We start from the raw sequence: 112,618 nt of genomic DNA, 5'->3' as shown, positions 1-112,618 counted from the left end.
CTCATGCGGACTCCTTGAGGACCCGGCCCAGAACATGGCTGAGATACGCCTCGTCCCGGATCGTCACGTGCAGCCGGTTGTTGGTCATATGCATGTACGGGGAGAGCAGCAGCGGCAGCGCCATCTCCGGGTCGGTGATCCGCTCGTCCCGCTCACCGTCCCAGGACCGGAAGACCAGGTCCCCGTCGACGGCCAGCTTCCGTGCCCGGTCGCGGAGTTCGGCGCAGTGTTCGGCCCACCCGGCGAGCGAGCCGGGCAGCGAACGGGCGCTGCCGGGCGGGGCGGTGGCGGCCCGGACGCGGGCGAACCGGTCCCGCAGCCCGTCCGCCGTCCGGGCGTAGTTGCGGTCGTACTCGTCGGTGCCGATGAAGCCGGTGCCGGGGAAGGCGCGGTGCCAGAACTCGTAGTAGCTGTCCAGGTACTGGGTCAGTTCGTCGCGGTCCGGGAGGAACGTCGACGCCATCACCATCATCAGCTGGGCCGAGGTGCCGAGCAGGACCGTGCGCAGATGGAGGTTCTTGGTGGCGAGCGCGTCGATGACCAGATCGCTGGAGTGGCGGAAGTGCCACTCGGCCAGCTCGATCCCGGCCGGGCCGCCGTACTTCCCGAACTCCGGCTCGTACGGCTCGCGGTGGCGGGAGTTGTTGGGGCGCAGGTTCATCCGGCCCTGGCCGTCCATGTAGTGGCCGCGCTCGCTGCCGGGGAACTCGATCTCGAAGAGGGTGTTGTAGAAGTCGTTGAGGAACCCGGAGTCGACCTCGTACAGCGCGGGGCGCTCCGCGAGGAACGCGTCCACGGCCTGCCCGGTGCGGCGGGCCACCTCGGCCTCGGCGCCGGTCGACGACGGCTTGAGGCGGAGACGTACGTGGGGTCCCTCCAGCCAGTAGTTGATGAAGAAGTACCCGGCGAGCAGCCCGTCCGCCTCCAGCTCCGCGACCAGCGGGCGGACGCAGTGCAGGAGGAAGGGGCGGGGGTTGGCGGCGTAGAAGACATGGGTGGCCTGCCAGGCACCGGGGGTGGTCCCAGGCTTGGTGGCGGGGGCGGTGGGGAGCGTCATGGGGTCCTCCTGCGGGCGGGTACGGCCGTCTCCACGGCCAGTTCGGCGACATGGCGGCCGTGGCCGGAGACGGTGTGCAGGGCGTCCTCGTCGGGGAGCGCCTCGCGGAACACCACCCGGGCCTCCGGGGTCCTGATCAGGGCCTCGAAGGCCGCCAGGGAGAGCGGGCTGTCGAAGTCCAGGTACTGCGGCTTGGCCCCGGTCGCGCCCCGGGCCCCGGTGTCGGAGACGGTGGCGAAGACCCGGTCGGGCAGGCCGTGTTCGCGCCGGAAGGCGTGCCAGTCCAGGAACCAGCCGTCCTCCGGCGCCCCGGCCCGGTGCAGCGGCAGGGCGGTGGCGGGGGCGCTCCAGCTGCGCCGGCTGAGGACCAGCGAGCCGTGCCGGACCCGGGGCCGGGTGGTGACCCCGCCCGCGTCCGGCGCGCCCTCGGGGACCCCGCCCCAGACGTTGAGCGGGGCCATGGAGGTCGGGGAGAGGAGGAGCAGGGTGCGGGGCAGTTCGGGGAGGGCGAGGGGGACCAGGTAGCCGAGGTAGACGGGGATCACCTCGCGGCCCAGCCGGGCCGAGCGCAGGACCAGCCGGTCGTCCTCGGGGTCGTGGACCAGGAAGAGGTCGTCCAGGGTGATCCTGAACCCGGCTTCCAGGGTGCCGCGTTCGCCGGGGCAGACGATCTCGTACGGGACGAGCCTGCCGTGCAGGTTGAGGTTGCTGGTGACCGGGCCGCCGGTGACCTCGGCCAGGACGGCCCCCTCGGGCACCAGGGTCTCCGCGTCGGCCAGGAGCCGCTCGTCGAGCCCGTCGAAGAGCTGGGTGAACCGGCTGAAGGGGAACGAGACGCCCCCGTAGGACCGGTTGAGGACCACGAGCGGATCGCCGGGCCGGTCCGCGATCTGGAGGTGGTGGCTCATCGGCGCGAAGTCCGGCGCCAGTCGGTCCAGTTGCCCGGCGACCTCGGCCAGGAAGCTGTCGTCCACCCGCACTTCGGCCGCCTCCGGCCCGGCCCCCTCCCACAGCGCGGTCATCCGGGCGGTGAAGGTGCGCCGGGCCGTGTCCAGGGCGCGCAGCCGGTCCAGGCCCAGCCAGTTGACCTCGGGGACATAGGTGCCGTCGGCACCGTACGGGGTGCGGGTGGCGGTGAACGTCATGTACTGGTCGAAGAAGTCCTCGTGGAAGTCGTGGACCAGCTTCAGCAGGTCGTCGCACCGGCCTCCGCGCCCGTACCGCGCGAGGAAGAACCCTTCGAAGGTGATCCGCTGCGGCAGGGTGAGGTCGAAGGCGGGCAGCACCCGCTCGACGGCGGCCAGCGGCCCGGCGGCCAGCTCGGCCCAGGCGGCGGGATCCAGCTCCGTCCGCACACCCGCCGAGGCACCACCCGAAGCGCCCGGGCCACCCGCACCGCCCGAAGCGTGCGGGCCACCCGCACCGCCCGGGCCACCCGCGGCACCTCCCAGCGCACCCGGAACGCCCGCCCCTGGCCCCCGGCCGCCCGCCGCCGCGTCCTCGTACAGCAGCGTCTGCGGCACCTTCGCCCGCTCCGCCCCCAGCTCCTCCTCCTGCACCGCCCGCAGCTGGGCCCGCAGGGTGTCCAGCAGCGCGCGCCGCTCCTCCGGCGAGGCGTCCGCGAACCGCTCGACGCACCGGGCGGGCCCCTCCAGCCGGTCCGCGAGCCGGTCGGCCCAGGGGCGCTCCAGGCCCCCCAGCGCCCCCTGGAACGCCCGCAGCGGGTCGGTGTCGTGCACCTCGGTCCGCAGACACGGCACCTGGACCATGCCCACGTCCAGCAGCGCCCCGAGGTACTGCTCGCACTCCTCGCGGGCGGCCCCCTGGTCGCGGGCCAGCCACTCCACCAGCTCCCCGTACCTCAGCACGCTCCCCCGGCGCTCCTCGAAGAGGCCGAGCAGCCGGTCCAGGGTGCCGCTGCGGCGCAGGAAGAACAGCCGGTCCTTCACCGCGTCGAACGTGACGGCCGTGTCGTCGTCGCCCGCCGTCACCCACCGCCGCACATACCGCACCCGGTCGTCGTCGCGGCCCCACCCGGAGGCGGGGGCGACCGGCAGATCGGCGCGGCGGGCCGGGTCCGCGATCACGGCGTCCGCGAGGCGGCCCAGCGCGACGACGTTGAGCCGGGCCTGCGCCCGCCACTCCTCGTCCACCCGCAGCCGCAGCCCGTCGGTGCCGGTGAGCGAGCCGAGCGCGACCCCGGTGAAGGTGGAGAACGGGCTCGTCTTGCACGCGGTCCGGTACACGTAACTCAGCAGCGAGCGTTCGATCTTGCGCTGTTTCTTGTCGGGCCGGGCGCCGCCCGCCGGGGCCGTCCGCCGGTACGCGTCGAGCTGGGCGTCCAGGGCCGGGGAGGCGAGCAGCAGGGCCCGGCGCAGCCGCTCGTGGCCGGCCAGTTCGCGCAGCGCCTCACGGCTGCGGCCGTTCTCGGCGGCCAGCAGCGCGGCCCCCGCCCCGCGCCGCTCGTCCAGGGCGCGGCGGCCGGTCAGCCAGTCCGCGAGGGTGGCGGCCGCGGCGGGGTCCAGGGCACGGACCCGGGAGAGCAGGGCATCGGCCGCATCGGCTGCGGGCAGGCGGTTGTTGAAGATGTCCCGGCGCAGCTTGAGCAGGGCGCGGCGGAGCGGTTCGTCGTCGCTGCCGCCGATCAGGTCGTGGAGCCGGTCCCCGGCCTTCTCCGCGACCAGCGCCAGCTGTGCCGATTCGTCGAGCACTTCGTCGGCCCAGCGGCGGCTGTCCGGGCAGCGCAGCCCGTGCACGCTCTCGACCGGCAGCCCGGCGACCCGGACCATGAAGGCGGGCCGGAGACCGGATGCGTTCGTCGGAAGACTCATGTCGGCTCCCCCGCTCAGGCGATCTCGTAGCGGAAGTCGGCCGGCGCGGGCCGTTCGTTGCCGATCATCATGATGAGCAGCGGCGCCTCGCCCGTCCCGTCGAGTCCCAGCTCCTCGATGTAGGAGATGTTGTCGAAGCCGAGGGCCACCCCGCAGCCCAGGTCGACGGCGGACGCGGCGGTGTAGAGGGACTGGGCGACGGCCCCGATGGTGGCGTTGACCAGGCGGTATCCCCGGTCCCCGACCGCGTCCAGCACGGCGGTGGTCCGGACGGTCGGCACCAGGACGGCCCCGGCCTGCTCCAGGTTGTAGTTGGCCAGGAAGTAGTTGCGCTGGAGGAACTCCCCCGGCCGCCCCTCCTTCACCCGCCGCAGACTGCGCCGCTCGGGGTCGTACGCGTACGATCCCGGCTCCACCCCCTCCACATGACTGACGAACACGTACAGCTTCGCCAGCCGTACGTCCCCGGTGTCCCCGCCGAGCCGCGATCCGGCCACCGCCGCGGCGAGGCAGGCCGCCAACTGCGGGCGGGTGACCGGCTGCTGGGCGTCGAAGCGGCCGAAGCTGGAGCGGCGGTCGCGCAGCGCGGTGCGGACGTCGGTCTCCAGCGGCCGGGCGGGCGGCAGTTCGACCTCCTCGGCCGCCGGGTCGACCGGGTGCGCGGCGGCCGGGGCGAGCGCTCCGGGGGCCGGGCGGGCGGTGGCGTCGGCGGAGGTGGCGGCCTGCATCCGCAGGAGCGCGTCGAAGGTGAGGACGGTACGGGAGCGCTCGACGTCCTTGCGGCGGACGGAGACCGGGGCGGCGGGCGCGTGCCCCGGACTCCCTTCGCATCCGGCCCACTTCAACGGCACGACCGCGAAGATCCCCTCCTCCTTCGGGTCCACCCCCAGCAGCTCCGCGAGCCGCTCCTCGTCGAACCAGAGCGCGGGCTCGACGGCCAGCCCCCGGGCCGCCGCCCACATCCGCCAGGTCTGGACGCAGGCGCCGAGGTCCATGGAGACGGCGTGGAAGGAGAAGCTGTTGTACTTGAAGGCGTTCTGCCAGTACTTGATGGAGAGCACCAGATACTGATCGGTCTCCGCCCCCGGTGCCCCCTCCCCCAGGGCGGAGCGCACCCGGCCGGTCACATCGCCGGTGAGCAGCCGCTGCATGGTGTGGTGGCGGGTGGAGTAGTAGTGCACCCCGGGCGGTACGGGGCCGCTCGGCCCGGAGACCCAGTGGACGGCGACCGGGTAGAGCCCGCCGCCGGAGGCCGAGCCGCGCGACCAGTTGGCCAGCGGGTAGAAGGGCAGGGCGCTCAGGTCGGTGTTGGCCTGGACGCCCAGGCGGCGGCCGGTGAGCCCGTAGGAGTCGCGGAGCATCCCGGAGAGGGTCACGAGGTCGAACTCCTCTCCTTCTGCGCTCTGTTCACCTGGAGCGCCCTCGGTGCACAGGCCCCGGTCGAGCGTGGCGTCGGCGGGGTACGGGGCGTCGGGCAGCGGGAAGCTGTCGGCGCCCGGGTAGAACTTGGCCTTCCGGGGCCCGTCCTGCCAGTTGGGGACGAAGTCGGCGGGGTCCATCGGGACCCGGCCGCGGTGCATGATCGCGTCGGCGTATTCATGGGCGTATCCCATGGCGGGCTCCTTGGTCACGGCAGGAAGGCAGCAGGAGGGGCGGGAGAGAGGGGAGAGGAAGGGGCGGTCATGGGAACGGGTGCGGGGCCAGGTTGAGGTCGGCGTCGGTGAGGTCCGTGGCCCGCAGCCCCGCCTCGCGCAGCGCGGTCCGCAGCCGGGGCATGCGCAGGGCGCGCTGGCGGGTCCAGCCGAAGTCGATCGGCAGCAGACCGGGCACGAGGACGCTCACCGTGGTCAGCCCCAGGGCCCGCTGCTCGGGCATGGTCTGGTCGACCACGACCACGTCGAACCCGGCGGCCGTGACGGCGCCCACGCAGCTCCGGAGGTCCTCGCTCAGATCGCCGGAGACCGGGAGGACCGGCCGGGCGCCGGGCCCGTCCCCGTACAACTCCTCGAAGGAGTGCGGCGGTTGGCGTACGGAGCCGGGGGTGCCCAGCAGGAAGTCCGCGTGGTCGCCCATCTCCGGGATGCCGTAGGCGAGGGGGTGGTCATGGAGGGCGGCCACCTTGTCGAAGTCGTACACCATCGCCCGCAGCCGCTCCTCGTCGCGCTCGGTGCGGCCCTGGAGGTTGACGGCGTCCGTGGCGATCTCGCAGAGGGCCCCGGTGAGGGCTGCCTCCGGGTCGAGTCCGGCGCCCGCACCGAAGCACATCCGGCCGAGACCGCCGTCGGGGCGGACGGCGACGCCGGTGACGACGGGGATGGGGAAGGAGATCCGGGTGTCGAAGAACCGGGCCTCGTAGCCGTACATCTCCAGCCGGTCCACCATCTGGCGGGTGGCCGGGCGGCGGCTGGTGCGCGGGTCGATCTCGGGCAGCGCGGCCCGCCCGTACCAGGAGAGCAGGAACGCGTCCCGTTCCACGACCTCCATCAGCCCGAAGTAGACGGCCTCCTCCAACGCCCCGCCCGACGCACAGCCGTTGGAGCTCTCCTGCACGAACCGGTTCTCCAGGCCCGGCGCGTGGTAGTACGTGAGCACCTCCGGCACCAGGACCGTCCGCTCGTCCCGCAGCGACCAGCCCCGCACCCAGGGGATCTCCCGGTCCGAAGTGAACGGCAGGACAAGGGGGTTGGCGGCGTGGAAGGCGTCGGAGTAGAGGCCGACGGTCCGGGGGTCGACTGCCGCCCGGCCCTCCGCACGCAGGTCGTCCAGGCTCGCGTGCACCTGGGCGCGCTTGGCCCGCGACCGCATCCCCGCGTACCGCTCCAGGCCTTCCAGCACCCCGATCCGCACGCTCTCGGCGAAGGTGTCGGCGTGCCCGCCCCAGAACGTCTCGCGCAGATAGGGGCCCGAGCGCATCGAGAAGCAGCCGATGGTGGCGGACGTGGAGGTGGAGGAGACGTCCTGGACGACGGAGGGGCCGAGGGAGCCGCAGACCGGGTTGGCGTACGGCTCGACCGGCAGCTCGTACGTCCCGATGTCCCGGACCCGGAAGCTGCCGGGGCGCAGCTTGGGCGCGGGCTTCAGGGTGATCGTGGCGGCCGCGTCGGTGTCGGGCTCCGGGGTGGCGCAGACCGGGCACTCGGGGTCCGGGACGAGCGGGTAGTGGCGGACGGCCAGGGTCTGGAGGTCGACCAGATGGACGGCGGGGAAGGCCCCGGTCTCCGGTCCGCCGCCGGTCAGCCGGGCGGCGATCAGCCCGGCCACCGCCTCCGCCGCGAAGGGCGTGAGATACGGGGACGGGCCCGCCGCCCGGGTCCCCGACCCCAGCTCCAGCGCCTCGCGCAGGGGGACTGATCGCACGGCCTGCCAGCGCCGCTCCAGGCAGCGTGAGCAAGGGAGTCGGGGCCCGCTGGGACCTGCGGGGTCCGCTGTCGGGAAGGGGCCGATGACGGCGTGGCGGCCGTAGTAGCGCACGGGGAGGGCCGGGCCGGCCGGGGCGTCCTCCGCCCCGAACGCGTCCCGTACGCCGAGGGGTTGGACGTCCAGGGGCGGAGCCCCGGCCTCGCCGTGCCGGGCGAGCCCGGCCCGTACCAGCTCGGTGAACAGGGCGGTGGACTCCCCCAGGACGGGTGGGGCGGCGGCCACGGGTGTCTCAACGGGCATCGGGACCGCCCGACATGAGGGAGTCGACCGTGACCAGCACCCGGGCCGTGGCGATGGAGCCCGCCGGGAGGTCGGCCGGGGTGGTGTCCACGTACAGCGCGTCGCGCCCGGTGGCGCGCAGCCGGTCCAGCACCGCGTCGAACGTCGTCTCCGCCCCCTTCACCGCCACGGACTCCCCGCCGACCGCGATCGCGGCGGGGGCGAGGTCCCCCAGCAGCGGGTCACCGAGGTCGACCACTGCCCCCGGGTCCTCGGCGGCCAGCTGGACCTGCCCGAGGAGGTCGCGCAGGGCCGAGGCCGCCGCCGTACGCCGGGAGAGCCCGGCCCCGACCGCCCAGCGGCCCTGCGCGGAGGCGTCGGGCGCCTCGTGGGCCGAAGCGGACGGGCTGCTCGCCTCGCGGGCCAGGACCACATGGGCCGAGGTGCGCCCGTCCTCCCCCAGGTCCAGCAGCTCCACCGCGATGTCCAGGTTGGCGGCCGACTTCAGCAGGAACACCAGCTCCGGGTCGTCGCCGTCGGCCGCGACCGGGCTCACCGGGGTGGTCCCCCGCACCGCCCGGACCAGGGCGTCGTGCGCCAGCGCCGAGAGCAGCCCCTGCCCGGCCGCCTCCGCCGCGCTGCCGCCCGCCCCGGAACCGGCCCGGCTCGCCAGCTGCGCCCGGTCCCGGTTGTACGGGCCGAAGGGGCGCAGGGCCGCCGCCGGAACCCGTACGGGCTCCTTGCTGATCAGCGAGGTCGCCACCGCCCGGGCGGTGGGCTCGGCGCCGGTGCCGCCGCCCGTGGTGAGGTCGGCGGGGCCGAGGGTGCGTACGGCCTGGCGCGGACCGTCCTGCCCGGCCTCCACGAGCGGCACGACGTGCTCGACGTACGCCTCCGCCGCCGCGTACAGCGCCCGCAGCCGCGCCCCCGCCAGATGGTGCACGTCGAACGCGGCGATCCGCCGGCGCACCCCGCCGCCGAGCGCCACCTCCACCCGGCTGAGCTTCAGCGGGGTCTGGGTCAGCTCCTCGTCGTCGTACCGGCCGAAGACCCCGGTGTACGGGCGCACCAGCGCCGTGCTGATCCGGTTCAACTCCTCGACCAGCGCCTCCGCGTCCCGGGCCGTCTCCACGGTCGGGGTGACGGGCAGCGCGAGGGCGTCCGGCAGCGCGGCGGAGGCCGGCCCCTGGTCGGCCGTCAGGGCGGCGCAGCGGGTGCAACGGGGGTGGGGATGGACCGGTTCGGCCATCACGTCGAGCGATTCGAGGTCCTGGACGAGGAGCTGACCGGCCGTCTCGGCGGGGAGGGCACCGGTGGTGAGGCGGAAGATCTCGTAGCCGACGAGGTTGCCGACCATCGCCGCGACCGGCCCGGCCAGGGCGTCGCCGGAGATCGGTACGGCTCCGGCCGCCTCGCTCCAGAGGGTGGCGGCAGTGCCCGCGTCGACGTTGGCGCCGAGGCGCAGGAGCGCGCAGGACCAGCAGCCGGTGGAGGTGGCGGTGGTGAGCGGGCCGACGATCAGGCGGCGGCCGAAGATCCAGGCGGGGATGACCGTGACGCCCTCGGGGACCCCGGCGGCCAGCAGGGCGTGGGTGCGCGCCCCGGCCCCGGCGCCGGTGACCACGACGACGTCGTACCCGGCCAGCTCGGGCCAGCCCGCGTCCGCCCCGGCCGGGGCGGTGACCGTCTCGATCCGCGCTCCGGCCCCGGCGGCCTCGGCGGTGACGTCGTCGTGGGCGGTGGTGGTGCCGATCCGGGCGCAGCCGTTCCGCACCAGGCTCAGCGCGCACCAGCGGGCGGTCTCGTCGTCACCGAGGACGGCGACGCGGGTGGCGCGGTAGCGGGCGAAGCGGGCGGGGGCGCCGTCGGTGTAGTGGTCGACGTAGGCGATCTGGGCGGCGAAGCGCTCGGCGATGTCTTCGGGGAGGCCGGTGTCGCCGGTGGTTCCGGCGGTCCCGTCGGCTCCGGTCGTGCTCGGGGCGCTCGTGGTGCTTTCGGTGGCCGGGATGTCGCGGGCGAAGCCGCGCGCGTACAGGGTCTTGACCAGTTCGGCGGCCATCGCCCGCTGGGCCGGGCCGAATCCGGCGCACAGTTCGTCCAGCCGGTGGTGGCCGGTGAGGTGGGGGACGACGAGGGAGGCGAAGCGGTAGGCGGTGCGGCCGGTGAGGTGGAAGCCGCCGTCGGCGTTGTGGAACAGCACGCCACCCGGGGTCTCGGTGAACAGGACGTCCCGGCGGACGCGCGGGCGGGTCGCCGCGAGCGCGTCGAAGGCGCCGGTGGGGACGGGGGCGGACCCGGTGGGGGCGGTGGGTGCGGACCCGGTGGCGGGTGCGGCGGGTGCGGGGGCGGCGCTCTCGGCCATGGGGATCACACCTTCTCTGTGCGGCGGTTGCGGATCCGGACGGTTCTTCGCAGATGGGCGCGGAGCAGATCGTGGACGCGGTACGGGCCCGGTGGCCCGTCCTCCAGGAGCCCGGCGTCGGCGAGCTGTTCCAGTACGTCTTCGGGGACGGACGGGTGGTCGTGGTCCTCCGTGCCGTCCACTCCTCCGGCCTCGCGCAGGAGTTCCGGCGGTCCGGTGCCGATGCGGAGGAGGGCTTCGGAGAGCCGGGGGTCGAGACGGCCGAGCGCACGGTCGAAGAGGCCGCTCACCGAGTGGTCCGGGGAGTCGGTCAGGGTGAGCCGGGCCAGCGGGTCGTCGCCCAGCCAGTCGACGGCGTCCCCGAGCCGCAGCCCGGGGCGGGTGAGCAGCCGGGCGGTGAGGATGCGCAGGGCGGCCGGGAAGTGGCCGCAGAGGGTGGCGAGCCGGCGGGCGGCCCGCTGTTCGGCCTCGACCCGTTCCGTGCCGAGGGCGGCGAGCAGGAACGCGTACGACTCCGCCTCCGTGAAGGCGGTCAGCCGGTGCACCCAGCCGCCGTGGGTGGCGATGAGGCCGCCGAGCCCCATCCGGCTGGTGACGACGACGGCCAGGTAGGGGCCCTCAGGGTCCGCCGCGGGGGTTCCTCCGGCGGGCGGCCGGGGCTGGCCTCCCGCCAGAGCGCCGGGGGTGAGCAGCGGGCGGACCTGGTCGGCGTCGACCACGTCGTCCAGGATCAGCAGCGCCCGCCCGACCGCCGTGCCCGTTCCGCCCGTTCCGCCGGGGCCGAGCGCGGCGGCCACGTCGGCGGCGACCTCGTCCGCCGTACGGGGGTGGCCGTCCGCCCGGGTCATCCGGACGAGCAGCCGCCCGGCCGGGAAGCTGTCCCGCGCCAGGTGGGCGACGTGCTGGGCCAGGGCGGTCTTGCCGATGCCGGGGGCGCCGGAGACCAGCACGGCGAGGGGGCGTTGGCCGTCGGTGCCGGGGGGCGGCTCGGCGGTGAGGCGGGCGGCCAGGGCCTCGGCCTCCGCCGCCCGGCCGGTGAAGTTCGGCACGGCGGCGACGGGCCCGACCCCGGGGGCGGCGGCCGGGAGCGGGACGGCCACGCCCTGGACGACCCGTGGGGCGGGCGCCGGGTACGGCCCCGCTTCCGGCGCACCGGCGGCTTCCAGGGCAGGCACAGGCACACCGGGCGCGGACACGCCGGGCGCGGGTGCGGCGGTCACGGAGGCCACGGTTCCGGTGGGGGCGGCGGCCCCCAGGTCCTCGCCGCGCAGGATGGACAGCTCCAGCTGCCGCAGGGACGGGGAGGGGTCCACGCCCAGCTCGTCCAGGAGGAAGCCCTTGACCCTGCGGTACTCGGCGAGGGCCTGGGACTGACGGCCGGTGCGGTAGAGGGCCTCGATGAGCTGTTCGTGGAACCGCTCATGACCCGGATATACGCGCGTAGCGGTCCACAGGTCGACCAGCGCCTCGCCGCAGCGCCCGAGCCCCAGCAGCAGGTCGCAGACCCGCTCGACCGCCCGCAGCCGCTCCTCGGAGAGGCGGGGCACCTCGTCCCGGTGCAGGACGTCGGACCGTACGTTGGCGAGCAGCGAGCCCTGCCAGAGGGAGAGGGCGTCCTTCAGCGTGTACAGCTCCGCCTCCGGGTCCTGGGCGAGGGCGGTGGCCCGGCGCACCTGGTCACGGAAGCCGAGGAGGTCCAGGGTGGGAGGTCCGGCGGTGATCCGGTAGCCGCCGGGGACCGCCTCGATGGAGGTGCCGGTGACCCCGTGCTTGGTGAAGAGCCGGCGCAGCCGCAGGACGCAGGTCTGGAGTGCGGCCTTGGCGGTGGCGGGCTGGTCCTCGCCCCACACCGCCCGCTGCAAGTACTCGGCGGAGACGGTGGAGTTGGCGTTCAGGAGGAGCGCGGCGAGCAGGATGACGGGCTTGGAGGGCTGGAGGACGACGACATCGGGGCCGTCCGCGAGGGCCAGCGGGCCCAGGAGCTGAAACCGCATCACGATCGGCCCGGCCCTAGTCCCAGCCGTTGACCAGCTTGCACACCCGGCCCGGCACGGATTCCGGCGGCAGCTGGCCGATGACCCCGGCCAGCCCCGTACAGATCAGCCGGGTGACGGGCTCGTGCACACCGGCCGGCGAGGTCTGGGTGGCAGCGGCGGCGACGGTGACCGGGGCGGCGGGTGCGGGTGCGGTCCGCTGGGGTGCGGCGGCCGCCGCGGGTCCGGCCAGGAAGGTGACGGCGGCGAGGGCGATCCCGGCGGTGAGGGCGGCGGCGGTACGGGGCGAGCGGCGCGGCTTCGGGTGGGGCGAAGTCCTGAACACGTTGTCCCCTTTCGGCGTTGGCGTCCGTGCCGGGGCGGGTCCCGGCACGGACGACGATGCCAGCGCGGGGCGGGGACGCAGAGGCGTAGTCGTGTCAGCTTGCTGCACACGGCGGCGACCGCGCGTGCAACAAGCTGACAGCGCTCACCGGTCTGGGAGAGCGCTGTCAGGGGAACGTGTCCGGCCCCGGGGCGTTTGGAGGAACGCCCCGGGGCCTGTCGGTCATCCTACGGTGAACTCCGGCTTACCAGGCGCCAGTTGGGAGCCCGGCCGACGGTGGCCCTGCCGGTCGCCGGGTCGGCTTCCGGGTGCCTCGGCCGCCCGCCGCGGCCGTGGCGGCGAGCGCCCCGGCCCACCCGCCGTATCGGGGTGGCGGAGTCTCAGCCGTCCGTCGCGATGGCGTTGAGGACGTTCATCCGGCCCGCCCGGAAGGCCGGGATCAGGGCGGCGAAGAGTCCGACCAGGGCCGAGCAGGCGAAGACCGTGAGGATCGTCGGCCACGGGATCTGCAGGACCTCCAGCCCCTCCAGGGCCAGCAGTTTCTGGGCCGCCGTGCCCCAGCCCATCCCCAGGCCCAGTCCGAGCAGGGCGCCGAAGAGGGCGATGACCACGGACTCCAGCCGGATCATGCGGCGGAGCTGGCGGCGGGAGAGGCCGATGGCCCGCATGAGGCCGATCTCCCGGGTCCGCTCGACCACGGAGAGGGCGAGGGTGTTCACCACACCGAGCACCGCGACGATGATCGCGAGGGCGAGCAGGCCGTAGACGATGTTCAGCAGCTGGCCGATCTGGTTCTTCAGGTCCTCCTTGAAGTCGGCCTGGTTCTGCACCTTGTAGACCGGGTACTCCGCGAGGGCGGTCTTCAGGGCCGCGTACGCCTCCTTCTCCTTGCCCTCCTCGGCCTTGCCGAACATCGCCACGTTCTGCGGCATCTTGTCGGCGGGCATGTAGGAGGTGGCCGTGGTGATGTTGGTGTACATCGCGCCGCGGTCGATGTTGGTGTCGTCGGAGGTGACGGCCGCGACCTTCAGCCGCGCGGTCTCCCCGGCGGCGAAGGCGACCGTGAGGGTGTCCCCGACCTTGACGCCGTGCTTCTGCGCGTAGTCCTCACCGACGGACATGGCGTTCTTCCCGTACGCCTGGGCGAGGTCGCCGGAGAGGGCGGTGCGGCGGACGTCCTTCTGATAGGTCGGGTCGGTGGCGGTGATGCCCTCGTCGACCGTCCTGCCGTCGGGGGCGGTGACCTTCGCCTTGAGGTAGGTGTAGTCCGTCATGTGCTCCAGGCCGGGCACGGCGTGCAGGGCCTCGGCGGCCTGGGGCACGATCGGCCTCCCCGCGCCGCTGTCCTGGACGATGAAGTCCGCGCCGACCGACTTGTCCAGCTCCTCGGTGGCCGAGGCCACCATGGAGGAGCCGACGACGGAGAGGCAGGCCACCAGGGCGAGCCCGATCATCAGGGCCGCGCCGGTCGCCCCTGTACGCCGGGGGTTGCGCAGCGCGTTGCGCTCGGCCAGCCGACCGACCGGGCCGAAGAGCCGCAGGACGACCACGCTGAGGGCGCGGACGACGACACCGGCCAGCAGCGGGCCGATCACGATGAAGCCGATGAGGGTCAGCAGCACTCCGATGGCGAGGAGCCCCGAGCCCTCGGCGGCCTTGTCGGCCTGCGCGGTCGCCCACAGGGCGGCCGCGCCGGCCACGGTGAGGAACAGCCCGATCCCGGCCCGGACCCGGCCGGAGCTGCCGTCGGCGGGGGTCCCGGCGTCGCGGAGGGCGGCCATCGGGGAGACCTTGCCGGCCCGGCGGGCCGGGATGTAGGCGGCGAGGACGGTGACGACGACACCGAGCACGAGGCCGGTGACGGGGGTCGTCCAGGCGATGGTGAGGTCCCGGGTGGACAGCTCCATGCCGACGGCGCTCATCAGCTTCATCAGCCCGACGGCGAGCCCGATACCGGCGGCGACCCCGAGGACCGAGCCGACGATGCCGAGGAGGACCGCCTCCAGCAGCACGGACCGGTTGACCTGCTTGCGGCTGGAGCCGATGGCCCGCATCAGACCGATCTCGCGGGTCCGCTGGGCGACCAGCATCGAGAAGGTGTTGACGATGAGGAAGATGCCGACGAGGAAGGCGATCCCGGCGAAGCCGAGCATCGCGTACTTCATGACGTCCAGGAAGGCGCCCATGTCGTCCTTGTTGGCGTCGGCGGCCTCCTGCTGGGTCTGGAGCTTGTACGCGGCGGAGCCGTCGAGGGCCGCGGCCACGTTCTTCTTGAGCTGGGTGTCGCTGACGCCGCTCTCGGCGGTCACCAGGATCTGGGTGAAGACGTCGGGGGCGCCCAGCAGGTGCTTCTGGGCGGTGGCCGTGTCGAGGTAGACGATGGCCGCGCCCGGGTTGGTGACGGTGAAGGAGGCGATGCCGCTGATCTTCGCCCTGATGTCACCGGTGACGGCGATGGTGCGCAGCTCGTCACCGATCTTGAGCTTGTGCTTCTTCGCGGTGTCGGCGTCGACCATCACCTCGGTGGGGCCACGGGGTGCGTGTCCGGAGGTGATCTCCATCGAACGAAGGTCGTTCTGCGTCCAGTTGCTCGCGATGGTGGGGGCGCCGGTCTCGGAGCCCATGTTCTTGTTCTCGCTGTCGACGACGGTGACCGCCATGGAGAAGGCGGCGCCCTCGGCCCGCTTCACCCCCTCGGCCTTCCCGACCTGCTGGACGAGCGAGGCGGGCAGGGAGGCTGGCTTGCCGTCGATGGGCTGCTCGTCGCTCTCCCCGGCGTTCTTCGGGCTGACCGTGACGTCCGGGGAGGAGATGGTGAAGAGCTTGTCGAAGGTGGTGTTCATCGTGTCGGTGAAGACGAGCGTGCCGCAGACGAACGCCACGGAGAGCAGCACCGCCACCGCGGAGAGGGCCATGCGGCCCTTGTGCGCGAAGAAGTTGCGCAGGGAGGTCTTCCAGACGGTCATGACGTCCGCCCACGGGCGTCGAAGTGCTTCATGCGGTCGAGGACCTGGTCCGCCGTCGGGTCGTACATCTCGTCGACGATGGAGCCGTCGGCGAGATAGAGGACCCGGTCCGCGTAGGAGGCGGCGACGGGGTCGTGGGTGACCATGACGATGGTCTGGCCCAGCTCGTCGACCGACCTGCGGAGGAAGGAGAGGACTTCGGCGCCGGCCCGGGAGTCGAGATTTCCGGTGGGCTCGTCACCGAAGATGATGTCCGGCTTGGCGGCGAGCGCCCGGGCGACCGCCACGCGCTGCTGCTGACCGCCGGAGAGCTGGGTGGGGCGGTGCTTGAGGCGCTCCGCGAGCCCGACGGTCTCCACGACCTGGCGCAGCCACTCGGCGTCGGGCTTGCGGCCCGCGATGTCCATGGGCAGCGTGATGTTCTCGATCGCGTTGAGCGTCGGGAGCAGGTTGAACGCCTGGAAGATGAAGCCGATCCGGTCGCGCCGGAGCTGGGTGAGCTTCTTGTCCTTGAGCTTGGTGATCTCGGTCTCGTCGAGGAAGATCTCGCCCGACGTCACCGTGTCGAGACCGGCCAGGCAGTGCATCAGCGTCGACTTGCCGGAGCCGGACGGGCCCATGATCGCCGTGAACTGCCCGCGGGCGATGTCCACGTCGACATGGTCGAGCGCGACGACCCGGGTCTCCCCGCTGCCGTACGCCTTGACGACCTGCCGCGCTCGCGCCGCGACGGCCGTACGCCCTCCAGTGCCCCCGTGCCTGGGAATGGTTACAGCCGATGTCACGGTATATCTCCTATGTCGAACGATGACTGGACGTCGCTGCTTTACGTTCCTCAGTCTGGATTCAGGTGACCGTCCGGCGCGATGGTGCCCAGCGCAGTCTTGAGGTGGGGTTTTCCCCACCCTCCCCCCTGCTGTGCTCCGCAGGTGCGACGTAAGAACAGGTTAAGGAAACGGCCTCGCCCGCCACGTCCTCCGCCGGGAGGAAGGGGCCCTGGCCACTATGAGGGGGTGCCCCCTAGGGGGAGTCGTCCTCCGGGCGGAGGCGGGGTCAGGGTCGCCGTCGAGCGGAGCGGCGGGGTCCGCGCCGGGAACCCGGGAGCGGAGGCGCGGCGTCCTCGGAAGGACATGATCACCGACTTCTCGAAGGGCCCGGGCATGACGACCACCGCCACCCGCTACCTCCACCTCGTCCGGCACGGCGAGGCCACCCCGGACGAGTCCGGGCTGACCGGGAACGGCCGCCGCCAGGCCGCCCTCCTCGGCCGGCGCCTCCGGGGCGTCCCGTTCGCGGCCGTCCGCCACGGCCCGCTCCCCCGGGCGGAGGAGACCGCGCGCCTGATCCACGCCGAACTGGCCGACGGCATCCCCCTCCACCGCACGGAGCCGGCCGGGGACTACGTCCCCCACTTCCCTCGCAGGGACGAACTCCCTCCGGAATCAGCCGACTTCTTCCTCCGCTTCCTCGAAGGGACCACCCCCGAGGAGCAGGAGCAGGGCGCCGCCCTGGCCCGCCGGGCGCTGGACCTGTTCACCGGCCCGGTCGAGGGTGAGGGCGAGGAGGACCGTCACGAGCTGGTCGTCACCCACAACTTCCTGGTCGCCTGGCTCGTACGGGACGCCATGCACGCCCCCGCGTGGCGCTGGCTCGGCCTCAACCACGCCAACGCCGCCCTGACCGTCATCCGGTACGCGCCCGGCCGCCCCGCCACCGTCCTGCTGTCCAACGACATGCGCCACCTCCCCGCCGACCTGCGCTGGACCGGCTTCCCGCCCGAGCCGCACATCTGACCGCCGGGAGGCGCGGGAGCCAGGGAGCCGAGGTCCCGGGAGCCCTGGGCCCGGGCAGGCCGCAGCCCCCGGCGGCCGGGGAATCCCGTGAAAGCCCCCGCGCCCGCCGCCGGGATGAGACAGTGCCCCCGGAGATACGTGCATAGGGAAGGAATACCGGTGGGCGGCACGGACGGCGAGCACAGGACGCACGGAACGGCCGGCCCGGGCGGCCCCAGCGCCCCGGGCGCCCCGGGCCGCCCCGCCACCCCCGGCACCCCGGGCGGCCCCGGTGGTCCCGCCGCCCCGGGCGACGCCCCCGTAACCGCGTCCGGGTCCGAGCCGCCACCGCCCGCACCCGCCGCCCTCACCACCCCCCGCGGCCGCCGCCCCGTCGTCGCGGCCCTCATGCTCGGCATGGCGCTGGCCGCCATCGACGGCACCATCGTCTCGACCGCCGTCCCGCAGATCGTCGGGGACCTCGGCGGGTTCGCCGTCTTCTCCTGGCTCTTCTCCGGCTATCTGCTCGCCGTCACCGTCACGCTCCCGGTGTACGGGAAGCTCTCCGACACCTTCGGCCGCAAGCCGGTCCTCATCGCCGGGATCGTCCTCTTCCTCGTCGGCTCCCTGCTCTGCGCCCTCGCCTGGAACATGGGCGCGCTCATCGCCTTCCGCATCGTCCAGGGGCTCGGCGGCGGCGCCCTCCAGGGCACCGTCCAGACCATCGCCGCCGACCTCTACCCCCTGAAGGAACGCCCGCGCATCCAGGCCAAGCTGTCCACCGTCTGGGCCACGTCGGCGGTGGCGGGGCCCGTCGTCGGCGGGCTGCTCGCCGGGTACGCCGACTGGCGGTGGATCTTCCTCATCAACCTGCCGGTCGGCGCGCTCGCCCTCTGGCTGGTCGTCCGCCACCTCCACGAGCCCGCACGCCCTCGGCCGAAGACCCGGCCCCGTATCGACTGGGCGGGCGCCCTCGCCGTCTTCGCCACCGGCACCCTGCTGCTCACCGCCCTCGTGCAGGGCGGGGTGGCCTGGCCCTGGCTCTCGGCGCCCTCGCTCGGGCTCTTCGCGGCGAGCGCGGCGCTGGCCGCCCTGACCGTCGTCATCGAGCGGCGCGCGGCCGAACCGATCATCCCCGGGTGGGTCTGGCGCCGCCGCACCATCGCCTCGGTCAACCTGGCGCTGGGCGCGATGGGGCTGCTGATGGTGGCGCCGACCGTCTTCCTCCCCACGTACGCGCAGTCGGTGCTCGGCCTCGGCCCGATCGCCGCCGGTTTCGTGCTCTCCGTGATGACCCTGAGCTGGCCGGTCTCTGCGGCCCTCTCCGACCGGGTCTACAACCGCATCGGCTTCCGCCTCACCGCCATCATCGGCATGAGCGCCGCCCTGCTGGTCCTGCTGGCCTTCCCGCTGCTCCCCTACCCCGGCGAACCCTGGCAGCCCGCCCTGATCATGCTGCTCCTCGGCGCGGCCCTCGGCCTCTTCCAACTCCCCCTGATCGTGGGCGTGCAGTCGACCGTGGGGTGGGCGGAACGGGGTACGACGACGGCGTCCGTCCTCTTCTGCCGCCAGGTCGGCCAGAGCGTCGGGGCGGCCGTCTTCGGCGCCGTCGCCAACGGTGTGCTGGCCGCCCGCCTCCTCGACGCCCCCGCCCCCGGCCTCCCCGACGACCTGGACGCGGTCGCGCGCACCCTGGAGGACCCGGGCGCGCTCTCGGCGGCGGCCACGGACCAGCTGCGCCGGGCGGTGGACGCGGCGGTCGACCACGTCTACATCGGCGCGGCGGGTGCGGCGGCCCTGGCCCTGCTCGCCCTCGTCGTCCTCGCCCCGCGCCGCTTCCCGGTCATCACGGAGCCGGAGGACCGGCGGCCGTAGGGGGCGCCCGGGGCAGCGCCCCCCGGCTGTCGGGGTGGTACCTTCCCGACATTTACACGAGTCAATAAAGCGGGCCCAATAGCCCTTGAATTTCTTGCAGATTGACTGAAAAGACAACCCTCGTAAGAGTCAACGCCCCGCGCATATCGCGCTTTCGCCCGAATACTCGGGCGGCCGTTCCGCCCTTCCCCCGCCCACCGCCGGACCTGCCGAAGCGTACTTGTCCTCGCATTTCGGCCTTCTCCGCAGGGTGTACCACTCACCGCGCAACGAATGTGCTGCGGTGCACAGTTCACGACAATCTTGTCCTGCCACCGGACTATGCCGCTCAGCAGATCACTGCGTGCTCCAGGATGGCTACGATGAGGTCGCTGCCTGCCGGACAGGGGCCTTTCCCGCCTCACCTCTCTCCCCCCATCTCCGTGGTCAGGGTTCCGGGGCGGCTCACACCTTCTGCTCGGCATGAACTGAGGGACCCGCACCGATGCCCAAACCAGAACCCCCCACACCGCGGCGACCGACGAAGGCACCGAGGGCCGTTCCGGCCCCGGTCTGGGCCCTGCCGGCGCTGAGCGCGGTGGCAGGGATCGTGGCCCTCGTGCTGGCGCCGCAGGGCACGCGCGGCTGGACCGCCGCCGTCACCGTCACCGCCTGGGTGCTCCTGGCCGCGACCCTCGCCACGGCCCACCGGCTCGTCCGGCGGGCGCAGCGGACGGCCACCGAGCGGATCGTCGAGGCCGACCGGCTCAAGGCGTCGACGGCCGCCCTCGAAGCGGACGCGGCCCACACCTCCGACGTGGCGCTGCCCGCCGTGGTCAGGCTGGTGCGCGGCGGCTGGAACACCGCCGCCGCCCTCGACCAGGTGCCCCCGCCGCGCAGCCAGCGCCACCGCAAGCTGCTGCACATCGTCGCGGCCACCGTCGAGGAACAGGGGCAGCAGGCCGCGTCGTTCCAGGCGGCCAACGCCCAGCTGCGCGAGGAGCTGGGGGCCGAGATCGCGCGGCTCCGCGAGGAGCTGGAGGCCATGACCGCGCAGGTGGAACGGTTCACCAGGGAGACGCTGCCGTCGGTGACCGCCCGGCTGCGCGCGGGGGAGTCCGGCGCCTCGGTGCGGGCCGAGACCGTGCTGCCCGAGCACCCGCTGCTGAGGACGTCGGCCGAGTCGGTGGTCCGGGAACTCGCGCTCAGCGAACGCCGCGCGCTGGCCGCCCAGACCGCCTCGGCCAAGGCCCTCAGCCGCGTCCAGGCGAAGGCCGTGAGCATGCTCGCCGACCTGCGCGCCATGCAGGAACGTCACGGCGAGGAGGTCTTCGGCGACCTGCTGAAGCTGGACCACAGCACCTCGCAGCTCGGCCTGATGACGGACCGGCTGGCCCTGCTGATGGGCGGACGGCCCAGCCGCGCCTGGAACAGGCCGATCGTCATGGAGAGCATCCTGCGCGGCGCGGTCGGGCGCATCGCCGCCTACCAGCGGGTACGGCTGCACTGCTCGTCCACCGCCGCCATCTCCGGCTTCGCCGCCGAGAGCGTCATGCACCTCCTGGCCGAACTGATGGACAACGCCGCCAACTTCTCGCCGCCCATCGACGAGGTCCACGTCTACGTCGAGGAACGCGGCACCGGCATCGTCGTCACCATCGAGGACAGCGGTCTGAAGATGGCCGACGCCGCCATGCGCCGGGCGGCGGACTCCGTCTCCGGCCGGCTGACCGACCTCGCCACCCTCCAGGGCACCCGGCTCGGCCTGGCCGTCGTCGGGCAGCTGGCGCTGAAGCATCAGATCAGCGTCAACTACCGCCCGTCCTCCCGCGGCGGTACGGGCGTGGTCGTCCTGCTGCCCCGTCAGCTCATCGCCCAGCAGAACCGCGAGGACCACCAGAGCCCGAGCCTGCCGACGGCGGCGCCGGTCCGTCCCCCGGTCACGGCCGACGCCTCCGTGCCGCCGCCCGCCACCTCGGTGACGCCCCCCACCGGTACGGACCTGCGGTCCCTCCCCGCACCCGCGACGCCCCCGGACCTCACCCCCGTACCCCTGACTCCCCCGGACCACGCTCCGGCCGCGCACGGGCCGTCGGGCAGCCTCCCGGAGTACGTACGGGAGACGGCCCGCCCGGTGGAGCCGACGGTGGCGCCGGTCCGCCCCGCGGCCCCGTCCACGCCCAACGGCCTCCCCGTGCGCACCCCCGGCCGGACCATGGGCGAGGCCGAGCGGGAGCGGGGACGCCACCGGGCCGCCCCCGCCTCGCCGTCCCCGGCGGACGGCGGCGCCCCGAAGGCCCCGCCGCGCACCGCGGCCCAGCAGTTCGGCGCCTTCCAGCGCGGCCGCCGCCCCCAGGCGGACCCCGCCTCCCAGGGCGGTGCGGCCACGCCGCCACCCGCCGCCCCGGACGGGCCGGCCGCACCGCCCCCGGCGCCCCGTAGCGCTCCCGCCCCCGTGTCCGGCGCACCGGACGCCCCCGCTCGAACCTTCCGAGATTGGAGGTACGGGCCGACAGCCGGCCTACCGGCCCGCACGGTCCCGCCACATCATGCAGACCACAGACACCAGCCTCACCTGGCTCCTGCAGAGGCTGCTGGAGCAGACCCCCGGAACGCGTCACGCCCTGGCCCTGTCACGGGACGGGCTGAAGCTCTGCTGGACCGAACACCTCACCCTGGACCAGGCGGACCAGCTCGCCGCCATCTGCTCGGGCATGCAGGCCCTGGCCCAGGGGGCGTCCATCGAGTTCGGGGACAGCACCGGGGGCGTGCGGCACTCCATGACCGAGTTCCACGGCGGGCTGCTCTTCATCGTCGAGGCCGGCGAGGGCGCCCATCTCGCCGTGGTCGCCTCGGAGGAGGCCGACCCGAGCGTGGTGGGCCACCAGATGACGCAGATGGTCGAGCAGATCGGCGACCATCTGCGGGCCGCGCCACGGGGCGGGGCGCCCGGGGGGCGGTCATGACCCTCCGGCCCGTCGACACCGGGTCCCCCGACCGGCTCTACACGGTCACCGGGGGACGCAGCCGGGCCGTGGACTCCTTCGACCTGGTGACCCTCGTCGTCGCCGAGTCCCGGCCCACCACGGGCATGCAGTCGGAGCACGTCCGCATCCTCGAGCTCTGCCGGCACCCCACGGCCGTCGTCGAGATCGCCGCGGAACTCTCCCTCCCCGTCACCGTGGTGCGCATCCTCCTCGACGACCTGCACACCGCGGGCCGGATCACCGCCCGCCACCCCCGGACCGCGGCCGCCGCCGCACTGCCCGACTCCGAGCTGCTGATGGAGGTGCTCCATGGACTCCGTAGGCTCTGAACTGCCCGCTCAGCGCACACCGCTGGCGGACGCGGCGGAGACCGGACTGAAAATAGTCGTCGTCGGAGGGTTCGGGGTGGGCAAGACCACCCTCGTCCACTCGGTGAGCGAGATCCGCCCGCTCAACACCGAGGAGCTGATGACGCAGGCGGGCGTCGGGGTCGACGAGACCAGCGGGGTCGACGGGAAGACGACCACCACGGTGGCGTTCGACTTCGGCCGCATCAGCCTCAACGAGCGCATGGTGCTCTACCTCTTCGGCGCCCCGGGCCAGAAGCGGTTCTGGTTCCTGTGGGACCGGCTGTTCTCCGGCACCCTGGGGGCCGTGGTCCTGGTGGACACCCGCCGGATGGACGACTCCTGGTACGCGATCGACCGGCTGGAGCACCACGGGACCCCGTTCGTGGTCGCGGTCAACCGGTTCGACCACGACACCACGTACTCCCTCGACGAGATCCGTCAGGCCCTGGCCCTGCCCCCGCACGTCCCCATGGTCGACTGCGACGCCCGGATCCGGACGTCCAGCAAGAACGTGCTGATCACCCTCGTCGACCACCTGCGCACCATGGCCCTCGCCCGGGAGGCGACCGCATGAGCACCTCCAGCCCCGCCTTCGATCCCACCACCGCCCCCGGCTGCCCGGCCGACCGGGGCGCGGTGCGGCTCTCCGGCACCTCCTACCAGCAGACGCCCACCGAGCTGTACCGCTCGCTGCGGTCGGAGCACGGCGCGGTGGCCCCGGTGCTCCTGGACGGGGACATCCCCGCCTGGCTGGTGCTCGGCTACGCGGAGCTGTCCTACGTCACCGAGCACGACGAGCTGTTCGCCCGGGACTCCCGCCGCTGGAACCAGTGGGAGAACATCCCCGCCGACTGGCCGCTGCTCCCCTACGTCGGCTACCAGCCGTCGGTGCTCTTCACCGAGGGCGACGAGCACCGGCGCCGGGCCGGGGTGATCACCGAGGCGCTGGAGACCGTGGACCAGTTCGAGCTGGCCCGCGACTGCCGGCACATCGCCGACCAGCTCATCTCGGCCTTCGCCGGGAGCGGCCGTACCGAGCTGATGAGCCAGTACGTGCACGCGCTGCCGATGCGGGCGGTGGTCCAGCTGTGCGGGATGCCCCTCTCGGGCGACGACACCGCGCAGCTCGTCGACGACCTGCGCATCTCCCTGGACGCCGGTGAGGGCGAGGACCCGGTGGCCGCCTACGGGCGGGTGGGCGACCGGCTGCGGCAGCTGGTCCAGGAGCGGCGCGCGGCTCCCGGCCCCGATGTCGCCTCCCGGCTGGTCACCCACCCGGAGGGGCTGACGGACGAGCAGATCGTCCAGGACCTGATCTCGGTGATCGCCGCCGCCCAGCAGCCCACGGCCAACTGGATCTGCAACACGCTCCGGCTGCTGCTGACGGACGAGCGGTTCGCGCTGAACGTCTCCGGCGGCCGGCTCAGCGTCGGCGAGGCGCTCAACGAGGTGCTGTGGCTGGACACTCCGACGCAGAACTTCATCGGCCGCTGGGCCGTCCGGGACATCCAGCTCGGCGGGCGGCACATCCGGGCCGGTGACTGCCTGGTGCTGGGGATCGCCGCGGCCAACACCGACCCCGAGATCTGGCCGGAGTCGTACGTCGGCGCCGAGAACGCGGCGCACCTGTCCTTCAGCAACGGCGAGCACCGCTGCCCCTACCCGGCGCCGCTGCTGGCGGACGTGATGGCCCGTACGGCGGTGGAGACGCTGCTGGAACGGCTGCCGGACCTGATGCTCGCGGTGGAGCCGGAGGCGCTGCGCTGGCGGCCGTCGGTCTGGATGCGGGGGCTGTCGGAGCTGCCGGTGGTCTTCAGCCCGGTGACGCAGTAGGGGCCCCGGGGTCTTGAGGGGCGCGGGCGGCCGACGTACGCGCTCCGGGCGCGGGCGGGCCTGAGGGGTGCGGGCGGCCGGAGGGCGTGCTCCGGCCGCCCGCACCCCTCCCGGTCAGCCGGAGATCGGGGTGAACCGGACCGGCAGGCTCTGCGGCCCCCGGGTGAAGACCCCGTGCTCGGCGGGGTCGAAGCCGTCGGCCAGGCGGATGTCGGGCATGGCGTCCAGCAGTTGGCCGACCCCGATCTCGACCTCGGCCTTGGCCAGCAGGGCGCCGACGCAGAAGTGGCGGCCCAGGGCGAAGGCCAGATGGTCGGCCGCCGCCGAGAAGGCGTTCGTCGCGGCCAGGTCCTCGCGGAAGATGTCGAAGGAGTCGGGGTCCCGGTAGCGCTTCCCGTCCCGGTTGGCGGCGCCGATGAGACAGGTGACCGTGGCGCCCGCCGGTACGGTGCCGCCGCTGAGGGCGACCTCGGTGGTCGACTGCCGCATGATCATGTGGACCGGTGGCGTGTAGCGCAGGGTCTCCGCGAAGGCCCGGGATATCAGCTCGCGGTCGGCCCGGACGGCCGCCAGCTGGTCCGGGTGGCGGAGCAGGTTGGCGAAGATGGCCGCGATGGCCTTGTCGGTGGTCTCGCCCCCGGCCGCCAGCAGCAGGCTGCAGAACGCCTTGATGTCCTCGTCGCTCATCCGCACCCCGTCGACCTCCGCCGTGCAGAGGACCGACAGCAGGTCGTCCCCCGGCGCCTCGCGCCGCTCGCGGATGATCGGCAGCATGTACTCGGCGAACTCCACCCGCGTACGTTCGCCCGCCCGGATGACTTCCTGGTCGCCCGAGAGATTGCCGAGAAAGGCGATGACGGCGGTGTACCAGCCGTGGAACCGGTCGTAGTCGGACTTGTCGAGCCCCAGCATGTCCGCGATGACGTTCACCGGGAAACGGCTGGCGTAGTCGGTGACCAGGTCGACGGACCCGGTGGTACGGAATCGGTCGATCAGCTCGCGCGAATTGCGCTCGATGACCGGTAAGAATTTGTCCCGGAGGTCGCTGCCCCGGAAGGCGGGGGCGACCAGGGCCCGGCGCACGGCGTGCTCGCGCCCGCTGAGCTGGAGAATCGTCCGGCCGTGCACCGGCTCGATCTGCCAGTCGTAGTTTTCCGTACTGAACTCGCCTTTTTTGTCCTTGAAGACCCGCTCGACGTCCTCATAACGCGAGACGATGTAGCTGTTCGTGGCTTCGTGCCAGATGAGGGGCTCGTCATCACGCATCCGCCGATACGCCCGATAAGGGTCTCTCTCGAACTCTGGCGACAGAATGTCCGGTGTTCGGACCGTCATGACCACTCCTTTGCGCGGAGAACGGGGAACTGCGAGGTGCAGCACCAATTCAGCTCGCACCGGCAGATATACGCAAGAGCCACCGGTCAGGAAATCCCCGGTCATCGCCCAGGGCGTACAGCACCGGGCGGCGGTGCCCCCGCAACCCCCGCCGGACCGGCCGCCACGGTCCGCGGCCGGGACGACGGCCGAACCGCTTCACGGCTGACGCTTGCCGGAAGGCACCTGCGCGTGGGCCTGGTCCTGGTCCTGGTCCTGGTCCGGGGTGCCGGACGGGGAGCGGTACGGATAGCGGTGGGCGGAGCCGCGGCGGATGGTCAGCGAGACCAGGGCCGCCAGCGCGCAGGCGGCGCCGAGCAGCAGCCAGACCGGGTCGTAGCTGCCGAAGGCGTCCCGGGCCGCGCCGCCGAGGAAGGCGGCCAGGGCCGCGCCGACCTGGTGGGCCGCGTTGACCCAGCCGAAGACGATGGCGCTGTCGTCCCCGTAGAACGTGCGGCAGAGCGCGATGACCGGCGGGACGGTGGCCAGGTCGAGAAGGCCGAAGGCGACCACGAAGACCATCATCGCCGGGTTGACCGTGGCGGCCATCATCAGCGGGAGCAGCACCAGCAGCACCCCGCGCAGGGCGAAGTAGACGGCGAGCAGCCTGCGGGCGTCCTTGCGGTCGGTGAGCCAGCCGGAGGCAATGGTGCCGAAGACGTTGAAGACGCCGATGAGGGCCAGCAGGGTCGACGCGGTGGTGATGGCCATGCCGTGGTCGTGGGCGGCCGGGGTGAAGTGCGTCCACATGATGCCGTTGGTGGTGGCCCCGCAGATCGCGAAGGCCCCCGCGAGCAGCCAGAACGGCTTGGTGCGGGCCGCGTCGCGCAGCACGGCGAGGGTGCGGCGGGCGACCCCGCCGACGGGCGGCGGCTTGGGGACGAACTCCGTGCTGCCGTACGGGTTCCGGCCGATGTCGGCCGGGTGGTCGCGCAGCACCAGCCAGATGACGGGCGCGACGGCCAGCGCGACGAGCGCGAGGGTGACGAGGGCCGGCCGCCAGTCGTAGTGGTCGATGGTCCAGGCGAGCGCGGGCAGGAACACCATCTGCCCGAAGACGCTGCCGGAGGAGAGGATCCCGGTGACCAGGCCGCGCCGGGTGGTGAACCAGCGGTTGGTGACCGTGGCGCCGAAAGCCATGGCCATGGAGCCGGTGCCCAGGCCGACGAGGAAGCCCCAGAAGAGGGTGAACTGCCAGGGCGCGGTCATCACGGTGGTGAGGAGCGATCCGGCGGCGACGGTGCTGAGGGCGGCGACGACCACCCGGCGGATGCCGAAGCGGTCCATCAGGGCGGCAGCGAACGGTGCGGTCAGCCCGTACAGGACCATGTTCACCGCCGAGGCGACCCCGATCGTCCCGCGCGACCAGTGGAACTCCTGCTGGAGCGGGTTCATGAGGATGCCGGGCATCGTGGAGAAGGCGCCCGCGACGACGATGGCGAGCGCGGCGGCACCGGCGACCCACCACGCGCGGTGGATCCCCCGGGGCCGGGGCGCCTCGGTGTTTCCGGTCGTTTCTTCGTCCATGTTCCTCATCCTCGGCAGGTCGGCGATCGTCCACCACTGGCCAGCTGGACATGGAGTGAAACAATCTGGCCATGGCGACAGGGAGCGAAAAGCAGGAGCAACGGGGGCAGAGCACGCAACCCGACCGGGCGGTGCACCGGGTGGTCACGCTGGTACGTCCGGGGCTGCTGCCGATGGAGCTGGGCATCGTCCACCGGCTCTTCGGCACGGCCCTCGACGCCACCGGCCGCCCGCTGTACTCGGTGGTGACCTGTGCCGTCGAACCCGGCGAGATCCCCACGGACGCGGACTTCACCGTGAACGTGCGCCACGGCCCCGAGGCGCTGGAGAGCGCCGACACCGTGCTCGTACCGGCGGCGGTGGAGGACTACGGCCCGCAGGAGCGCGGCCGGGTCCCGGAGCCGGTGCGCCGGGCGCTCGCCCGGATCCCGGCGGAGGCCCGGGTGGCGTCGATCTGCACGGGCACGTTCGTCCTGGCGGCGGCCGGGCTGCTGGCGGGGCGGCGGGCGACGACGCACTGGAAGTCCTGCGACGAGCTGCGCACGCTCTACCCGGAGGTCGACGTCGACCCGGACGTCCTCTACACGGACGACCGGAACGTCCTCACCTCGGCGGGCGTCGCCGCCGGGATCGACCTCTGTCTGCACATGATCCGCAGCGACCACGGCAGCGAGATCGCCAACACCGTCGCCCGGCGCACCGTCGTCCCCCCGCACCGGGACGGCGGCCAGGCCCAGTACATCGAGCAGCCCGTCCCCGAACCGGGCGCCAGCCCCACGGCCGCCGCCCGCACCTACGCCCTGCGCCACCTGGGCGAGCCGCTGACGCTGGAGGACCTGGCCCGGGAGGCGGCGGTCAGCGTACGGACGCTGAGCCGCCGCTTCCTCCAGGAGACCGGCCAGACCCCGATGCGCTGGCTGGCCGCCCAGCGGCTGCACCACGCCCGGCACCTCCTGGAGCGGACGGACCAGCCGGTGGACCGGATCGCCGCGGCGGCCGGCTTCGGTACGGGCACGGCGATGCGCCTCCACTTCCGCGAGGCCCTCGGGGTCTCGCCGCGCGCGTACCGCACCACCTTCCGCGGGGCCGGGGAGGAGACCGGAACGGGGTGATGCGGTACGCGGCTCCCTCATGGGCTCACCCGGCTCAGGGGCTCACCCGGTAGGGGCTCACCCCGCCCGTGGGGCGAGCGGGCCGATCCGGTACAGCACCTCGTCGTGGTGCTCGCCCGGGAAGAGGTCACCGGGGAAGAGGACCCGGGTCTCCACCTCGGCCGCGTACCGCTTCGCGACCTTCTTCAGCACCATGATGATGGCCTTGTTGTCGGCGGAGACGGTGGCCTCGATGAAGCGCGCCCCCTGCTCCACGGCCCGGTCGGCGGCCCGGTCGAAGAGCTGCACGCCGAGCATCGGGATGCCGTGCCGGGGCCGTACCGCCTCCTGCCACACCAGATAGGTGTCCGGCTCATCGGGCCGGACGTACCCGGTGAGGAAGCCGATGACCTCGTCGTCAACGGTGGCCACGAGCGATGTGGCGGCGAAGTCCCGGCACCAGAGCGCGTAGTAGTACGGGCTGTTGTTGTCCAGTTCGTCGGTCCCGTCGACCAGCTCCCAGAGCGCGGGCGCGTCCTCGACGCGCGGGGTCCGGAACTCCGGCCGGACACGGGCGGCGGAGGCGGGGGTTCCGGTGGAGGAAGCCGCGGGGGCGGTCATACGGCCTCCTCCGTGAGGAGCGGGTAGACGCCGTCGGCGTCGTGGTCCTCCCGCCCGGTGACCGGCGGGTTGAACACGCAGATGAAGCGCGAGTCGGTCCGGGGCCGCAGCGTGTGCTTCTCGTGCCCGTCGAGCAGATACATGGTGCCCGGGGTGATCAGATGCGTCTCCCCGGTCTCGTCGTTCGTCAGCTCGCTCTCGCCCTCGACGCAGAGGACGGCCTCGATGTGGTGGGCGTACCACATCGACGTCTCCGTGCCCGCGTACACCGTGGTCTCGTGCAGCGAGAAGCCGACACCCTCCCGGGCGAGCACGATGCGCTTGCTCTCCCAGGTGCCGGACTTGGACCTGACGTGCCGGTCGGTGTTCTCGATGTCCTTGAAGGAGCGGACGATCATTCCGGTTTCTTCCTTCCCTCGGCTGATGGAACGGCTACGACGCGGTGATCAGGCGGCCTTCCCCGAACCCCTCTGTTCCGCCTGCTCGCCCGCGAGTCGGGCGAGCGCGAAGTCGGTGAAGGTGTCGACGGTCTCGAAGTCGTCGGCGTCCAGCTCCTCGGGGTCGACCTCCAGGCCGAGCGAGTCCTCGAGCTCCATCAGCATCTCCAGCATCGTGGTGGAGTCGAGGTGCAGATCGTCGAAGAGCCGTGTCCCGCCCCGCAGTTCGGTCACGGGCCGGTCGAGCACCGTGCTGAGCGCGGTCTCCAGAGCGGTGGTCACATCGGTGCGGTCCATACGTGTTCATCCCTTCCGGTCGGTCGTTACGGAGTCGTCGGCGTCAGCTTCCGTACGGGTACGAGCACCGGTGCCGGCACGGCCGCTGGTACCGGCATCCACAAGGTCGGCGAGCGCGCGCCGGTCGACCTTGCCGTTGCCGTTGGTGGGCAGCGCCGCCACGGGGACGCAGCGGCGCGGGATCTTGTACTCCTCGATGAACCCGCGCATCCGGTCCAGGACGTCGGCCGGGTCCAGCGGGGTCACCGCGACGAGCACGGCCCGGCCGCCGGTCCGGGGCCCCGGTGTCAGCACCGCCGCGTCGGCCACCTCCGCCACCCGCCGGGCGGCGGCCTCCACCTCGGTGGCACTGACCCGGAAGCCGCGCTCCTTGTAGAGGTCGTCGCGGCGCCCGGAGAAGTACAGGTAGCCGTCCTCGTCGAGCCACCCGTAGTCCCCCGTGCGCAGCTCGGGGAAGAGGCCGTCGGCGCGCGGGAACCGCTCGGCGGTCAGCTCCGGCCGCCGCCAGTACCCGGCCATGACGTGCGGGCCGCGCACCACGAACTGGCCGACCTCGCCCGGCGGCAGCCGCGTCCCGTCCTCGTCGACGACGAAGACCTCGGTGCCGGGCAGGGCCCGCCCCGACGACCCGGGCCGCTCCAGATCCCCGTCGGGCGGCATGATCGTGGTCCGCTTGCACTCGGTCAGCCCGTACATGAGCTGGACCTTCAGCGTGGGGATCGCCTCCCGCAGCGCGGCGACCGTGCCCGGGTCCAGGGCCGCCCCGGTGTTGGTGAGCAGCCGCAGCCGGGGCGGCCGCCGGGCCCGGCGCACCAGCCACGCCAGCCGGTCGGTGACGGACGGGACGGAGGCCAGCACCGTGGCCCCGCTCCGCTCCAGGCTCCGCAGCAGCGGCGGCCCGGCCTCGGCGACGCTGCCCAGGTGCAGCCGGGCCCGGGCGAGGAACGTCAGGAACACCTGGTACAGGCCGTAGTCGAAGGAGAGCGGCAGCGGGCTGTGGACGACGTCGTCCGCGCGGTAGCCGAGCGCGCTGTGGATGGCGCGGGCGGCGAAGAGCATCTGCTGGTGGGTGCAGACGACGGCCTTGGGCAGCGAGGTCGTCCCGGAGGTGTAGATGAGGCAGGCCCCGTCCACGGGGAGCGGGCCGTCCCCGGGAAGTGGCCTGTCCCCGGGGAGTGGCCTGCCTCCCAACTCGCCTCGGTCTGGAGCTGGTTCACGCAGGCCCTGCGGTGCCAGTACCCGTACACCGTGGGCCGCCGCCGTCGCGGCCGCTTCCGGGTCGTCGGTGACCATCACGGCCGGTTCGCAGTCGGTCAGCACGTGTTCCAGCGGCCGGCCGCGGACCTGCTCGTGCAACACGCTGAAGAGGGCGCCCGTTCGGGACGCGGCGTGTACGGCGACGGCGGCGGCGAGCGGGTCGGGCGTGGAGATCACCACCCGGTCGCCCCGGCGCACCCCCTCGTGGCGCAGCCGGTGCGCGGCGGTGACGGTGGCCGCCGCGAGTTCGCCGTACGTCAGTGAGCCGGTGGCGGAAGTGAGGGCGACCCGGTCGTCGGGCACGGCTGCCGCGGCCTCGTCGAGCAGGGTGTGCAGTACGTCGGCGTCGGACATCAGCGGCCTCCCTTCGCCGTGGGGGTCTTCCGGGGGACGACGGTCGTGGCACGGGCCGTGCAGACCGTGACCGGCTCCGGGAGTACGGCGGCGGAGCTGGGGCCCTCGTCGGTGGCGGCGATCACCTTGCGGGCCGTCAGCTCCACGAACCGCCGCAGCTTGGTGGAGCGGACGACGCGTCCGGTCGCCTCGATGTAGTCGCCGGGGTGGACCGGGGCGGTGAAGCGGATGTCGGCGTACTCGGTGAGGAGCCCCTCGTCGCCGTCGCTCCGGATGGTGACCTCGGTGACCAGATCGCCGAACAGCCGCAGGATGCGGGCTCCGTCGACGAGTCGGCCGCCGTAGTGCGCCTCCTCCTGGCCGATCCTGACGCGCAGGCCGACCGTGAGCGGTTCGGGTTCACCACCGGTCCGTTCGACGTCGTTCGTGGGCGTCACGAGGCCCTCCTTTCCTCTTTGTCGTGGGTACGGGAGATGTCGTCGCAGGGGATGTCGTCGCGGGGGACGGTGAGCGCCACGGCCGCGACCGCGTCGCCCTTGTGGGTGATCGAGATCAGGACGGTGGCGCCGGGTGCGGCCTCTGCCGCCGAGCCGCGCAACTCCACATGCGGGGCTCCACCCGCGGCGCGGCCCACGAGGATGTCGCGCGGGGCGACCCCCTGGAACAGACCCCGGCCGAGCGCCTTGAGCACGGCCTCCTTGGCGGCGAACCGCCCGGCCAGATACTCCTGGCGCCGCCGTCCGGTCAGCCGGTGGGCCCGCTCGATCTCCTCGGGGGCGTAGCAGTACCGCAGGAACCAGCGGCGGGTGGTGAGCCGGTCCAGTTCGGTGCGGTCGAGCAGATCGAGGCCCACGCCCGTCGGGCAGGGCCGGCCGGTCACCCTGCGGCCGGCGGGTCGAGTCCGACCAGGTGCTGACGGGCGAGCAGATCCTCGGGGGTGTCCCGGTCGCGCACGAGGTGGGCGCGGCCCCCGTGGACCAGGACCTCGGCCGGATAGCCGTGGCTGAGGAAGAGTCCGGGCGAGGCGGTGGGGCCGTAGGCGCCGGACCGCTCGACGCCGAGCAGGTCGCCGGGGACCACCTCGGGCAGCGCTGCCCGCTTCACCACGGTGTCGTTGGGGGTGCAGAGGGGGCCGGTGACCGTGTAGGTGCGGTCGGCCGGGGCGTGGGGGCGGCCCAGGTGGCGTACGGGAAAGTTCCGCTTGACGAAGCTCCCGATGCCGACGGCGGCCATGTGGTGGTGGGTGCCCCCGTCCGCGACGACGAACGACTCGCCGGACGACTCCTTCACGTACAGCGCACGGGTCACATAGGTGCCGGCGCGGGCGGTGAGATAGCGGCCGAGTTCCATGATGAGACGGCAGTCGGGGTGGCGTTCACGGAATTCCGTGACGGGGCCGGTCAGCCCCTTTCCGAGGGCGCCGGAATCGAGGTCCTCCTCGTTCTCGAAGTAGGCGACTCCGAGACCGCCGCCGAAATCCACCGTGTCGAGGCGGATCCGCAGATCGGCGGCGAGGCTCTCCGCCATGGCGAGAATGTTCTCGGTGTTCGCCACGATGTCCTCGTGGTGCAGGAAACGCGTTCCCATATAGGCGTGGAATCCCACCACTTCGACCCGGCGGAGGGTGTCGAGAAGGGGGCGGCACGCCCTGACCTGCTCCTCGTCGATGCCGAACTGGCGGGGCTTGCCGCCCATCGCCAGCCCGGAGCCCTTGCTGGGGAAGGCCGGGTTGACGCGCAGCAGCGCACGGACGGGGGCGGTGCCCCCGTGCCCGGCCGCGATCCGGTCGAGCAGCCGCAGCTCGGCGAAGGACTCGCAGACCACGGCGTGGATCCCCGCCTCCAGGCAGGCGACCAGGTCGGCGCAGGTCTTGCCGGGGCCGAGGAAGACGATGTCCCCGGGGTCGACTCCGGCGCGCAGCGCGGTGGTGAGTTCGGCGACGGAGGAGACCTCGGCGCCCGCACCGGCGCGGTGCAGCACGGCGCAGACGCTGATGTTGGGGTTGGCCTTGAGCGAGTAGAGGACGTCGACGCCGGCCGGGAGCACGTCCCGCAGCTCTCTCAGGGTGGTGGACAGGACGTGGGCGTCGTAGACGAAGAACGGGGTTCCGTACTCTTCCGCGATGGCGGTGTAGGGAATTCCTTGTATGTCCGCCTCGACGGACGCGGAGTCACCGGAATGCACATGATGCTCGGACAAGCAGCCCTCCCGGATCAGACATGGATTCGCCCGCCGGATCGGAGATCGAGGATCAGGGATCAGAGATCGGACATCCGAGGAACCGGAACGGCGCGAACTTTCTGTTGCTCTCGGGTACTGCCGAAACCCTAGGGGACGGAGTGACGGAAGGAAGGGGGGCCCACGGGGAATGAGACATTCCGGAAGGGTGCCGCCCCTCCCGCGCGAAGACGGGATGCGCCCGGATACCCCACCCCGAGGGGCATATGCGCCCGCCCGCCGAGGAGTGATCCAGGGCACACGAGAAAGACCCTGAGGTGGATGATATCCGCCATGCCCGGAATACCCGCATCCCGGACGACCCGGCCGGGATCGGCCTTCCGCCATGATGGCCGAATCCCCCGCGAGACGGGACGAGTTCAGCCGCCGGGGCCACCGAGCCCGCTGGGGCCGCCTGGGACCACTGGGGCCGCCGAGCCCGCCGGAGGCCCTGGGCCCGCACCGGATGCCCCGGCGCCCCGGACCCGCGCCGGTTGCCCCGGAGGTCCCGGACCCGCCCCTGGTGCCCCGGGGGCCCGTCCGGCGCCCGCCCTCAGTCCTCCGCGCCCGCCGTCACCCGGCCCGTCAGCGCCGCGAGCGAGCTGCGGACGTGGGCCATGTGGGCCTGGACCTCCTCGCGGGCCTCCTCGTGCTCCCGCAGCACCCGCTCGGTCTCCCGGACGATCCGCTCCTCGCGGACCCGGGCCTCCGCCAGCAGCTCGGCCGCCCGCGCCTCCGCGTCCTCCTGGCCGTGGCGGGCCGTCTCCTGGGCCTCCGCGAGCGTGCGGGCCGCCTCCGCGAGCCGCGCCTCCGCCCGCTCGGTCAGCGCCGCGTGGCGGGCCTCCATCTCGGCCTCGGCGGCGGCGATCTCCGCCTCGGCGGCCTTGTGGCGCTCGGCGTGCTCCTGCTCCTGGTGGGCCAGGACGCTCTCCGTACGGTTCCGGGTCTGCGCCATCGCGGCCTCCGCCGCCCCGCGCACCTCCCCGGCCTCCTCGCGGGCCGCCGCCAGCACGCCGTCCGCCTCCCGGACCGCCTCCGCGACCCGCTCCTCGGCCGCCTCCACGGCTGCGGCCCGCACCGCGTCGGCCGCCTCCCGTGCCGCGTCCACGGCCGCCCGGCCCGCAGCGTCGGCCGCGTCCGCCAGTTCCTGGCCCGCCGCCTCCGCGTCCGCCCGCAGCGCCTCGGCCTGCTCCCGCGCCAGCGCCAGAATGTGCTGGGCCCGCTCCCCCAGCTCCGCGTAGTCCTGCTCGGGCAGCGCCGCCACGGTCTCCGCCAGCCGGGCCGCCTCCGCCGCCAGCTCCTGCGCGAGCCCCTCCAGCCGTACGGCCTCGGCCAGCGCCCGGTCCCGCTCGGCGGTGCGCTCGGCCACGGCACGGTCGACCTGGTCCGGGCGGTAACCACGCCCCCGCATGCCGACCACGTCGAACGCGGACACCGGTCCAGCACTCATAGCCTGAAGCCCCTCTACGACTTACGGACACGCGGACGCACACGGGTCTCCCGTGATAAGCCAAGGATGCGGCAAATGGGGCCGGAAGTCGGAATCGATCAGATGCTTTCAGGACGGAAAGCGACGGGTGTCACACGCCCGTAACGTGGCGAGGCACCCGATCCGTCCCGGAGCGGGTGCCTCGTACAACGCTTATCGGCCAGGGGTACGGATCAGAGCAGACCGTCCCACATCTGCTCCAGCAGCACCGACCACCAGCTCTCCGGCGAGGCCAGCGCCGCCGGATCCAGCGCCACCAGCTGTGCCTGGAAATCGACGGTCCACCGCCCCGCCTGCTCCGGCGTCAGCCCGTACCGCAGCCGCCACATCCGGCCCAGCAGCGCCATCGACCGCACGAACTCCGGCAGCCCCGTGTTGACGAACTGCGGCGGCACCGGCTGACCGCCCGGACCCGCCTCCACCGGCACGGCCACGATGTTCGCCGTCCCGTACTGGACACAGATCGCCCGCCCGAAGTCCGTCCCCATGACCAGGTACGACCCCGCGTCCGGCGCGGCCTGCACCTGCCGCTGCGCCGCCAGCTCACCCAGCGTCGGCACCACCGGCTGCCCCGGCTGCGCCCAGAAGAACGGCCCGAAGTCGGCGGGCAGCCCCGCCCACACCAGGGTCCGCGCGACCACGTCCGGCACCCCCTGACGGGAGACCGCACGCTGGTCGAACCGGAGGATCCCCTGCGGACCGAACGCCTGGAGCAGCTCCTCGGCCACCGCCTCCGGCGGCAGCGCGGGCGCAGGCGGCAGCTGCGGCAGCGGCGCCCGCACCGGGGCCGGCCGCGCCGGACCGTCCGCCACCTGGTGCAACTCGCCCTGGTGGGTCAGCAGATGGCGCATGCCCTCCTGCCGGCTGGCGTGATCGGTGCCGTACGGAGCCACGCTCGTGATCCGCACCTGCGGCCAGGTCTCCCGGATCATCCGGGCGCAGTACCCGCCCGGCAGCTCGCACGACTCCAGCTCCGTGTGCAGCTCGATGACCTGCTGCGGCGGCACGTTCATCGCCCGCAGCTCGTGCAGCATCTGCCACTCGGGGTGCGGAGTGCCCGGCGCCGAACGCCGGATCAGCTGCTGCTCACTGCCGTCCGGCGCCCGGAACCGCAGCACGGCCTGGTAGCCCGGGCCCACGGTCGGCAGACCGGTGAGCTGCTGCGGATAGCCGTACGCCGGGGGCGGCGGGGTGTGGTGCTGTACGGGCCCGGGGCCGTGGGGCGGGGTGGAGCCCTGGGGAGCGCCGGGGGGACCCGGCGGACCGGGGACCGGGATCGGGCCGGAGTTCGCGAACATCGTCTCGGCCTGGTGCACCCCGCCACCCGGAGGCGGCGTCGCACCCGGCGGCGGACCGGGAGGACCGGGCGGGCCGGGAGGCTGGGGTGCGCCGACACCGGCTCCGGCACCGGCACCGGCTCCGGGTACGCCGGGCGGGCCCGGGGGCAGCGGGGCGCCCGGCGCACCGGGCGGGCCCGGCGGACGGGGCGCGCCCGGGACGCCCGCACCGATGCTGCTCCCGTCGGCGAGCATCGTCGCCGCGTGGTGGACCCCGCCGCCCGGAGGCGGCGTGGCACCCGGCGGACCGGGGGGAGCGGGCGGACCGGGGGGCTGCGGGGCGCCGGGCGGACCGGGCGGCGGGGTGGAGCCGGGCGGGCCGAGCTGGGAGACGAGCTGCGTCGGGATGTACCCGCCCGCCGGGGCGCCGGGCGCCCCCGGACCCGAGGGCGGCGGCGTCGCACCGGGGCGTACGCCGGGGATCCCGGGCGCACCGGGCGGCGGCGGGGTCGTCGGACCACCCCCGCGCGTGCCGCGCGGCGGCACCACGGCCTTGCTGGTGGCCGCGTCCGCGATGTCCCCGGCGCCCGGGGAGCCCGGCGCGTCCGGGGAACCCTCGTCGGCGGGCTGGAGCCTGGGAGCCACCTGCGTACGCGGCAGCTGGCTGCCCCCCGACATCAGCGCGGTCGGCGCCTCGGCCGACACCACCGGCGGCGGGGCCTCCTCGTCGTCGGTCCCCGAGAGCGGCGGCGCGAACACCGTCGCGGGCAGGGGGACGGCCCCGTCGTCGGAGTCCGTGGAGTTGGTGTCCGTACCGGCCCACGGGGTCGCCCCGGCGGGCACGCCGTCGGACGCGGTGGGCTCGTAGGCCCCGCCCGCGCTGCCGCCCGCGGCGGGCCACGCGGGCGAGGAGGGCGCGGAGCCGCCGGGGGCGGGCTCGGCGGACGCATCCGACGCGGCGGCGGAAGAGGCCGAAGCGGAAGAAGGGGACGGGGTGGAGGAAGAAGGGGACGGCGTGGATACGGAGGAGTCGGCCGGCTCGTCCGCAGCTCCCGCTGCCGCTCCTGCTTCCTCACCTTCCTCCGCCGCCGCGGCCCGCCGCTCCGCCCGGTGGTCCGGGATGCCCAGCTTGTCCGCCGCCTCCTGGAGCCACTCCGGCGGCGTCAGCAGGAACGACGTCTGGTTCAGGTCCACCCGCTGCGGCGGCTCCGGCGCGGCGACCGGCTCACCCGACGGAGCCCCGTACTCCTCCTCGTACCGCCGGATCACCTCGCCCACCGGCAGCCCCGGCCACAACGTCGCCTCGCCGCTGTCCCGGGCGATCACCAGCCGCTGACGGCCGCCGTCCGAGACCGGGCCCTCCGCCCGGTCCTCGGCCCACACCACGAAACCCAGCTCGAACTCACGGACCCGGACCTCACGGTGCTGGTACGCGGGCACGTCACCGTTGACCCACTCGTCCGCCCGCTCCTGCGCCTGCGCGAAAGTCACCACCGCGCTCACCCCTCCACCGGGACGGTGCGCGCGAAGCCACCGTCCACCATCAGGTTCGCCACCGTCTCCAGCTCCGGCGGGTTGCCCGCGAGCCGCTGGAGGAAGGCGTCGAAGTCCTCGCCGCAGGGCAGCAGCAGCCGCTCCACGCGCTCCTGCACGCTCCAGCCGTCCTGGTCCCGGGCATCGTCGTACGGGCAGAACCACACCGAACCGACGTCCTGCCCGCGCACCTTCACGGCCAGGATTCCGCCCTGCACGAAGGCGACGCCCAGATAGTCCTTGGTGAAGTGGTCCCGCAAACACTTGTTCACGTACACCAGATCGTTGACCCCGGCCTGGTCACGCACCGTGAAGAACGGCTGGTCCACCAGGAGCCCCAGCTCGGCGTCGAGCGCGGCCCCCACCGGGGCCGAACCGCCCGCCGCCTTCAGGAAGGAGCGGTAGGCGCCGGGCAGCCGGTAACCGAGGTCCTCCTCGACGCCCTGGATCTGCTGCTCGCTCACCGCGACCGCGCCCTTGGGCAGCCGGAAGTGGGCCGGGCGGGTCTCCTGCAACGGACGGGTGCCCCGCCGGTCCTGGTCCACCTCGGTCGTCGCCAGACCGCCGTGGTGGCGCAGCAGCGCCTTCACCTCGACCGGCACCAGCTCCATCCGCCGGCCGCCCGCCACGTGGTGCCAGGTCCAGCCGTGCGGCGTCGCCACCGCGGGAATCGTGTCCCACAGCTCATGACCGGAGGCCGCCATCGCCGCGTTCGCCGACACGTAGTCCGTCAGCCGCAGCTCGTCCACGCCGAACCCCGGCGGGGGGTCGGCGATCTCGGCGGCGGCGCGCGCGTACGGCGAGAAGTCCGGGTAGCCGCTGCCGTCCACACGTACACCTCTGGGGTGACGGGACGCCCGGACCGGGTCCGGGAAGTGCACGACCTGCCCGGCATAGGCCGCGTTCGGTGGCGCGGCTTGCTGCCCGGGCCGACCTGTCGTCATGGCGGATGCCCCCTGCTGCGTCTGGTGGTTCCGCACAGCCTAAGCGGTGGGGCAACAGGGGGTCCCGTCCCGCCGGTTCCATCACCGAGCGTCACATTCGTGTGACGGTGAGGCGACGGTCTCGCACCTTCGGGCGACACGCAGACACGTTTCCCCCACCCAGCTTCCCCACCTCGCTTCACATTTGGCAGGCTGTCCCCGCAACTCGGGGGATTGCAGGGAGGGACGACAGCACCATGCATTCGGCACAGACAGCGACAACGGGGGCATCCGGTACATCCGGTACGACGGGGCTATCAGGAGCCCCGGGGCCATCGGGAACGTCAGGGGACCCACGACTCGACTGGAGCAGCACCGAGACCGGCCGCACACCCCACCTGCTCCACCGCCGCGACGGGATCCTCCCCGCCGTGGCCGCCGCCCTGTCCGTACGCGGGGAGACGCTCACCTGCACCGCCGGCAAGGGCGACCAGCCGCCGGTGCTGCACCCGCTCGTCCAGGACTTCCTCGACACCCTCACCAGCGGCCAGCGCGAACGGTTCACCGGCCGCTGCCCCGAAGCCATACTGCTCTCCCGGCAGCTCACCGCCGCCGAGAGCGGCCGCTCCAAACGCGCCCAGCGAAAACCCCTGACCAACGGGGAGGCCCGGCGCGCGCTCAAGCACTCCCGCATCACCGCCCGCCGCATCCGCGAGGACGGCGACCCGCTGCACGGCAGCTACGCACCACCGTGCCGATCCTGTTCGGCGCTCCTCTCCCACTTCGGCGTACGCCCCGTCGACCTCACCACCACCGGCGCCGCGACCACCGCCGAGAAGGGCTGACCGCCCACCGATGCACGACCACCTCCCGCCCCCGCCGCCCGCCGCGCCCGCCAGCCCCCCGGGGGCCCCGGGGCATCCCGCGCCCCCGGTGCGGCTTCCGCGGCAGCACAGCTCCACCCGCTTCGCCGTACCCGTCGACGCCGCCCTGCGCGAGGCGGGGTGGCAGCCCGGCCGCTGGGACATCCGGCAGGCCGAGGAGTGGGCCGACGCCCTGCGCGCCCACACCTCGCCCGCCGGCCACCGGCACGCGGTCTTCCCGGCGGCGGTCGAGGCCTGGGCGGAGTTCGGCGCCCTCCACATCACCGCGTCCGCACCCGGCCGGCAGATCGCCCCCGCCGCCATCCGCATCGACCCGCTGCACGGGCTGCACCTCGCCCGCACCCTGGGCGACCTGGGCCGGGCCCTGGAGACGGAGGTGGCCCCGCTGGGGGCGGAAGGGGACGAGCAGGCGGTGCTCGCGATCGACACCGAGGGGCGGGTGTTCAGCATCGACCACACAGGCGACTGGTTCCTGGGCCAGGACATCGACGAGGCCCTGACCACCCTGGTCACGGGCGCCCAGCCGACCCGCCTGTCGAGCCCGCCGCAGTCAGGGGCGTAGGGCGCCCCTTGGGCCCGTCCGCTTGGGGACGGGCCCGTCATCCCTTTCCAGCCCGTCCGGCGTTTGAGGACGGAAGCGTCGCGGCGGGACGGGCCGGCGCCTCCACGTCCCCGGCCCAGAAGGGGGCACCGCTCCCTCCAGCAAGGGTTCCGTCCTCAAACGCCGGACGGGCTGGAGTGGTGCAGGGTTCCGTCCTCAAACGCCGGACAGGGTGGAGGGTGGCCCCCTCAGGTCCCCGGAGAGGCGGATGTGTCCGGCAGCACCGCAGACACCCGGAAGCCCCCCGCGTCCGTGGGACCGGACACGAACACACCCCCCAGCGCCAGCACCCGCTCCCGCATCCCCACCAACCCGTTCCCCCCGCTCGGCAGCCCCGCGTCCGCCACCGCCGCGTCCGACGGACCGTTCTCCACCTGCATCGCGACCTCGGACCCCCGGTGCGCCAACCGCACCCACGCCTTCGCCCCCGCCGCATGCTTGTGGACGTTCGTCAGCGCCTCCTGCACCACCCGGAACGCCGTCTGCTCGACCTCCGGCGCGTACGGGCGCAGCTCACCGTCGACCGACAGCTCCACCACCATCCCCGCCTGCCGCGACTGCGCCACCAGCACCTCCAGCTCGCTCAGCCGGGGCCCGTCCTCCGAAGCCGTCGCGGCGGCAGCGGCCGCGGCCGCCTGCCCCACCGAGGCCAGCGGAACCGCACGCCCGCCCTCGCCGGCAGCCGCGGGCGCCATCAGCGCGTCGCCGCTCCGCAGCACCCCCAGCATCTCCCGCAGCTCCGTCAGCGCCTGCCGCCCCATCTCCCCCACCAGGGCGGCGTTCCGCACCGCCTTCGCCGGGTCCTTCGGAGCCACGGCCTGAAGCGCCGCGGCATGCACCACCATCAGGCTCACGCGGTGGGCCACCACGTCATGCATCTCCCGCGCGATCCGGGTCCGCTCCTCCGTACGCGCCCACTCGGCCCGCTCCTCCGCCCGGTCCGCCAGCAGCGACAACTCCCGCTCCAGCGAGTCCGCCCGCTCCCTCAGGCTCTCCATCAACCGGCGCCGGGCCCCTATGTACAGGCCGAACAACACGGCAGGAGCTGTCAGCCCCACCGCCATGAACACCGACACCAGCGGCACATACCAGTCCCCCGGCCCGAAGTCGGCCTCCTCCGCCACGGTCTGGCGCAGCCGTACATAGGTGACGATGAACGTCCCCACCAGCGCCATCCCCGCCAGCACGACGGTGATCCGGCGCGGCACCTCGGACGCCGCCAGCGTGTACAGGCCCACCAGCGCCATCAGGAAGCCCATCTCGGCGGGCGTCATCGCGATCGACACCAGCACCACGACGATCGGCCACCGCCGCCGCACCACCAGCACCGAACCCGCCAGCAGCCCGAACACCACGCCCACCGGCACCGGCAGCCCGGTGTTCCCGGCGAACTCCACCCCCTCCAGGCCACACTCCAGCGCCGAAACCAGCGCCAGTCCCACGTCCAGGGCGACACTGCGCCGCCGCTCCCACCACCAGTAGCCGCGGGTGGTCGATCCCGCCGCCTCCTGGTCTGCCCCCGTTGCGGTCATGGCATCCAGCCTACGGGCGGACGCATCCCCTTTTCCCGTGACCGGCAACAGCACGTTCCGCATTCGAACGGGCACGAAACGCACACCGATCGCCCGAAATGGCGAATCGGCCATGCTTTCGACCTGGACGTTCGCATTCCGGACGACGCTCACCTGGGGTGCTCGAAGAGTTCGATCTCGCTGTGGGTACGGGATATGCCGAAGCCGGAACCGCGCTACACGGAGGAGGAGCGTCTGGCGCGGACGAACGCGGGCCTGGCCAGCCTCCGCGCCAGCCAGGACCAGGAAAGGCCGGCGACGAAACAGGCCTCGCGCGAGTCCATAGGCGAGCTGTCAGACCGAGAGCTGTTCGTCGCCGGAGTCGCGCTCTACCGGGCCGAGGGCATGAAGGACAAGCCGCACAGCCGCCGGGAGAGCCTGCTCTTCATCAACAGCGACCCAACGTGATCAAGTTCTACCTCAGCCGGCTCGACCTGCTCGGCGTCACACGCGAGCGGCTGCACGTGCGCGTCAGCATCCACGAATCGGCGAACGTGCCGGAAGCCGAGAGCTTCCGGTCGGAGCTCGCCGGGGTGCCCCGTAGCGACTTCATGAAGGCGACGCTCAAGAAACACTCCCCCAAGACCAACCGCAAGAACACCGGTGAGACCTATCGCGGCCGCCTCGTCATCTACGTGACCAAGAGCGCCGAGCTCTATCGTCGCGTAGAAGGCGCTTAGTACGGCATAGTGTTGGGTGCCGGTCCGGCAAGCCGACGCAATGTCCGGTTTAGTCGGAATTAGTCCCCCATGGTGTAATCAGGCAGCACTGCGGTTTTTGGTACCGTCTGTTCAGGTTCAAATCCTGATGGGGGAGCCCCGGCACGCGGGCCCCGACCACACCGGTCGGGGCCCGCCCCCGTTTCCCGGCGAAACACCCCCGCTATCCTGCGGATGACCACCACCCGAAGCCGAAGGGCACATCCGTGAGCGCAACCAGCCCGGCAGCCGTCGTCGTCCTCGCAGCGGGTGAGGGCACCCGTATGAAGTCGAAGACCCCCAAGGTCCTGCACGAGATCTCCGGGCGCTCGCTCGTCGGACATGTCGTCGCCGCCGCCCGTGAGCTGGAGCCCCAGCACCTCGTCGTGGTCGTCGGGCACGCCAGTGAGCAGGTCACCGCGCATCTGAACGCCGGCGACGCCCCCGTGCGCACCGCCTTCCAGGCCGAGCAGAACGGGACCGGGCACGCCGTCCGGATGGGGCTCGAGGAGCTCGGCGGGACCGTCGACGGGACCGTGATCGTCGTGTGCGGGGACACGCCGCTGCTCTCCGGCGAGACGCTCGGCGCGCTCGCCGCCACCCACGCCGCCGACGCCAACGCCGTCACCGTCCTGACCGCCGAGGTCCCGGACTCGACCGGCTACGGGCGCATCGTGCGCGACCCGGCCACCGGGGCGGTCACCGAGATCGTCGAGCACAAGGACGCGACCGACGAGCAGCGGGCGATCCGTGAGATCAACTCCGGGGTGTTCGCGTTCGACGGGTCGCTGCTGGCCGACGCGCTGGGCAAGGTGCGGACCGACAACAGCCAGGGCGAGGAGTACCTCACCGATGTGCTGTCGATCCTGCGTGAGGCGGGGCACCGGGTCGGGGCGTCCGTGGCGGGTGACCACCGCGAGATCCTCGGGATCAACAACCGGCTCCAGCTGGCCGAGGCGCGCCGCCTGCTGAACGAGCGGCTGCTGGAGCGGGCGATGCTCGCGGGCGTGACGATCGTCGACCCGGCGTCCACGCTGATCGACGCGACCGTCACGTACGAGCGCGACGCCCTCGTGCACCCGGGGACGCAGCTGCTCGGCTCCACGCACCTCGGGGAGGACTCCGAGGTCGGGCCCAACTCGCGGATCGAGGACACCCTCGTCGGCCCCGGCGCCCGCATCGACAACACCGTGACGCTCTCGGCCGAGATCGGGCCCGGGGCGACCGTGGGTCCGTACGCGTATCTGCGGCCGGGGACGCGGCTGGGGGTCAAGGCCAAGGCCGGTACGTACGTGGAGATGAAGAACGCCACCATCGGGGAGGGGACGAAGGTCCCGCACCTGAGTTACGTCGGGGACGCGACCATCGGGGACCACACCAACATCGGTGCGGCGAGCGTCTTCGTGAACTACGACGGGGTCGCCAAGCACCACACGACGATCGGCTCCCACTGCCGTACCGGTTCGGACAATATGTTTGTGGCACCGGTCACGGTCGGGGACGGGGTCTACACCGCCGCCGGGTCGGTGATCACGAAGGATGTGCCGTCCGGTTCGCTGGCCGTGGCCCGGGGCCAGCAGCGGAATATCGAGGGTTGGGTGGCCCGGAAGCGTCCGGGCAGCGCCGCCGCTCAGGCTGCTCAGGCGTCGTCGCAGGGAGCCGACGGCGAAAGCTGACCGGAAACAGGTGCGCCGGTGACGGCGTACCGTGATAGATGCTCACCCATTTCGGCTGGCTCGTTGCACATCGGGACCTATGCGTGCAGCGCCAGATACACGTCTGAGGAGACTGTGCTGTGACCGGGATCAAGACGACCGGCGAGAAGAAACTGATGCTCTTCTCCGGCCGCGCCCACCCCGAGCTGGCCGAGGAGGTCGCACACCAACTGGGTGTCGGTCTCGTGCCGACGAAGGCCTTCGATTTCGCCAACGGTGAGATCTACGTCCGCTTCCAGGAGTCGGCGCGTGGCGCGGACTGCTTCCTGATCCAGAGCCACACGGCTCCGATCAACAAGTGGATCATGGAGCAGCTGATCATGCTGGACGCGCTGAAGCGCGCGTCGGCCCGCTCGATCACGGTGATCGTGCCGTTCTACGGGTACGCCCGTCAGGACAAGAAGCACAAGGGTCGTGAGCCGATCTCGGCGCGGCTGATCGCGGACCTGATGAAGACGGCGGGTGCGGACCGGATCCTCACGGTCGATCTGCACACGGACCAGATCCAGGGCTTCTTCGACGGCCCGGTGGACCACCTGTTCGCGCTGCCGATCCTGGCGGACTACGTGGGCGCCAAGGTCGACCGTTCGAAGCTGACGATCGTCTCGCCGGACGCGGGCCGGGTCCGGGTCGCGGACCGCTGGTGCGACCGGCTGGACGCGCCGCTGGCGATCGTGCACAAGCGCCGTGACAAGGACGTGCCGAACCAGGTCTCGGTCCACGAGGTCGTGGGCAACGTCGAGGGCCGGGTCTGCGTGCTGGTCGACGACATGATCGACACGGGTGGCACGATCTGCGCCGCGGCGGACGCGCTGTTCGCGCACGGTGCGGAGGACGTCATCGTGACGGCGACGCACGGGGTGCTCTCGGGTCCGGCGGCGGACCGGCTGAAGAACTCGAAGGTGAGCGAGTTCGTGTTCACGGACACGCTGCCGACCCCGGGTGAGCTGGAGCTGGACAAGATCACGGTGCTGTCGATCGCGCCGACGATCGCGCGTGCGGTGCGTGAGGTGTTCGAGGACGGTTCGGTGACGAGCCTGTTCGAGGAGCAGGGCTGACAGCAGTGACGATCATCCTGTACTGATCCACTTTGGGGTGCGGCCTCCCCGCCGGGTAGACTCAGCGAGTTGCTCGGCGAGGGAGGCCGTACCTGTGTGTACGGCGGTCCGTTATCGACGCGCTCTTCGTAGCAGGCCTGTCGTGGGCCGGGTGACCGTTCGAGTTCCGTCACCCCCGACGGCTCTCCGTACCTGACGAGGAGTGCAACCATGGCTGAGATCAAGCTCGCCACCGAGGTCCGTACCGAGTTCGGCAAGGGCGCCGCCCGCCGTATCCGTCGTGCCGACAAGGTTCCCGCGGTCGTCTACGGCCACGGCGCCGAGCCGGTCCACGTCACGCTGCCGGGTCACGAGGTCCTGCTGGCGCTTCGTACGGCCAACGTGCTGATCGGTCTGGAGATCGACGGCAAGGACGCGCTGGTCATCCCGAAGGCCGTGCAGCGTCACCCCCTCAAGGGCACCATCGAGCACGTCGACCTGCTCACCGTGAAGCGCGGCGAGAAGGTCGAGGTCGAGATCGCGGTGCACGCCGAGGGCGACTTGGCGCCGGGCGCCAACCTGCTGGAGTTCGTGCAGAACACCCTGCTGGTCGAGGCCGAGGCCACCCACATCCCCGAGTCCGTCACGGTCTCCGTCGCGGGTCTGGACGCCGGTGACTCGATCGTCGCCAAGGACGTTCCGCTGCCGAAGGGCTCCGTGCTCGCAGGTGACGAGGACGCCATCGTGATCCAGGTCGTCGCCGCGCAGGCCGAGGAGCCGGCCGCGGACGAGGCCGAGGGCGGGGCCGAGGGCGCCGAGGCCTGAGCCTCACCTCTCACCGTTTCACCTGCCGCACCCGCTGCACCTGCTGCACCTGCTTGACTGACGGGGTGGTGGCTCCCTTCCGGGGAGCCGCCGCCCCGTTCGCCTGCCGTCACCTGTATCGCCTGCCATCACCTGTACCCGTACGAGGAGACCGAGCGCTGATGTCCGAAGCCACCGACCCCTGGCTCATCGTGGGCCTCGGCAACCCCGGGCCCGAGTATGCGGCGAACCGGCACAACGTCGGGTTCATGGTGGCCGATCTGCTGGCGACGCGGATCGGCGGGAAGTTCAAGCGCGCACAGAAGGCGCAGGCGCAGGTGGTGGAGGGGCGGATCGGTCCGCCGGGTCCGGGGAGCCGGCGGGTGGTGCTGGTGAAGCCGATGTCGTACATGAATCTGTCGGGCGGTCCGGTGACGGCGTTGCGGGACTTCTACAAGGTGCCGACGGACCATGTGGTGGCGGTCCATGACGAGTTGGACATCGATTACGGGATGCTGCGGCTGAAGCTGGGCGGCGGGGACAACGGTCACAACGGGCTGAAGTCGATGACGAAGGCGATGGGGCCGGACTACCACCGGGTGCGGTTCGGGATCGGGCGGCCGCCGGGGCGGATGCAGGTGGCGGACTTCGTGCTGAGGGATTTCGGTTCGGCGGAGCGCAAGGAGCTGGCGTACCTGGTGGACCGGGCGGCGGACTCGGTGGAGTGTCTGCTGGCGGAGGGGCTGGAGCGGGCGCAGAGCGCGTACAACTCCTGACCCTCGCGCGGGCAAGGGCGTCGGGGGTGTCCCGTCACGTGGCACGCGCGTCCGTGGAGTCACGGTGGGCGTGTGCGGCGGCGGGTATGCGGGGGCAGGCCCGTTCCGGGTGTGGTGGCGGCTCGATGCGCTCGACGGTGGCGGTCGGCCGGTCGCCGGGTGGCGGAGCGCTTCGGGCGGGAGCTTGCCCGTGGTGTGTCCACGGTCCCGTTGCGGCCTCGATCGTTATCAGGCAGAGGCCACGAGGGTCGATGACACGGTTAAGCTGCCCTCGCCGCCCCCTCCAGGCAACCCTCACCTCTCGCTATGGACGACTGCTCATGAAACGCATCCTGATACCTTTCGGCGCGCTGGCCGCTGCCGTGACGACCTCTCTCGTGCTGGCGCCGGGCGCCATGGCAACGGGCTCCAGTTCGAACAACCCGACGCTGCGCCAGGAACTCCCGGTGACGGCAGCCGAGTTCGCTGACGGGAAGGCCCCCGGTAAGTGCCCCGGCGTTCCGTCCGACAAGGACGGCTGGCACTTCGTCCTCCCCGGTAACAGCGCGACCTTCGCCAAACTGACGGTCACCTTCGAGCCGGGCGGCGAGCAGGAGATCACGGTCTTCGGTCCGCCGAAGGCCGACCACGCCTACACCGTCTCCGAGCCCGGTGCTCAGCTGACCGCGGTCAAGGCCGAGATCAACGGCACGGTCCCGCAGAACAAGTTCAACCTGTCGCACACCTGCCCGGCCTCGGTGTCCCCGTCGCCGTCGGGGACGCCGACCGGCACCCCCACAGGGACCCCGACCGACGAGCCGACCGGCACCCCCACGGACACGCCGACCGACGAGCCGGGCTCGACGCCGTCAGCCACCGCTCCGGCCACGACCACGCCTGAATCGCCGGGTGCCGTGCCGTCGGCCTCGGAGAGCACCGGCCCGGGCACGGGCACGGACAAGGGCACGGGCGATCTGGCCGAGACGGGTTCCAGCGCCCCGGTGGGCCTCCTGGCCGCTACGGCCGTGGCCCTCGCCGGCGCGGGTGCCTTCCTGGTGACGCGCCGCCGCAAGACGCAGCAGTCGGCCGCCCACCGCTGACGTCCCGGGGGGCCTCGGGGCCGGGCAGCGGACCGCCCGGTCTTGAGCCCCCTCCACCGGAGGCGCGCCTGCAGCGTGCTCCGTCGGCCCGACCCGTGCCGGTGGCGGGGGTCGGGCCACCACGCGAAGTGCCCCCGCCGGCAGAGCCGGCGGGGGCGCTTCGCGTCGTCGTGCGTCAGCCGGTGTTGCGCAGGCCCGCCGCGACACCGTTCACGGTGAGCAGCAGGGCGCGGGCGAGCAGCGGGTCGGGCTCTTCGCCGCGTTCGGCGGCCTGGCGCTGGCGGGCGAGCAGGGAGACCTGGAGGTAGGAGATCGGGTCCAGGTAGGCGTCGCGGATGGCGAAGGTCTGCTGGAGGGCCGGACTGGTGCCGAGGAGTTCGGTGGAGCCGGTGACCTTGAGGACTTCGCTGACGGTCAGGGCGTGTTCGGCCTCGATGGCGTCGAAGACGTGCTTCAGCTCGTCGGGGACGAGGGTGTCGACGTAGTGCCGGGCGATGCGCAGGTCGGTCTTGGCGAGCGTCATCTCCACGTTGGAGAGGAAGTTCCGGAAGAAGTGCCACTGCTCGTGCATCTCTTCGAGGACGGTGTCGAGTCCGGCCTCGCGCAGGGCCTTGAGGCCGGAGCCGACGCCGTACCAGCCGGGGACGATCTGGCGGGACTGGGTCCAGCCGAAGACCCACGGGATGGCGCGGAGGCCGTCGAGCGAGACGCCGGAGCCGGGGCGGCGGGAGGGCCGTGAGCCCAGGTGCAGGTCGGCGAGCTGGTCGACCGGGGTGGAGGCGAGGAAGTAGGCCGGGAGGTCGGGGTCCTCGACGAGCTTGCGGTAGGCGCTGTGGGCGGCGTCGGAGACGGTGTCCATGGCCGCGTCCCAGCGGGCGAGGGCCTCGTCGGACTGGCGGGGGGCGGTGTGCAGGGCGGAGGCCTGGAGGGTGGCCGCGACGGTCAGTTCCAGGTTCTCGCGGGCGAGGGCGGGGATGAGGTACTTGTCGGAGATGACCTCGCCCTGCTCGGTGACCTTGATCTCGCCCTCCAGGGTGCCCCAGGGCTGGGCGAGGATCGCGTCGTGGGAGGGGCCGCCGCCGCGGCCGACGGTGCCGCCGCGGCCGTGGAAGAGGCGCAGGCGTACGCCGTAGCGGTGGGCGACGTCGCGGAGGCGGCGCTGGGCGCGGTGGATCTCCCACTGGCTGGTGGTGATGCCGCCGAACTTGGAGGAGTCGCTGTAGCCGAGCATGACCTCCTGGACGTCGCCGCGGAGCGAGACGAGGCGGCGGTAGGAGGGGTCGGCCAGCATCGCGTCGAGGATGACGTCGGCGGCCTTGAGCTCGTCGGTGGTCTCCAGGAGCGGGACGATGCCGATCTTGGCCCAGCCGGCGTGGAGGTCGATGAGTCCGGCCTCGCGGGCGAGGACGGTGGCGGCGAAGACGTCGTCGGCGCCCTGGCACATGGAGATGATGTAGGACTCGATGACTTCGGGGCCGAAGCGCTCGAAGGCTTCCTTGATGGTGTGGAAGACGCCGAGGGTCTTCTCGCCGGCCGCGTCGAGCGGGGCGGGGGTGGGGGCGAGCGGCCGGCGCGAGCGCAGCTCCTTGGCGAGCAGCTTCTGCCGGTAGTCGCGGGGCATGTCGGCGTAGCGCCAGGACTCCTCGCCGAGGCGGTCGAAGAGCTGGCCGAGCGCGTGGTGGTGGGCGTCGGCGTGTTCGCGTACGTCCATGGTGGCGAGCTGGAGGCCGAAGGCGGCGAGGGTGCGGATGGTGCGGTCCATGCGGCCGTCCGCGAAGAGGCCGCCGCGGTGCTCGCGCAGGGAGGTCTGGATGAGGGCCAGGTCCGCGAGGAGCTCGGAGGTGCCGAGGTAGTCGCAGCCGGGGCGGTGGGGGGTGCCCTGGGCGAGGCGCTCGCGGGTGTTGACGAGCTTCTGGCGGATGCAGGTGGCCTTGAGGCGGTAGGGCTCCTCGGCGTTCAGCCGCTTGTAGCGGGGGCTGATCTCGGGGAGGCGTTCCAGGTCGGCCTGGAGGGAGGTGAGCAGCTCGTCGGTGGCGCCCGTGTAGCGGATGGAGTTGGAGAGCAGGCCGCGCAGGTAGTCGATGAGTTCGAGGGCGTCGGTGATGCCGTGCTCGTGCTGGAGGATGAGGACGTCCCAGGTGACGGCGGGGGTCACGTTGGGGTTGCCGTCGCGGTCGCCGCCGATCCAGGTGCCGAAGGTGAGGGGGCGGGTGCCGGCGGGGAGTTCGACGCCGACGCGCTCCAGTTCGGCGGCGAGGTCTTCGAGTACGTCCCCGACGGCGTTGGCGTGCAGCTCGTCGAGGTAGTAGATGGCGTTGCGGGCCTCGTCGGCGGGCTCCGGGCGGACGACGCGGAGTTCGTCGGTCTGCCAGATGAGGTCGATGTTCTCGGCGAGCCGGAGGTCGTGGCGGCGGCGGTCGGCCTCGATGACCGGGGTCTCCAGCAGTTCCGCGATGCGGCGGAGCTTGTTGAGGACGGAGCGGCGGGCGGCCTCGGTGGGGTGGGCGGTGAAGACGGGCCGCACGTTGAGGTTCTTGACCGTCTCGCGCAGGTGCTCGGGGTCGGCGTCCTTGAGCCGGTCGGCGGTGCGGGCCAGCAGGCCGCCCTCGGCCGAGCGGCGTTCGCGCATCTCGCGGGCGCGGTGGACCTGCTCGGTGACGTTGGCGAGGTGGAAGTAGGTGGAGAAGGCGCGCACGAGCTGTGCGGCGGTCTCCAGGGCCGTGTCGCCGAGGAGTTCGGCGGCCGCTTCGCCGTCGGTGCGGGTCAGGGCGCGTACTCGCTCGACGAGGTCGAGGAGTTCCTGGCCTTCCTGGCGTACGAGGGTCTCGCCGAGGAGGTCGCCGAGGCGGCGGATGTCGGCGCGCAGCTCGGTGGTGGCGGCGGGGGTCTGGTCGGCACTGCTCACAGTGTGCGGCTCCTTGCAGTGAATGAGGAGGTGCGTCGCTTCGGCGTCTCCCGATGGTGGTGGCGGTGGGAGAGCGCGTGGCGGGGTATCGGGGCCCTGTGGCACGGCAGCGGGTGCTGGTGCCACGCCCCGACGAGCGGGTGCGGACCGCGCTGTCCGACCCTCCCAGGATAGGTGTCGTCGCCTCCGGCGTGTCCGCTGCCCTGGTGGGGTGCGGGCGGATGCCGTCGGCCATGGGTGCCCTACCCCGTGGGAGGCGTGGGGTACCGCGGGTGACGGGTTGGACCGGCCTCTCGTGTTGTGGGCCCCGTCACTGCCATACTTACCAAGCCGTAGGTTACGGAACCGTAGCCACGGCCGTCCGGAACTGCTTCCTCACCCTCCGAGGTATCCCTCTATGCCGTCCTCTCCCGATGTCCTCGACGAGACGGGCCCGTCCCCTTCCTCCGCCGCCGCCCCCGCCGGTGCCCCGGCCCTTCCCCCCGCCACGCTGGGCGGGGACCAGAAGCGGTCGATCGAGCAGTTCGCGCTGCTGGCGTTCATCGTGGTGCCGTTCATCGCCCTGCTGGCGGCGGTGCCGCTGGCGTGGGGGTGGGGGGTGAGCTGGCTCGACATCGGGCTGCTGGTGGCGATGTACTTCATCGGCTGCCACGGGATCACGATCGGTTTCCACCGGTACTTCACGCACGGTTCGTTCAAGGCGAAGCGTCCGCTGCGGATCGCGCTGGCCGTGATGGGTTCGCTGGCGGTGGAGGGGCCCCTGGTGCGGTGGGTGGCCGATCACCGCAAGCACCACCGGTTCTCGGACGCGGAGGGCGACCCGCATTCGCCGTGGCGGTTCGGGGAGAGCCTGCCGGCCCTGATGAAGGGGCTGTGGTGGGCGCACATCGCGTGGATGTTCGACGAGGAGCAGACGCCGCAGCAGAAGTACGCCCCCGATCTGATCAAGGACCCGGCGATCCGGGGGATCTCGCGCCACTTCCTGACGTTCACGATCGTGTCGCTGGCGATCCCGCCGCTGGTGGGCGGCCTGGTGACGATGTCGTGGTGGGGTGCGGCGACGGCGTTCTTCTGGGGGTCGCTGGTACGGGTGGCGCTGCTGCACCACGTGACGTGGTCGATCAACTCGATCTGCCACGCGGTGGGCAAGCGCCCCTTCAAGTCCCGTGACCGTTCGGGGAACGTGTGGTGGCTGGCGGTGCTCTCGTGCGGCGAGTCGTGGCACAACCTGCACCACGCGGACCCGACGAGCGCCCGGCACGGGGTGATGCGGGGGCAGATCGACTCCAGCGCCCGGCTGATCCGCTGGTTCGAGAAGCTGGGGTGGGCGTACGACGTGCGCTGGCCCGACGCGGACCGGATCGCCTCCCGGCGCACGCCCGTACCGGCCGACCCGGCATGATTGACGACGTGGCGACCGACTCCAGCAGCGAGAAGAGCAGACCCCCGTCCTCCCGGCGGGCCCGGCGGGTCCGGATGACCGGCAAGGAGCGCCGGGAGCAGCTGCTGGACATCGGGCGGGCCCTCTTCGCCGACAAGGGGTTCGAGGGCACGTCGGTGGAGGAGATCGCCTCCCGCGCCGGGGTCTCCAAGCCGGTGGTGTACGAGCACTTCGGCGGCAAGGAGGGCCTGTACGCGGTGGTGGTCGACCGCGAGATGCGCCAGTTGCTGGACATGGTGACGGGCGCGCTCACGGCGGGCCATCCGCGCGAGCTGCTGGAGCAGGCGGCGTTCGCGCTGCTGGACTACATCGAGTCGTACACGGACGGTTTCCGGATCCTGGTCCGGGACTCCCCGGTGGCCCAGTCGACGGGCACGTTCGCCTCCCTGATCAGTGATATCGCCACGCAGGTGGAGGACATCCTCGGCCTGGAGTTCAAGGCCCGCGGCTTCGACCCGAAGCTCGCCCCGCTGTACGCGCAGGCGCTGGTGGGGATGGTGGCGCTGACCGGCCAGTGGTGGCTGGACGTCCGCAAGCCGAAGAAGGCGGAGGTCGCCGCCCACCTGGTGAACCTGTGCTGGCACGGGCTGGAGAACCTGGAGGCGAAGCCGCGGCTGATAGGGCACCGGAAGAGCTGAGGAGCGGGCGCCGGGCTCGCCCCGCAGGCGGTGCCCGGGCTCACCCCGCCTGAGGCTCCGGTTCCAGGAACTCCAGGCGGTTCCCGGCCGGGTCGTGGGCGTAGAAGCGGCGGTGGCCGGGGAGGTGTGCGTCCCATTCGGTGGGGACGCCGTGGGCCTCCAGGCGGGCGGCGTACTCCACGATGCCGGTGACGCGCAGGCCCGGGTGGGCCTTCTTCGCGGGGCGGAAGTCCTCCTCGATGCCCAGGTGGAGCTGGACGGGGCCCGCGGCGAACCAGCAGCCGCCGCGGGCGGCGAGCACCGGGGGTTTCGGGATCTCGGTCATGCCCAGGGCGTCCCCGTAGAAGGCGCGCAGGGCGTCCTCGGAGCCGGGCGGGGCGGCGAGCTGGACGTGGTCGACGGCGGCGAGGCCGCAGGTGGGGGCGGTCATCGGTGCTCCTCAGGGGATCGGGGTCACGGCTTGCGGGCTACCGCGAAGATGCGGCGGAACGGGAAGACCGTGCCGTACGGGCCCGGTGGGTAGGCCGCGCGCAGCAGGTCGCGGTAGTCGGTGAGGAAGGCGTCGCGGGCCTCGGGGTCGTCGGCCAGGGCGGTGAGGACGGGACGGAGGGCGGTGCCCTTGACCCAGTCCAGGACCGCGTCCTCGCCGTGCAGGGTCTGGAGGTAGGTGGTCTCCCAGACGTCCGCCGTGCAGCCGAGGTCGCGGAGGCGGGTGAGGTAGTCGGCCGGGTCCAGGACGGCGGCGGTGCGGTCGCCCGTGGAGCGGAGGCGGGGGCGCCAGCGGTCGGATGCGCGGAGGCGGGCCAGGAGCGTGTGGCTGGGGGCGGTGAAGTTGCCGGGGACCTGGAAGGCGAAGGTGCCGCCGGGGGCGAGGGCGTCGATCCAGCGGGGGAAGTGGTCGGCGTGGCCGGGGATCCACTGGAGCGCGGAGGTGGAGACGATCATGCCGTACGTCTCGGTGGGCTCCCAGGTCGCCGCGTCGGCCTCGACGAAGTCGAGCAGGGGCGGGCGGGCGTGGGCGGCGGCCTCGGCGAGCATCTGCGGGGAGCTGTCGTAGCCGGTGATACGGGCCTGCGGCCAGCGGTCGGCGAGGAGCGCGGTGACGTTTCCGGCGCCGCAGCCGAGGTCCGCGATCCGGGGTGCGGGGTGGCCGGGGAGGTCCCCGATCCGGGCCAGCAGGTCCTGGAAGGGGCGGGTGCGGTGGTCCGCGTGGCGCAGATACTGCCGCGGATCCCAGGTGGGTTCGGGAGGGGGCGTCATGGAGAACAGGGTCCCGCGCCCAATATCTTGATGTCAAGACACTTGAATTCAAGAGACTTCATGTCGACAGACCCTCTACACTGATCGACATGGAGGACGAGGTCGACCGACTGGTCGCTGCATGGCGCCGCGAGCGCCCCGACCTCGACGTGGAACCACTCGAGGTGCTCAGCCGCGTCTCCCGCCTGGCACGCCACCTCGACCGGGCCCGCCGCATAGCGTTCGCGGAGCACCACCTGGAGCCGTGGGAGTTCGACGTCCTCACCTCGCTGCGCCGGGCCGGCCCCCCGTACCAGCTCTCCCCCGGCCAGCTGCTCACCCAGACCCTGGTCACCTCGGGCACCATGACCAACCGGATCGACCGGCTGACCAAGAAGAACCTGGTCGAGCGGCTGCCCGACCCGAACGACCGGCGCGGGGTGCTCGTCCGGCTGACCGCCGAGGGGCGTGACAAGGCCGACCAGTCGCTGGCCGGGCTGCTCGACCAGGAGCGGGCCATCCTCGGCGAGCTGTCCCGCCACCAGCGCGGCGAACTGGCCGATCTGCTACGCCAGTTGACTGCCCCGTTCGACAACATCCCCGGCTAGCCGGGCCGGCGCCACCGGCTCCGCCGGGCCGACCCCCGCCCGCCGGGCCAGCGCCACGGCGGCCAGCGTCGAGTGCACCCCGAGCTTGCCCAGCACGTTCTGCATGTGCGTACGGACCGTGTGCGGGGAGAGGAACAGCCGCTCGGCCACTGCCTTCCGCCCCAGACCCGCCACCATGCAGCGCAGCACCTCGCGCTCGCGCGGGGTCAGGGACTCCACCAGCTGCTGGCTCTCGGTGCGGTGCTTACGGGTCGCCGTCAGCTCCCGCAGCACCCCGGTCAGCAGGGCGGGCGGCAGATGCGTCTCGTCGCGCAGCACCCCCCGGACCACCGTGAGCAGCCGCTGCAGCGAGCAGTCCTTGGCCACCCACCCCGAGGCCCCCGCCTGGAGCGCGCGGGCGGCGCACCGGGGGTCGTCCTTCTCCGCGAGCACCACCGAGCGGACCCCCGGCCGGGCGGCGCGGACCTGGGCGACCAGCGCGATCCCGTCGACCGCCCCGGGCTCCTCCTGCCGGGGCGGCGGGAGGGCCGGAGCCCCGCCACCGGGGGCGAGGGCGCCCAGCTCGGCGTCGACCAGGATCACGTCGTACGGGCGCACCTCGGCGGCGGCCCGCTCCAGGGCGCGCAGGGCGGCCGGGCCGCTGCCCGCCGCCGCCACCTCCACATCCGGTTCGGCCGCGAGGGCCGCCGCGAGCGATTCGGCGAAGATGCGGTGGTCGTCGACCACCAGAACCCGGATTCGAGCCACAGAGAGACCCCCATCGGCGGGGCGGACAGCCGCGGGTACGGCGCCCGGAACCTTGGCGACGGCCCCCTGGCCGTCCCTGCCGGTGGACCCGGGTGCGCCGACCGCCGTCGTCCGCACCGCCTGCCACCCCGTCCCGGGCGCCGTACCCGACTCTCTCGCCCCCTGATTCGGCACCGGCCCCCACCGGTGCTGGGATCAGCGTACGGGCGGGGGCCTCGGGCGGAGGGGAATTCGCGGAACTGATGGCCCGGGGTGGCTCCCCGCGTGTTTAGGGTGGGGTGCATGTTCCGTCTTGAGACAGAAGTGGACAAAGAACGTCACCGGCTGCTGAGCAAGCGGCTCCAGGAGGACAACGTCGCGGCCTCGGCCGGGCTGCGGGCCCTGCTCTCCACCCCCGCCGAGCACGAAGTCCCGCTGGAGGTGTGGGCGTTGGACCGGGACGGCGCGCTCGCGGGCGGGCTGACCGGGCGGACCTGGGCGTACTGGCTCCATGTCGACCTGCTCTGGGTGGACGCCCGCCACCGTGGGTCCGGCCTCGGTTCGCGGCTGCTGGCCGAGGCCGAGCGGGTGGCCCGCACCGAACGGGCCTGCACCCGCTCCCGGTTGGAGACCTGGGACTTCCAGGCCCCGGAGTTCTACCGGAAGCAGGGGTACGAGGAGATCGGCCGGGTGGAGGACTATCCGCCGGGCGTCACGGAGTTCATCCTCACCAAGCGGCTGGCCTGAACTCCCCACACAGGAAGTGAAGTTCAGCTGAGGCGGCGGGCTCCGGCGGACGGGACGGCGGCGAAGACGCCCGGCGCCGCGTGGCCCGCCGCGGCGAACGCCTTGGTGACGGCCCCGGCCACCGCGTCGGCCTCCGCCGCCTCCGCCAGCACGATCGCGGAGCCGCCGAAGCCGCCCCCGGTCATGCGCGCGCCGAGCGCCCCGGCCTCCTGGGCCGCCGCGACCGCGAGGTCCAACTCGGGGCAGGAGACCCGCAGATCGTCCCGGAGCGAGCGGTGGCCCTCGTTCAGGACCGGGCCCGCCGCCCGCACCTCGCCCGCGTCGAGCAGGGCGATGACCTGCTCCACCCGCTGGTTGTCGGTGACGACATGGCGTACGTAACGGACGACGGACTCGTCCGCCCCGGCACCGGCGAGCGTGGCGAGGGCCGTGGGGAGGTCTCCGTACGGGAGGTCCCGCAGGGCGGGGATGTCCAGCAGCCGGGCGCCCTCCTCGCAGCCCGCCCGGCGCTCCGCGTACGCCCCGTCCCCGAGCGCGTGCTTGACCCGGGTGTCGACGACCAGGAGCGTGAGGCCCTGGGCGGCCAGGTCGAAGGGGACCTGGCGCAGGGTGAGGTCGCGGGTGTCCAGGTGGAGGGCGTGGCCCTCGGTGCAGCAGGCCGACGCCATCTGGTCCATGATCCCGCAGGGCACGCCGACGAAGTCGTTCTCGGCGCGGCGGCCGACGACGGCCAGTTCGGGTCCGCTCAGGCCGAGGTGGAACAGGTCGTTGAGCGCGAGCGCGGTGACGGTCTCCAGGGCGGCGGAGGAGGAGAGCCCGGCGCCGGTGGGGACGGTGGAGGCCAGGGCGATGTCCGCGCCGGTCACCGGGTGGCCGGCCGCGCGCAGCGCCCAGACCACGCCCGCCGGGTAGGCGGCCCAGCCGTGGCCGGAGTGGGGGGCCAGTTCGTCGACGCGGAGCGAGACGACGCCGCCGGGCACGTCGGTGGAGTACAGCCGCAGCACGCCGTCCGTGCGCGGGGCGACGGCGGCGCGGGCGGCGTGCGGGAGGGCGAGCGGCATGACGAAGCCGTCGTTGAAGTCGGTGTACTCACCGATGAGGTTCACCCGCCCCGGTGCCGCCCACACCCCGTGGGGCTCGGCCCCGTACAGCGTGGTGAAGGTGGCGGACGGCTCGGTCCCCTGCCCGTACTCGTTCGACGGACCGGCGGTTGCGGTCATGCGGTGGTGGTCTCCTGTCGGCGGGCGAACTCCCAGGCGTCGGCGACGATTCCGGCCAGGTCGGCGCGGGAGGGCTGCCAGTCCAGGCGTTCGATGGCGGTGGCGGCGGAGGCGACGAGGACGGCGGGGTCGCCGCCGCGGCGCGGGGCCGGGGTCTCGGGGATCGGGTGGCCGGTGACCTTGCGGACGGTCTCGATGACCTCCCGCACGGAGAAGCCGTTGCCGTTGCCGAGGTTGCAGATCAGGTGCTCGCCGGGGGCGGCGGCGTCCAGGGCGAGGAGGTGGGCCTCGGCGAGGTCCGCGACGTGGATGTAGTCGCGGACGCAGGTGCCGTCGGGGGTGGGGTAGTCGTCACCGAAGACGGAGATCGACTCGCGCTTGCCGAGGGCGACCTGGAGGACGAGCGGGATGAGGTGGGACTCGGGGGTGTGGCGCTCGCCACAGCTGCCGTACGCCCCGGCGACGTTGAAGTAGCGCAGCGAGACGGCGGCCAGGCCGTGGGCGGTGGCCTCGCCGCTGATCATGTGGTCGACGGCGAGCTTGGAGGCGCCGTAGGGGCTGGTGGGAGCGGTGGGGTCGGTCTCGGTGATGGGGCTGGAGACCGGCTCGCCGTAGGTGGCGGCGGTGGAGGAGAAGACGAGCGTGCGCACCCCGTGCTCGCGCATGGCGGCGAGGAGGGCGGTGGTGCCGCCGACGTTGTTGACCCAGTACTTCTCGGGGTCCACGACGGACTCTCCGACCTGTGAGAAGGCGGCGAAGTGCAGGACGCCGTCGAAGGAGGGGTCGAGGTGGCGGGCGGCGTCCTGGATGCGGCCCTCGATGAAGGTGGCACCTGCCGGGACGCCCTCGCGGAAACCGGTGGAGAGGTCGTCCAGGACGGTCACCGCGTGCCCGGCCTCCAGCAGGTGCTGGGCGACCACGCTGCCGACGTAGCCGGCGCCGCCGGTGACCAGGTACTTCTTCTTCGGGTTGCTCACGTGCTCGCTACCTCTCGCAGACGTTGGGCAGCGGCCTCCGGAGGCACGTCGTTGATGAACACGCCCATGCCCGATTCGGAGCCCGCCAGGAACTTCAGTCTGCCGGATGTACGGCGGATGGTGAAAAGCTCCAGATGCAGCGCGAACTCCTCCCGGCCCGCGATCCCGAACGGCGCCTGGTGCCAGGCGGAGATGTACGGGGTCGGCGGCTCACCGGGGCCGAAGATCCGGTCGAAGCGGCGCAGCAGCTCCAGGTAGACCCGGGGGAACTCGGCCCGCGCGGCCTCGTCCAGCGCGATCAGGTCGGGGACGCGACGGCGGGGGTGGAGGTGGACCTCGTAGGGCCAGTGCGCGGCGTACGGGACATGGGCGATCCAGTCGTCGGTGGCGAGGACGATCCGGCTGCCGTCCTTCTCCTCGCGGGCGACCACGTCGTCGAAGAGGTTGCCGCCGTGCTCCGCGCGGTGGCGGGCGGCGGAGCGGAGCATCAGCTCGGTGCGCGGGGTGACGAAGGGGTAGCCGTAGATCTGGCCGTGGGGGTGGCCGAGGGTGACGCCGATCTCGGCGCCGCGGTTCTCGAAGCAGAAGACCTGGGTGACCTGGTCGAGGGCGCCCAGGGCGGCGGTGCGGTCGGTCCAGGCGGCGAGGACGAGCGCCGCTTGCTCCTCGGTGAGGTCGGCGAAGGACGCCTCGTGGTCGGAGGTGAAGCAGACGACCTCGCAACGGCCGGAGTCCCCGGCGAGGGAGGGGAAGCGGTTCTCGAAGACGGCGACGTCGTAGTGGTTGTCGGGGATCTCGCTGAGGCGGCCGTCCCGGGTGGGGCAGAGCGGGCAGGCGTCGGCGGGCGGATGGTAGGTGCGGCCCTGGCGGTGCGAGGCGATGGCGACCGCGTCCCCGAGCAGCGGGTCGTGGCGGATCTCCGAGGAGGTGGAGACGGCGTCGAGCGGGCGCCGGTCGACCGCGTTCCGGACGGTGCTGTCGACGGAGTCGTAGTAGATCAGCTCACGGCCGTCGGCCAGGCGCGTAACCGTCTTCTTCACCAGGATCCTCCACCCGTTCCCCCAGTCAACATAAGCGCACATAACAAATCACGAGCGAACACTCTCGTCAATGGCCACGCGCGGCACGAGGGCGCCCGGCACCCACCAGACGCGGCATACTCGGGCATTCCCCCGCGTTCGATCACGATCAAACAAAGAACCTCAACGAAACTGTTCATTTAACGAACGCAGAGGCGTAGGTTCCGTCGGGTTCAGTTCGCGCAACGAAGCGAGTACCCCCCATGCAGACACTGGCCGAAGGGCTCCGTCTCCCCACGAACGGGCTCGACTACGCCATCCTGGCGATCTACTTCGTCGTCGTTCTCGGCATCGGGTTCATGGCCCGTGCGAGTGTGAGGACGAGCCTCGACTTCTTCCTCTCCGGACGGTCGCTGCCCGCCTGGGTGACCGGTCTCGCCTTCGTCGCGGCGAATCTCGGCGCCACCGAGATCCTCGGCATGGCGGCGACCGGCGCGCAGTACGGCGTCGCGGTGGTCCACTGGTACTGGATCGGCGCCATCCCGGCCATGGTCTTCCTCGGCCTGGTGATGATGCCGTTCTACTACCGGTCCAAGGTCCGTTCCGTACCGGAGTTCCTGCTCCAGCGGTTCGACAGGTCCGCCCACCTGCTGAGCTCCATACTCTTCGCCTTCGCGGCGATCCTCATCGCGGGCGTCAACCTCTACGCCCTGTCGATCGTCGTGGAGGCGCTCCTCGGCTGGCCGCAGTGGGTCGCGATCGTCGTCGCGGGCCTGTTCGTGCTGGTCTACATCACCATCGGCGGCCTCTCCTCGGCGATCTACAACGAGGTGCTCCAGTTCTTCGTCATCCTCGCCGCGCTGATCCCGATCACCGTGCTCGGCCTCAAGCGGGTCGGCGGCTGGGGCGCCATGAGCGAGTCGCTGACCAAGCAGCACGGCGGCGACTTCATGACCGCCTGGGGCGGCACCGGCATCGGTGACGCCAACCCGCTGGGCGCCAACTGGCTGACGATCATCCTCGGCCTCGGCTTCGTGCTCTCCTTCGGCTACTGGACGACGAACTTCGCCGAGGTGCAGCGCGCCCTCTCCGCCAAGAACCTCTCCGCCGCCAAGCGCACCCCGCTGATCGCCGCCTTCCCGAAGATCTTCATCGTCTTCGCGGTGATGATCCCCGGCCTGGTCGCCGCCGTGATCGTCCCGCAGATCGGCACCCCGGACTCCGACCTCACGTACAACGACGCGATCCCGCTGCTCATGCAGGAGCTGCTGCCCAACGGCGTACTCGGCATCGCCGTGACCGGTCTGCTCGCCGCGTTCATGGCGGGGATGGCGGCCAACGTCTCCTCGTTCAACACGGTGTTCACGACGGACATCTGGCAGCGGTACGTGGTGAAGGACCGTCCGGACACGTACTACCTGAAGTTCGGGCGGCTGATCACGGCGATCGGCGTACTGGCCTCGATCGGCACGGCGTTCATCGCCGCCAGCTTCTCGAACATCATGAGCTATCTGCAGACGCTGTTCTCGTTCTTCAACGTGCCGATGTTCGTTGTCTTCATACTGGGGATGTTCTGGAAGAGGGCTTCCGTGAAGTCCGGTGTCTGGGGTCTGGTGGCCGGTACCGCCGCCGCGATGGTCAACTACTTCTGGATCTACAAGGGCGGGGTCATCGACATCCCGTCCGACCAGGGCGCCAACTTCGTCTCCGCGATCGTCGGCTTCGTCGCGGGGGCCGTCGTCATGGTGGTCGTCACGCTCTTCACCGCCCCGAAGCCCGAGGCCGAGCTGGCCGGTCTGGTGTACGGGACCGAGTCCCCGAGCCCCGACGAGGCGCTGGAGGAGGCGGACCGGGCCTGGTACCGCAAGCCCGCGCTGCTCGGCTGGGGCGCGATCGTGCTCGCCGCCCTGTGCTACGTCCCGTACTCGTTCTGATACGCGTTCCGATCGGAGGAACCCACCATGTCCGACCTGCAGAAGGAAGTCTCCGAGCTGGAGCGCAGGTCCGCCACCGCGGCCCGGCTCTTCGACATCCGGCGGATCATCGGCGGCCTGTTCGTCGTCTACGGCGTGATCGTCACGCTCGCCGGGATCAGCCCGTCCGACGCCGACCTGGCGAAGGCCGAGGGCGTCCACATCAACCTCTGGACCGGGCTGGCGATGCTGGCGCTCGGCCTGTTCTTCCTGGCCTGGATGAAGCTGCGCCCGGCTCAGGCACCGGCCGCGCCCGCCCCGGAGGCGGAGGGGCCTGAAGAGGGCCCGGGTTCAGGGGCGTAGCCGTTGTGGGCGGTGCCCTTGTCGCCCGCCGCCCGGTCCAGCAGGCCGGTGCGGGCGGCGAGGGCGGCCGCCTCCAGCCGGGAGCCGACGCCCAGCTTCATCAGGACCCGCTGGACGTGCGTACGGGCGGTGCTCGGCGCGATCCGCATCCCGGCGGCGATCACCCGGGTGTCCTCGCCCTCGGCCACCCGGACCAGGACCTCCGCCTCGCGCGGGGTCAGCATCCGCAGCAGCCGGCGGCCCTCGTCGTCGGGCTGGACCGCCGGGTTGAGCAGCTCCGCGAAGGCACCGCGCAGGAGCTGCGGGGCGATGGCGCTCTCCCCCGCCCGCGCCTTCAGCATCGCCCGCTCCACGCCCTCGATGCGCTCGTCGTGCCGGACGTACCCCGCCGCCCCGGCCGCGAAGGCCGCCGCTATCCCGCGCGGGCTCGGCACCGGGCCCAGCACCACCACCGCCACCTGGGGGCGCTCCTGGACGATGCGCACGATCGGGTCGAAGACCCCGGGGGCGGCGGGCGATGCCGTACCGAAGAGGCAGACCTCCGGGGCCCTGCTGACCACCAGCTCCGCCGACCCGGCCGTCGGGGCGGCCGCCGCGAGCACCCGGTGCCCGCGCAGTTTCAGCGCCGAGGCGAGTGCCTCGGCGAGCAGGCGGTGATCGTCGACCACCATGAGCCGCACGCTCATCGAGAAAGGCCCCCACTCCAAGTGCCCCTGTTCGCCCTGGATTCCGGCCCCCGGGCTCTTGACCCGGCAAGCTACACGCTTGTTCGACGATGTGTGCCCCGTACGGGGGAGAAGGCTCCCGGTATGCCGAATTCTGCGCCGTTCAGGCCCACTTGAGCAGGGGAAACGGCAGAAAACGATCAGCCCTGCCGGACGGTGACCGTCCGGCAGGGCTGATCGGAAGGGGCCAGGTGTGTCACCCGGCAGGGTGCGTCACTCGGTGCGGAAGGCCAGCGAGAGGTAGAGCTTCTCGTCCGCCTGGCTGTCGCGGCGCTCGCTGATGAGCTGCTTCGCCAGGTAGAACCGGCCCTCGCCGTAGAGGACTTCGGAGTGGTCGATGGAGAAGCTGGTCTCCGCCCGCCGGACCGTCTCGTCGGCCGGGTTCTCCATCAGCAGCGTCTGCTTGAAGGTCTCGCCGTCGATGGAGACGATCTGGCCGCCCTTGTCGTACGGGGGCCGCTTGTACGCGATGACGCTGGTGCCGTCCATCCGCAGCGGGGTCAGCGAGTAGCGGTCGCCCGCGTCCGCCCGGCCGCCCAGCAGCTTGCCGGTGGCCAGGTCGAAGGCGACGATCTCGTTGGTCTTGCCGTACTCGCCGGTTCCGTCGTGGTCCTCGGTCGGCAGGTAGAGCCGGTTGTTGCCGACGGCCAGCCCCTGGCAGCTCTCGACGTCGGTGGTGCGGCAGCGTGCCGCGTACTTCTCCGCGTCGGCGGAGATCCGCACGATCAGCTTGCCGGTGGCCGCGTCGACCGAGAAGAAGTCGGAGATGCCGCTGCCGTCGCCCGCGGTGTCACCGACGTTGGCCGCGACGACCAGCGGCTTGGTGGAGACGACCGAGGCGTAGTCGACGCCCGCGGGCATGTCGAACGAGGAGAGCGGTGCGCCGGTCGCCGGGTTCAGCATCTGGACGGAGAGCTGCGGGCTGTCGTACGAGCCGCACTTGCGCACCACGGCGAGGGCCTCGCCACCGGCGTAGCCGGTGTCGTAGCAGCGGTTGCCGTCGACCTTCGGCTTCCACAGCTCGGCGCCGTCCTCCAGCTTGAAGGCCGCGCCGCCCGAGGTGCCGCCCGCGGCGACGGTGGTCCCGCTGATGGTGACCTCGTCGAACTGGACGGGTCGGTCGCCGCCGGTGGCGGAGGTGACGGACTTGCTCCACAGCAGCTTGCCCGCCGCCAGGTCGACCACGCCGACCTGGTTGCACGCCGGGTACTTCTTCTCCGCGGTCGGCTTGCCCTCCTTGAAGAGGATCGCCGTCCGGTGGTCCTTGGTCAGGTGGCGGGAGGCGCCGCAGACCTCGCCGGCCACCGGCACGGACCAGAGCTTGGTGCCCTTGTCCCGGTCGTAGGCGACGACCTCGGAGGCGCCGGACTTCACGTACGCCTTGTCGGTGAGCCAGGAGCCCTTGACCGAGGTGACCTGGGTGACCTCCGGCTGGAGGACCTGGAAGGCGACCTTGGCGTTGGTGTTGCCGGGCGCCTTCTCGGTGCCGCCGGGCAGACCGCCTTCGCCGCCCTTGCCCTCGTTGTCCTTGCCCTCGCCCGTGGCGCCGGACGAGGTGGACGCCTGGTTGCCCTTGTCTCCGTCGTCCTTGGTGACGCTGTAGACGACGGCCGCGCCGATGATCAGCACCACGGCGACGGCCGCGGCGACGATGATCTGCATCTGGGTGGAGAACTTCTTGCCGCCGTTGCCGTCGCCGCCCGGGCCGGGCTGCGGGGCGCCGTACATCGGCTGGGTGGGGTAGCCGTAGCCGGGCTGGCCGCCCGGGTACCCCGGCTGGCCCGGCTGGGCCGGGTAGCCGGGCTGACCGGGCTGCCCCGGGTATCCGCCCGGCTGGCCGGGGGCGCCCTGCGGGTAGCCGTACCCGGGCTGGGCGGCCTGCGGGTAGCCGTAGCCGTTGGGCTGCGGGGCCGGCGGGGTGGGGTAGCCGGGCTGCGGGGTGCCGTAGCCGCCGGCGGGCGGGGTGGGCGGGGAGCCGTAGCCGCCGGCCGGCGGGGTGGGCGGGGCCGCGGGCGGCGGCTGCTTGGTGAAGGGGTCCGCGGGCGGCGGGGTCGGCTCACCGAACCCACCGGGCGGCGGGTCCTGCGGAGCCCCGAACCCGCCGGAGGGCGGGGCGGCGGGAGCACCGGCCGGGGGGCCCGCCGGAGGCTGGGCCGGGGACCGGTCCGAGGACCCGCCCTGGGACTGGTCCGAGGACTGCCCCGGGGACTGGCCCTGGGGCTCGTCGGAGTTGGGGGGCTCGTTGGGGGGCTGCGGCGGCTGGGTCATCGCGTACGTACCTCAGGAGACGGGAGTTGTGTGGGGGTTGCGGACGGAGTCGGGGCGGCGGTCACTTGGAGAACACCAGCGCCGTGGCCTGCTCCATCTCCCCGTCGTCGCGGCCGCTGAGCCGCCGGGGCAGGAGGTAGGAGCGGCCGTCCTCGTACCGGACGGTCTGCCCGCCGAAGAGGCTGTTCTCGATCCGGTTGGTCCCCTCCGGGTGCTGGAGCAGGACGCTGGTGGAGCCGCCGGACGGCGGGAGCGTGAGCATGGCGCCGGGCTTGTCGTACCGCGGCTCCATGTAGAGCACCAGCTTGCCGCCGTCCACCCGGACCGGGGTCACGGCGCGCTCGGACGGGGCGGGCGCCGTCCACTTGGGCTTGCCCGTGTCCAGGTCGAAGGCGACGACCTTGTTGGTGCGCGCGGAGCCGGACCCCTCGGCCTTGGTGGCCATGTAGAAGGTGTCGCCGTCGGCGACGACCCCGGTGCACCCTTCGAGCTTCTGGCCGAAGATCGCGAACGTACCGCCGCAGTTGGCGACGACCGTGTCACCCTTGGCCGGGCTCATCTGGGAGCGGAGCTTGCCGCTGTCGGTGAACGCGGCGATCGACCACTGCTTCTTCTTCTTGTTGTCGAGCGAGACCACGAGCGGGCTGACCGAGTAGACCTTCTTGATCTCCCAGCCGCGCGGCGGCTTGTAGGTCCACTTGGGCTTGCCGCTGGTGGGGTCGAGCTCCTGCAGCTCGTGCTGCGGGTTGTCGGTGTCGCTGGTACGGCAGTTGGCGGCGGCGATCAGCTTCGGGCCGCCCGCGAAGGCGAAGGTCTTGCAGTTGCCCGACGGGGTGCCGAACAACTCCTTGCCGTCGCTGACCCGGTACGCGCTGGAGTAGCTGGTCCGCCCGGCGGTGACCGTGTTCCCGCTGATCGCGACCCCGATGTCGGAGATCAGGTCGAAGGCGCCGGCCTTCTTGACCTCGGACTTCCAGCCGGCCTTGCCGGTGTTGAGGTCGATCATCTGCAGCACGGAGCAGGTGGACCGGTCCGTGGTGCCGTTCTCGATGGCGATGACGATCTTGCCGTCGGGGGCGACCGTGTTGGGGGTGGCGCAGATGTCGGCGGGGAGGTCGACGGTCCACTTCTTCTTGCCGTCGGCGACCGAGTAGCCGGAGACTCCCCGGTACAGGGCGGTGACCATGGTGTCACCGACGTACCAGGGGCCGTAGATCTCGCCGCCGTTGCGCGGCAGGTCGACGTCGTTCTTCTGGAGCCAGGCGACCTTGGCCTCGCCCGGCTTGCGCCCGGCGTTGAGGTCGTCGTCGGTCTCCCGGCCGCCTCCGGTGCCGTCGCCCTCGTCCACGGTGGGGGAGGCGCTGGGCGTCTCGGGCGCCTTGGGGTCGCTGCTCGGGCCCGCGACCGGCTTCTTGGGGTCGTCGCCGCTGTCGCTCACCACGTACCAGGCGCCCGCGCCGACGAGCAGGACCACGGCGACGGCCGCGGCGGCGAGGATGCCGGTCTTCCCCTGGAAGGGCCCGGAGCCTCCGGACCCGCCGGGGGCGGGCGCGCCGGGGTACTGCTGCTGCGGATAGCCGTAACCGGGCTGCGTGGGCTGACCGTAGGGGCCGGGGGCGGGCTGGCCGTAGGGGCCGGGCTGCTGGCCGTAGCCGGTGGCGGGCTGCTGGCCGTACGGGGAGGAGGGCGGCTGACCGTAGGGACCGGGAGCCTGACCGTACGGGCCGGGGGCCTGGCCCGGAGCCTGCCCGGGCGCCTGGCCCGGAGCCTGTCCCGGTGCCTGGGGGTAGCCGTAGCCGGGCTGGGCCGGGGGCGCCTGCGGGTAGCCGTACGCCGGGTCGCCCGGGGGCGGCGTCTGCGGCGGGCCGGCCGGGGCCTGCGGCGGCTGGGCGGGCGGACCGGCCGGGGCGGCCGGCGGCTGGTCCTGCGGCTGCGGCGGCTGAGGAGTCCCCTGCGGCGGCTCCTGCGGAGCCCCGAAGCCCCCCTGCGGCGGTTGCTGGCTGGGCGGCTGGCTCATCAGCACGTCCCCCTTCGTGCGGTCCGGTGTCCGATCCGGTCTCCCCCGCGATTCCGAAGAGGTCAATTCCCCTCGGAAAGGAGCGAATCGGGCATGGCTTCCGCGGTGTTACGACAGTCGGGCGGGGCTTCTTTGTACCACCCGTCCGACGTCGAACACCGGATCGGTCCATGCCCTGTTCCCAAGGGAGAACCGCGTCGTGATGCCCTCGTTACGACCGGACCGAGGTGACGAACAGTCACCGAGGACGGCCGGGGGCCGCCCGAGGCCGAAGCCTCGGTCGGGCCCCCGGCCGGGCGGACCCTCAGGCGTCCTCGGCCAGCTCCAGCCAGCGCATCTCCAGCTCGTCGCGCTCGGTGACGAGTTCGCGGAGTTCGGCGTCGAGCTTGGCGACCTTCTCGAAGTCGGTGGCGTTCTCCGCGATCTGCTTGTGCAGCGCGGTCTCCCGGGTCGAGATCTTGTCGAGCTGCCGCTCCACCTTCTGCAGCTCCTTCTTCGCGGCGCGGGCCTCCTGCGCGGAGAGCGCGGGGGCGGCCGGGGCGGCGGAGGCCTCACGCGCGGGGGCGGGGGCGGCCGAGGGGGTGGCCGCCTCCTCCATGCGCTGCCTGCGCTCCAGGTACTCGTCGATGCCGCGCGGCAGCATCCGCAGGGCGCGGTCACCGAGGAGGGCCATGACCCGGTCGGTGGTGCGCTCGATGAAGAACCGGTCGTGGGAGATCACGATCATCGACCCGGGCCAGCCGTCGAGGAGGTCCTCCAGCTGGGTGAGGGTCTCGATGTCCAGGTCGTTGGTGGGCTCGTCGAGGAAGAGGACGTTGGGCTCGTCCATCAGGAGCCGCAGGATCTGGAGGCGGCGGCGCTCACCGCCGGAGAGGTCCCCGACGGGCGTCCACTGCTTCTCCTTGGTGAAGCCGAACTTCTCGCAGAGCTGCCCGGCCGTCATCTCGCGGCCCTTGCCGAGGTCGACCCGGTCGCGGACCTGCTGGACGGCCTCCAGGACCCGGAGGTTCGGGTTCAGCTCGTGGACCTCCTGGGAGAGGTAGGCGAGCCGGACGGTCTTGCCGACGACGATCTTCCCGGCGGCGGGCTGCTCTTCGCCCTGGGTGCGGGCGGCCTCGGCGAGGGCGCGGAGCAGCGAGGTCTTGCCCGCGCCGTTGACGCCGACGAGGCCGATGCGGTCGCCGGGGCCGAGCTGCCAGGTGAGGTGGGTGAGGAGGGTCTTGGGCCCGGCCTGGACGGTCACGTCCTCCAGGTCGAAGACGGTCTTGCCGAGGCGGGCGTTGGCGAACCGCATCAGCTCGCTGGTGTCGCGCGGCGGCGGCACGTCGGCGATCAGCTCGTTGGCGGCCTCGATGCGGTAGCGCGGCTTGGAGGTACGGGCGGGGGCGCCGCGGCGCAGCCAGGCCAGCTCCTTGCGCATGAGGTTCTGCCGCTTGGCCTCCTCGGTGGCGGCGATGCGCTCCCGCTCGGCGCGGGCGAAGACGTAGTCGCTGTAGCCGCCCTCGTACTCGTGGACGGTGCCGCGCTGGACGTCCCACATGCGGGTGCAGACCTGGTCGAGGAACCACCGGTCGTGGGTGACGCAGACGAGGGCGGAGCGGCGGGCGCGCAGATGGCCGGCGAGCCAGGAGATGCCCTCGACGTCGAGGTGGTTGGTGGGCTCGTCCAGGACGATCAGGTCCTGCTCCTCGATGAGGAGCTTGGCCAGCGCGATACGGCGGCGCTCGCCGCCGGAGAGCGGGGCGATGACGGTGTCGAGCCCGTGCTCGAAGCCCGGGAGGGCGAGGCCGCCGAAGAGCCCGGTGAGCACGTCCCGGATCTTGGCGCTGCCGGCCCACTCGTGGTCGGCCAGGTCCCCGATGACCTCCTGGCGGATGGTGGCCTCGGGGTCCAGTGAGTCGTGCTGGGTGAGCACGCCGAGCCGCAGCCCCCCGTTGTGGGTGACGCGGCCGCTGTCCGCCTCCTCCAGCTTGGCGAGCATCCGGATGAGGGTGGTCTTGCCGTCCCCGTTCCGGCCCACGACACCGATCCGGTCGCCCTCGGAGACCCCGAGGGATACGCCGTCGAGCAGGGCACGGGTGCCGTACACCTTGCTGACCTGCTCGACATTGACCAGATTGACGGCCATTTCACTCCTGCCCAGGGGGTTGATCGACCCTCCCAGGGTACGGCGCGGCGGAGGGGGGTCGGTGGCACGGTCCGGGCGGCGCCTGCCTAGCGAGCCCCCCGCCCCGCCCTCTCCACCAGGAGCCAGCCGCCCAGGGCCATCGCCACGGCGGCCGGGGCGGAGACCGGGATGGCGATCAGCAGGGCGGTGCGGCCCTCAAGGAGGCCGCCGAGGCCGACCATGGAGAGGCCGAGGACGCCGAGCAGGCAGAGGGTCGCACCGAGGGCGGCCAAGGGGCCGGAGCCCGGGGCCGGGGTGGTGGCCGACGGGGGCGCCGGGTGCTCGAAGGTGCGGAAAGCGGCGACCAGGGCGGCGGTGAGGGCAGCCGCGGCGGCCAGGCGCAGTGGGGTCTGGGCCCACCAGGCGGCCGTGGCCGGTTCGGGGAGCGGGACGTCCAGGGCGAGCAGCGCCCCGTACACCCCGAGCATCGCCGTGAGGTGCCAGAGGAACGCGGTCATCGCCACCCCGTTGGCGGCCACCACCGTGCGCCAGGCGCGGGGGCGGGCCAGCAGGCGGGCGGCCGGGGCGCGGAGCAGCTCGACCGCGCCGACCAGCCAGAGCCCGTGGGCCAGCAGGGCGAGGGTCGGCGGGGCCATGTTGCTGACCTTCTCGCCGGGCATCCCGACCATGGAGAGCGGGTAGGGCCCGGCCGTCACCAGGACCACGGCCCCGATCAGCCCGCCCCCGGCGAGCAGGGCGGGGACGCGGAGGGAACGGAGGGAGCGGAGCCTTGTGCTGGGGGCAAGGCCCGCGCCGGAGGCAGAGCCCGTACCGGAGGCCGAGCCCGCGCCCAGGCGGCCGTCGGCGCGCAGGAAGCCGAGCTGGTGCACCGCGAGCCAGACGAAGGCGAAGTTCAGGAACTCGACGTACGGGACCCCGCCCGCGAACCGCAGCACGTCCACGGCCGCCGCCGCGCCCGCCAGCCCCGCGAAGGCGCCCCAGCCGTACCGTTCGTGGAGCCTCAGCAGCGGCGGGGTGAACGCCACCATCGCCAGGTAGATCCCGATGAACCAGAGCGGCTGGGTCACCAGCCGCAGCGTCACACCGGTCAACCCACCGCCCCCGCCCAGAAGTTGGACGAGGAGCGCGACCACGCCCCAGACCAGCACGAAGACCATGGTGGGGCGCAGCAGCCGCTGGAGCCGGGCCCGCAGGAACGCCGCGTAGACGGAATCGGCGGAGGTGGCGGAGTCGGCTGAGGCGGAGGCGGCGGAGCCCTCCGGGCGCTTGCGCAGCAGCGAGCGGTACGACAGCGCGTGGGAGAACCCGCCGACGAAGAAGAACACCGGCATGACCTGGAGCAGCCAGGTCAGCGGCTGGAGCGCGGGGACGACGGCGAGGAGATTGCCGACCCCGTCCGGGGTGACCGCCGCCATCATCCAGTGCCCGAGCACGACCACGGCGAGCGAGCCGACCCGGAGGAGGTCGACGTAGCGGTCCCGGGTGGCGGGGGTGGCCTCGGCGAGTACACGAACTGCTGATCCCATATCCCTACGTTCGCGGCGCGGGCGGGCGCGCGGGAGGGCGCACGTACTCAATCCGGCGCCTGAGTACGCGAGATGGCGGCAGGGCGCCCCTACGGGCTTTCTCCGTACCGGGGAGTAGATCTGGACAGGCCACCACCCGAGGCGTAAACAGGGCCAAAAGCCACTGCACGGCCGGGCGGACGCCGGGGTCAACACCCGTACGCGTAAGCCCTGTTCGCCGTTCCCCTGAATCGGAGTGCCACCATCGTGCGGATCCCTCGCCGCCTCGCCCCCGTCGCCCTCGCCGGTCTGCTCACCCTGGCCGGGTGCTCGGGCGGCTCCACCACCCAGGCCGAGAGCGGCGCCCCGGCGACACCGTCCCCGTCCGCCACCACGGCGACAGCCACGGAGACGCCCAGCCCCAGCCCGACCCCCACTCCCACGCCCGAGCCCCTCATGCCCGCCCTGCACAGCCAGACCTATGAGCAGGCGCAGGCCGAGCTGGTCCGCCAGGAGATATCCACCGCGCTCCTGAAGTCCGCCGCCCAGCACAAGGACGTCACCCTCCCCCGGGACCACGACGGTTGGTACGTCTGCGACGCGAGCCCCCGGATCGGTTCCAAGGTCACGGCCACCACCACGGTCACCGTCAAGCTCGCGGAGGACTTCAGCGACTGCACGACCAGCTTCAACGGCTATCTGCACCAGAAGAACGACCCGGCCTACACCCCGCCCGCGCCGAAGCCCAAGCCGGTGCCCACCACGCAGGCCCCCGCTCCCGCCCCGGCCCCGAGAAGGCCGCGCCGAAGCCTGTCGGCGGCTCGATGATCACCTGCCCCGACGGCAAGCAGGGGTACGCCTGCACCTCCAACGGCCACCCCGTCGTCGACGGCCAGTTCTGCCCGAAGGCCGACCGCGGGCGCACCCTCAAGGCCACCAACGGGACGACGGTCACCTGCTCGTACGACCCGAGCGTCCGACCGTACCGCTGGCAGTAGGAGCGTCCCCCTGGCCAGGTCCGGTGATCAGGTCCGGTGATCAGGTCCGGTGATCAGGCCCGGTCGGGTCGGCCCGTACGTGCGCCCGCATCCCGTGCGGGCCGAACAGGATGAGCAGCTCGACCGCGCCCCCGTCCGCGCTGCCCAGCCAGTGCGGCAGGGACGTGTCGAACTCGGCCGCCTCCCCGGGCGGCAGGACCAGGTCGCGGTCGCCGAGGACCAGCCGGAGCCGGCCGCTGAGTACGTAGACCCACTCATGGCCCTCGTGGGTCTGCGGGGTGGGTGCGAGCGGCTCCGGGCGGGCCGGGATGATCATCTTGAACGCGTGGATGCCGCCCGGCCGCCGGGAGAGCGGCACGAAGATCATGCCGAACCGCCGGACCGGCTTCAGATGGATCCGGGGATCACCCGTGCGCGGGGCGCCGACGAGGTCGTCCAGCGGGACGTCGTAACGGCGGGCCAGCGGCAGCAGCAGTTCCAGGGTGGCCCGGCGGCGGCCGCTCTCCAGCCGGGAGAGGGTGCTCTCCGAGATCCCGGTCTCCGCCGCGAGCTCCGCGAGGGTGATCCCGCGTCGGCGGCGCAGCGCGCGGAGCCGGGGCCCGACCGCGTCGAGCACGTCGTCCGTCGCGCGGCTGCTGCTGCCCCGGCCGCTCTCCCGGCCGCCGCCTCGGCCGCTCTCGCTCCCGGTGTCCTGGCTGCCGGTGTCCTGAGTGCCGCTGCCCTGACTGCCGCTGTCCTGGCTGCCGTCCGCGTCTCCACTCATGCGTGCATCTTGCCAGAACGGCAAGATCCCGTGCGGTCGGTGGCGGGCCTGGCAAGACTGAACGCGCACCCCGTTCGTTCCCTGCCTCAGCCCCGAGGAGCCCGCCCATGAACACCACCGCCGACGCCCGCACCACCTGGGACGGCATCTACGCGGCCCGGCCCGCCGCCACCGACCCGCGGCCGAACGTCCGCCTCACCGAGACGGTCGCGGAGCTGCCACCCGGTGACGCGCTGGAGCTGGGCTGCGGGGAGGGCGGCGACACGCTGTGGCTGGCCCGGCGGGGGTGGCGCGTCACCGCCGTCGACCTCTCGGCCGTGGCGGTCGAGCGGCTGAACGCCCTGGCCCGCTCGCACGGCCTGGCCGGCCGGGTCACCGCCGAGCAGCACGACCTGGGCGCGTCCTTCCCCGAAGCGCCCGAAGATCCCGAGGGTTCCACGGGCGGGTTCGACCTCGTCACCGCCCACTATCTGCACACCCCGTTCGACCTGGACCGGTTGGCCGTCCTGCGCCGGGCCGCCCACGCGCTGCGGCCGGGCGGGCGGCTGCTGGTCGTCGACCACGGTTCGACCGCGCCGTGGTCGTGGAACCAGGACCCCGGCGTCCGCTTCCCGAGCCCGCGGGAGGTCGCGGAGGGCCTGGCGCTCGACCCCGCCGGCTGGACGGTCGAGCGGGCCGACGCCCCGCGCCGCACCGCGACCGGGCCGGACGGCACCACCGCCGAGGTCACCGACCACGTCCTGATCGTCGTCCGCCGCGCCGCCGGACGCGCCTGACGCACCCGACCGCCGCCGATCCCGCGAAGGAGGCCCACCATGACAACCGGCCCCCGCCCCCGTCGCCGTCGCGACACCCCGCCGCCCCGCACCGGCACCACCGAGGCCGAGACCCTGCGCGGCTTCCTCGACTACCTCCGTACCTCCGTCGCCGCGAAGGTGGAGGGCGCACCGGAACCGGCGGTCCGCACGGCCGCCGTGGCCTCGGGGACGAACCTGCTCGGCCTGCTCCATCACCTGACGCACGTCGAGCGCGCGCTCTTCCTCGGGGAGGAGGTCACCGACTGGCAGGGGACGTTCCGGGCCGCGCCGGAGGACACCGTGGACGAGGTCGTCGGCCGCTACCGTACGGCGGTCGAGCGCGCGAACGCCGTCCTCGACGGGTGCGCCGACCCGGCCGCCCCGCTCCCCCGCGCCCGGCCGGGGAAGCCCGCGCCCAGCGTCCGGTGGGCGCTCACCCACATGGTCGAGGAGACCGGCCGGCACGCGGGCCACGCGGACATCCTGCGCGAGCTGGTCGACGGTACGACGGGCCGCTGAGCCGGTCGTTCCCCTTCAGGGGGTCAGGCCGTCACCACGTGCGCGCCCCGCGCGGGCGCCGGAGCCACCCGCGCGTTGCGGCAGGTCCCGGAGGCCAGCAGCGCGTCGGCCACCTTCCGGGCCGCCGGCTCGTCCGCCACCAGGAACGCCGTCGTCGGCCCCGACCCCGAGACCAGGGCGGCCAGCGCCCCCGCCTCCGTGCCCGCCGCCAGCGTGTCGGCGAGGGAGGGGCGCAGGGAGAGCGCGGCGGGCTGGAGGTCGTTGCTCAGGGCGCCCGCGAGTGCGCCGGAGTCGCCGGAGCGCAGGGCGGCAAGCAGCGCGGGCGAGGCGGTCGGCTCGGGGACCTCCACCCCCGCCGTGAGCCGGTCGAACTCCCCGTACACCGCGGGCGTCGACAGACCCCCGTCCGCCACCGCGAAGACCCAGTGGAACGTGCCGCCCACCTCGATCGGGGTCAGCTTCTCGCCGCGTCCCGTACCGAGCGCGGCCCCGCCGACCAGGCTGAACGGCACATCGCTGCCCAGCTCGGCGCAGATGGCCAGCAGCTCGTCGCGGCTCGCGCCCGTCCCCCAGAGCGCGTCGCAGGCGACCAGGGCGGCGGCCCCGTCGGCGCTGCCGCCCGCCATGCCGCCCGCGACCGGGATGTCCTTGGCGATGTGGAGGTGGACGGCGGGCGTGATGCCGTACCGCTCGGCCAGGGCCACGGCGGCGCGGGCGGCGAGGTTGGTGGCGTCCAGCGGGACCTGGGCGGCGTCCGGGCCGGAGCAGGTGGTGCGCAGCTCGTCGGCGGGGGTCGCGGTGACCTCGTCGTACAGGCCGACGGCGAGGAAGACGTTGGCCAGGTCGTGGAAGCCGTCCGCGCGGGCGGCGCCCACGGCGAGTTGCACGTTGACCTTGGCGGGGACGCGGACGGTGACAGCGGCGCTCATGCGGACTCCTCCGGCTTGTGCTCCGCGATCGCCGCGAACTCCTCCACCGTCAGCGACTCCCCGCGTGCCTGCGGCGAGATCCCGGCGGCGGTCAGTGCGGCCTCGGCGGCGGGCGCGGACCCGGCCCAGCCGGAGAGGGCGGCCCGGAGCGTCTTGCGGCGCTGGGCGAAGGCCGCGTCCACGACGGCGAAGACCTCGGCGCGGGAGGCCTTGGTGGCGAGCGGTTCGGTGCGGCGGACGAGCGAGACGAGTCCGGAGTCGACGTTCGGGGCGGGCCAGAAGACGTTGCGGCCGATGGCCCCGGCGCGCTTGACCTCCGCGTACCAGTTGGCCTTCACCGACGGAACGCCGTAGACCTTGTTGCCCGGCCGGGCGGCGAGCCGGTCGGCCACCTCGGACTGGACCATGACGAGGGTCCGCTCGATGCTCGGGAACCGCTCCAGCATGGTGAGCAGGACGGGCACGGCCACGTTGTACGGGAGGTTCGCGACGAGCGCGGTGGGCGCGGGGCCCGGCAGCTCGGTGACCAGCATCGCGTCGGAGTGGACGAGGGCGAAGCGGTCGGCGCGCTCCGGCATCCGGGCCTGCACCGTGGCGGGCAGCGCGGCCGCGAGGGTGTCGTCGATCTCGACCGCGACCACCCGGTCCGCCGCCTCCAGCAGCGCCAGGGTCAGCGAGCCGAGCCCGGGGCCGACCTCGACGACCACGTCGTCCGGGCGGACCTCGGCGGTGCGCACGATGCGGCGGACGGTGTTGGCGTCGATGACGAAGTTCTGACCGCGCTGCTTGGTCGGGCGTACGCCCAGCTTCGCGGCCAGGTCGCGGATGTCTGCGGGGCCCAGGAGGGCGTCGGGCTCTGTGCTGCTCACCCGGTAAGCCTACGGCCGCAGTGCGGCCACGGACTCGCCCCCCGCTGTACGTACAGCTTCTTCGCCCGGTACGTCTGCTCGGCGGCGGGCGCGTCCTGGGGCCGCCCGCTGCCGCCGAGCGACTGCCAGGTCTGCGTGTCGAACTGGTACAGCCCGCCGTACGTCCCGCTCGGGTCGACCGCCCCCGGCCGCCCGCCGGACTCGCAGGCGGCGAGCGCGGCCCAGTTCAGCCCGTCCGCCCCGGCGACCGAGGCGGGGCGCTGGCGGGTGCCGGTGCGCACGATGCGGCTGACCGGCCGGTGGACCAGTTCCTCGGCGGTGCGGCGGGGCTTCTGCCGTACGCCGTTGACGGTCCGGACGGCGTACGTGACCCGGCGCACGCCGTTGCGCCCGGCCCGCTCCACCCGTTCGATGCCCCGGAACAGCTCGGGGTCCTCGCTGCGCTCGACGGCGTACGGGACGCTCTCCTCGCGCACCTCGTGGGTGTCGGTGATCCGCAGGACGGAGACCGTCTGCCCGTCGCGGGGGAAGCTCGTGGCGGCGACGGAGGTGGTGTCCAGCCCTTCCAGGGTGATGCCCGCCTGGGCGAGGGCTTCGTGGACGGTGGCGGCGTTGGTGCGCAGGGTGCGCTCCTGGCCGTCGGCCATGAAGGTCACGGTGCGTTCGGTGCGGACGGTGAGGGTGAGGCCGGTGCGGGCGACGGGGGCCGAGCGGGGGACGGAGAGGTACGCGCCCTCGGTACGGACCCCGAGGGCGCGGAGGGCCTCCTCCACGGTGCCGGCGGTCGTCCAGACCCGGCGGTGGTGGCCGTCGAGGGTGAGGTCGAGGGGGCGGCCGTAGCGGACGGTGACCTCGTCGCCGTGGGCCAGGTCGGTGCCGGGGGCCGGGGAGACGCGGTCGTGGGTGCCGACGGTGACGCCCTCGTCGGCCAGGAGTTCGGTGACGTCGTCGGCGAAGGTGTGCAGGGTGCGGGGCGTGCCGTCGACGTCCAGCCGGACCGCCTTGTCGTGGGCGACGAACGCGGCGGTGCCCCCGGCCAGGAAGGCGACGACGAGGGCCCGGGGGACGAGACGGGCGAGCTTCAGGTTTTCGGGGTTCGGGGCGGGGGTCCGGCGGCGCTTGGCGGCCCGCCGGACCTCGGCGCGGGTGGGGCCCTGCCGGGGCACGGTGGACGGGGGCCCGGCGGCGAGCGGAGGGTCGACGGCGAGCGGGAGGTCGACGACGGTCGGGGCGTGGGCCTGGGCGGCCGTCGGGGCGTGAAAGGGGGCCGGGGCAGGGTGGGCGGGGGCTGCCACGGAGAGTCCGTCGGCCACGGTCGGCTGGTCGCGGAACCGGTCGTGGAACCGGTCGTGGAGCGCGCCGGGGAGCGGTGCCGCCACGGGCGCGGCAGTCGGTGGCGCCGTCGCCGTACCCCGTCCACCGCCGCCGCGCGCTGCCCGGTGACTGCCCTGCGAAGTTCTCACGCCGCTCCCGAAGATCCGCCCTTGCCCCCGTCGTGCGCGGGGACGATAGCGGAGCTTCGGTGACGCATCAAAACGACACGGCTACGGAGAGTTGCCGCAGGGTTCTCCTGGCCTCAGAAGTCGAACGCGCGTGCCGTGTTGTCGTAGACCGCGGCGGCCAGGGTGTCCTCGTCGACCCCCTTGACCCCGGCCATCGCGCGGAGCGTGACGGGAATGAGGTAGGGGGCGTTGGGCCGTCCCCGGTACGGGGCGGGGGTGAGGAAGGGCGCGTCCGTCTCGACGAGCACCAGCTCCATGGGGGTCACGGCGAGGGCGTCGCGCAGCGGCTGCGCGTTCTTGAAGGTCACGTTGCCCGCGAACGACATGAAGTACCCGGCCCGTGCGCAGACCTCGGCCATCTCCGCGTCGCCGGAGTAGCAGTGGAACACCGTCCGCTCGGGGGCGCCCGCGTCCGCGAGGACCCGCAGGACGTCGGCGTGGGCGTCCCGGTCGTGGATGACCAGGGCCTTGCCGTGCCGCTTGGCGATCTCGATGTGGGCCCGGAAGGACTCCTCCTGGGCGGCGATGCCCTCGGGGCCCGTACGGAAGAAGTCCAGGCCCGTCTCCCCGACCCCGCGCACGTGGTCCAGGGCGGCCAGCGCGTCGATCTCCGCGAGGGCGTCGTCCAGCGCGGCCTTGCCGCCGGGCTCCCGGGCCCCCTGCCGCGCGGTCCCGGCGGCGCCCTCGACGTACCCGTGGACGATGCGCGGGGCCTCGTTGGGGTGCAGGGCGACCGAGGCGTGGACGGCGGGGTGGGCGGCCGCGGTCTCGGCGGCCCAGCGGGAGCCCGCCACGTCGCAGCCCACCTGGACCACCGTCGTCACGTTCACCGCGGCGGCCCGGGCGAGGGCCTCCTCGACGGTGGAGTCCTGCATGTCCAGGTGGGTGTGGGAGTCGGCGACCGGGACCCGGAGGGGTTCGGGCAGCGGCGGGGCTTCGGTACGGCTCATGCGCACGACTCTACGAGGGGCCATGGATGTACGAGGGGCCCGGTCCGCCGGCGTACGAGGACCGGGCCCTCACCGCTCTCACGGTCCTCACGCGGGGAGGCGCTCCACCGGCGGCACCGGGCCCGGCTCACGTACGCCGGGCTCCGGGCCAGGCCGGAACCGGACCCGGACCACGAACAGGCCCGGGCCCGTACCGGCCCCGGTCCCCGGACAGCCGACCGTCCCCAGGTCTCACCTGCGGTGGAACAGGTCCGACAGCCGCCAGTGGTGGCGCTCCGGCCCGGTGTCGGCGCCGACGGGCCCGGCGGGCTCCGCCGTGCGCGCGGGGCCGTGCTGGCGCTGGAGCAGCTTCTGCACATCGGCCACGCGCCCGGCCCGCATGATGCGGACCACGTGCCCGCCGCAGTTGGTGCAGGTGGGGGTGGAGAGCGGGGACGGCACGCGCTCGCCGTCGGCCGTGTAGGTGACGAACTCGTGGCCGTGGAGGTCCACGTGGTGCTCTATCTCGTAGGACTGCTCCCAGCCGTACCCGCACCGCATGCACGCGAAGGCGTACGCCTCGTGGACGGTGGTCGCTGCGATCTCGCTCATACCCGCTCCTCTTGTCCGCCGGTCAGGCACTCCGGGGACGGCCTCCCCGCCCGAGGGGTTCGAACAGGTGGCCCGTCCCCTCCAGTGGACACCCGTGCGGGGGCTGACGCACCAGTTCAGAGCCGTTATTGATGCGTTCTTGGCCTCCTTTTGCCGCCCTTTGCCGCCGCATGGCCCGCCGGAGGGCTCCCGACGGACAGCCCGTGACCGGCGGACGGAACGGCCAGGACCGGCGGACCGGGCGCTCCTGATCGGCGGTCGGCCGAGCGCCCCCGCACGCGCCCCGCCGTCCGGAGTGAATGCGCCCGCGCACCACCCCCGCGCCACCCCCGGAAATTCCCCGGATTACGCCACCCCCCTCACCCATTCGGCCCATGAATTCACCATTCAATTGAATAGTCGATTTCCACAGCTTTCCGCTCCCGATTTGCGGAGCCTCCATTCCTCCTTTTCACTCGTTACGTCCACCCCATTTCCCACAGGACGGGGAACAACCTCATGTACACCACGGACACCACTGCCACCGACATCGAGTTCGACCTCGACGCCGCACTCAACCCGGGCGAGATCGACGGCGTGTACCGCGACACCCGCGAATGCGCCTACCTCGCGCTTCTCGCGGGCGGCGGCGCCCTGCTGCTTTCGCCTCCGACCCCGCGCCCGAAGAAGGGCTGAACGTCGGAACATGGACCAGACACATGCTCCGTCCCCGCTAGCGGGTGCCGTGCATGACCTGGCAACAGAGGTGGTCCTCGCTCTTCGGAGGGGGGACCACCTCGCCACGGTGTGCGGCGCGGCGGGAATCGACGAGGAGAACCGGACCGGAATCGCGGCGGCGCGGGTCATCGGCGCCGACGTGCTGCTGCCGAGCGTGCTGTACGGACGCAACCCGCATCCGGGGGACGTCGCCGTGCTCGACCGGGCGGTACGGGAGTTCCCGCCCAAGCCCGACGCCCCGGCCGCGACGGCCTGGAGCCACTGGCACATGATCTCCACGCTCCGGCGGATCGCCCCGCCGCCCCCGGGCGCCCCGGCGGTCACCTACGAGGAGCCGGACGCGGCCTGGCTGGAGCAGGCGCCCTGGCAGTCCTTCACCCACCAGCTCTCGGTCCTCGCCCCCCTCGCCGTACCGGCCGCCCCCTCGGCCGTGCAGCGGGCCGCGGCGGCGCGGGCGGTCGACCTCGCGCGCGGCTTCGTCCGCGCGGTCCGGCGGCGCGACTGGCTCCAGGCGGCGGGCGCGGGCCGCTGGCTCGCTGCGACCGGCGGCGAGCCGGCCACTCTGGGCCTGGAGCGCGGCCTCGATTTCATCGAGCTGATGGGCGGCCACGACCCCCGCGTCACCCTCCATGTACGGGCCGCCCGGCTGATGGCCGAGGCGAGGACCCGATGACGACGACCGCGACGCCTCAGCACCCCGGACCCCACCCGGGCCACGCCTCCCGGGAGCACCCCTCCCCCGGCGCCGCGCTCGCCGTCCTCCCGCACGTCCTGCGCGGGGCCCTCGCCTGGACCGACGCGCACCGCACCCGGTTCGCGCTCCCCGACGACGTCCTGGAACCCCACACCCAGGTCAACGCCACGCTCAAGCCCCTCGGCGAACTGGCCCAGCTCTGCTCCACGGTCACCGCCGCCACCGCCCCCGGCACCCCGGAGCACGAGGTGGCCGGGGACCTCGTCACGTACGCCTGGCAGGAGGTCTCCCAGGGCCAGCTCCTCCTGGAGCTGCTCCGCCTCGAACCCTTCGCGGCCTACCCGTACGAGATCTACGCCGCCTTCGCCGGGCACGGGCTGCGCCACGAGGGGTTCGAGGCGCTGGCCCGCCCGCTCACCGCGACCCGCGCCTGGGCCCACACCGAGCAGCACGCCAACCGGCAGCTCGGGCTGGTCAACTCCGAGCGGCGGGTGGGGGCGCTGACCCACACCGACGCGGGCGGGGTGCTCGCCCGGACCTGGCTGGGCGGGCTCTCGGAGCCGTGGATGTTCGAGGGCCCGTCGGGCTACGCGCTGACCCACACCGTCTTCCACCTCACCGACTGGGGCCGGATGCCCGACCGGGTGCCGGAGAAGATCGACGGCTATCTGCGGACCTGGCTGCCGGCCTGGGCCGACGGCTGTCTGGAGAGCGGCCAGTGGGACCTGACCGGCGAGCTGCTGGCGGTGGCGTCCTCGCTCCCGGGCCCGGCGCCGGAGGAGCTGCTGGACGCGGTCTGGCCGGTGCTGGCCGACGTCCAGCACCCGACCGGCTGCGTCCCGGAGACGGGCGTGCCGGTCCAGGACCCCGCCCCGGACCCGTACCCCTTCATCGACTGCTACCACTCCACGCTGGTCACGGCCTTCGCGGCGGCCCTGTCCCTCGGGTCGCTGCGGCGCACGGGCGAGCGGACGGACGACCGGACGGACGAGACGACTCCCGGCCGGGAAAGGCACATCCCATGAGCAGCGGCAGCACCACGACCGGCATCCAGCAGATCCACGACGTGGGGGCGAAGGCCCTGGGCTGGCTGTACGAACACCGCGAGGGCTTCCGGCTGGAGGCGGACCCGTCCCCGGAGGCGGGGATGCTGGACCGGTTCAAGCCGCTGGGCGAGCTGGCACTGATCGGGAAGGTCATCTTCCGCGAGGGCGTGGCCGGTTCACAGCAGTCGGCGCTCGCGCACAAGCTGCTGGACCACGCCTGGCACGAGCTGCTGGATTCGGGGGCGCGGCTGCTGGAGGGCCAGCGGCGCGAACCGCTCTCGCCGGTGCCGCTGGAGGTCTACGTACCGTTCCGGGAGCTGGGCTACCGGCAGCCGGACCTGGAGTCCGCGATCCGGCTCAACCACCGGCTGGCCAGCTGGGCGGGGCTGGAGGTGCTGCCGGTGCGGCGGCTCGGGCTGAGCGCGATCGAGCGGCGGTTCGGGGTGGAGCCGAGCGTTCCGGAGACGGCGGCGCTGGCCCACACCTGGCTGGCGCGGCGAGCGGAGCCGTGGACGGTGGAGGGCCACATCGGCTACGACGTCACGCACACGGTCTTCCACCTCACGGACTGGGGCGAGAAGCCGGCCGGGCTGCCCGCCGACATCGCGGAGTACCTGGCACTGTGGCTGCCGGCCTGGCTGGACGACTGGCTGGACCTGAAGCGCTGGGACCTGCTGGGCGAGCTGCTGGTCGTGGACGCCTGCCTGCCGGAACCGACGCTGGACCCGGCGGCCTGGCAGGGGTTCGCCCAGGCGCAGCAGCCGGACGGGGCGATGCCGGTGGTGGGCGGGATGCCGGAGGGGGACGAGGAGGCGGTGTTCGACCTCGTCTACCACCCGACGCTGGTGGCGGCCTTCGCCTCGGCGCTGGCGATGAGCCGGGCCCTGTCCGGCCTGAGCACGGAACCGGCCCCGGCATGACGGACGTCACCGTGCCCCGCGTGGACGCCCCCGGCTCCCCGTCCACCACCGCACGCCTCCTGGCCGGGGCGGCCGCGCGGATCGACGCCCCGGACGTGGTGCTCGCGCTGAGCCGGGACGGGGTCCGTACGGTCCACACGGGCGGCAGCGCGGAGCCCGGCCCGGTCCCCCGGGAGCGGCTGCACCACGAACTGGGCTCGGCCTCGAAGCCGTACGCGGGGCTGCTGCTGGCCCGGCTGGTGGCGCAGGGGCGGGTGCGGTACGAGGACCGGGCGGCGGACCTGCTGGCCCCGGGCCTCCCGGTGCACCCGGCGGTGCGCCGGATCACGCTGCGCCAGCTGCTCACCCACACCTCGGGGCTGCCGGGGCTGCCCGCCGACTTCTACCCGCAGGCGGTGCCGCGCTGGTCGACGGACCCGTACGGCACCTACCCGGCGGACCGGGTGGTGCGGGCCTTCCTCCGCGCCCGCCCGCGCCACCGCCCCGGCACCCGCTGGCGCTACTCGAACTTCGCGGTCTCCGTCCTCGGCCACACCCTCGCGGCCGCCACCGGAACCCCGTGGGAGGTGCTGCTGCACCAGCAGGTGCTGGCCCCGCTGGGCCTGGAGGCCACGCTGCTGCGCCCGGGCCCGGACGGCACCGACGCGACCGGCCACCGCCGCGACGGCACCCCGCTGCCCGCGCTGGACACGGGGGGCTTCACGGCGGCGGGGGCGCTGCGCGCGACCCCGCTGGACCTGCTGACGTTCCTGGAGGCGCACCTGGGGGGCGGCGAGCCCCGGGACCCCTCGCTGGCCGCCGCGCTCACCGAGGTGGTCCGCCCGCTGCTGCGGCGCGGCTGGCGCCACGCGCACACCCACACGCTGACGTGGTTCCAGCACCCGTCCCCGTACGGTCCGGTCCTCTTCCACGCGGGGGCGACCCTGGGCCAGCAGGCGTTCCTGGGCTTCCGCCCGGGGACGGGTCTTGCGGTGGCGGCGACGGCGACGCGGCGGGTGCACCGGAAGGACACGTTCGTGGCGACGGCGTACGAGCTGCTGACGGAGACGCCGTAAGTAGAGAGTCGGGGTACGCCTACGGCTTGGGCGCCCGCTGGGAAGCGCCCCCGGCCCCCTTCTCACCCTTCTCCGCGTTCTTGGCGGCGACCACCGCGTCGAACACCTCCCGCTTGGGCAGTCCGGCCGCGGCGGCGACGGCGGCGATGGCCTCCTTGCGCCGCTCCCCCGCCTCCTCGCGCACCCGCACGCGCCGCACCAGCTCCTCCGCGTCCAGCTCCTCCGGCCCGGAGTCGGCGGCGCCCTCGACGACGACGGTGATCTCACCCCGTACGCCGTCGGCGGCCCACTCGGCCAGCTCGCCGAGCGGACCGCGCTTGACCTCCTCGTACGTCTTGGTCAGCTCGCGGCAGACGGCCGCGCGGCGCTCGGCGCCGAAGACCTCGGCCATGGCGGCGAGGGTGTCGTCCAGCCGGTGGGGGGCCTCGAAGAAGACCATGGTGCGCCGCTCGTCGGCGTTCTCGCGGAGCCGGGAGAGCCGCTCACCGGCCTTGCGCGGGAGGAACCCCTCGAAGCAGAACCGGTCGACGGGCAGCGCGGAGAGGGCGAGCGCGGTGAGGACGGCCGACGGCCCCGGCACGGCGGTGACCCGGATGTCGCGCTCCACGGCGGCGGCGACGAGCCGGTAGCCGGGGTCGGAGACGGAGGGCATCCCGGCGTCCGTGACGAGGAGCACCCGGGCGCCGCCGACGAGGGCTTCGACCAACTCGGGGGTGCGGGCGGACTCGTTGCCCTCGAAGTAGGAGACGACACGCCCCGAGGTGTGGACGCCGAGCGCCTGGGTGAGCCGGCGCAGCCGCCGGGTGTCCTCGGCGGCGACGACGTCGGCCTTCTCCAGTTCGGCGGCCAGGCGGGGCGGGGCGTCCGCCACGTCACCGATGGGGGTCCCTGCGAGCACGAGCGTTCCAGTCGTTCCAGTCACATCAGCCATCCTCGCAGCACGGGCAGCACCCTTCGCACAGAAGCGTTCCCTACGATGGCGCGGTGACGAGTACCGCACCCGAGACCCAGCGGGGCCAGGACGCCGGGGACCCGCTCGGCGAAGAGCCGACCTCCTGGCAACGGCGGCTGCGCCGTTTCGGCCATGTCCCCCGCCCGGAGACGCCGCTCCGCGACCGGCTGGACCCGCCGTACACCCGGCCGGGCCGCCAGGTGTGGTCCGTCTTCGCGATCTCACCGGCGCTGGCCGACCGGCTGGTGCGGTGGTCGGGCTGGGGCGGTCCGCTCCTGGTGGCGCTGGTGGCCGGTGTGCTCCGCTTCTGGAAGCTGGACCAGCCGCACGCGGTGATATTCGACGAGACGTACTACGCGAAGGACGCGTGGGCGCTGGTCAACCAGGGGTACGAGGGGTCCTGGCCCAAGGACGTCGACAAGCTGATCCTGAAGGACCCGTCGTCGGTGCCGATCCCGACCGACCCGGGGTATGTGGTGCACCCGCCGGTCGGCAAGTGGGTCATCGGCTTCGGTGAGCAGCTGTTCGGCTTCACGCCGTTCGGCTGGCGGTTCATGGTGGCGGTGCTCGGCACGCTCTCCGTCCTCATGCTCTGCCGGATCGGCCGACGGCTCTTCCGCTCGACGTTCCTGGGCTGCCTGGCGGGGCTGCTACTGGCCGTGGACGGCCTGCACTTCGTGATGAGCCGGACGGCGCTGCTCGACCTGATCGTCATGTTCTTCGTGCTGGCCGCGTTCGGGTGCCTGGTGGTGGACCGGGACCATGCCCGTCGCCGGCTGGCCGCCGCGCTGCCGGTGGACGAGGAGGGGGTGCTGCGCCCGGACGCCCGGATCGCGGAAACCTCGCGCCTGGGGTGGCGGCCGTGGCGGCTGGCGGCGGGCGTGATGCTGGGCCTGGCGTTCGCCACGAAGTGGAACGGGCTGTACGTGCTGGCCGCGTTCGGCCTGATGACGGTGTTGTGGGACGTGGGCGCCCGCCGCACGGCAGGCGCGGCCAAGCCGTATCTCGCGGTGCTGCGCCGGGACTTGGTCCCCGCGTTCGTCTCCACGGTCCCGGTGGCGATCGTCACGTACCTGGTCTCCTGGACCGGCTGGATCGTCACGGACAAGGGGTACTACCGGAACTGGGCGGCCACGGAGGGCAAGGACTCCGGCTGGAGCTGGCTGCTGCCCGACTGGCTGCGGAGCCTGTGGCACTACGAGACCCAGGTGTACGACTTCCACGTCGGCCTCACCTCGGGCCACACGTACGAGTCGAACCCCTGGAGCTGGCTGGTGCTCGGCCGCCCCGTCTCGTACTTCTACGAGGAGCAGACGGGCTGCCAGGAGTCGGCCACGGGCAAGTGCGCCGCCGAGGTCCTGGCCATCGGCACCCCGCTGCTCTGGTGGCTGGCCTGCGTCGCCCTCGCGTACGTGGTCTGGCGCTGGCTCTTCCGCCGCGACTGGCGGGCGGGCGCGATCGCGTGCGGCGTGGCGGCGGGCTGGCTCCCCTGGTTCTTCTACCAGGAGCGCACGATCTTCCTCTTCTACGCGGTGGTCTTCGTCCCGTTCCTCTGCCTGGCCGTCACCATGCTCCTGGGCGCGATCATCGGCCCGGCCGCGGGCAAGGGCACCCGCGCCGAACTGGGCCTGACGACGGCCGACCCGACCGGCGAACGCCGCCGCACCTTGGGCGCCATCGCGGCGGGCGTGCTGGTGCTCCTGATCATCTGGAACTTCATCTACTTCTGGCCGCTGTACACCGGGACGTCGATCCCGGAGGACCTGTGGCGGGACCGGATGTGGCTGGATACGTGGGTGTAGCCGAGCGCCTGGTCTGAATGCCCGGAGGGCCCCGACACCTGATGGTGTCGGGGCCCTCCGGGCATTCAGACCGCGCTTCCGCGCTTCCTTCTCAGCATCGCCCTCGTCCACAGCGTCAGACCGACGAGGGAGAGGATCACCGCTCCTCCGACGGCCACGGGGATGGCCCCGATGAGGAGGAACGAGACCAGCAGCTCCGCCCACGTCGGCTCTTCGCCCATCGTGCTTCCGCTCTGCTCCATGGACGCCATGACGCGGGCGGACGGTGATCGGTTCCGGGGGTGGAGAGCGCGTTACCGACGCGTTTCCCTTCCCGGCTCACCGCCCCTTCACGGTTTCCCGGAATTCACACCAAGAAAGTCGACCGGGAAAGGCGGACGCGTGGACGCGTGGAACGGGAGGGTTAGAAGAAATGCTTTCGCCCACCGACCGCCCGGCCGGTAGCGCCCAGGATCCACAGGACGGCACCCACCACGATCAGGATGCCGCCGATCGTCGTCAGCAGCGACACCTTGACGAACAGGCCGATTATGAGCAGAAGAAGTCCAAGGAGGATCATGTTTTTCATTCCCATCGTCAAGTCCGGTTCGGGCGCGTGTGCGCCCAAAACTTCACAACGGCCTCAATGCACCCCACCGGTACATCCCGACTGCGATCACATACTCGCCAGGATCTCGTTGCGTCCGTCCTAGTGCCCGGCAAATACGGGTTCACTCACGACGACGGAAATTTGTTCGCGTCCCGATCTCCGGGGCTCGGTCTTCGGGATCACCACCCGGCCTTCGGGGCCATCGCCCGGCCTGGGCCCACGTCACGCAGGGCCGGCGGTCTCCAGGCTCGCGGCCTTCTCCGTACGCCGCTGCCGCGCCATGAAGAACGCCGCCACGGCCGACAGGGCCAGGACCAGCAGGGCCGCGCCGCCCGAGATGACGGCCAGCACCAGCGCCCCGCCACCTCCGGTGTCCGCTTCGCGGGCGACGGTCCGGGGGTCGTCCGGCTGGTAGCGGACGGCGACCGGGGCGCCGACCGACTCCTTGCCGCCGCCGCTGCCGACCGGCAGGTCCGCGACCACCGCCCGGCCGTCGGCCTCGAAGGCGACCCGGCAGTGGCCGATCATGCACGAGCCGCCCGTGTGCAGCGTGGCCTGGACCCGCTCGCCGGTCTGGAGGGAGCGCAGGTGCTGGGCGGCCGGGAGCATGACCAGGCCCGACAGCGCGCCCAGCAGCAGGCCGAGCGCCAGCAGCATCACCAGGGACGCGTGCTGGCCCATGCCGTCCCGGGCGCCGGGCTTCTGCCCGTACGGGCCGGGTGTCCGCGCCGTCGCCGTACCGCCCTCGCCGCCCGTACCGCCCATGCTCCCCCTGCCGCCTCTGCCGTCCAGACCTGTCGCCATCCGCTTCCGTCCCTGTCGTCGGGTGGGCAGCGTAAAGGGCCGGTCGGGGCCACTTCATGGGCTGATGTCGGCACACCGGAGGCGGCCCCACTGCCTGCCCCCGGCAATGGAGGAGGGCGGGGAGGGCGGTGGAGGCCCGGGTTCCGGGAACAGGCCCGGAGAACCCATCCCGAGAGCGCTTTCCAGCCAAGCATTCCGGTCCGGTAACAACGCCCTCACCGGACGCGACGACCCCTTAGGGTTCCTCACTGTTGCCCCTTGAACATGTTCAGGGGGCACTTCCGGGGAGGGGGGACTGCACAGATGCGCAGTGGAGCGAAGGTCGCCGTGGTCGGCGGAGTGTTCGTGCTGGTGGCCGGTGGGGTCGGCTACGCGGCGTACGAGACGCTCGGGGGCGACGGAGGCGGCAGCGACAATGTCGCCTCCCAAAACGCCACGCCCGAGGTGAAGACGGGGCCGCCGAGCGCGGAGGAGATAGCCGAGACGTCGAAGGGGTTCTTCGACGCCTGGGCGGCGGGGGACGCGGCGGGTGCGGCGCTGCTCACCAACAACGAGGCCGAAGCGGAGCCCGTACTCAGCTCGTACGGCGAGGACGCCCACATCGGCGACGTGAAGATCACCCCGGGGACGGCCGTCGGCACGAAGGTGCCGTACACCGTCGCGGCCACCGTCACGTACAGCGGGAAGTCCAAGCCCCTCTCGTACGCCTCCGAGCTGACCGTCGTCCGCGGCCTGACGACCGGGAAGGCGCTCGTCGACTGGGAACCCACCGTCGTGCACCCGCAGTTGACCGCGGGGGCGACGCTCAAGACGGGTGAGTCGTCGACGGCGGCGATCGAGGCCGTCGACCGCAACGGGACGGTGCTCACCAAGGAGAAGTACCCCTCGCTCGGGACGGTCCTGGACACCCTGCGCCAGAAGTACGGTGCCTCGGCCGGCGGTTCGCCCGGTATCGAGACCTGGATCGACCCGGCCGAGGACGGGCAGCCGGACATCAATCTGCTGACCCTCGCGGAGGGCAAGCCCGGCAAGGTGCGGACCTCGATCGACGCGGCCGTCCAGGCGGCGGCCGAGCAGGCGGTGAAGCGGTACGGGGAGTCCTCGGTGGCCGCCGTCCAGCCGTCCACGGGCGCGATCCTGGCCATCGCCAACAACCGCGCCGACGGCTACAACGCGGCCATGAGCGGCCAGTTGGCCCCGGGCTCCACGATGAAGATCGTGACGGCGTCGATGATGATCCAGAACGGTCTGGGCAGCATCAACGCACCGGTCGAGTGCCCGGCCACGGTGTCGTGGAAAGGAGTGACCTTCCAGAACCTCAACCGCTTCTCCGTCAACGGCGGCACCCTGCGCGAGGCGTTCGCCCGGTCCTGCAACAGCACCTTCATCAAGCCGGTCAAACCGCTCGGCGCCCGCGCGGGCACGGCCCTGGGCCAGGAGGCCCGCGACCACTTCGGCCTCGGCCGGGACAACTGGCAGACCGGCGTGCCCTCCTTCGACGGCAGCGTCCCGGAGTCCTCGGGGGCCGAGACGGCGGCCTCGTACATCGGGCAGGGCAAGGTGCTGATGAGCCCCCTGAACATGGCGTCGGTCACCGCCACGGTGAAGAACGGCGGCTTCAAGCAGCCGTACCTGATCGCCCGTGACGTGGACGACCGGCCGTTCGCCACGGCCAGTCCGCTGCCGGCCAACGTGGCCGAGCAACTGCGGCAGATGATGCGCTACACCGCGACCAGCCCCACCGGCACCGGCACCAAGTCCATGGCGACCGTCGGCGGCGACAAGGGCGCCAAGACCGGTTCGGCGGAGGTCGACGGGCAGACGTCGAACAGTTGGTTCACCGGCTTCAGCAACGACCTTGCCGCGGCGGCGGTCGTCCAGGAGGGCGGCCACGGCGGCGACGCGGCGGGCCCGGTGGTGGCGGAGGTGCTGCGCGCGGGGCGGTGAGCCGAAGCCGCGGTCGACGGCGCCGAGGGCCGGTCGACGGCATCGCCGGACCGGGCACCAGGACCATGTGGTCGAACCGAGCCGACCACACCGTCACATGACGGTGCATCACGCCCGCCCCGCCCCTTCGCGGAGGAGGAGAAGAAGAGGCGAGGCAGGCGTGAGGACCGGCCCCGGAGCCGGAGCGGCGTACTAGGGCGCGAGCCTGATCGAGTTGATCGGGGTCAGGTTCACGTCCCGGTAGCTCCACGGGGCGATCTTCTCGCCACAGCCGACCCCGTCATATCCGGTGCAGAGCTGGACGGTCGCGCCGCCGGTCTGGTTGTTGAACACCCGGTGGGTGCCGATCTGGTTGTTGAGGTTGTAGACGCCGTAGCGGTAGTACGTCGCCTCCGGGCGGTTGCCGTTCCAGGACGCGCCCGGGTAGATACAGACGTACCCGGACCGGCAGCCCGCGTAGGTGTCCTGGGCGTCCTGGGTGTCGGACGTGCCGGCCTGGGCCCCCGCTCCCGTCGCGAGTACGGCGCCCGCCGTGAGCATGAGCGTCACTGCCGCTCGTACGAAACTGCGCATGTCGTTTCCTTCCCGCTCCGGGCCCGGGGGCCCGGAACTCCCCTGTAGGACGGGTGGTTCGCTTCGTCCGGCCGGCTGCCCCGCGTGTTCCCTGCGCCGGGTGGCCGACCGGATGGCAGAAGCGTGGCAGCGGTACGGCGGCGGGCGCCGCACCCTTTCATCAGGGTGAAACCGTCACCTCCGCCAGGGCCCGGCGAGCACCCCCGCCGGCCGTCTCCAGCAGCCGCTGCCCGAGCGGTGTCGGGAGGTGCAGCACGCACCGGCCCTCCTTTCGGCAGGCGGTGAGGCCCGCCTCGCGCAGGATCGCCAACTGCTGGCTGATGTTGGGCAGCGAGCAGCCCACGGCGAGGGCCAGTTCGGACGTGGTGGCGCAGTCGCGCGAGGCGACCTCGTACAGCAGCGCGGCACGCGTCGGCCCCAGCAACCGGGCGAGCGAGGCACCGGAAGCGACAGGGCCGGTGGGCAGGCCGACACCGAAACCGCCTTCGGGACCGACACCGACATCGGCCTTGGGACCGGGACCGCCCCCGCCCCCGGCACCGGCGAGGGCCAACTCCACCGACTTCTCGACCGGCTTCTCCACCGGATACACCAGCACCGGCAGCAGCGCCGCGTCGAACAACGTGATGGGCCGCCGCCAGCAGAAGTACGAGGGCACCAGGAGCAGCCCGCGCCCCGCCAGGTGGAGATCACGCTCGACCGGGTACGCCACCTCCAGCACGGGCGGGCTCCACCGGGCCATCGGGCGGAAGGTCTCCAGCAGGGCCCGCACCCCTCCCGCGGCGAGTTCGCGGGAGCGCCAGGCGACGTCCGAGGCCACCGCCGCGTCGATCCAGGGCCGGTACGGGGCGACGAACCCCGCGTCGTACGCCGTGAGCAGCCCGCCCAACGCCCGGAGCGCCCCCGCGTCGCCCCGCGCCAGTTGCTCCCCCGCGAAGGGCCGCAGCGGCCTGGGCGGCGGCGCCCCCGGAACCGCCGCCCCCGGCCCCCGAACCCCTGCCCGTGCCGACTCCGTCAGCAGGGTCAGCTCCCGGCGCAGCCGGCTCCGGGGCGTCGACAGCACCCGGTCCACGCCCTGCCGCAGATCGATGGTGCCGCCGTCCACGGCCGGGGTCAGGAAGTCGGGGATGTACGGGCCGCACGGCACCAGACTCCGCAACGCGAGCGCGACCGCACGACGGCCCCCGGTTCCCTCCCCGTTTCCGCCGGGCGCCCGCAACTGAGCCGCCACCGCCCGCCGCCACGGCCCGAACGCGATCGGCCCCTCGTCGGTCTGGAGCCGGCAGAGGCTGCACACGATCTCCCAGAGCGGGTCGGGGCTCCGGGCGAGACGGACGTACGCCAGGTCCTGGGCGGTGAAATGGATGCGCAACACTATTTCCCCCTTGTCGCACTTTCCTGTACATATCGCCCTCTCACTGTGGCGCGGCCGCCCGAAGTCACGATCACCACCCGCGACTTCCGGCCAGGGGCGGCCCATGGATTGGCCGGATGACCCGGCGGAAAGGCGCAAGGGCGCACGTAATGGAGGACGGGAGCCGCCCCTCGTAACCCCCTCGCGTGCCCCCTACAACGACCGCTAGCGTGCAGCCATGAGCACACCCGAGCCCACCGAAACCACCGCCACCGAATCCACGCCCGCCGCACCCGCCCCCGCCCAGGCCTCCGACGCCCACCCCCGCTTCGCCGTGGCCCTGGCCGAGCTGGGCCTCCAGGTGGAGGTGCGCCGCTTCCCCGACGCGACCCGTACGGCGGCCGAGGCCGCGGCGGCGGTCGGCTGCGAGCTGAGCGAGATCGTCAAGTCCCTGGTCTTCACGGCGGACGGCGTCCCGGTGCTGGTCCTGATGGACGGCTCGTCGCGGGTGGACGTCCAGCTGGTACGGCGTGAACTCGGCGCGCAGCAGGTCAAGCGGGCGGACGCGGCCCTGGTCCGGGAGACGACCGGCTACGCGATCGGAGGCGTACCCCCCTTCGGCCACGCGACGAAGACCCGCGTCCTGGCGGACCGCCGCCTCCTGGACCACGCCGTGGTGTGGGCGGCGGCGGGCACCCCGCACACGGTGTTCCCGCTCGACCCCAAGACGCTGATCGCCCACGCGGGCGCGACGGTGGTGGATGTGCGCGAGCCCGCCAAGTGACCCCGCTGGTGGCGCTGGCGGTCCTCGTGGCCGCCGTCACGCACGCCGGCTGGAACGCCATCGCTCACGCCATCAAGGACCAGCTGCTCTCCTTCACGCTGATCTCCGGCGGCGGCCTGCTGATCGGCGCGGCGATGGCCCTCTTCGCCCCGTTCCCGGCGGCCGCGGCGTGGCCGTACCTCCTCGTCTCGGCCGCACTGCACGTGGCGTACATGCTGCTGCTGATGCGGTCGTTCACGCTCGGGGACTTCGGCCAGATGTACCCGATCGCCCGGGGTACGGCCCCGCTGGTGGTGACCGTCCTGGCGGCGGCTTTCGTCGGCGAGCGCCCGGACGCCTGGGCGACGACGGGCGTCGTGGTCGCCTCCACCGGCCTGGTCGGCCTGGCCCTCTGGGGCATCCGCGGCTCCGGCACCCGCCCCCACTGGCCCGCGATCGCGGCGGCCCTCGGCACGGGCCTGGCCATCGCGGGCTACACGACGGTGGACGGCGTCGGCGTACGGGCCTCCGGCTCCCCGCTCGGTTACGTCGCCTGGCTGATGATCCTGGAGGGCCTGGCGATCCCGGCGTACGCCTACTACCGCCGCCGCTCCGAACTGGCCGCCCAGCTCCGCCCGTTCGCCGTCCGCGGCCTGCTCGGCGCGGCCCTCTCGGTCGTCGCGTACGGCCTGGTCCTCTGGGCCCAGACCCGCGCCCCGCTGGCCCCGATCGCGGCACTGCGCGAGTCGTCGATCATCGTGGGCGCGGCGATCGGCACCCTGTTCTTCAAGGAACGCTTCGGCGCCCCGAGGATCGCGGCGGCGGGGTTGATGGTGGTGGGCATCGGGCTGATGCTCCACACGAGTTGACCCGTCCGGCTCTCAACCGGCAGGATTGGGCCAGCTCCTGTCCCCCTCACTGAGCATTTTCAGTGTGGCCACTGATCGGGTGACGGGCCGGTGTGGGGCCGGGGTGCGCAACGGACAGCGCCCCCGTGCCGTTGAGGGAGATGTTCGGCGTCTCAACTCAGCAGCGCAGGAACCCTGTTGGTTCACTACCCTGCCGCACTCGACCTGCCCCACGCCCTGGTCGAGTGGGTCACGATGCTCATCGTCACCCGCGAGGGTGACCGGCGGTGCAAACTCCCGCCGCACCGCCGTGCGCTGGTCGCACTCGTATACCTGCGCCGCCACGACACCCTCGCCCAGATCGCCGGAGCCTTCGGGATATCCGTCGGCACCGCCCACGCCTACGTCACCGCAGTGACCGGCCTGCTCGCCGAGCAGGCGCCGGGCCTGCTGAAGACGCTGCGCGTGCACGACCCGGACTTCGTCCTCCTGGACGGCACGCTCGCCGAGTGCGACCGCGTCGGAGACGGCAAGGCCGACTACTCCTCCAAACACAAGCGGCACGGCGTGAACGTGCAGGTCGTCACCGACCCTGCCGGCGAGATTCTGTGGCTGTCGCCGGCACTGCCGGGCAGGACCCACGACCTGACAGCCGCCCGCATCCACAAGATCCTCCGGATATGCGAACGCCAGGGCGTCCCGGTACTCGCCGACATGGCCTACATCGGTGCGGGCGACTGGGTCACCACCGCCAAGCGCCGACCGCCCAAGGGCGAACTCACCCTCACCCAGCGAACCATGAACCGGGCCCTGTCCGCCGCGAGGGCACCTGTCGAACGAGGCATGGCACGGCTGAAGACCTGGAAGATCCTCCGCGACTGCCGGCTCAAAGGCGACGGCGTCCACCACGCCATGCGCGGCATCGCCCGCCTGCACAACCTCAACCTTGCTGGATAGGACCACAGCCGAACTCCTGCAGGTTTCTCACCCGCGCCCGTCGGCGGGCCTCGGAGTGTGTCGCGGCCACTGCGCGCCCACCTGTTCCACCACAGCGGCTCGGAAGGCTTCCAAAAGGACGCCTCCGGGGTACGTCCCAAACGCTCGATACTTCCAGCGGTAGTAGCACGACCAGTAGCTCACCACGCGCCGCTCCGTGCGCGCGAAGAAGGCCGGATTCCGAGCGATGAACTCACCATAGGCACGGCGCTGGGCCGAGCCCGGGTCCGCGAGCCCGGGTAGGCCCCGGCCGATCGCCTCGATGATCTCCAGCACGTACTCGCCGGCCAACTGCATTACAAACGGGACCACCCACGGCTTGCCCGACGCCACGATCCGCTCAAGGTGCCGCTGGCGAACCCGGCCATCGTGGTGCCGGGAGTACAGGCAGTGCAGAATCACCTGCTGTGTCTCGGACAGTTGCCCATCCGAGCCGACGCCCGGTTCCTCGTTGTAGATGCGCGACGGGATGGCGATGGTCTCGCCCTGCACCTCAACCTCGAAGGGCATCATCGGCGCGAGCCTGGCCTCCGGCATGACTGCTAGGACGCTGCGCACGTCGCCGGCAAGACGGGTCGGAAACGCTGCCGTCAGCGCATGGGCGACGATCGACGGGTCCCGGGGCAGCTGCACCACAGGAGGATATGCGGCGAACCTCTCGGTCACTCAACCGCCCGCCTCAACGTTGCGGGACAGCCCTTAGTTGGTCTGTCCGGCTTCGTCGACGATGCCGGAGTCGACAACAGCCACGGAGGTGACAACCGTGCCGGCCTTGCCCCAGGCGTTGTCCTCCAGGAGCACCGTGCGCTCGCCCAGAAGCCGGACCGTGTCCTTGTCAAAGATCCACTCAGTGCGTTCGCCGTCGTGCGTCCGGGCGACGGAGACCCCGCGTCGGCCTGCCGCGTCTACAGTGTCGGGCACGACCTCGACACCGGGAATGAGAGCGGCGGCCCGGTAGAGAGCCGCAGCGGTATCGGGGGGAGTCGCCCCGTTGCGCAGAAGGTCTCCGATCGTGACGAAGGCTTCCTGGTGCGGTCCTGTCGTGGAGTCGGAACCGGCACCGTGGTTCTTCTCGGCGTCATCGCTGATCCGCTTCAGCAGGGCATCGGGCTCGGTCGGCAGGGCGTCCAGGAACATGTAGGTCGGAGAGTTCAAATCGCCCCGGCCCGGAGTCCCCGGCAGCAGGGCGTCCCGGCCATTCTTGCGCTGCAGCGTCTGCTCACTGCCGTCCACCGAGGTCCACTGCTCCATACCCTCATCCTCGCGAAGGAGTTCCATCTCGCCGGACTTGGTCTCGGAGAGCACCGACGTGTGGCCGACCGTCTTGACGTACGTGTACTGCCCGGCGCGGACCTCCGTCGGGGGCGTCGCAGCGGCAGCCAGAGCCGCTCTCTCCAACAGTTGGACCGACGCTGCGGAGGCCGGTGGCACCTTGCCGGGAACGGCAGGCGACCCGGACCCGAGGCTGAAGAAGGCAACGGCCGCTCCAGCAGCCACTGCGGTGCCCACCACAACGCTCCACCGCCTTCTCGGCCGCAGCGCCGGGCGGGAAGAGCGGGACCGCGCCTGCCGGTCGATCTCACTCAGGAGGTGCGTACGACGAGCTTCCACTCGTCCAGGCGCGGGCTCTGGGCAAGGGGGGGCAGGCAGCATCCGGCTCGCCTGCTCGCGTTCGGACTGTTCCTGCTGCTGCGGATTCATTCTGCGCTCCTCCTGTGTCCTGTGCGGGCTGCGTCCATTCCGCTCGGTGGTATGTGTCCGCCGCCACCCCGCAGTTCCGCAGCACGGGCATCTGCTCCGAGCTCCTCCTCGACAAACCCGCGCAGTTTCTGTCTCGCGCGTGAGAGTCGGGAGCGCACGGTGCCCACGGGAATCCCGAGCGCCTCAGCGGCCGCCGCGTATCCCAGATCCGACCAGACGACCAGTGAGAAGACCTCGCGCTCGCTCCGCTTCAGGCGTTGGAGCGCTCTTGCCGCAGCGGCCAGCCGCTGGGCGTCAGCCATCTGACCGACCACCTCGTCCGAGAAGTCGGGCATCGCTTCAGGCGGGGGCAGACGGGACATCGCCTCCCGATGCCGACGCGCCGCCCGTGCGGTGTTGCGCATCACATTGGTCGCGATGCCCAGCAACCACGCCCGTACGCTCCTGACCTCCTCGTGCAGCTTGTCCCGAAGCCGCCAGGCCTCCAGGAAGGTGAGCGACATGACGTCTTCGGACAGGGCCCAGTCACCCGTCGTCCGGATCGCATGGGCGTAGACAACGCGCGCATGCTCGTCAAAGATCTCGGCGAACGCTGCCCGATCACCAGATCGGACTCGTTCATGCAATGGGGAATCCACAGCAACAAGTGTCCGCGCGGGCCCGTCGGTTCCACTTCTTGGCCGTCGAATCTTTCTCGACCCCCACCCAAGACGATGATCGAGGCAATGAAGCGCTGCGGCCTGCTCAGGGTCTGGCCAACTGCTATGGGCCGCAGACGCCCAGACCCTGTTCTTCAAGGAACGCTTCGGCGCCCCGAGGATCGCGGCGGCGGGGTTGATGGTGGTGGGCATCGAGCTGATGCTGCACACGAGTTGACGCCTGAGCCTCACTGCCGCGCGACCGCTTCTCCGGCAGGGCCCGTGGCCTCCCACCCGTGCGCCGAAGGGTGACCGTCGAACAGCCCGCACGGTCCGTACTCGCGCGTCGAGGCGCCGCACCGGTCCAGGGACGCGAGCCGCATGCTCCGCCCGTCCCACCGTGCCCAGACGGCACGTCCGGGCCGCCCGCCCTCGTCCCACAGCATCGCGGCGTGATCGTCGTCGTGGTCCTCGCCCAGCTCGCAGCGCACGCGCCCGGCCTCCACACGGCGTACGGGGGCGAACAGGGCGACGACGTGGGCGGGAGGTTCCAGCGGGGCGACGGCGGTGCATGGGTTCATGGGAGGTGGGCCTCTTCGGTCTCAGTCGTCGGGTGTGGGGGCGATCAGGTCGGCGAGCGGATCCGCCACGGAGAAGCTGTGCGCGCGGGGGCGGTGCCGGTCGAAGAACAGGCACGGCTCCACAGCCCCCGTACGGAAGTCACAGAGGACGGCAGGGCACGGAGGCGGCGTCGCGAACCGGTAGACGCGATGCGCGCCCGTCCCGGCCCACAGCAACCACAGGTCCTGCTCGCCGTGCGGTTCGGCCGTCCAGAGGTGGGCGGCATGCTCGACGGACTCGTCGTGCTCACCGAGTTCGCACAGCAGGAAGCAGTCGTCGGCCATCGCGTCGCGCGGATCATCGGGGCCTCCTTCAAGGTCGAGGAGGGCGACGAGCGCTTCGGGCACCGGGATCTCGGTGACGGCGGTGCATTGCAGCACGAGGCGTTCGGTCTCTCTCGTACGGTCGTGGGCACCACCCCGCCCGTCCGGCCGGCACCAGCCGGGCGGACAGGCCTATCGGGCGCCCAGGGAGCCCTGCCACCCACCACGCGACAGGTGGACCACCCCGTCGGACGTGATGCGCACGCGTGCCCCGAGCAGGGGCAACGTGGCAGCGGCAGGCGTGGGACCGTCGCGTGACCGGTTGCTCAACGTCCTTGACCAGTAGCCTCAACCCGGCCCTCGCGTCCGGCTGGAGGACGTGACCAACGTGAGGAACATGTTCGGCCACTTCCAGGAGATGGACGTGATGCAGGGGGGCGGCTCCGGTCGCCTGGTTCTCACCGCCTACATGAACGAACACGTCTACCCCCTGCTCCGCCGCACGCACACGGCGGAGGTCCGCAGTGCCCTGTGCGGTGCGGCCGCGGAGCAGACGTACCTCCTCGGCTGGACGGCCTTCGACAACGGCGAGCACGGGACGGCACAGCGCTATCTGATCCAGGCGCTGAGGCTTGCCGAGGAGTCCGGAGACGTACCGCTCGGCGCCCACGTACTCGCGGGCATGGCGGACCAGGCAACGCTGCTCGGAAACCCGGCCGAGGGCCGACGACTGGCCCAGGCCGGGCGGCACGGCCTGGGGAACGTCGAGTCGCCGGTCTGCCTCGCCGACCTGTGGGCACTGGAGGCGCGGGCTCTCGCCGTGCTCGGAGACAAGCGGGGCACCGCCCGAGCGGTGATCAAGTCCGAGGCCGCTTCCGCCCGTGCGACAGGAGACAGGCCCGAGTGGGCCAAGTTCATCGACGGCGCCTGCTTGCACGGGGAACACGCCAACGCCTTCCGGGACGTGGATCAGCCCGGCCTCAGCGCGGAGCACGCACGTCGATCGAGTACGCGAGGAAACAGAACCGGGCCCGGCGCGGGGCCATGTCCCACGCCGCGCTCGCTGTCTCCCACCTTCAGCAGCGGGACCTCGAAGGGGCCCACGCGACCGGTATCCGTACGGTGGAGCTGGCACGACAGGTTCGTTCGTCCCGGAGCGTGGAGGCCGTGAAGGACGTGCAGCGTCGCATGTTCCCCTTCGGCAAGCACCCACTGGTCGCCGACTTCACCGAACGGGCGCCGGACGCTGCAGGCCGCTTGAACCGCTGCCATCTCCGCGCGCTCGGTCAGGGAGGGGCACGCGTATCGCCCCGGCCCCCTCCGTGAGGGGACCGGGGCGACTCCGGGATCCGGGGTGCGATCAGGTCACGTACTCGACCGCTTCAGGTGCTCGGGACTCTGTCAGACGGTGGCCTTGGCCGACTCGTCGTCCTTGTCTCCGTCGTCCCCGTTCCCGCTTCCGTCCGTCCCGCCGGCCTTCCACGTACGGACGTACTCCAGGAAGTTGTTCAGCTCCCGCTTGACGACCGGGGCCAGGAGGTAGAGGCCGATGATGTTGATGACGGCGAGGGTGAAGAGCACCGCGTCGGCCAGGTCGATGAGGGTCTGCAGGGTGAGCAGGGAGCCGGAGACCGCGAACAGGGTGTAGAGGGCCTTGTAGACGGTCTCGCTGGTGCGGCTGCGGCCGAAGAGGTACGTCCAGGCCTTGAGGCCGTAGTAGCCCCAGGTGAGAACCGTGGAGATCGCGAAGAGGATCACCGCGACGGTGAGGACGTACGGGAACCAGGGCAGCACCGTGGCGAAGGCGTCCGAGGTGATCGTCACGCCGCCGATGGACTCGCCGGCGCGGGCTTCGCCCCAGCTGGCCGGGTTGGCGATGACGATCGTCAGCGCCGTCATCGTGCAGATGAGGACGGTGTCGATGAAGGGCTCCAGCAGCGCGACGAGGCCCTCGCTGGCGGGGTGCTTGGTCTTGACCGCCGAGTGGGCGATCGGCGCGGAGCCGAGACCGGCCTCGTTGGAGAACGCCGCACGCTTGAACCCGATGATCAGCGCACCGAGCACACCACCCGCGACGCCCTGGGGGTTGAACGCGCCCTCGATGATCGTGGCGATCGCGGACGGCACGGCGGTGACGTTGACCAGGATGACCACGAGGCACGCGGCGATGTAGATACCGGCCATCGCGGGGATGAGCCGGCTGGTGACCTGGGCGATGGAGCGGATGCCGCCGAGCAGCACGATGCCGACGAGTGCGGCGACGAGGATGCCGAAGAAGAGCGCTCCGCCGGAGGAGCCCATCGCTCCGCTCTCGCCGCCGGTGACGGAGACGAGCTGGGCGTAGGACTGGTTGACCTGGAAGAGGTTGCCGCCGAAGAGCCCGAAGAACAGGATCATGATCGAGGCGAGGACGGCGAGGACCTTGCCGAGGCTCTTGCCGTTCTTGCCGAAGCGTTCGGCCAGACCCTTGGGCAGGTAGTGCATGGGCCCGCCGGAGACCGTGCCGTCGGCGTGGACCTCGCGGTATTTCACGCCGAGAGTGACCTCGACGAACTTCGTGGCCATGCCGAGGAGACCGCAGAGGATCATCCAGAACGTGGCTCCGGCACCACCGATGGAGACCGCGACGGCCACACCGGCGATGTTCCCGAGCCCGACCGTGCCGGAGACCGCCGCGGTCAGCGCCTGGAAGTGGTTGACCTCACCGGCGGAGTCCTTGTCGTCGTACTTGCCTCGCACCACGTCCACGGCCAGACGGAACTTGCGCACCTGGACGAAACCGAACCAGCCGGTGAAGACCAGACCGGCCACCACCAGCCAGGTGACGATGAGCGGCACGTCCGCCCCGGCGATGTTGACGGAGTAGAAGACGATGTCGCCCAGCCAGCCGGCTATGGGCTCGAAGAACCCGCTGACGGACTCGTCGATCTTCTGCGTGATGGATTCGAGTGACACGTTGCTACCTCGATGCGCGGGAGCGGCGGACTGGGGGTTGCCTTGGCCGGTCGGTGTGCGATGGGGGGATGAGCGAACGACGTTGTCCGGTCGGCGACCCGGCGTGCCCCATGGGGCGGGCTACGACGGAAATCGCCCTGGCCGGCTGCCGGAGCAGTCCAGGCGTTCCGCTGGGACGGTGGCTCCGCCCGCGAAGTTGGGCATTTGTACCATGGCGTTTACCTGATTTTTAGTGATGCACGTCACATTCGGTAGTGTCGGAGGCGAAGTTCCTGGCTATGTGACGTCATCGTTATGCGGAATGCCGGATACGTTTATCGGACACCTATCCACGGGCCATGGCACCGACGGTCACCAGGGCGGACGTGCCGGGGGCCCCGGAGGCTCACCCCTTGACGACGGTCGCGCAGAATTCCTCCACCATGGCGGAGACCTCCCCTGGCGCCTCGTCCGGAAGAAGGTGGCCCGCACCCTCGATCACCCTGAACTCCGCTCCGAGGTGGCGCCGGACGGCGGGCCCCAGGACGTCTGGGGGCAGAAAGGGGTCGAAGCGCCCCACGGCGGCCAGTGCCGGGACAGAGCGCCGCCGGTCGAGCACTGCCGACGGAAGAGGGGGCGGGGCGAGGCTGGTCCGGCAGGACCGTGCCACCAGGTCCATCCATGTGTCCAGCTGCTGGGGCACCGGGCAACCCGGCGCGGTCATGTGGCGCAGCAATGCGGTCGACCGGGCGGGTGAGGGGCGCAGCAGCCAGGGAACGGTGGCGGCCATGAGCCGGGCCGGGACCCTGAGCCGGACGACGCCCGCACTGGAGAGCAGCACGCGTCCGGCGATCCGCGGAGAAGCACAGCCGAGTGCGACCGCGGCGCCCAGCGAATGTCCCACCGTCACAGCGGGCCCGGGAACGGCTTCCGCCAGTGCCTCCGCCAGCCACTTCCCGTACCAGTCCAAGCGCCGGGCACGAGGCCGTCCACCCGCGCTCAGCCCGGGCTGGCCCGGCAGGTCGAGAACCGTCACCCGACGCCGCCGGGCCAGTTCCTCCACGAGCGGCAGGCACAGGGCCGCGTTCATGTTCGTCCCCGGCAGCAGCACGACAGCCGGCCCGTCCCCACGTGGTTCGGGCCCCACGGTCACGAAGGCCGTGGCCCCCGCCGACGTGGGGATCTCGCCGCGGACATGCGGGACGTCCCATGCCGCGATCCGGTCCTCACACCAGCGTCGCACCGCCACTTGTGCCTTCTCGTCCCTGTACACGGAGTTCATGCGGGCGTCCTCGTCGGTATCGGCATCAGGTGGAACACTCCCCTCCGTCGTCTACGGCCTGTTCGTCGGCCAGCCGAGGATGCGCGCCCCGATGACCGCTGTCTGCAAGGTGTAGCGGTCTCCGGGATCAGTCGGATCGGCCCCCGTCAGCCGGTGGATGCGCTCCAGCCGGTACGTGAGCGCACGAACGCTCAACGAGAGGCGTCGGGCCGCATGGGTGGCCACGCACCCCGCGTCGAAGTAGGTGGTGAGAGTCTCCAGATAGTGGTCGGGCCCACCACGCGCCCTGAGAAGCGGGCCCAGAGTGCTTCGGACGAGATCCGCCATGGCCTGGCGGTCACGGGTCAGCACCGGGTAGACGAGAAGACCCGCGGCGTACAGCACCGGGTCCTCCAGGCCGAGGCGGCTCGCCAGGTCCAGCGCCTGGAGGGCTTCTTCGTACGAGTGGACGACGCCGCCCGCGCCGGGATGCGGCCGCCCGATGGCGGCCCGCCCGCCGTCCGTCGCGGCATAGGCCTGTTTGGCGAAGTACGTGAGGACGTCGTGCTGGTCCCCGGGGGCGATGCAGATCAGCCGGCCGTCCTTGGTCGTGAGGAGAATGCTGCGCTCGCCGAACCTGCCCGTGACGGCCCGCTCGACACGACGGGGCACCGGGTCCCCCTCGATGTAGGGGGCGGGCCCTTCCGCGACGGCCACGGCGTGCGCGTGCGAGAAGCGCAGCCCGAACTGTTCCGCGCGCTCGGCCAGGAACCCGGAATCACCACGTCCGTACAGCAGGTCGTCGATGAACTCCCGGCGCGCAGCCTCCTGTTCCCGGACGGCGAGTTGCTGAGCCCGCTCGTAGCCCTCGCTGAGAGCTTCGACGGCCAGTTGCACGGCTGCCAGCACGTGGTCCGCCCCTGCGGCCCCGGTCGGCCAGGCGGTCCGCGTTCGGGTGAGATGGCACACGACCAGCCCCCGCAGGGTGGTGCCGTCGACTGCGGCCTGTTCCCCGAACGAACGGAGCCGTTCCAACTCCGCCGCGTCGGGCTCCTGGCCCGTAGCCGCGACCGTGGCGAGCAGGGCTTCGTAGCCGGGATACGTCTGTACACGGACAGCAGAGGCCCGCAGGCCCGCTGCCTGCCCGTGCGTGCCGGGCCGCCGGCTCGCAGGCGACCTCACTGGCTGCCGCGGGACCGAGGTTTCCTCGGGGACGGCGGACACGGAACCTTCGCGCGCTGGTGCGGGTACTGGGTCACGACGGACGGCCTTCCGGGGCTCGGCAAGCGGAGGGACGGTTGCCCCTCCACGCCGACCAGACTTCCCGGCACGCCAGCGCGCCTCGCGACGCGTTTCCCGCAGCATAGTGGCGGACGGCGGCCGCGCACAGGGCCCGCCGGACCGCCGACGCCCGACTCGTCAGAGGTCTAGTCCACAATCGGCATCCGAGCTGATCAGTACGTCATGCCGTGACGGCGGGCTGCGTCAGCTCCCGGTAGCGGCGGCGTACGGGAGGAAGCCGAGCCAGGCGGCGGGAGCGAGGGCGAGGCGGGGGCCCTGGACGTTCTTGGAGTCGCGGACGTGGACCGTTCCCGGAGTGGCCGCGACCTCCACGCACTCGCTGCCATTGCTGCTGTCGCTGTAGCTGCTCTTGACCCACCGCAGCTCGGAGGTGTCCCCGGCGGGCAGCTTGCGCATCATGTCTCTCCCAGAACTCGCTCGATGAAGCCCGTCGACTCCCGAGGGGTGAGAGCCTGGGCCCGGATCATCCCACACCGCAGGTCAAGGATTCGGACCTGCTTCGGGTCCGAGACCGGCCGCCCGCCGAACGCCCCGTCCGAACGTCCCACCGCCGTTCCGTCCTTGAACTTCAGCACCTGGATCTCCCCGTCGATTCCTGCGTGCTCGTCGAGATCCATCGGCATCACCTGGACTGTCACATTGCGCAATTCGGTCACCGCCAGCAGGTGTTCGAGTTGGTCGCGCAACACCATCTTGCCTCCGAGGGGGCGGCGTAGCACCACCTCTTCCAGGACGAATCCGAGCGTCGGGCTGGGCTGCCGTTCAAGGATGGCCTGGCGAGCCAGACGCGCGCCCACCGCCCGTTCGATCTCTTGCTGCGGATAAGCGGGTTGGCGCATCGCGAACAGCGCACGTGCGTACTCAGCCGTCTGCAGCAGACCGTGCACACTGCTGTTGCTGTAGGCCACCAGCTCCACCGCTGCGGCCTCCATCTTGGCCAGCTCCCGGATCTTCTTCGGGTACCGCACCTCGGCGATGTCCGCCTTCATCGCCGCCAGCCTGCCGCCCGCCCGCAGCACGTCGTCCGCACGGTCCATGAACTCCGGGCGGGGGATGCGCCGGCCGCCCTCCACCTTGTAGACGAGGTCCTCCCCGTACCCCATCGCCGCCCCGAACTCCGCCGCCCGCATCCCCGCCGCCTCGCGCCACGCCTTGATCTGGCGGCCCACGGCGGCGACCACCGCCGCGCCCGACTCGTCGTCCGGGTCGACCTCCCAGCCGGGCTCGTCCGCCCCGCCGTCGACCGTCCCCGTACCGTCACCAACCACACTCATTCGGGCCCCACTTCGACGCCGTGCATGCCGTTCTCTCCTCAACCGCGTACGTTCCCGGGGCGTCACCCCCGACAGCCGGGACAAGGCCGGACAAGCACTGGACAGTGACCGTACGCATGGGCTCTGCCACTGGGCACGGTACGCAGACACCGCCACGCTGAGTGACATGAACCGAGAAATCCGCCGCACCCAACAGGTCGTCGCCGAACGGACGTTCACCGTCCTGCTCTCCCCCACCCGCCGGGGCGCCCGGCTCGCCCGGCTGCTCGCCGTCGCCCATCTCGACGCCTGGGGGCTCCCGTCGGAGGCAGCCGCGCACATCGTGGCGGAGCTGGCGGCCAACGCGTCCGTGCACGGCCGGGTACAGGGCCGGGACTTCCAACTGAGCCTCGCCGTCAGGGAGAAGACCCTGCGGATCGAGGTCACCGACACCCGGGGCGACAGCGCTCCGCCCGGGCCGGGTGCCGTCAAGGCGCCCGAGGACGACGGCGCGGAGAGCGGGCGCGGCATGCTCATCGTGGAGGCCCTGGCCGACCACTGGGGCATCGCCCCCGGCCCCGTACCGCGCAAGACCGTGTGGGCGGAGATCGACCTCGTACGGTGACTGCCTCCACCGGGTCGTGCACGGGCACGATCCGGTCAGCCGCGAACACCCTCCACCGGATCGTGCTGCACCGCGACGCGGTGACCCGGGACGTCAACTACTAAAGAACCAAGGGAAATAACCAACCCCATCCGACCCACCCCGGCAGCCACCAGACGAAACCCCGGGGCCCGTCACCCACATGGGTGAGGTTTGCCAACTGAGCTGGATTTCGTGCCGGTTGGCAGGCATATGCTCACGCCAGCACCACATCCGACATCAGACATACGTCGGCCCCCGGCCGGGACAGCCATCCCGAACGAGGGCCTGACCACCAAGGAAGAAAACGGCTTCCCGATGGATACCCCGCAGAATACTGCCCTCATGCGCGCCCTGGCAGAGGTTCCCGGACCTCTCCCCACCTCCGGCGTCGTCCACATCACCCTCCCGCACACCGAGCGCTTCACCGTCGTGGGCAACCACCTCGCCCAGAACGCCGCGCTCAGCACCGCCGCCGTCGGCTTCGCCGTACGCATCCAGTCGCTGCCCCAGGGCACCGAAGTCGGCATCAAGGCGCTCGCCGCCCGCTTCCCCGAGGGCGAGAAGCTCATCGCCGCCGCCCTGCGCGAGCTGGAGGCCCACGGCTACCTGCAACGCACCCGCGTACGCCTCCCGAACGGCCGGATGGTCACCCGCACGGTCTTCTGCAACCACCCGGAAGCCCTGTTACGCCCGCGCCCGGCGGACGCCTCGAAGCGAGGCCCAGACCTGGTTGCGGCCCCAGTTGCGGTCTCGGTCCCGGCTCACATCCCCGCCCCGGCCCCCGCCCCGGCCCCGGCCCCGGCCCCGCCTCACGTCACGGCCCCGGCCCCCGAGACGCACCAGGCACCCGCACCGTCCCCCGTAACAAGGCAGTCCGTAGCAGACCACCGGCCCGTATCCACCCCACGCCTCGTACCGCCCCCGACCGCGCCCAAAGCCCCGCCCCGGCCGCTCCCGCAACCCCGCGAGCTGACCCCCGGGCTACAACAGGCAGCCGTCGCTCTCCTCTCCGACCTGCGGCGGCACGCGCCCGGACTCGTGCTCTCCGAGGCCGACATCGAACGCCTCACCCCCGCCACGGCCACCTGGCTCGAACGGGACGCGCACCCCGACACCATCCGCCGGGCCCTCACCACCGACCTCCCGCAGCCCGTCAAATACCCGGCCAAGTTCGTGCGGCACCGCCTCACCGTGCTCCTGCCGCCACCCCTCCCCGGCACCGAGGAACTGGCCCCGGCCCGGCCCCGTACCGTCGTCATCCCCCTGCAGACCTGCGAAGGCTGCGAACGCGCCTTCCGCTCGCGCACCCCCAGCCTCTGCCGCGACTGCCGGACCGCCTGCGAACAGCCCGCCGCCTGAGGGGGCGGGCCACCCTTCCGCGAGGATGGGGCGGTGCGGTCTGCGGGAAGGGGCTCGGCAGGCCCGGTACCTCAGCCTCCGCCGACGAAGGACGCCCGACGTCATGACCTGTCCGCACACCCCAGGGCGCTCACCCCGCCCACTCCGCCACCACCTCACCGTCCTCCTCCACCCCCGTCGGGCGGAAGCCGAGCGCGGTGTACAGGTGGGCGGCGGCCTGGTTGGCCGGGGCGTAGGAGAGGCGGACCGCTCGGCAGTTCTCGCGGGTCGTGAGCCAGGTCGTCAGGGTGCGTACGGCGGCTGCGCCGATGCCCCGGCCCTGGTGGGCGGCGTCGATGAGCATGCCGCCGATCCAGTACGAACCGTCCTCGTCCCGGCCCCACATGATGTGGCCGGTCACCTCGTCGCCCGCGAGGACTGCCCGGGAGTGCCAGGTGTCCTCGCGGGCTGTCAGGACGAGGTAGCGGGCGGCCAGGGCCGGGACCCAGTCGCGCTGGTCGTCGCGCGGGGCGCAGTCCGCGACCGCCCGCCAGTTGTCCGCGTCCACCTCGTGGAGGGTGACTTGGCGGCCCGAGCGGTCCGTGTGGCCATACGTGATGATCATGTGGGGAGGGTAGAGGCGGCCGCGACGGGCTGCCAGGGAATTACTCCCCGGACTCCATCGCCCGCCGGAAGCCCGTGTTCACCGCCAGGATGCCGCCGTCCACCCGCAGCGTCGTCCCGGTGATCCACGAGGCGTCGGAGGAGGCGAGGAAGGCGACCGCCGACGCGATGTCCTCGGGGGTGCCGATCCGGCCCAGGGGGTAGAGCGCCGCCGCGCGTTCGAGTTCCGCGTCGCGGCCCGACCAGGCCGCCGTGCGGATCGTGCCGGGTGCCACCAGGTTGACCCGTACGCCACGCGGTCCCGCGTGGCCCGCCAGCGTACGGGTCAGGCTCACCAGGCCCGCCTTGGCCGCGCTGTACGCGTGGCCGCCGAAGTCCTGCTCGCCGTTGACCGAGCCGATGGTGACGATCGCGCCCCGGCCCGAGGCCACCAGGTGCGGCAGGGCGGCGCGGGCGCAGCGGAAGGGGCCGGAGAGGGTGATGTCCAGGTCGCGGTCCCACTCCTCGTCCGTCTCGTCCTCGAAGAGCTTCGCGTCCTCGCTCGCCGCGTACGCGTTGTTGACCAGGACGTCGAGCCCGCCGAAGGTCTCGACCGCGTACGCCACCGCCGCCTCCACCGCCGCCCGGTCGGCCACGTCGCAGGCCAGCGAGTCGGCCGTGCCGCCCGCCTCGCGTATCGCCGCCGCCGTGTCGGAGGCGCGCTCCGCGTCCAGGTCGGTGACGAGGACTTTGGCGCCTTCTGCCGCCAGGCGGTGGGCCGTTGCGGCGCCGATGCCCTGGCCGGCGCCGGTGATCAGGATGCTGTAACCGTCGAAGCGAGGTCGTGTCATAGCGCCGACCGTACTGCTCTGACCAGTGCCTGGGCACGGGGGTCGGCGGTGACTCCCTTCTGGAGGCCGTTGGTCACGTAGCCGAACGCGATACCGGATTCGGGGTCCGCGAAGCCCAGGGAGCCGCCGCGGCCCGGGTGGCCGAACGAGCCGGGGCCCAGCAGCGGGGCCGCCGGGCCGTGCAGCATGTAGCCGAGGCCGAAGCGGGTGCTGACGACCAGGACCCGGTCGGGGCCCGCCGACTCCTCGGTGCGGGCCAGCGTGAGGGTCGCGGGGGCGAACAGTCGGCGGTGGCCGTCGACCGGGCCGATCATCGCCGCGTAGCAGTGGGCCAGGCCCCGGGCGGTGGCGATGCCGTTGGAGGCGGGGAGTTCCGCCGTACGGTAGGCGGCGTCGTTCTCGTCGGGGAGCGGGTCGATCGCGCCGAACGCCCGGCGGGTGAGCGACTCCGGGTCGCGGTAGGCGTCGACCACCGAGCGCTTGGGGCGGACGCGCAGGGCCCCGGAGACCTCCCCCGGCGCCGGGGGCTCCACCGGGCCGATGCGGCCGATGCGGTGGGCCTCCTCGGCGGGCAGCCCGAACCAGAAGTCCAGGCCCAGCGGGCGCGCGATCTCCTCCGCGATCCAGCGGCCGATGGTGCGGCCGGTGGCGCGGCGGACCAGTTCGCCGATGAGCCAGCTGTACGTCTGGGCGTGGTAGCCGTGGTCCGTGCCCGGCTCCCACTGCGGGCGCTGCGCGGCGACGGCGGCCGGTCCACAGACCCCGTCGGCGGCCTCGGCCGGGGTGAGGGGGCGGTCCAGGGCGGGGACGCCCGCGCGGTGGGCCAGGAGGTCGCGGACCAGGACGCGTTCCTTGCCGTTCGCCTTGAACTCCGGCCAGTACGTGGAGACCGGGGCGTCCAGGTCGACCTGCCCGCGCTGGTGGAGCAGGAGGGGGACGGCGGCGGCGATGCCCTTGCCCGCCGAGCGCACGATCTGGACCGTGTCGACCGCCCAGGGCTCGGTACCGTCCACGTCTCTCGTACCGGCCCACAGGTCCACGACCTTGCGCCCGTCGCGGTAGACGGCCACGGCCGCGCCGCGCTCGCCCCGCTGCTCGAAGTTACGGACGAAGGCCTCCGCGACCGGTTCGAATCCGGGTGCCACCGTGCCCCGTACGTCCACGTCCACGTCCCTGCCCATGTCCGCTCCCGTACCCGCCGTGCTCACTCCCGCGCTCCCGCTCATCACCCCATGGTGCACGGCCCGGCGGGGTGCCCGTGGGGCGGGTCACCGTCACCACCGCACTGTCACGAGCTGTTTACGGCGACGGAACCGTCACCGACCTCGGGTCGAAGCCGAACGGCAGCTCCAGCCGGTGCGTGCGCATCAACTCCTCGTCGCAGAGCAGGTCCTGCGTCCGTCCGTCGGCGGCGATCACCCCGTCGCTGAGGATCACCGCGCGCGGGCACAGCTCCAGCGCGTACGGCAGGTCGTGCGTGACCATCAGCACGGTGACGTCCAACGAGCGGAGGATGTCGGCCAGTTCGCGGCGGGAGGCCGGGTCCAGGTTGGAGGACGGCTCGTCCAGGACGAGGATCTCCGGCTCCATCGCGAGGACGGTCGCCACGGCGACGCGGCGGCGCTGGCCGAAGGAGAGGTGGTGCGGCGGGCGGGCCGCGTACTCCGCCATCCCGACCTGCTTCAGCGCCCGCACCACCCGCTCCTCCAGCTCGGGGCCGCGCAGGCCGGAGGCGGCCGGGCCGAAGGCGACGTCCTCGCGGACCGTGGGCATGAAGAGCTGGTCGTCCGGGTCCTGGAAGACGATGCCCACCCGGCGCCGGATCTCCGCCAGGTGCCGCTTGGCCACGGGGAGTCCGGCGACCCGGACCGTGCCGGAGCCCGCCTCCAGGATGCCGTTGAGGTGCAGGACGAGCGTGGTCTTGCCCGCGCCGTTGGGGCCGAGGACCGCGACGCGTTCGCCGCGCCCCACGGTCAGGTCGACGCCGAAGAGGGCCTGGTGGCCGTCGGGGTAGGCGTAGGCGAGGCCGCTGACGTCGAGCGACGGGGCGGGGGCCTGAGCCCCGGAGGAGGAGGTCACAGGGTCCATCCCAGCAGACAGATCGCGAGCGCGAGTACGGGGAGCGTCGCCGCGTACGCCCATTGGGTCCGGTCCGCCGTCACCTCGTCGATCACCGGCATCGTGCCCCTGTACCCCCGGCTCACCATGGCGAGGTGGACCCGCTCGCCGCGTTCGTACGAGCGGATGAACAGGGCGCCCATCGAGGTGGCCAGGACACCCCAGTGCCGTACGCCGCGCGCCTCGAACCCCCGGGAGCGGCGGGCGATGGACATGCGCCGCATCTCGTCGGTGATGACGTCCCCGTACCGGATCATGAACGACGCGATCTGGACCAACAGCGGCGGCAGCTTCAGCCGCTGGAGGCCGAGCAGGACCTCGCGCAGTTCGGTGGTGGAGGCGAGGAGGACCGAGGCGGCGACGCCCAGGGTGGCCTTGGCCAGCACGTTCCAGGCGCCCCAGAGGCCGGGGACGCTGACGGAGACGCCGAGGACGGTCGTCTGCTCACCCGGCACCACGAACGGCATGAGCAGCGCGAACGCCACGAACGGCACCTCGATGACCAGGCGCTTCAGCAGGAAGCCGGGTGGGATCCTCGCCACCGCCGCGACGGCGGCGAGGAGGGCCGCGTACAGCCCGAAGGCCCACATCGCCTCGCGCGGGGTGGAGACGACGACGAGGACGAAGCCGAAGACGGCGGCCAGTTTGCAGTGCGGGGGCAGCCGGTGGACCGGGCTGTCCCCGTGCCGGTAGAGCTTGTGGGCGTGGCCCGTCGCTGCCATGGTCGCCCCCTTCCTGTCGGGCTGTTTCGGGCTGTCGGGCCGCTCGTTCACCTGGGTCGGACTGCTGGCCTTCCGAGTCGGACCGCTCGCCTTCCGGGTCGGGCCGCTGCCCCCCTGGGCCGGGCCGCTCACTCGTCCGGGTCGGGCCGCTCGCCCCCTGGGCCGGGCCGCTCGGCTTCCCCGCCGGGCCTCGGCCCCCGGCCCTCAGACGTTCTCGTGGTCCGACCGCGCGGGGCCGCCCCGCTCGTCCTCCCTGCGGCGGCGCACCACCCAGAAGACGCCCGTGCCCACGACCACCGTGGCGCTGACGCCGATCACCCCGGCCAGCCCGCCGGAGAGCCGGGCGTTCGCGATGTCGCCCACCCCGTAGTCGGCGAGCGGGGAGTCGGCCGCGCCGTGTTCCTCCACCTTCTCGTCGATGCCCTGGTCGGCAGCGACCCGCTCCAGGCCGTCGGGGCTGGCGGAGGCGTAGAAGGAGACGAAGCCGGCGAGGAGGAAGGCCGAGACCAGGCCGGTGATCAGGAAGCCGCGGTTGGAGCGGTGGGCGGTGGCGGGCTCGGGCTCGCGGGTGGGGGCCGGGGCGTCGACCAGTTCGCCGTCGACCCGGAGCTTGAGGGGGGCGGTCAGGGCGCCCTGGACGCCGTGGACGAGGTCGGGGCGTACGGCGAGGACCGCGCCCACCGTCAGCGCGGTGATCACCGCCTCCCCGATGCCGATCAGGACGTGCACGCCGACCATGGCCGTGAACACCTTGCCGATCGGAATGTCCGTGGTGCCGCCGATCCAGTAGAGCAGCGTGAACGCGGCGGCCGACGCCGGTACGGAGACGAGCGCGGCGACGAACGCCGAGGCCGTCGCGGACCGGCGCGTGCGCGGCAGCAGGCCTGTGAGCAGGCGGAACACCCCGTACGCCACCACGACGGTGACCACTCCCATGACGGTGATGTTCACGCCGAGCGCGGTGAGTCCGCCGTCCGCGAAGAAGATGCCCTGCATCAGCAGCACCACGGAGAGACAGAGCACCGCCGTATAGGGCCCGACCAGGATCGCGGCCAGGGCCCCTCCCATCAGGTGGCCGCTGGTACCGGCGGCCACCGGGAAGTTCAGCATCTGTACGGCGAAGATGAAGGCGGCCACCAGTCCGGCGAGCGGGGCGGTGCGCTCGTCCAGTTCGCGGCGGGCGCCCCGGAGGCTGACGGCCACCGCGCCCGCGGCGAACACCCCGGCGGCGACGGAGACAGGTGCATCGATGAATCCATCGGGTACATGCATGACAGAGGCTCCGCTTCCTGCGGTTCCGCACGGTGTCCGCGTCCGCCTGGACGCGGCTCTGCGGGCGGGGTCATGAACCCATCAATAATAGTGCTCTCTTGCGAACCATGCGCAAGAGCGGAGGCCCGGCAGCCGAATCCCGTCCGGCCGGGCCACCACTCTCCGTCACGTGAGCACACGCTCACCGTGCCAAATTCGTGAAATATGGGACATTAGAGGGCAGAGAGACACATATAGGAGGAGCCGGCCCATGTCCCCTGTGATCGAAGAACATGCACGCGCCCGGCTCATCACCGATGGCCCTCTGACCCGTCCGGTCCCCGTCGACCTGCGCTACGACGCGGCCGACGACCCCCGCACCGTCCACATCGGACTGCCCGACGGCACCGACTGGGCGTTCGGCCGCGATCTGCTGGAGCGCGGGCTGCGCACCCCGATCGAGCGCGGGGCCGTCCGCGTCTGGCCCTGCGGCCGGACCCAGCTGATCGTGGAGCTGCACTCGACGGACGGGGTGGAGGTGTTCCAGTTCGAGATCAGGACGCTGATCCGCTTCCTGGCCCGCACCCGCGCACAGGCCCCGGCGGCGAGCGCGGCCAACGCAGCGCCGTCCTCCGACGGGAGCCCGGAGAAACGGCCCTCCCGCACCCGCCCGGGACCGAAGGAAGCCCAGCCGGACCCCAAGGGCGCCCAGCCCGCCCGCGGTTGAAGCCGCCGCACGCGAACCCGGCGCACACGAAACCGGCGTACGGATACGCGGAGAAGGCCCCCGTGCTGATCGCACGGGGGCCTTCTCGCTGCCCCGGTCCCCCGTCCCCACAGGTAACCGGCGCTTCCGGGGCCGCGCTCCGCTCAGACGCGGCCCCGGGGTCCTAGGGGCCGGGCCGATCAAGGGCCCCGGGGATCAGACGCGTACGAGCTCGCGCTCGCCGCCGTGTCCGTCCCCGCCGTCGGAGTCGGAACCGGAGTCCGAGCCGGACGCGGCAGGCCCCTCCGTCAGCTGCTTCTGCAGCTTCTCGCCCTCCACGTCCACGTTGGGCAACGCCCGGTCCAGCCAGCGCGGCAGCCACCAGGCCTTCCGGCCCAGCAGGGCCAGGACGGCCGGCACGATCGCCATGCGCACCACGAAGGCGTCGAAGAGGACCGCGACCGCGAGCGAGAAGCCGATCATCTTGACCATCTGCTCGCTGGAGCCGATGAAGCCCGCGAAGACCGCCATCATGATCACGGCCGCAGCCGTGACCACCCGGGCGCCGTGCTGGAAGCCGGTCACGATGGCCTGGCCGGGGCTCTCGCCGTGGACGTACGCCTCGCGCATCCGGGTGACGAGGAAGACCTCGTAGTCCATCGCGAGGCCGAAGACCACACCGACCATGAAGATCGGCATCATGCTCATGATCGGACCGGTCTGCTCGACCCCGAAGAGCGAGCCGAGCCAGCCCCACTGGAAGACCGCGACGACCGCGCCGAGGGCCGCGATGACCGAGAGCAGGAAGCCGAGGGCCGCCTTCAGCGGGACGAGGATCGAGCGGAACACCAGCATCAGCAGCAGGAACGCGAGGCCGACGACGAGCGCCAGGTAGGGCACCAGGGCGTCGTTCATCTTCTGCGAGAAGTCGATGTTCATCGCGGTGGCACCGGTGACCAGGACCTCGGCCCCGGTGTCGGCCTTGATGTCCCTGCCCGCGTCACGGATGTCGTGGACGACCTCCTCGGTGGCGTGGGAGGACGGCCGGTCCTTCGGGATGACGGTGATCATCGCGGTGTCGCCGGCCTTGTTGAACCGGGCCGGGGTGACGGCGACGACGCCGATGGACTCGATCTCCTTGGAGACCCGCTCGGCCGCGGCCTTCGGGTCGGAGCTGTCCTTGCCGTCCATGACGACCATCAGCGGCCCGTTGAAGCCGGGGCCGAAGCCGTCGGAGAGCATGTCGTACGCCTGGCGCTGCGTGGTGGACTTCGGCTGGGCGCCGTCGTCGGGCAGGCCCATCTCCAGGGACGCGGCGGGTACGGCGATGACGCCGAGGCCGAGGATGCCGACCAGCATCACCCAGACCGGCCTGCGCAGCACGAACCGGGCCCAGCGGGTGCCCATGTTGGGCTTGGCGTCGGCGCCCTTGGCCGTGTCCTTGGCCTTGGCCGTGTCCTC

104 protein-coding genes, 1 tRNA gene and 1 pseudogene (2 of these 106 running past the window's edge) are annotated in these 112,618 nt (G+C 72.4%); 42 read left to right on the top strand and 64 right to left on the bottom strand.

Annotation, left to right across the window (positions count from 1 at the left end):
- The 10 genes from DJ476_RS21160 to DJ476_RS21115 all read right to left on the bottom strand — a co-directional run.
- Positions 1 to 5, bottom strand: the 5' portion of a protein-coding gene (locus tag DJ476_RS21160) for a M50 family metallopeptidase (protein WP_112491304.1). 1,129 nt of this gene lie to the left of the window's left edge; 5 of the gene's 1,134 nt are visible here — the first part of the coding sequence; its start codon is at positions 3 to 5; the stop codon falls past the left edge of the window.
- Positions 2 to 1,057: a lantibiotic dehydratase C-terminal domain-containing protein gene (locus DJ476_RS21155; protein ID WP_070204928.1), complete on the bottom strand. Its 1,056-nt coding sequence runs from the start codon at positions 1,055 to 1,057 to the stop codon at positions 2 to 4. Before DJ476_RS21155 ends, DJ476_RS21160 begins: the two co-directional genes overlap by 4 nt.
- On the bottom strand, positions 1,054 to 3,888 hold the full coding sequence (locus DJ476_RS21150) for a lantibiotic dehydratase (RefSeq protein ID WP_112491303.1): 2,835 nt from the start codon (positions 3,886 to 3,888) through the stop codon (positions 1,054 to 1,056). Before DJ476_RS21150 ends, DJ476_RS21155 begins: the two co-directional genes overlap by 4 nt.
- A gap of 14 nt (positions 3,889 to 3,902) precedes the next feature.
- On the bottom strand, positions 3,903 to 5,501 hold the full coding sequence (locus DJ476_RS21145) for a SagB family peptide dehydrogenase (protein ID WP_112491302.1): 1,599 nt from the start codon (positions 5,499 to 5,501) through the stop codon (positions 3,903 to 3,905).
- A 67-nt stretch (positions 5,502 to 5,568) separates the two neighbouring features.
- Positions 5,569 to 7,548, bottom strand: a complete 1,980-nt coding sequence (locus tag DJ476_RS21140) for a TOMM precursor leader peptide-binding protein (RefSeq protein ID WP_112491301.1) — start codon at positions 7,546 to 7,548, stop codon at positions 5,569 to 5,571.
- The gene (locus DJ476_RS21135; RefSeq protein WP_112491300.1) at positions 7,538 to 9,889 is read right to left on the bottom strand and encodes a TOMM precursor leader peptide-binding protein; all 2,352 of its coding nucleotides are present in this window, start codon (positions 9,887 to 9,889) and stop codon (positions 7,538 to 7,540) included. Before DJ476_RS21135 ends, DJ476_RS21140 begins: the two co-directional genes overlap by 11 nt.
- Before the next feature lie 5 nt (positions 9,890 to 9,894).
- Positions 9,895 to 11,883 (bottom strand): BTAD domain-containing putative transcriptional regulator, encoded by a 1,989-nt coding sequence (locus DJ476_RS21130; protein ID WP_112491299.1) that lies wholly within the window; start codon positions 11,881 to 11,883, stop codon positions 9,895 to 9,897.
- Positions 11,884 to 11,899: 16 nt separating this feature from the next.
- Positions 11,900 to 12,208 (bottom strand): hypothetical protein, encoded by a 309-nt coding sequence (locus tag DJ476_RS21125; RefSeq protein ID WP_112491298.1) that lies wholly within the window; start codon positions 12,206 to 12,208, stop codon positions 11,900 to 11,902.
- A gap of 380 nt (positions 12,209 to 12,588) precedes the next feature.
- On the bottom strand, positions 12,589 to 15,174 hold the full coding sequence (locus DJ476_RS21120; RefSeq protein WP_103418515.1) for an ABC transporter permease: 2,586 nt from the start codon (positions 15,172 to 15,174) through the stop codon (positions 12,589 to 12,591).
- Entirely contained in the window at positions 15,171 to 15,959 is a 789-nt protein-coding gene (locus tag DJ476_RS21115; RefSeq protein ID WP_032780862.1) for an ABC transporter ATP-binding protein, read from the bottom strand. Before DJ476_RS21115 ends, DJ476_RS21120 begins: the two co-directional genes overlap by 4 nt.
- Before the next feature lie 375 nt (positions 15,960 to 16,334).
- Between DJ476_RS21115 and DJ476_RS21110 the strand changes: the two genes are divergently transcribed.
- The 7 genes and pseudogenes from DJ476_RS21110 (at position 16,335) to DJ476_RS21080 (ending at position 23,970) form a co-directional block, all read left to right on the top strand.
- Positions 16,335 to 16,967, top strand: a complete 633-nt coding sequence (locus DJ476_RS21110; protein ID WP_103418592.1) for a histidine phosphatase family protein — start codon at positions 16,335 to 16,337, stop codon at positions 16,965 to 16,967.
- A 387-nt stretch (positions 16,968 to 17,354) separates the two neighbouring features.
- The gene (locus tag DJ476_RS21105) at positions 17,355 to 18,821 is read left to right on the top strand and encodes an MFS transporter (RefSeq protein ID WP_241565585.1); all 1,467 of its coding nucleotides are present in this window, start codon (positions 17,355 to 17,357) and stop codon (positions 18,819 to 18,821) included.
- Positions 18,822 to 19,305: 484 nt separating this feature from the next.
- Positions 19,306 to 21,207, top strand: a pseudogene (locus tag DJ476_RS21100) (ATP-binding protein); the annotation flags it as partial.
- 142 nt (positions 21,208 to 21,349) lie between these two features.
- Positions 21,350 to 21,766 carry a roadblock/LC7 domain-containing protein gene (locus DJ476_RS21095; RefSeq protein ID WP_018492802.1) on the top strand — a complete coding sequence of 139 codons (417 nt, stop codon included), beginning with the start codon at positions 21,350 to 21,352 and terminating at the stop codon, positions 21,764 to 21,766.
- The gene (locus tag DJ476_RS21090; protein WP_053560921.1) at positions 21,763 to 22,116 is read left to right on the top strand and encodes a DUF742 domain-containing protein; all 354 of its coding nucleotides are present in this window, start codon (positions 21,763 to 21,765) and stop codon (positions 22,114 to 22,116) included. Before DJ476_RS21095 ends, DJ476_RS21090 begins: the two co-directional genes overlap by 4 nt.
- Positions 22,097 to 22,711, top strand: a complete 615-nt coding sequence (locus DJ476_RS21085; protein ID WP_070203678.1) for a GTP-binding protein — start codon at positions 22,097 to 22,099, stop codon at positions 22,709 to 22,711. The genes DJ476_RS21090 and DJ476_RS21085 overlap by 20 nt, the downstream gene beginning before the upstream one ends.
- Positions 22,708 to 23,970 carry a cytochrome P450 gene (locus tag DJ476_RS21080; protein ID WP_103418512.1) on the top strand — a complete coding sequence of 421 codons (1,263 nt, stop codon included), beginning with the start codon at positions 22,708 to 22,710 and terminating at the stop codon, positions 23,968 to 23,970. The genes DJ476_RS21085 and DJ476_RS21080 overlap by 4 nt, the downstream gene beginning before the upstream one ends.
- Positions 23,971 to 24,084: 114 nt before the next feature.
- Here the strand turns inward: DJ476_RS21080 and DJ476_RS21075 are convergent, their stop codons facing one another.
- Positions 24,085 to 25,236, bottom strand: a complete 1,152-nt coding sequence (locus tag DJ476_RS21075; RefSeq protein ID WP_103418511.1) for a cytochrome P450 — start codon at positions 25,234 to 25,236, stop codon at positions 24,085 to 24,087.
- A 267-nt stretch (positions 25,237 to 25,503) separates the two neighbouring features.
- Positions 25,504 to 26,871, bottom strand: a complete 1,368-nt coding sequence (locus tag DJ476_RS21070; protein ID WP_103418510.1) for an MFS transporter — start codon at positions 26,869 to 26,871, stop codon at positions 25,504 to 25,506.
- 71 nt (positions 26,872 to 26,942) lie between these two features.
- Between DJ476_RS21070 and DJ476_RS21065 the strand changes: the two genes are divergently transcribed.
- The gene (locus tag DJ476_RS21065; protein ID WP_318294759.1) at positions 26,943 to 27,983 is read left to right on the top strand and encodes a GlxA family transcriptional regulator; all 1,041 of its coding nucleotides are present in this window, start codon (positions 26,943 to 26,945) and stop codon (positions 27,981 to 27,983) included.
- 57 nt (positions 27,984 to 28,040) lie between these two features.
- Here the strand turns inward: DJ476_RS21065 and ectA are convergent, their stop codons facing one another.
- The 10 genes from ectA to DJ476_RS21015 form a co-directional block, all read right to left on the bottom strand.
- Positions 28,041 to 28,583 (bottom strand): diaminobutyrate acetyltransferase, encoded by a 543-nt coding sequence (gene ectA, locus DJ476_RS21060; RefSeq protein WP_070203673.1) that lies wholly within the window; start codon positions 28,581 to 28,583, stop codon positions 28,041 to 28,043.
- Positions 28,580 to 28,981, bottom strand: coding sequence for an ectoine synthase (locus DJ476_RS21055; protein WP_070203672.1), 402 nt, complete (start codon positions 28,979 to 28,981; stop codon positions 28,580 to 28,582). The genes ectA and DJ476_RS21055 overlap by 4 nt, the downstream gene beginning before the upstream one ends.
- A gap of 48 nt (positions 28,982 to 29,029) precedes the next feature.
- Entirely contained in the window at positions 29,030 to 29,317 is a 288-nt protein-coding gene (locus tag DJ476_RS21050) for an acyl carrier protein (RefSeq protein WP_103418508.1), read from the bottom strand.
- Positions 29,318 to 29,323: 6 nt separating this feature from the next.
- Entirely contained in the window at positions 29,324 to 30,928 is a 1,605-nt protein-coding gene (locus DJ476_RS21045; protein WP_112491295.1) for a class I adenylate-forming enzyme family protein, read from the bottom strand.
- Complete coding sequence (locus DJ476_RS21040; protein ID WP_103418506.1) at positions 30,928 to 31,365, bottom strand: hotdog fold domain-containing protein; 438 nt, start codon at positions 31,363 to 31,365, stop codon at positions 30,928 to 30,930. The genes DJ476_RS21045 and DJ476_RS21040 overlap by 1 nt, the downstream gene beginning before the upstream one ends.
- Complete coding sequence (locus DJ476_RS21035) at positions 31,362 to 31,781, bottom strand: holo-ACP synthase (protein WP_167480395.1); 420 nt, start codon at positions 31,779 to 31,781, stop codon at positions 31,362 to 31,364. The genes DJ476_RS21040 and DJ476_RS21035 overlap by 4 nt, the downstream gene beginning before the upstream one ends.
- A 23-nt stretch (positions 31,782 to 31,804) precedes the next feature.
- Positions 31,805 to 33,127 (bottom strand): type III PLP-dependent enzyme, encoded by a 1,323-nt coding sequence (locus tag DJ476_RS21030; protein ID WP_318294758.1) that lies wholly within the window; start codon positions 33,125 to 33,127, stop codon positions 31,805 to 31,807.
- 571 nt (positions 33,128 to 33,698) lie between these two features.
- On the bottom strand, positions 33,699 to 34,595 hold the full coding sequence (locus tag DJ476_RS21025) for a cellulose-binding protein (protein WP_103418503.1): 897 nt from the start codon (positions 34,593 to 34,595) through the stop codon (positions 33,699 to 33,701).
- Between the two features lie 212 nt (positions 34,596 to 34,807).
- On the bottom strand, positions 34,808 to 37,405 hold the full coding sequence (locus tag DJ476_RS21020; RefSeq protein ID WP_404827527.1) for an SUKH-4 family immunity protein: 2,598 nt from the start codon (positions 37,403 to 37,405) through the stop codon (positions 34,808 to 34,810).
- A 5-nt stretch (positions 37,406 to 37,410) separates the two neighbouring features.
- Positions 37,411 to 38,388: an SMI1/KNR4 family protein gene (locus DJ476_RS21015; protein WP_103421068.1), complete on the bottom strand. Its 978-nt coding sequence runs from the start codon at positions 38,386 to 38,388 to the stop codon at positions 37,411 to 37,413.
- Between the two features lie 236 nt (positions 38,389 to 38,624).
- Between DJ476_RS21015 and DJ476_RS21010 the strand changes: the two genes are divergently transcribed.
- Positions 38,625 to 39,212 carry a YwqJ-related putative deaminase gene (locus DJ476_RS21010; RefSeq protein WP_070203664.1) on the top strand — a complete coding sequence of 196 codons (588 nt, stop codon included), beginning with the start codon at positions 38,625 to 38,627 and terminating at the stop codon, positions 39,210 to 39,212.
- Positions 39,213 to 39,222: 10 nt separating this feature from the next.
- A complete protein-coding gene (locus DJ476_RS21005; RefSeq protein ID WP_381247360.1) occupies positions 39,223 to 39,813 on the top strand; it encodes an SUKH-3 domain-containing protein in 591 nt (196 codons plus the stop codon).
- Between the two features lie 227 nt (positions 39,814 to 40,040).
- Here DJ476_RS21005 and DJ476_RS21000 read toward each other — a convergent pair whose 3' ends face one another.
- The gene (locus tag DJ476_RS21000; RefSeq protein WP_112491291.1) at positions 40,041 to 41,384 is read right to left on the bottom strand and encodes a sensor histidine kinase; all 1,344 of its coding nucleotides are present in this window, start codon (positions 41,382 to 41,384) and stop codon (positions 40,041 to 40,043) included.
- A gap of 195 nt (positions 41,385 to 41,579) precedes the next feature.
- Here DJ476_RS21000 and DJ476_RS36085 point away from each other — a divergent pair, with 195 nt between their 5' ends.
- The 8 genes from DJ476_RS36085 (at position 41,580) to DJ476_RS20970 (ending at position 47,532) form a co-directional block, all read left to right on the top strand.
- Positions 41,580 to 41,831, top strand: coding sequence for a hypothetical protein (locus tag DJ476_RS36085; protein ID WP_404827526.1), 252 nt, complete (start codon positions 41,580 to 41,582; stop codon positions 41,829 to 41,831).
- A complete protein-coding gene (locus DJ476_RS36080; RefSeq protein ID WP_404827525.1) occupies positions 41,828 to 42,103 on the top strand; it encodes a hypothetical protein in 276 nt (91 codons plus the stop codon). The genes DJ476_RS36085 and DJ476_RS36080 overlap by 4 nt, the downstream gene beginning before the upstream one ends.
- Positions 42,104 to 42,166: 63 nt before the next feature.
- Positions 42,167 to 42,239 (top strand) — tRNA-Gln (locus tag DJ476_RS34600).
- A 109-nt stretch (positions 42,240 to 42,348) separates the two neighbouring features.
- Entirely contained in the window at positions 42,349 to 43,797 is a 1,449-nt protein-coding gene (glmU, locus tag DJ476_RS20990; protein ID WP_103421070.1) for a bifunctional UDP-N-acetylglucosamine diphosphorylase/glucosamine-1-phosphate N-acetyltransferase GlmU, read from the top strand.
- A 119-nt stretch (positions 43,798 to 43,916) separates the two neighbouring features.
- On the top strand, positions 43,917 to 44,894 hold the full coding sequence (locus DJ476_RS20985; protein ID WP_018515674.1) for a ribose-phosphate diphosphokinase: 978 nt from the start codon (positions 43,917 to 43,919) through the stop codon (positions 44,892 to 44,894).
- A gap of 210 nt (positions 44,895 to 45,104) precedes the next feature.
- Positions 45,105 to 45,698, top strand: a complete 594-nt coding sequence (locus DJ476_RS20980) for a 50S ribosomal protein L25/general stress protein Ctc (RefSeq protein ID WP_112491290.1) — start codon at positions 45,105 to 45,107, stop codon at positions 45,696 to 45,698.
- Between the two features lie 161 nt (positions 45,699 to 45,859).
- Positions 45,860 to 46,453: an aminoacyl-tRNA hydrolase gene (gene pth, locus DJ476_RS20975; protein WP_103421072.1), complete on the top strand. Its 594-nt coding sequence runs from the start codon at positions 45,860 to 45,862 to the stop codon at positions 46,451 to 46,453.
- Positions 46,454 to 46,773: 320 nt separating this feature from the next.
- Complete coding sequence (locus DJ476_RS20970; protein WP_112491289.1) at positions 46,774 to 47,532, top strand: LPXTG cell wall anchor domain-containing protein; 759 nt, start codon at positions 46,774 to 46,776, stop codon at positions 47,530 to 47,532.
- 175 nt (positions 47,533 to 47,707) lie between these two features.
- Here DJ476_RS20970 and ppc read toward each other — a convergent pair whose 3' ends face one another.
- Entirely contained in the window at positions 47,708 to 50,437 is a 2,730-nt protein-coding gene (gene ppc, locus DJ476_RS20965; protein ID WP_103421074.1) for a phosphoenolpyruvate carboxylase, read from the bottom strand.
- A gap of 397 nt (positions 50,438 to 50,834) precedes the next feature.
- Here ppc and DJ476_RS20960 point away from each other — a divergent pair, with 397 nt between their 5' ends.
- On the top strand, positions 50,835 to 51,839 hold the full coding sequence (locus tag DJ476_RS20960; RefSeq protein ID WP_103421075.1) for an acyl-CoA desaturase: 1,005 nt from the start codon (positions 50,835 to 50,837) through the stop codon (positions 51,837 to 51,839).
- Entirely contained in the window at positions 51,836 to 52,516 is a 681-nt protein-coding gene (locus tag DJ476_RS20955) for a TetR/AcrR family transcriptional regulator (RefSeq protein WP_019763438.1), read from the top strand. Before DJ476_RS20960 ends, DJ476_RS20955 begins: the two co-directional genes overlap by 4 nt.
- 40 nt (positions 52,517 to 52,556) lie before the next feature.
- Here DJ476_RS20955 and DJ476_RS20950 read toward each other — a convergent pair whose 3' ends face one another.
- Both DJ476_RS20950 and DJ476_RS20945 read right to left on the bottom strand, forming a co-directional pair.
- On the bottom strand, positions 52,557 to 52,946 hold the full coding sequence (locus tag DJ476_RS20950; RefSeq protein WP_070199234.1) for a VOC family protein: 390 nt from the start codon (positions 52,944 to 52,946) through the stop codon (positions 52,557 to 52,559).
- 23 nt (positions 52,947 to 52,969) lie between these two features.
- The gene (locus DJ476_RS20945) at positions 52,970 to 53,776 is read right to left on the bottom strand and encodes a trans-aconitate 2-methyltransferase (RefSeq protein WP_112491288.1); all 807 of its coding nucleotides are present in this window, start codon (positions 53,774 to 53,776) and stop codon (positions 52,970 to 52,972) included.
- A gap of 89 nt (positions 53,777 to 53,865) precedes the next feature.
- Here DJ476_RS20945 and DJ476_RS20940 point away from each other — a divergent pair, with 89 nt between their 5' ends.
- Positions 53,866 to 54,363: a MarR family winged helix-turn-helix transcriptional regulator gene (locus DJ476_RS20940; RefSeq protein WP_103421077.1), complete on the top strand. Its 498-nt coding sequence runs from the start codon at positions 53,866 to 53,868 to the stop codon at positions 54,361 to 54,363.
- Here the strand turns inward: DJ476_RS20940 and DJ476_RS20935 are convergent.
- Entirely contained in the window at positions 54,322 to 55,110 is a 789-nt protein-coding gene (locus DJ476_RS20935; protein ID WP_162638762.1) for a LuxR C-terminal-related transcriptional regulator, read from the bottom strand. The two genes, DJ476_RS20940 and DJ476_RS20935, sit on opposite strands and share 42 nt — an antisense overlap.
- A 282-nt stretch (positions 55,111 to 55,392) precedes the next feature.
- On the opposite strand from DJ476_RS20935, the gene DJ476_RS20930 reads away from it, so the two are divergent.
- Positions 55,393 to 55,836: a GNAT family N-acetyltransferase gene (locus tag DJ476_RS20930; protein WP_103421079.1), complete on the top strand. Its 444-nt coding sequence runs from the start codon at positions 55,393 to 55,395 to the stop codon at positions 55,834 to 55,836.
- Positions 55,837 to 55,859: 23 nt separating this feature from the next.
- Here the strand turns inward: DJ476_RS20930 and galK are convergent, their stop codons facing one another.
- From galK to galT, 3 genes are read right to left on the bottom strand one after another with little or no spacing between them, the layout of a single operon-like run.
- Entirely contained in the window at positions 55,860 to 57,056 is a 1,197-nt protein-coding gene (gene galK / locus DJ476_RS20925) for a galactokinase (protein WP_112491286.1), read from the bottom strand.
- Entirely contained in the window at positions 57,053 to 58,033 is a 981-nt protein-coding gene (galE, locus tag DJ476_RS20920; RefSeq protein ID WP_112491285.1) for a UDP-glucose 4-epimerase GalE, read from the bottom strand. Before galE ends, galK begins: the two co-directional genes overlap by 4 nt.
- Positions 58,030 to 59,073, bottom strand: a complete 1,044-nt coding sequence (gene galT / locus DJ476_RS20915; RefSeq protein ID WP_112491284.1) for a galactose-1-phosphate uridylyltransferase — start codon at positions 59,071 to 59,073, stop codon at positions 58,030 to 58,032. Before galT ends, galE begins: the two co-directional genes overlap by 4 nt.
- Positions 59,074 to 59,315: 242 nt before the next feature.
- Between galT and DJ476_RS20910 the strand changes: the two genes are divergently transcribed.
- Positions 59,316 to 60,986, top strand: coding sequence for a sodium:solute symporter family protein (locus tag DJ476_RS20910; protein ID WP_103421082.1), 1,671 nt, complete (start codon positions 59,316 to 59,318; stop codon positions 60,984 to 60,986).
- Between the two features lie 27 nt (positions 60,987 to 61,013).
- Positions 61,014 to 61,328, top strand: coding sequence for a hypothetical protein (locus tag DJ476_RS20905; RefSeq protein WP_053560898.1), 315 nt, complete (start codon positions 61,014 to 61,016; stop codon positions 61,326 to 61,328).
- Here DJ476_RS20905 and DJ476_RS20900 read toward each other — a convergent pair.
- The 5 genes from DJ476_RS20900 to DJ476_RS20880 form a co-directional block, all read right to left on the bottom strand.
- On the bottom strand, positions 61,262 to 62,014 hold the full coding sequence (locus DJ476_RS20900; RefSeq protein ID WP_103421083.1) for a response regulator transcription factor: 753 nt from the start codon (positions 62,012 to 62,014) through the stop codon (positions 61,262 to 61,264). The genes DJ476_RS20905 and DJ476_RS20900 overlap by 67 nt on opposite strands.
- Before the next feature lie 252 nt (positions 62,015 to 62,266).
- Positions 62,267 to 64,321, bottom strand: a complete 2,055-nt coding sequence (locus tag DJ476_RS20895) for an outer membrane protein assembly factor BamB family protein (RefSeq protein WP_112491283.1) — start codon at positions 64,319 to 64,321, stop codon at positions 62,267 to 62,269.
- Positions 64,322 to 64,382: 61 nt separating this feature from the next.
- The gene (locus DJ476_RS20890; protein ID WP_167480394.1) at positions 64,383 to 66,338 is read right to left on the bottom strand and encodes an outer membrane protein assembly factor BamB family protein; all 1,956 of its coding nucleotides are present in this window, start codon (positions 66,336 to 66,338) and stop codon (positions 64,383 to 64,385) included.
- A gap of 304 nt (positions 66,339 to 66,642) precedes the next feature.
- Positions 66,643 to 68,466 (bottom strand): ABC-F family ATP-binding cassette domain-containing protein, encoded by a 1,824-nt coding sequence (locus DJ476_RS20885; RefSeq protein ID WP_112491281.1) that lies wholly within the window; start codon positions 68,464 to 68,466, stop codon positions 66,643 to 66,645.
- 86 nt (positions 68,467 to 68,552) lie between these two features.
- A complete protein-coding gene (locus tag DJ476_RS20880) occupies positions 68,553 to 69,992 on the bottom strand; it encodes an acyltransferase family protein (protein WP_112491280.1) in 1,440 nt (479 codons plus the stop codon).
- Between the two features lie 246 nt (positions 69,993 to 70,238).
- Between DJ476_RS20880 and DJ476_RS20875 the strand changes: the two genes are divergently transcribed.
- Positions 70,239 to 70,799, top strand: coding sequence for a hypothetical protein (locus tag DJ476_RS20875; protein WP_112491279.1), 561 nt, complete (start codon positions 70,239 to 70,241; stop codon positions 70,797 to 70,799).
- Positions 70,796 to 70,969 (top strand): hypothetical protein, encoded by a 174-nt coding sequence (locus DJ476_RS34595; RefSeq protein WP_162638760.1) that lies wholly within the window; start codon positions 70,796 to 70,798, stop codon positions 70,967 to 70,969. Before DJ476_RS20875 ends, DJ476_RS34595 begins: the two co-directional genes overlap by 4 nt.
- 40 nt (positions 70,970 to 71,009) lie before the next feature.
- On the opposite strand, the gene DJ476_RS20870 is transcribed toward DJ476_RS34595, so the two are convergent.
- Entirely contained in the window at positions 71,010 to 71,732 is a 723-nt protein-coding gene (locus DJ476_RS20870; RefSeq protein WP_318294757.1) for a helix-turn-helix domain-containing protein, read from the bottom strand.
- A 107-nt stretch (positions 71,733 to 71,839) separates the two neighbouring features.
- Between DJ476_RS20870 and DJ476_RS20865 the strand changes: the two genes are divergently transcribed.
- Both DJ476_RS20865 and DJ476_RS20860 read left to right on the top strand, forming a co-directional pair.
- Complete coding sequence (locus DJ476_RS20865; RefSeq protein WP_103421089.1) at positions 71,840 to 72,508, top strand: class I SAM-dependent methyltransferase; 669 nt, start codon at positions 71,840 to 71,842, stop codon at positions 72,506 to 72,508.
- A gap of 39 nt (positions 72,509 to 72,547) precedes the next feature.
- Positions 72,548 to 73,048: a DinB family protein gene (locus DJ476_RS20860; protein ID WP_103421090.1), complete on the top strand. Its 501-nt coding sequence runs from the start codon at positions 72,548 to 72,550 to the stop codon at positions 73,046 to 73,048.
- A 23-nt stretch (positions 73,049 to 73,071) separates the two neighbouring features.
- Here DJ476_RS20860 and DJ476_RS20855 read toward each other — a convergent pair whose 3' ends face one another.
- The 5 genes from DJ476_RS20855 to DJ476_RS20835 form a co-directional block, all read right to left on the bottom strand.
- Positions 73,072 to 73,977, bottom strand: coding sequence for a 4-(cytidine 5'-diphospho)-2-C-methyl-D-erythritol kinase (locus DJ476_RS20855; RefSeq protein ID WP_103421091.1), 906 nt, complete (start codon positions 73,975 to 73,977; stop codon positions 73,072 to 73,074).
- Positions 73,974 to 74,846 carry a 16S rRNA (adenine(1518)-N(6)/adenine(1519)-N(6))-dimethyltransferase RsmA gene (gene rsmA / locus DJ476_RS20850; protein WP_019761751.1) on the bottom strand — a complete coding sequence of 291 codons (873 nt, stop codon included), beginning with the start codon at positions 74,844 to 74,846 and terminating at the stop codon, positions 73,974 to 73,976. The genes DJ476_RS20855 and rsmA overlap by 4 nt, the downstream gene beginning before the upstream one ends.
- Positions 74,843 to 76,225: a ubiquitin-like domain-containing protein gene (locus DJ476_RS20845; RefSeq protein WP_404827524.1), complete on the bottom strand. Its 1,383-nt coding sequence runs from the start codon at positions 76,223 to 76,225 to the stop codon at positions 74,843 to 74,845. The genes rsmA and DJ476_RS20845 overlap by 4 nt, the downstream gene beginning before the upstream one ends.
- A gap of 197 nt (positions 76,226 to 76,422) precedes the next feature.
- Positions 76,423 to 77,298 (bottom strand): TatD family hydrolase, encoded by an 876-nt coding sequence (locus DJ476_RS20840; protein ID WP_112491278.1) that lies wholly within the window; start codon positions 77,296 to 77,298, stop codon positions 76,423 to 76,425.
- A 231-nt stretch (positions 77,299 to 77,529) separates the two neighbouring features.
- Entirely contained in the window at positions 77,530 to 77,889 is a 360-nt protein-coding gene (locus tag DJ476_RS20835) for a hypothetical protein (RefSeq protein WP_112491277.1), read from the bottom strand.
- A 498-nt stretch (positions 77,890 to 78,387) separates the two neighbouring features.
- On the opposite strand from DJ476_RS20835, the gene DJ476_RS34955 reads away from it, so the two are divergent.
- From DJ476_RS34955 to DJ476_RS20815, 5 genes are read left to right on the top strand one after another with little or no spacing between them, the layout of a single operon-like run.
- The gene (locus DJ476_RS34955) at positions 78,388 to 78,564 is read left to right on the top strand and encodes a hypothetical protein (protein WP_019762097.1); all 177 of its coding nucleotides are present in this window, start codon (positions 78,388 to 78,390) and stop codon (positions 78,562 to 78,564) included.
- 10 nt (positions 78,565 to 78,574) lie between these two features.
- On the top strand, positions 78,575 to 79,279 hold the full coding sequence (locus DJ476_RS20830) for a hypothetical protein (protein WP_112491276.1): 705 nt from the start codon (positions 78,575 to 78,577) through the stop codon (positions 79,277 to 79,279).
- A complete protein-coding gene (locus DJ476_RS20825; protein ID WP_112491275.1) occupies positions 79,276 to 80,325 on the top strand; it encodes a DUF6895 family protein in 1,050 nt (349 codons plus the stop codon). Before DJ476_RS20830 ends, DJ476_RS20825 begins: the two co-directional genes overlap by 4 nt.
- The gene (locus tag DJ476_RS20820) at positions 80,322 to 81,266 is read left to right on the top strand and encodes a DUF6895 family protein (protein WP_112491274.1); all 945 of its coding nucleotides are present in this window, start codon (positions 80,322 to 80,324) and stop codon (positions 81,264 to 81,266) included. Before DJ476_RS20825 ends, DJ476_RS20820 begins: the two co-directional genes overlap by 4 nt.
- Positions 81,263 to 82,321 carry a serine hydrolase domain-containing protein gene (locus tag DJ476_RS20815; RefSeq protein WP_112491273.1) on the top strand — a complete coding sequence of 353 codons (1,059 nt, stop codon included), beginning with the start codon at positions 81,263 to 81,265 and terminating at the stop codon, positions 82,319 to 82,321. The genes DJ476_RS20820 and DJ476_RS20815 overlap by 4 nt, the downstream gene beginning before the upstream one ends.
- 19 nt (positions 82,322 to 82,340) lie before the next feature.
- On the opposite strand, the gene rsmI is transcribed toward DJ476_RS20815, so the two are convergent.
- A complete protein-coding gene (gene rsmI, locus DJ476_RS20810) occupies positions 82,341 to 83,252 on the bottom strand; it encodes a 16S rRNA (cytidine(1402)-2'-O)-methyltransferase (protein WP_206608350.1) in 912 nt (303 codons plus the stop codon).
- 53 nt (positions 83,253 to 83,305) lie between these two features.
- Between rsmI and DJ476_RS20805 the strand changes: the two genes are divergently transcribed.
- Entirely contained in the window at positions 83,306 to 85,075 is a 1,770-nt protein-coding gene (locus DJ476_RS20805) for a dolichyl-phosphate-mannose--protein mannosyltransferase (protein ID WP_103421099.1), read from the top strand.
- Between the two features lie 65 nt (positions 85,076 to 85,140).
- On the opposite strand, the gene DJ476_RS20800 is transcribed toward DJ476_RS20805, so the two are convergent.
- The 3 genes from DJ476_RS20800 to DJ476_RS20790 form a co-directional block, all read right to left on the bottom strand.
- Complete coding sequence (locus tag DJ476_RS20800; RefSeq protein ID WP_318294756.1) at positions 85,141 to 85,317, bottom strand: hypothetical protein; 177 nt, start codon at positions 85,315 to 85,317, stop codon at positions 85,141 to 85,143.
- Positions 85,318 to 85,478: 161 nt separating this feature from the next.
- The gene (locus DJ476_RS20795; protein WP_103421101.1) at positions 85,479 to 85,634 is read right to left on the bottom strand and encodes a DUF6131 family protein; all 156 of its coding nucleotides are present in this window, start codon (positions 85,632 to 85,634) and stop codon (positions 85,479 to 85,481) included.
- 252 nt (positions 85,635 to 85,886) lie between these two features.
- Positions 85,887 to 86,468, bottom strand: a complete 582-nt coding sequence (locus DJ476_RS20790) for a hypothetical protein (protein ID WP_318294755.1) — start codon at positions 86,466 to 86,468, stop codon at positions 85,887 to 85,889.
- A gap of 303 nt (positions 86,469 to 86,771) precedes the next feature.
- On the opposite strand from DJ476_RS20790, the gene DJ476_RS20785 reads away from it, so the two are divergent.
- Positions 86,772 to 88,415 (top strand): penicillin-binding transpeptidase domain-containing protein, encoded by a 1,644-nt coding sequence (locus tag DJ476_RS20785; protein ID WP_112491271.1) that lies wholly within the window; start codon positions 86,772 to 86,774, stop codon positions 88,413 to 88,415.
- 192 nt (positions 88,416 to 88,607) lie between these two features.
- Here DJ476_RS20785 and DJ476_RS20780 read toward each other — a convergent pair whose 3' ends face one another.
- Together DJ476_RS20780 and DJ476_RS20775 are read right to left on the bottom strand one after the other, a co-directional pair.
- Positions 88,608 to 88,988 (bottom strand): hypothetical protein, encoded by a 381-nt coding sequence (locus DJ476_RS20780; protein ID WP_070203628.1) that lies wholly within the window; start codon positions 88,986 to 88,988, stop codon positions 88,608 to 88,610.
- A 160-nt stretch (positions 88,989 to 89,148) separates the two neighbouring features.
- Positions 89,149 to 90,363: an ArsR/SmtB family transcription factor gene (locus DJ476_RS20775; protein WP_112491270.1), complete on the bottom strand. Its 1,215-nt coding sequence runs from the start codon at positions 90,361 to 90,363 to the stop codon at positions 89,149 to 89,151.
- Positions 90,364 to 90,580: 217 nt separating this feature from the next.
- On the opposite strand from DJ476_RS20775, the gene DJ476_RS20770 reads away from it, so the two are divergent.
- From DJ476_RS20770 to DJ476_RS20755, 3 genes are all read left to right on the top strand, one after another.
- Complete coding sequence (locus DJ476_RS20770; protein WP_070203627.1) at positions 90,581 to 91,126, top strand: YbaK/EbsC family protein; 546 nt, start codon at positions 90,581 to 90,583, stop codon at positions 91,124 to 91,126.
- Positions 91,123 to 91,974 carry an EamA family transporter gene (locus DJ476_RS20765; protein WP_112491269.1) on the top strand — a complete coding sequence of 284 codons (852 nt, stop codon included), beginning with the start codon at positions 91,123 to 91,125 and terminating at the stop codon, positions 91,972 to 91,974. The genes DJ476_RS20770 and DJ476_RS20765 overlap by 4 nt, the downstream gene beginning before the upstream one ends.
- 177 nt (positions 91,975 to 92,151) lie before the next feature.
- Positions 92,152 to 92,910, top strand: a complete 759-nt coding sequence (locus DJ476_RS20755; RefSeq protein ID WP_112491268.1) for a transposase family protein — start codon at positions 92,152 to 92,154, stop codon at positions 92,908 to 92,910.
- Positions 92,911 to 92,937: 27 nt separating this feature from the next.
- On the opposite strand, the gene DJ476_RS20750 is transcribed toward DJ476_RS20755, so the two are convergent.
- The 5 genes from DJ476_RS20750 to DJ476_RS20730 form a co-directional block, all read right to left on the bottom strand.
- The gene (locus DJ476_RS20750) at positions 92,938 to 93,582 is read right to left on the bottom strand and encodes a hypothetical protein (RefSeq protein WP_112492577.1); all 645 of its coding nucleotides are present in this window, start codon (positions 93,580 to 93,582) and stop codon (positions 92,938 to 92,940) included.
- Positions 93,583 to 93,648: 66 nt separating this feature from the next.
- Entirely contained in the window at positions 93,649 to 94,602 is a 954-nt protein-coding gene (locus tag DJ476_RS20745) for a CU044_5270 family protein (protein ID WP_318294893.1), read from the bottom strand.
- Positions 94,603 to 94,646: 44 nt separating this feature from the next.
- The gene (locus tag DJ476_RS20740) at positions 94,647 to 95,288 is read right to left on the bottom strand and encodes an RNA polymerase sigma factor (RefSeq protein WP_112491266.1); all 642 of its coding nucleotides are present in this window, start codon (positions 95,286 to 95,288) and stop codon (positions 94,647 to 94,649) included.
- 248 nt (positions 95,289 to 95,536) lie between these two features.
- On the bottom strand, positions 95,537 to 95,869 hold the full coding sequence (locus DJ476_RS20735) for a hypothetical protein (protein ID WP_112491265.1): 333 nt from the start codon (positions 95,867 to 95,869) through the stop codon (positions 95,537 to 95,539).
- Between the two features lie 21 nt (positions 95,870 to 95,890).
- Complete coding sequence (locus DJ476_RS20730) at positions 95,891 to 96,289, bottom strand: hypothetical protein (RefSeq protein WP_112491264.1); 399 nt, start codon at positions 96,287 to 96,289, stop codon at positions 95,891 to 95,893.
- A gap of 262 nt (positions 96,290 to 96,551) precedes the next feature.
- On the opposite strand from DJ476_RS20730, the gene DJ476_RS20725 reads away from it, so the two are divergent.
- Positions 96,552 to 97,343, top strand: coding sequence for a hypothetical protein (locus tag DJ476_RS20725; protein ID WP_318294754.1), 792 nt, complete (start codon positions 96,552 to 96,554; stop codon positions 97,341 to 97,343).
- A gap of 230 nt (positions 97,344 to 97,573) precedes the next feature.
- Here the strand turns inward: DJ476_RS20725 and DJ476_RS20720 are convergent, their stop codons facing one another.
- The 5 genes from DJ476_RS20720 to DJ476_RS20700 form a co-directional block, all read right to left on the bottom strand.
- On the bottom strand, positions 97,574 to 99,127 hold the full coding sequence (locus DJ476_RS20720) for an alanine/glycine:cation symporter family protein (RefSeq protein WP_103421106.1): 1,554 nt from the start codon (positions 99,125 to 99,127) through the stop codon (positions 97,574 to 97,576).
- A 385-nt stretch (positions 99,128 to 99,512) separates the two neighbouring features.
- Positions 99,513 to 100,388, bottom strand: coding sequence for an alpha/beta fold hydrolase (locus tag DJ476_RS20715; RefSeq protein ID WP_112491263.1), 876 nt, complete (start codon positions 100,386 to 100,388; stop codon positions 99,513 to 99,515).
- A 51-nt stretch (positions 100,389 to 100,439) separates the two neighbouring features.
- Positions 100,440 to 101,498, bottom strand: a complete 1,059-nt coding sequence (locus tag DJ476_RS20710; protein WP_070203709.1) for a PucR family transcriptional regulator — start codon at positions 101,496 to 101,498, stop codon at positions 100,440 to 100,442.
- Positions 101,499 to 101,852: 354 nt separating this feature from the next.
- Positions 101,853 to 102,068 carry a DUF397 domain-containing protein gene (locus tag DJ476_RS20705; protein WP_103421109.1) on the bottom strand — a complete coding sequence of 72 codons (216 nt, stop codon included), beginning with the start codon at positions 102,066 to 102,068 and terminating at the stop codon, positions 101,853 to 101,855.
- Positions 102,065 to 102,943 (bottom strand): helix-turn-helix domain-containing protein, encoded by an 879-nt coding sequence (locus tag DJ476_RS20700; protein WP_070203622.1) that lies wholly within the window; start codon positions 102,941 to 102,943, stop codon positions 102,065 to 102,067. Before DJ476_RS20700 ends, DJ476_RS20705 begins: the two co-directional genes overlap by 4 nt.
- Before the next feature lie 166 nt (positions 102,944 to 103,109).
- On the opposite strand from DJ476_RS20700, the gene DJ476_RS20695 reads away from it, so the two are divergent.
- Positions 103,110 to 103,547: an ATP-binding protein gene (locus tag DJ476_RS20695; protein ID WP_112491262.1), complete on the top strand. Its 438-nt coding sequence runs from the start codon at positions 103,110 to 103,112 to the stop codon at positions 103,545 to 103,547.
- A 336-nt stretch (positions 103,548 to 103,883) separates the two neighbouring features.
- Positions 103,884 to 104,927 carry a hypothetical protein gene (locus DJ476_RS20690; RefSeq protein WP_112491261.1) on the top strand — a complete coding sequence of 348 codons (1,044 nt, stop codon included), beginning with the start codon at positions 103,884 to 103,886 and terminating at the stop codon, positions 104,925 to 104,927.
- A 130-nt stretch (positions 104,928 to 105,057) separates the two neighbouring features.
- Here the strand turns inward: DJ476_RS20690 and DJ476_RS20685 are convergent, their stop codons facing one another.
- The 6 genes from DJ476_RS20685 to DJ476_RS20660 form a co-directional block, all read right to left on the bottom strand.
- On the bottom strand, positions 105,058 to 105,531 hold the full coding sequence (locus DJ476_RS20685) for a GNAT family N-acetyltransferase (RefSeq protein ID WP_103421112.1): 474 nt from the start codon (positions 105,529 to 105,531) through the stop codon (positions 105,058 to 105,060).
- A 40-nt stretch (positions 105,532 to 105,571) separates the two neighbouring features.
- Complete coding sequence (locus DJ476_RS20680) at positions 105,572 to 106,360, bottom strand: SDR family NAD(P)-dependent oxidoreductase (RefSeq protein WP_103421113.1); 789 nt, start codon at positions 106,358 to 106,360, stop codon at positions 105,572 to 105,574.
- Complete coding sequence (locus DJ476_RS20675; RefSeq protein WP_103421129.1) at positions 106,357 to 107,523, bottom strand: serine hydrolase domain-containing protein; 1,167 nt, start codon at positions 107,521 to 107,523, stop codon at positions 106,357 to 106,359. The genes DJ476_RS20680 and DJ476_RS20675 overlap by 4 nt, the downstream gene beginning before the upstream one ends.
- A gap of 136 nt (positions 107,524 to 107,659) precedes the next feature.
- Positions 107,660 to 108,448 carry an energy-coupling factor ABC transporter ATP-binding protein gene (locus tag DJ476_RS20670; protein ID WP_112491260.1) on the bottom strand — a complete coding sequence of 263 codons (789 nt, stop codon included), beginning with the start codon at positions 108,446 to 108,448 and terminating at the stop codon, positions 107,660 to 107,662.
- Entirely contained in the window at positions 108,436 to 109,200 is a 765-nt protein-coding gene (gene cbiQ, locus DJ476_RS20665; RefSeq protein ID WP_112491259.1) for a cobalt ECF transporter T component CbiQ, read from the bottom strand. Before cbiQ ends, DJ476_RS20670 begins: the two co-directional genes overlap by 13 nt.
- Before the next feature lie 204 nt (positions 109,201 to 109,404).
- Positions 109,405 to 110,472, bottom strand: coding sequence for an energy-coupling factor ABC transporter permease (locus DJ476_RS20660; protein WP_112491258.1), 1,068 nt, complete (start codon positions 110,470 to 110,472; stop codon positions 109,405 to 109,407).
- A 250-nt stretch (positions 110,473 to 110,722) separates the two neighbouring features.
- Here DJ476_RS20660 and DJ476_RS20655 point away from each other — a divergent pair, with 250 nt between their 5' ends.
- Positions 110,723 to 111,178, top strand: a complete 456-nt coding sequence (locus DJ476_RS20655; protein WP_112491257.1) for an SsgA family sporulation/cell division regulator — start codon at positions 110,723 to 110,725, stop codon at positions 111,176 to 111,178.
- Between the two features lie 195 nt (positions 111,179 to 111,373).
- On the opposite strand, the gene DJ476_RS20650 is transcribed toward DJ476_RS20655, so the two are convergent.
- Positions 111,374 to 112,618, bottom strand: the 3' portion of a protein-coding gene (locus DJ476_RS20650; RefSeq protein ID WP_112491256.1) for an MMPL family transporter. The gene runs 1,086 nt beyond the window's last position; only the last 1,245 of its 2,331 coding nucleotides appear in the window; its start codon lies beyond the right edge, outside the window — the gene reads right to left on this strand; its stop codon occupies positions 111,374 to 111,376.

The organism is Streptomyces bacillaris (assembly GCF_003268675.1).
In the GTDB taxonomy this organism is placed as follows: domain Bacteria; phylum Actinomycetota; class Actinomycetes; order Streptomycetales; family Streptomycetaceae; genus Streptomyces; species Streptomyces bacillaris.
Note: the sequence above shows the minus strand (reverse complement) of the source record. Positions and strands in the feature narration are given on the sequence as shown.

Coding starts and splice junctions, on each gene's coding strand:
- DJ476_RS21150 (WP_112491303.1), bottom strand. CDS start 3,888: ATGAGTCTTCCGACGAACGCATCCGGTCTCCGGCCCGCCTTCATGGTC.
- DJ476_RS21085 (WP_070203678.1), top strand. CDS start 22,097: ATGGACTCCGTAGGCTCTGAACTGCCCGCTCAGCGCACACCGCTGGCG.
- DJ476_RS20670 (WP_112491260.1), bottom strand. CDS start 108,448: ATGGACCCTGTGACCTCCTCCTCCGGGGCTCAGGCCCCCGCCCCGTCG.
- DJ476_RS20855 (WP_103421091.1), bottom strand. CDS start 73,977: ATGAGCGCCGCTGTCACCGTCCGCGTCCCCGCCAAGGTCAACGTGCAA.
- DJ476_RS20970 (WP_112491289.1), top strand. CDS start 46,774: ATGAAACGCATCCTGATACCTTTCGGCGCGCTGGCCGCTGCCGTGACG.
- DJ476_RS20830 (WP_112491276.1), top strand. CDS start 78,575: ATGGACCAGACACATGCTCCGTCCCCGCTAGCGGGTGCCGTGCATGAC.
- DJ476_RS20690 (WP_112491261.1), top strand. CDS start 103,884: ATGGATACCCCGCAGAATACTGCCCTCATGCGCGCCCTGGCAGAGGTT.
- DJ476_RS20870 (WP_318294757.1), bottom strand. CDS start 71,732: ATGAGTGGAGACGCGGACGGCAGCCAGGACAGCGGCAGTCAGGGCAGC.
- DJ476_RS21080 (WP_103418512.1), top strand. CDS start 22,708: ATGAGCACCTCCAGCCCCGCCTTCGATCCCACCACCGCCCCCGGCTGC.
- DJ476_RS20785 (WP_112491271.1), top strand. CDS start 86,772: ATGCGCAGTGGAGCGAAGGTCGCCGTGGTCGGCGGAGTGTTCGTGCTG.
- DJ476_RS20800 (WP_318294756.1), bottom strand. CDS start 85,317: ATGGAGCAGAGCGGAAGCACGATGGGCGAAGAGCCGACGTGGGCGGAG.
- DJ476_RS21090 (WP_053560921.1), top strand. CDS start 21,763: ATGACCCTCCGGCCCGTCGACACCGGGTCCCCCGACCGGCTCTACACG.
- DJ476_RS20960 (WP_103421075.1), top strand. CDS start 50,835: ATGCCGTCCTCTCCCGATGTCCTCGACGAGACGGGCCCGTCCCCTTCC.
- DJ476_RS21075 (WP_103418511.1), bottom strand. CDS start 25,236: ATGCGTGATGACGAGCCCCTCATCTGGCACGAAGCCACGAACAGCTAC.
- DJ476_RS21005 (WP_381247360.1), top strand. CDS start 39,223: ATGCACGACCACCTCCCGCCCCCGCCGCCCGCCGCGCCCGCCAGCCCC.
- DJ476_RS34595 (WP_162638760.1), top strand. CDS start 70,796: ATGATCACCTGCCCCGACGGCAAGCAGGGGTACGCCTGCACCTCCAAC.
- DJ476_RS20660 (WP_112491258.1), bottom strand. CDS start 110,472: ATGCATGTACCCGATGGATTCATCGATGCACCTGTCTCCGTCGCCGCC.
- DJ476_RS20790 (WP_318294755.1), bottom strand. CDS start 86,468: ATGGCGACAGGTCTGGACGGCAGAGGCGGCAGGGGGAGCATGGGCGGT.
- DJ476_RS21050 (WP_103418508.1), bottom strand. CDS start 29,317: ATGGACCGCACCGATGTGACCACCGCTCTGGAGACCGCGCTCAGCACG.
- DJ476_RS20715 (WP_112491263.1), bottom strand. CDS start 100,388: ATGAACTCCGTGTACAGGGACGAGAAGGCACAAGTGGCGGTGCGACGC.
- DJ476_RS36085 (WP_404827526.1), top strand. CDS start 41,580: ATGCCGAAGCCGGAACCGCGCTACACGGAGGAGGAGCGTCTGGCGCGG.
- DJ476_RS20685 (WP_103421112.1), bottom strand. CDS start 105,531: ATGATCATCACGTATGGCCACACGGACCGCTCGGGCCGCCAAGTCACC.
- DJ476_RS20820 (WP_112491274.1), top strand. CDS start 80,322: ATGAGCAGCGGCAGCACCACGACCGGCATCCAGCAGATCCACGACGTG.
- DJ476_RS20880 (WP_112491280.1), bottom strand. CDS start 69,992: ATGGGATCAGCAGTTCGTGTACTCGCCGAGGCCACCCCCGCCACCCGG.
- DJ476_RS21010 (WP_070203664.1), top strand. CDS start 38,625: ATGCATTCGGCACAGACAGCGACAACGGGGGCATCCGGTACATCCGGT.
- DJ476_RS21130 (WP_112491299.1), bottom strand. CDS start 11,883: ATGCGGTTTCAGCTCCTGGGCCCGCTGGCCCTCGCGGACGGCCCCGAT.
- DJ476_RS20885 (WP_112491281.1), bottom strand. CDS start 68,466: ATGGCCGTCAATCTGGTCAATGTCGAGCAGGTCAGCAAGGTGTACGGC.
- DJ476_RS20705 (WP_103421109.1), bottom strand. CDS start 102,068: ATGATGCGCAAGCTGCCCGCCGGGGACACCTCCGAGCTGCGGTGGGTC.
- DJ476_RS21145 (WP_112491302.1), bottom strand. CDS start 5,501: ATGGGATACGCCCATGAATACGCCGACGCGATCATGCACCGCGGCCGG.
- ectA (WP_070203673.1), bottom strand. CDS start 28,583: ATGACCGCCCCCGCGGCTTCCTCCACCGGAACCCCCGCCTCCGCCGCC.
- DJ476_RS20815 (WP_112491273.1), top strand. CDS start 81,263: ATGACGGACGTCACCGTGCCCCGCGTGGACGCCCCCGGCTCCCCGTCC.
- DJ476_RS20780 (WP_070203628.1), bottom strand. CDS start 88,988: ATGCGCAGTTTCGTACGAGCGGCAGTGACGCTCATGCTCACGGCGGGC.
- DJ476_RS20955 (WP_019763438.1), top strand. CDS start 51,836: ATGATTGACGACGTGGCGACCGACTCCAGCAGCGAGAAGAGCAGACCC.
- DJ476_RS21070 (WP_103418510.1), bottom strand. CDS start 26,871: ATGGACGAAGAAACGACCGGAAACACCGAGGCGCCCCGGCCCCGGGGG.
- DJ476_RS21120 (WP_103418515.1), bottom strand. CDS start 15,174: ATGACCGTCTGGAAGACCTCCCTGCGCAACTTCTTCGCGCACAAGGGC.
- DJ476_RS21095 (WP_018492802.1), top strand. CDS start 21,350: ATGCAGACCACAGACACCAGCCTCACCTGGCTCCTGCAGAGGCTGCTG.
- DJ476_RS21055 (WP_070203672.1), bottom strand. CDS start 28,981: ATGATCGTCCGCTCCTTCAAGGACATCGAGAACACCGACCGGCACGTC.
- DJ476_RS20890 (WP_167480394.1), bottom strand. CDS start 66,338: ATGAGCCAGCCGCCCAGCCAGCAACCGCCGCAGGGGGGCTTCGGGGCT.
- DJ476_RS20770 (WP_070203627.1), top strand. CDS start 90,581: ATGAGCACACCCGAGCCCACCGAAACCACCGCCACCGAATCCACGCCC.
- DJ476_RS20980 (WP_112491290.1), top strand. CDS start 45,105: ATGGCTGAGATCAAGCTCGCCACCGAGGTCCGTACCGAGTTCGGCAAG.
- DJ476_RS20865 (WP_103421089.1), top strand. CDS start 71,840: ATGAACACCACCGCCGACGCCCGCACCACCTGGGACGGCATCTACGCG.
- DJ476_RS21105 (WP_241565585.1), top strand. CDS start 17,355: ATGCTCGGCATGGCGCTGGCCGCCATCGACGGCACCATCGTCTCGACC.
- DJ476_RS20680 (WP_103421113.1), bottom strand. CDS start 106,360: ATGACACGACCTCGCTTCGACGGTTACAGCATCCTGATCACCGGCGCC.
- DJ476_RS20825 (WP_112491275.1), top strand. CDS start 79,276: ATGACGACGACCGCGACGCCTCAGCACCCCGGACCCCACCCGGGCCAC.
- cbiQ (WP_112491259.1), bottom strand. CDS start 109,200: ATGGCAGCGACGGGCCACGCCCACAAGCTCTACCGGCACGGGGACAGC.
- DJ476_RS20900 (WP_103421083.1), bottom strand. CDS start 62,014: ATGAGCGTGCGGCTCATGGTGGTCGACGATCACCGCCTGCTCGCCGAG.
- DJ476_RS20835 (WP_112491277.1), bottom strand. CDS start 77,889: ATGAGCGAGATCGCAGCGACCACCGTCCACGAGGCGTACGCCTTCGCG.
- DJ476_RS20860 (WP_103421090.1), top strand. CDS start 72,548: ATGACAACCGGCCCCCGCCCCCGTCGCCGTCGCGACACCCCGCCGCCC.
- DJ476_RS20695 (WP_112491262.1), top strand. CDS start 103,110: ATGAACCGAGAAATCCGCCGCACCCAACAGGTCGTCGCCGAACGGACG.
- DJ476_RS34955 (WP_019762097.1), top strand. CDS start 78,388: ATGTACACCACGGACACCACTGCCACCGACATCGAGTTCGACCTCGAC.
- DJ476_RS20745 (WP_318294893.1), bottom strand. CDS start 94,602: ATGCTGCCTGCCCCCCCTTGCCCAGAGCCCGCGCCTGGACGAGTGGAA.
- DJ476_RS21135 (WP_112491300.1), bottom strand. CDS start 9,889: ATGGCCGAGAGCGCCGCCCCCGCACCCGCCGCACCCGCCACCGGGTCC.
- DJ476_RS20910 (WP_103421082.1), top strand. CDS start 59,316: ATGCAGACACTGGCCGAAGGGCTCCGTCTCCCCACGAACGGGCTCGAC.
- galK (WP_112491286.1), bottom strand. CDS start 57,056: ATGACCGCAACCGCCGGTCCGTCGAACGAGTACGGGCAGGGGACCGAG.
- DJ476_RS21015 (WP_103421068.1), bottom strand. CDS start 38,388: ATGACGACAGGTCGGCCCGGGCAGCAAGCCGCGCCACCGAACGCGGCC.
- DJ476_RS20895 (WP_112491283.1), bottom strand. CDS start 64,321: ATGACCCAGCCGCCGCAGCCCCCCAACGAGCCCCCCAACTCCGACGAG.
- DJ476_RS21065 (WP_318294759.1), top strand. CDS start 26,943: ATGGCGACAGGGAGCGAAAAGCAGGAGCAACGGGGGCAGAGCACGCAA.
- DJ476_RS21155 (WP_070204928.1), bottom strand. CDS start 1,057: ATGACGCTCCCCACCGCCCCCGCCACCAAGCCTGGGACCACCCCCGGT.
- DJ476_RS20940 (WP_103421077.1), top strand. CDS start 53,866: ATGGAGGACGAGGTCGACCGACTGGTCGCTGCATGGCGCCGCGAGCGC.
- DJ476_RS21000 (WP_112491291.1), bottom strand. CDS start 41,384: ATGACCGCAACGGGGGCAGACCAGGAGGCGGCGGGATCGACCACCCGC.
- DJ476_RS21045 (WP_112491295.1), bottom strand. CDS start 30,928: ATGTCCGACGCCGACGTACTGCACACCCTGCTCGACGAGGCCGCGGCA.
- DJ476_RS20930 (WP_103421079.1), top strand. CDS start 55,393: ATGTTCCGTCTTGAGACAGAAGTGGACAAAGAACGTCACCGGCTGCTG.
- rsmI (WP_206608350.1), bottom strand. CDS start 83,252: ATGGCTGATGTGACTGGAACGACTGGAACGCTCGTGCTCGCAGGGACC.
- DJ476_RS20905 (WP_053560898.1), top strand. CDS start 61,014: ATGTCCGACCTGCAGAAGGAAGTCTCCGAGCTGGAGCGCAGGTCCGCC.
- DJ476_RS20945 (WP_112491288.1), bottom strand. CDS start 53,776: ATGACGCCCCCTCCCGAACCCACCTGGGATCCGCGGCAGTATCTGCGC.
- DJ476_RS20700 (WP_070203622.1), bottom strand. CDS start 102,943: ATGAGTGTGGTTGGTGACGGTACGGGGACGGTCGACGGCGGGGCGGAC.
- DJ476_RS20735 (WP_112491265.1), bottom strand. CDS start 95,869: ATGAACCCATGCACCGCCGTCGCCCCGCTGGAACCTCCCGCCCACGTC.
- DJ476_RS21140 (WP_112491301.1), bottom strand. CDS start 7,548: ATGCCCGTTGAGACACCCGTGGCCGCCGCCCCACCCGTCCTGGGGGAG.
- DJ476_RS20840 (WP_112491278.1), bottom strand. CDS start 77,298: ATGAGCCGTACCGAAGCCCCGCCGCTGCCCGAACCCCTCCGGGTCCCG.
- DJ476_RS21110 (WP_103418592.1), top strand. CDS start 16,335: ATGACGACCACCGCCACCCGCTACCTCCACCTCGTCCGGCACGGCGAG.
- DJ476_RS20655 (WP_112491257.1), top strand. CDS start 110,723: ATGTCCCCTGTGATCGAAGAACATGCACGCGCCCGGCTCATCACCGAT.
- DJ476_RS21025 (WP_103418503.1), bottom strand. CDS start 34,595: ATGAGTGCTGGACCGGTGTCCGCGTTCGACGTGGTCGGCATGCGGGGG.
- DJ476_RS20950 (WP_070199234.1), bottom strand. CDS start 52,946: ATGACCGCCCCCACCTGCGGCCTCGCCGCCGTCGACCACGTCCAGCTC.
- DJ476_RS20795 (WP_103421101.1), bottom strand. CDS start 85,634: ATGATCCTCCTTGGACTTCTTCTGCTCATAATCGGCCTGTTCGTCAAG.
- pth (WP_103421072.1), top strand. CDS start 45,860: ATGTCCGAAGCCACCGACCCCTGGCTCATCGTGGGCCTCGGCAACCCC.